This is a genomic window from Enterobacter nematophilus, from assembly GCF_026344075.1.
GTDB classification, from domain to species: Bacteria; Pseudomonadota; Gammaproteobacteria; order Enterobacterales; family Enterobacteriaceae; genus Enterobacter; species Enterobacter nematophilus.
The window spans coordinates 1-115,343 of the sequence record NZ_JAPKNE010000007.1; the positions used below are offsets into that span (position 1 = coordinate 1).

100 protein-coding genes and 6 tRNA genes (1 of these 106 running past the window's edge) are annotated in these 115,343 nt (G+C 57.3%); 45 read left to right on the top strand and 61 right to left on the bottom strand.

Annotated features, from left to right (window positions below; genetic code table 11):
• Nucleotides 1-121 precede the first annotated feature (121 nt).
• From OSH03_RS16885 to tssB, 10 genes are all read right to left on the bottom strand, one after another.
• Nucleotides 122-655, bottom strand: a complete 534-nt coding sequence (locus OSH03_RS16885) for a Tli1a family immunity protein (RefSeq protein WP_266179634.1) — start codon at nt 653-655, stop codon at nt 122-124.
• Between the two features lie 56 nt (nt 656-711).
• Nucleotides 712-1,497, bottom strand: a complete 786-nt coding sequence (locus OSH03_RS16890; RefSeq protein ID WP_151412980.1) for a toxin Tle1 chaperone Tla1 — start codon at nt 1,495-1,497, stop codon at nt 712-714.
• A complete protein-coding gene (locus tag OSH03_RS16895) occupies nt 1,498-3,876 on the bottom strand; it encodes a type VI secretion system Vgr family protein (protein ID WP_266179635.1) in 2,379 nt (792 codons plus the stop codon).
• Nucleotides 3,873-6,527, bottom strand: coding sequence for a type VI secretion system ATPase TssH (gene tssH, locus OSH03_RS16900; protein ID WP_266179721.1), 2,655 nt, complete (start codon nt 6,525-6,527; stop codon nt 3,873-3,875). Before tssH ends, OSH03_RS16895 begins: the two co-directional genes overlap by 4 nt.
• A 170-nt stretch (nt 6,528-6,697) precedes the next feature.
• Complete coding sequence (gene hcp, locus OSH03_RS16905; RefSeq protein ID WP_024558534.1) at nt 6,698-7,189, bottom strand: type VI secretion system effector Hcp; 492 nt, start codon at nt 7,187-7,189, stop codon at nt 6,698-6,700.
• A 4-nt stretch (nt 7,190-7,193) separates the two neighbouring features.
• Nucleotides 7,194-8,906 carry an OmpA family protein gene (locus tag OSH03_RS16910; protein WP_266179636.1) on the bottom strand — a complete coding sequence of 571 codons (1,713 nt, stop codon included), beginning with the start codon at nt 8,904-8,906 and terminating at the stop codon, nt 7,194-7,196.
• Nucleotides 8,903-9,592, bottom strand: a complete 690-nt coding sequence (tssL, locus tag OSH03_RS16915) for a type VI secretion system protein TssL, short form (protein ID WP_266179637.1) — start codon at nt 9,590-9,592, stop codon at nt 8,903-8,905. Before tssL ends, OSH03_RS16910 begins: the two co-directional genes overlap by 4 nt.
• Nucleotides 9,589-10,929 (bottom strand): type VI secretion system baseplate subunit TssK, encoded by a 1,341-nt coding sequence (gene tssK / locus OSH03_RS16920; RefSeq protein WP_266179638.1) that lies wholly within the window; start codon nt 10,927-10,929, stop codon nt 9,589-9,591. Before tssK ends, tssL begins: the two co-directional genes overlap by 4 nt.
• Nucleotides 10,930-10,946: 17 nt before the next feature.
• Nucleotides 10,947-12,491 (bottom strand): type VI secretion system contractile sheath large subunit, encoded by a 1,545-nt coding sequence (gene tssC, locus OSH03_RS16925; RefSeq protein WP_061097477.1) that lies wholly within the window; start codon nt 12,489-12,491, stop codon nt 10,947-10,949.
• A 32-nt stretch (nt 12,492-12,523) separates the two neighbouring features.
• Nucleotides 12,524-13,021 (bottom strand): type VI secretion system contractile sheath small subunit, encoded by a 498-nt coding sequence (gene tssB, locus OSH03_RS16930; protein ID WP_061097476.1) that lies wholly within the window; start codon nt 13,019-13,021, stop codon nt 12,524-12,526.
• Between the two features lie 750 nt (nt 13,022-13,771).
• On the opposite strand from tssB, the gene lpxP reads away from it, so the two are divergent.
• Nucleotides 13,772-14,728, top strand: coding sequence for a kdo(2)-lipid IV(A) palmitoleoyltransferase (lpxP, locus tag OSH03_RS16935; protein ID WP_266179639.1), 957 nt, complete (start codon nt 13,772-13,774; stop codon nt 14,726-14,728).
• A 356-nt stretch (nt 14,729-15,084) separates the two neighbouring features.
• The gene (ypdK, locus tag OSH03_RS22115; protein WP_099458937.1) at nt 15,085-15,156 is read left to right on the top strand and encodes a membrane protein YpdK; all 72 of its coding nucleotides are present in this window, start codon (nt 15,085-15,087) and stop codon (nt 15,154-15,156) included.
• A 54-nt stretch (nt 15,157-15,210) separates the two neighbouring features.
• Here ypdK and alaC read toward each other — a convergent pair whose 3' ends face one another.
• Nucleotides 15,211-16,449: an alanine transaminase gene (alaC, locus tag OSH03_RS16945; protein WP_266179640.1), complete on the bottom strand. Its 1,239-nt coding sequence runs from the start codon at nt 16,447-16,449 to the stop codon at nt 15,211-15,213.
• A gap of 386 nt (nt 16,450-16,835) precedes the next feature.
• On the opposite strand from alaC, the gene OSH03_RS16950 reads away from it, so the two are divergent.
• The gene (locus OSH03_RS16950; RefSeq protein ID WP_266179641.1) at nt 16,836-18,542 is read left to right on the top strand and encodes a LytS/YhcK type 5TM receptor domain-containing protein; all 1,707 of its coding nucleotides are present in this window, start codon (nt 16,836-16,838) and stop codon (nt 18,540-18,542) included.
• Nucleotide 18,543: 1 nt separating this feature from the next.
• Entirely contained in the window at nt 18,544-19,275 is a 732-nt protein-coding gene (locus OSH03_RS16955; protein WP_266179642.1) for a LytR/AlgR family response regulator transcription factor, read from the top strand.
• Between the two features lie 38 nt (nt 19,276-19,313).
• Here OSH03_RS16955 and glk read toward each other — a convergent pair whose 3' ends face one another.
• Entirely contained in the window at nt 19,314-20,279 is a 966-nt protein-coding gene (glk, locus tag OSH03_RS16960) for a glucokinase (protein ID WP_266179643.1), read from the bottom strand.
• Between the two features lie 205 nt (nt 20,280-20,484).
• Between glk and OSH03_RS16965 the strand changes: the two genes are divergently transcribed.
• Nucleotides 20,485-21,720 carry an ion channel protein gene (locus OSH03_RS16965; protein ID WP_266179644.1) on the top strand — a complete coding sequence of 412 codons (1,236 nt, stop codon included), beginning with the start codon at nt 20,485-20,487 and terminating at the stop codon, nt 21,718-21,720.
• Here OSH03_RS16965 and ipdC read toward each other — a convergent pair whose 3' ends face one another.
• Nucleotides 21,721-23,379, bottom strand: coding sequence for an indolepyruvate decarboxylase (gene ipdC / locus OSH03_RS16970; protein WP_266179645.1), 1,659 nt, complete (start codon nt 23,377-23,379; stop codon nt 21,721-21,723).
• A 185-nt stretch (nt 23,380-23,564) separates the two neighbouring features.
• Between ipdC and mgrA the strand changes: the two genes are divergently transcribed.
• Together mgrA and OSH03_RS16980 are read left to right on the top strand one after the other, a co-directional pair.
• The gene (gene mgrA, locus OSH03_RS16975) at nt 23,565-24,563 is read left to right on the top strand and encodes an L-glyceraldehyde 3-phosphate reductase (protein WP_266179646.1); all 999 of its coding nucleotides are present in this window, start codon (nt 23,565-23,567) and stop codon (nt 24,561-24,563) included.
• Between the two features lie 127 nt (nt 24,564-24,690).
• Nucleotides 24,691-25,041 carry a DUF2502 domain-containing protein gene (locus OSH03_RS16980; RefSeq protein ID WP_061097468.1) on the top strand — a complete coding sequence of 117 codons (351 nt, stop codon included), beginning with the start codon at nt 24,691-24,693 and terminating at the stop codon, nt 25,039-25,041.
• A 32-nt stretch (nt 25,042-25,073) separates the two neighbouring features.
• Here OSH03_RS16980 and OSH03_RS16985 read toward each other — a convergent pair whose 3' ends face one another.
• Nucleotides 25,074-26,312 (bottom strand): Nramp family divalent metal transporter, encoded by a 1,239-nt coding sequence (locus OSH03_RS16985; protein ID WP_266179647.1) that lies wholly within the window; start codon nt 26,310-26,312, stop codon nt 25,074-25,076.
• A 346-nt stretch (nt 26,313-26,658) separates the two neighbouring features.
• Here OSH03_RS16985 and OSH03_RS16990 point away from each other — a divergent pair, with 346 nt between their 5' ends.
• Nucleotides 26,659-27,846, top strand: a complete 1,188-nt coding sequence (locus tag OSH03_RS16990; protein ID WP_061097466.1) for a NupC/NupG family nucleoside CNT transporter — start codon at nt 26,659-26,661, stop codon at nt 27,844-27,846.
• A gap of 45 nt (nt 27,847-27,891) precedes the next feature.
• Here OSH03_RS16990 and OSH03_RS16995 read toward each other — a convergent pair whose 3' ends face one another.
• From OSH03_RS16995 to OSH03_RS17005, 3 genes are all read right to left on the bottom strand, one after another.
• Nucleotides 27,892-30,081, bottom strand: a complete 2,190-nt coding sequence (locus OSH03_RS16995) for an EAL domain-containing protein (RefSeq protein WP_253542917.1) — start codon at nt 30,079-30,081, stop codon at nt 27,892-27,894.
• Between the two features lie 214 nt (nt 30,082-30,295).
• Nucleotides 30,296-30,371 (bottom strand) — tRNA-Ala (locus tag OSH03_RS17000).
• 41 nt (nt 30,372-30,412) lie between these two features.
• A tRNA-Ala gene (locus OSH03_RS17005) sits at nt 30,413-30,488 on the bottom strand.
• A gap of 217 nt (nt 30,489-30,705) precedes the next feature.
• Here OSH03_RS17005 and OSH03_RS17010 point away from each other — a divergent pair.
• A complete protein-coding gene (locus tag OSH03_RS17010) occupies nt 30,706-31,068 on the top strand; it encodes a YfeC-like transcriptional regulator (protein ID WP_253542919.1) in 363 nt (120 codons plus the stop codon).
• A 1-nt stretch (nt 31,069) separates the two neighbouring features.
• Nucleotides 31,070-31,453 (top strand): YfeC-like transcriptional regulator, encoded by a 384-nt coding sequence (locus OSH03_RS17015; RefSeq protein ID WP_266179648.1) that lies wholly within the window; start codon nt 31,070-31,072, stop codon nt 31,451-31,453.
• A 52-nt stretch (nt 31,454-31,505) separates the two neighbouring features.
• On the opposite strand, the gene gltX is transcribed toward OSH03_RS17015, so the two are convergent.
• Complete coding sequence (gltX, locus tag OSH03_RS17020) at nt 31,506-32,921, bottom strand: glutamate--tRNA ligase (RefSeq protein WP_061097461.1); 1,416 nt, start codon at nt 32,919-32,921, stop codon at nt 31,506-31,508.
• 258 nt (nt 32,922-33,179) lie between these two features.
• Here gltX and OSH03_RS17025 point away from each other — a divergent pair.
• The 5 genes from OSH03_RS17025 to OSH03_RS17045 all read left to right on the top strand — a co-directional run bounded on the left by OSH03_RS17025 (nt 33,180) and on the right by OSH03_RS17045 (nt 34,054).
• A tRNA-Val gene (locus OSH03_RS17025) sits at nt 33,180-33,255 on the top strand.
• A gap of 41 nt (nt 33,256-33,296) precedes the next feature.
• Nucleotides 33,297-33,372: transfer RNA gene (locus OSH03_RS17030), tRNA-Val, on the top strand.
• Nucleotides 33,373-33,401: 29 nt separating this feature from the next.
• Nucleotides 33,402-33,477, top strand: a tRNA-Val gene (locus OSH03_RS17035).
• A 4-nt stretch (nt 33,478-33,481) separates the two neighbouring features.
• Nucleotides 33,482-33,557, top strand: a tRNA-Lys gene (locus OSH03_RS17040).
• Between the two features lie 155 nt (nt 33,558-33,712).
• A complete protein-coding gene (locus tag OSH03_RS17045) occupies nt 33,713-34,054 on the top strand; it encodes a FlxA-like family protein (protein ID WP_266179649.1) in 342 nt (113 codons plus the stop codon).
• On the opposite strand, the gene OSH03_RS17050 is transcribed toward OSH03_RS17045, so the two are convergent.
• On the bottom strand, nt 34,051-34,986 hold the full coding sequence (locus OSH03_RS17050; RefSeq protein WP_253542922.1) for a LysR family transcriptional regulator: 936 nt from the start codon (nt 34,984-34,986) through the stop codon (nt 34,051-34,053). The two genes, OSH03_RS17045 and OSH03_RS17050, sit on opposite strands and share 4 nt — an antisense overlap.
• Nucleotides 34,987-35,075: 89 nt before the next feature.
• Between OSH03_RS17050 and OSH03_RS17055 the strand changes: the two genes are divergently transcribed.
• On the top strand, nt 35,076-36,071 hold the full coding sequence (locus tag OSH03_RS17055) for a bile acid:sodium symporter family protein (protein ID WP_266179650.1): 996 nt from the start codon (nt 35,076-35,078) through the stop codon (nt 36,069-36,071).
• Here OSH03_RS17055 and OSH03_RS17060 read toward each other — a convergent pair.
• The 3 genes from OSH03_RS17060 to zipA all read right to left on the bottom strand — a co-directional run bounded on the left by OSH03_RS17060 (nt 36,068) and on the right by zipA (nt 39,353).
• A complete protein-coding gene (locus tag OSH03_RS17060; RefSeq protein ID WP_003861328.1) occupies nt 36,068-36,283 on the bottom strand; it encodes a DUF3820 family protein in 216 nt (71 codons plus the stop codon). The genes OSH03_RS17055 and OSH03_RS17060 overlap by 4 nt on opposite strands.
• 1 nt (nt 36,284) lies before the next feature.
• Nucleotides 36,285-38,300 (bottom strand): NAD-dependent DNA ligase LigA, encoded by a 2,016-nt coding sequence (gene ligA, locus OSH03_RS17065; protein WP_028013993.1) that lies wholly within the window; start codon nt 38,298-38,300, stop codon nt 36,285-36,287.
• Between the two features lie 69 nt (nt 38,301-38,369).
• Nucleotides 38,370-39,353 carry a cell division protein ZipA gene (gene zipA, locus OSH03_RS17070; RefSeq protein ID WP_266179651.1) on the bottom strand — a complete coding sequence of 328 codons (984 nt, stop codon included), beginning with the start codon at nt 39,351-39,353 and terminating at the stop codon, nt 38,370-38,372.
• A 230-nt stretch (nt 39,354-39,583) separates the two neighbouring features.
• Here zipA and cysZ point away from each other — a divergent pair, with 230 nt between their 5' ends.
• The 5 genes from cysZ (at nt 39,584) to crr (ending at nt 44,377) form a co-directional block, all read left to right on the top strand.
• Entirely contained in the window at nt 39,584-40,345 is a 762-nt protein-coding gene (gene cysZ / locus OSH03_RS17075) for a sulfate transporter CysZ (protein WP_061097455.1), read from the top strand.
• Between the two features lie 163 nt (nt 40,346-40,508).
• Nucleotides 40,509-41,480: a cysteine synthase A gene (cysK, locus tag OSH03_RS17080; RefSeq protein WP_008501603.1), complete on the top strand. Its 972-nt coding sequence runs from the start codon at nt 40,509-40,511 to the stop codon at nt 41,478-41,480.
• Nucleotides 41,481-41,797: 317 nt separating this feature from the next.
• The gene (gene ptsH / locus OSH03_RS17085) at nt 41,798-42,055 is read left to right on the top strand and encodes a phosphocarrier protein Hpr (RefSeq protein WP_000487600.1); all 258 of its coding nucleotides are present in this window, start codon (nt 41,798-41,800) and stop codon (nt 42,053-42,055) included.
• 44 nt (nt 42,056-42,099) lie between these two features.
• Nucleotides 42,100-43,827, top strand: a complete 1,728-nt coding sequence (ptsI, locus tag OSH03_RS17090) for a phosphoenolpyruvate-protein phosphotransferase PtsI (RefSeq protein ID WP_008501604.1) — start codon at nt 42,100-42,102, stop codon at nt 43,825-43,827.
• Between the two features lie 40 nt (nt 43,828-43,867).
• A complete protein-coding gene (crr, locus tag OSH03_RS17095) occupies nt 43,868-44,377 on the top strand; it encodes a PTS glucose transporter subunit IIA (protein WP_003861316.1) in 510 nt (169 codons plus the stop codon).
• Nucleotides 44,378-44,421: 44 nt separating this feature from the next.
• On the opposite strand, the gene pdxK is transcribed toward crr, so the two are convergent.
• The 10 genes from pdxK to OSH03_RS17145 all read right to left on the bottom strand — a co-directional run bounded on the left by pdxK (nt 44,422) and on the right by OSH03_RS17145 (nt 52,714).
• Nucleotides 44,422-45,258, bottom strand: coding sequence for a pyridoxine/pyridoxal/pyridoxamine kinase (pdxK, locus tag OSH03_RS17100; RefSeq protein ID WP_266179652.1), 837 nt, complete (start codon nt 45,256-45,258; stop codon nt 44,422-44,424).
• Between the two features lie 5 nt (nt 45,259-45,263).
• Complete coding sequence (cysM, locus tag OSH03_RS17105) at nt 45,264-46,175, bottom strand: cysteine synthase CysM (RefSeq protein ID WP_266179653.1); 912 nt, start codon at nt 46,173-46,175, stop codon at nt 45,264-45,266.
• Between the two features lie 67 nt (nt 46,176-46,242).
• A complete protein-coding gene (gene cysA / locus OSH03_RS17110; protein WP_061097451.1) occupies nt 46,243-47,337 on the bottom strand; it encodes a sulfate/thiosulfate ABC transporter ATP-binding protein CysA in 1,095 nt (364 codons plus the stop codon).
• Nucleotides 47,327-48,202, bottom strand: a complete 876-nt coding sequence (gene cysW / locus OSH03_RS17115) for a sulfate/thiosulfate ABC transporter permease CysW (RefSeq protein WP_266179654.1) — start codon at nt 48,200-48,202, stop codon at nt 47,327-47,329. The genes cysA and cysW overlap by 11 nt, the downstream gene beginning before the upstream one ends.
• The gene (gene cysT, locus OSH03_RS17120) at nt 48,202-49,035 is read right to left on the bottom strand and encodes a sulfate/thiosulfate ABC transporter permease CysT (protein WP_266179655.1); all 834 of its coding nucleotides are present in this window, start codon (nt 49,033-49,035) and stop codon (nt 48,202-48,204) included. Before cysT ends, cysW begins: the two co-directional genes overlap by 1 nt.
• The gene (locus tag OSH03_RS17125) at nt 49,035-50,048 is read right to left on the bottom strand and encodes a sulfate ABC transporter substrate-binding protein (RefSeq protein WP_266179656.1); all 1,014 of its coding nucleotides are present in this window, start codon (nt 50,046-50,048) and stop codon (nt 49,035-49,037) included. The genes cysT and OSH03_RS17125 overlap by 1 nt, the downstream gene beginning before the upstream one ends.
• 173 nt (nt 50,049-50,221) lie before the next feature.
• The gene (locus OSH03_RS17130; RefSeq protein ID WP_266179657.1) at nt 50,222-51,121 is read right to left on the bottom strand and encodes a Dyp-type peroxidase; all 900 of its coding nucleotides are present in this window, start codon (nt 51,119-51,121) and stop codon (nt 50,222-50,224) included.
• 92 nt (nt 51,122-51,213) lie between these two features.
• Nucleotides 51,214-51,789: an RpoE-regulated lipoprotein gene (locus OSH03_RS17135; RefSeq protein ID WP_266179658.1), complete on the bottom strand. Its 576-nt coding sequence runs from the start codon at nt 51,787-51,789 to the stop codon at nt 51,214-51,216.
• A gap of 63 nt (nt 51,790-51,852) precedes the next feature.
• The gene (locus OSH03_RS17140; protein ID WP_266179659.1) at nt 51,853-52,302 is read right to left on the bottom strand and encodes a DUF2919 domain-containing protein; all 450 of its coding nucleotides are present in this window, start codon (nt 52,300-52,302) and stop codon (nt 51,853-51,855) included.
• Nucleotides 52,289-52,714: a GNAT family acetyltransferase gene (locus OSH03_RS17145; RefSeq protein ID WP_003861292.1), complete on the bottom strand. Its 426-nt coding sequence runs from the start codon at nt 52,712-52,714 to the stop codon at nt 52,289-52,291. Before OSH03_RS17145 ends, OSH03_RS17140 begins: the two co-directional genes overlap by 14 nt.
• A gap of 212 nt (nt 52,715-52,926) precedes the next feature.
• On the opposite strand from OSH03_RS17145, the gene amiA reads away from it, so the two are divergent.
• Together amiA and hemF are read left to right on the top strand one after the other, a co-directional pair.
• Nucleotides 52,927-53,802 carry an N-acetylmuramoyl-L-alanine amidase AmiA gene (amiA, locus tag OSH03_RS17150; RefSeq protein ID WP_061097443.1) on the top strand — a complete coding sequence of 292 codons (876 nt, stop codon included), beginning with the start codon at nt 52,927-52,929 and terminating at the stop codon, nt 53,800-53,802.
• Entirely contained in the window at nt 53,802-54,701 is a 900-nt protein-coding gene (gene hemF, locus OSH03_RS17155) for an oxygen-dependent coproporphyrinogen oxidase (protein ID WP_266179660.1), read from the top strand. The genes amiA and hemF overlap by 1 nt, the downstream gene beginning before the upstream one ends.
• Before the next feature lie 64 nt (nt 54,702-54,765).
• On the opposite strand, the gene maeB is transcribed toward hemF, so the two are convergent.
• Nucleotides 54,766-57,045, bottom strand: coding sequence for an NADP-dependent oxaloacetate-decarboxylating malate dehydrogenase (gene maeB, locus OSH03_RS17160; protein WP_061097441.1), 2,280 nt, complete (start codon nt 57,043-57,045; stop codon nt 54,766-54,768).
• Nucleotides 57,046-57,334: 289 nt separating this feature from the next.
• Between maeB and tal the strand changes: the two genes are divergently transcribed.
• Nucleotides 57,335-58,285: a transaldolase gene (tal, locus tag OSH03_RS17165; protein WP_028014009.1), complete on the top strand. Its 951-nt coding sequence runs from the start codon at nt 57,335-57,337 to the stop codon at nt 58,283-58,285.
• A gap of 19 nt (nt 58,286-58,304) precedes the next feature.
• The gene (tkt, locus tag OSH03_RS17170) at nt 58,305-60,293 is read left to right on the top strand and encodes a transketolase (RefSeq protein WP_061097440.1); all 1,989 of its coding nucleotides are present in this window, start codon (nt 58,305-58,307) and stop codon (nt 60,291-60,293) included.
• Nucleotides 60,294-60,371: 78 nt separating this feature from the next.
• On the opposite strand, the gene OSH03_RS17175 is transcribed toward tkt, so the two are convergent.
• Nucleotides 60,372-61,415, bottom strand: a complete 1,044-nt coding sequence (locus OSH03_RS17175; protein WP_266179663.1) for a DUF1176 domain-containing protein — start codon at nt 61,413-61,415, stop codon at nt 60,372-60,374.
• 109 nt (nt 61,416-61,524) lie between these two features.
• A complete protein-coding gene (nudK, locus tag OSH03_RS17180; RefSeq protein WP_061097438.1) occupies nt 61,525-62,115 on the bottom strand; it encodes a GDP-mannose pyrophosphatase NudK in 591 nt (196 codons plus the stop codon).
• A 234-nt stretch (nt 62,116-62,349) separates the two neighbouring features.
• Between nudK and narQ the strand changes: the two genes are divergently transcribed.
• Nucleotides 62,350-64,044 carry a nitrate/nitrite two-component system sensor histidine kinase NarQ gene (gene narQ / locus OSH03_RS17185; RefSeq protein WP_266179664.1) on the top strand — a complete coding sequence of 565 codons (1,695 nt, stop codon included), beginning with the start codon at nt 62,350-62,352 and terminating at the stop codon, nt 64,042-64,044.
• Nucleotides 64,045-64,186: 142 nt separating this feature from the next.
• Nucleotides 64,187-67,300, top strand: a complete 3,114-nt coding sequence (gene acrD, locus OSH03_RS17190; RefSeq protein ID WP_266179665.1) for a multidrug efflux RND transporter permease AcrD — start codon at nt 64,187-64,189, stop codon at nt 67,298-67,300.
• Between the two features lie 99 nt (nt 67,301-67,399).
• On the opposite strand, the gene ypfM is transcribed toward acrD, so the two are convergent.
• Nucleotides 67,400-67,459, bottom strand: coding sequence for a protein YpfM (gene ypfM / locus OSH03_RS17195; RefSeq protein ID WP_015572204.1), 60 nt, complete (start codon nt 67,457-67,459; stop codon nt 67,400-67,402).
• A gap of 387 nt (nt 67,460-67,846) precedes the next feature.
• Between ypfM and OSH03_RS17200 the strand changes: the two genes are divergently transcribed.
• Genes OSH03_RS17200 through OSH03_RS17210 form a run of 3 tightly spaced genes read left to right on the top strand, consistent with a single transcriptional unit; the run spans nt 67,847 to nt 69,556 of the window.
• Nucleotides 67,847-68,203: an ArsC family reductase gene (locus OSH03_RS17200; RefSeq protein ID WP_193030364.1), complete on the top strand. Its 357-nt coding sequence runs from the start codon at nt 67,847-67,849 to the stop codon at nt 68,201-68,203.
• Nucleotides 68,204-68,206: 3 nt separating this feature from the next.
• The gene (dapE, locus tag OSH03_RS17205) at nt 68,207-69,334 is read left to right on the top strand and encodes a succinyl-diaminopimelate desuccinylase (RefSeq protein WP_266179666.1); all 1,128 of its coding nucleotides are present in this window, start codon (nt 68,207-68,209) and stop codon (nt 69,332-69,334) included.
• Between the two features lie 24 nt (nt 69,335-69,358).
• Nucleotides 69,359-69,556 carry a YpfN family protein gene (locus tag OSH03_RS17210; protein ID WP_013098222.1) on the top strand — a complete coding sequence of 66 codons (198 nt, stop codon included), beginning with the start codon at nt 69,359-69,361 and terminating at the stop codon, nt 69,554-69,556.
• Between the two features lie 92 nt (nt 69,557-69,648).
• Here the strand turns inward: OSH03_RS17210 and ypfH are convergent, their stop codons facing one another.
• From ypfH to dapA, 6 genes are all read right to left on the bottom strand, one after another.
• A complete protein-coding gene (gene ypfH, locus OSH03_RS17215) occupies nt 69,649-70,344 on the bottom strand; it encodes an esterase (RefSeq protein ID WP_061097434.1) in 696 nt (231 codons plus the stop codon).
• 73 nt (nt 70,345-70,417) lie between these two features.
• Nucleotides 70,418-72,364, bottom strand: a complete 1,947-nt coding sequence (locus OSH03_RS17220; RefSeq protein WP_266179722.1) for a tRNA(Met) cytidine acetyltransferase TmcA — start codon at nt 72,362-72,364, stop codon at nt 70,418-70,420.
• On the bottom strand, nt 72,364-73,233 hold the full coding sequence (gene ypfJ, locus OSH03_RS17225; protein WP_151414089.1) for a KPN_02809 family neutral zinc metallopeptidase: 870 nt from the start codon (nt 73,231-73,233) through the stop codon (nt 72,364-72,366). The genes OSH03_RS17220 and ypfJ overlap by 1 nt, the downstream gene beginning before the upstream one ends.
• 120 nt (nt 73,234-73,353) lie before the next feature.
• On the bottom strand, nt 73,354-74,067 hold the full coding sequence (gene purC, locus OSH03_RS17230) for a phosphoribosylaminoimidazolesuccinocarboxamide synthase (protein ID WP_023332985.1): 714 nt from the start codon (nt 74,065-74,067) through the stop codon (nt 73,354-73,356).
• A 109-nt stretch (nt 74,068-74,176) separates the two neighbouring features.
• Entirely contained in the window at nt 74,177-75,211 is a 1,035-nt protein-coding gene (bamC, locus tag OSH03_RS17235) for an outer membrane protein assembly factor BamC (RefSeq protein ID WP_028014020.1), read from the bottom strand.
• 16 nt (nt 75,212-75,227) lie between these two features.
• On the bottom strand, nt 75,228-76,106 hold the full coding sequence (gene dapA, locus OSH03_RS17240) for a 4-hydroxy-tetrahydrodipicolinate synthase (protein ID WP_061097432.1): 879 nt from the start codon (nt 76,104-76,106) through the stop codon (nt 75,228-75,230).
• A 145-nt stretch (nt 76,107-76,251) separates the two neighbouring features.
• On the opposite strand from dapA, the gene OSH03_RS17245 reads away from it, so the two are divergent.
• Together OSH03_RS17245 and bcp are read left to right on the top strand one after the other, a co-directional pair.
• On the top strand, nt 76,252-76,821 hold the full coding sequence (locus OSH03_RS17245; protein ID WP_028014022.1) for a glycine cleavage system transcriptional repressor: 570 nt from the start codon (nt 76,252-76,254) through the stop codon (nt 76,819-76,821).
• Nucleotides 76,821-77,291 (top strand): thioredoxin-dependent thiol peroxidase, encoded by a 471-nt coding sequence (gene bcp / locus OSH03_RS17250; protein WP_032659360.1) that lies wholly within the window; start codon nt 76,821-76,823, stop codon nt 77,289-77,291. Before OSH03_RS17245 ends, bcp begins: the two co-directional genes overlap by 1 nt.
• Before the next feature lie 82 nt (nt 77,292-77,373).
• On the opposite strand, the gene OSH03_RS17255 is transcribed toward bcp, so the two are convergent.
• Nucleotides 77,374-78,438, bottom strand: a complete 1,065-nt coding sequence (locus OSH03_RS17255; RefSeq protein WP_061097430.1) for an AI-2E family transporter — start codon at nt 78,436-78,438, stop codon at nt 77,374-77,376.
• A gap of 221 nt (nt 78,439-78,659) precedes the next feature.
• On the opposite strand from OSH03_RS17255, the gene bepA reads away from it, so the two are divergent.
• Both bepA and arsC read left to right on the top strand, forming a co-directional pair.
• The gene (gene bepA / locus OSH03_RS17260) at nt 78,660-80,123 is read left to right on the top strand and encodes a beta-barrel assembly-enhancing protease (RefSeq protein ID WP_041908772.1); all 1,464 of its coding nucleotides are present in this window, start codon (nt 78,660-78,662) and stop codon (nt 80,121-80,123) included.
• A 14-nt stretch (nt 80,124-80,137) separates the two neighbouring features.
• On the top strand, nt 80,138-80,494 hold the full coding sequence (gene arsC, locus OSH03_RS17265; protein WP_266179667.1) for an arsenate reductase (glutaredoxin): 357 nt from the start codon (nt 80,138-80,140) through the stop codon (nt 80,492-80,494).
• Here arsC and OSH03_RS17270 read toward each other — a convergent pair.
• Nucleotides 80,491-81,315 (bottom strand): helix-turn-helix domain-containing protein, encoded by an 825-nt coding sequence (locus tag OSH03_RS17270; protein ID WP_266179668.1) that lies wholly within the window; start codon nt 81,313-81,315, stop codon nt 80,491-80,493. The genes arsC and OSH03_RS17270 overlap by 4 nt on opposite strands.
• Before the next feature lie 147 nt (nt 81,316-81,462).
• Between OSH03_RS17270 and celB the strand changes: the two genes are divergently transcribed.
• Genes celB through OSH03_RS17285 form a run of 3 tightly spaced genes read left to right on the top strand, consistent with a single transcriptional unit; the run spans nt 81,463 to nt 85,160 of the window.
• Nucleotides 81,463-82,782, top strand: coding sequence for a PTS cellobiose transporter subunit IIC (gene celB / locus OSH03_RS17275; RefSeq protein ID WP_266179669.1), 1,320 nt, complete (start codon nt 81,463-81,465; stop codon nt 82,780-82,782).
• A gap of 3 nt (nt 82,783-82,785) precedes the next feature.
• Nucleotides 82,786-83,745 carry a glycosylasparaginase gene (locus OSH03_RS17280; RefSeq protein WP_266179670.1) on the top strand — a complete coding sequence of 320 codons (960 nt, stop codon included), beginning with the start codon at nt 82,786-82,788 and terminating at the stop codon, nt 83,743-83,745.
• Nucleotides 83,742-85,160 (top strand): leucyl aminopeptidase family protein, encoded by a 1,419-nt coding sequence (locus OSH03_RS17285; protein ID WP_266179671.1) that lies wholly within the window; start codon nt 83,742-83,744, stop codon nt 85,158-85,160. Before OSH03_RS17280 ends, OSH03_RS17285 begins: the two co-directional genes overlap by 4 nt.
• 18 nt (nt 85,161-85,178) lie before the next feature.
• Here OSH03_RS17285 and OSH03_RS17290 read toward each other — a convergent pair whose 3' ends face one another.
• The 4 genes from OSH03_RS17290 to OSH03_RS17305 all read right to left on the bottom strand — a co-directional run bounded on the left by OSH03_RS17290 (nt 85,179) and on the right by OSH03_RS17305 (nt 89,577).
• A complete protein-coding gene (locus OSH03_RS17290) occupies nt 85,179-85,880 on the bottom strand; it encodes a DnaA inactivator Hda (protein WP_211438414.1) in 702 nt (233 codons plus the stop codon).
• Between the two features lie 96 nt (nt 85,881-85,976).
• Complete coding sequence (gene uraA / locus OSH03_RS17295; RefSeq protein ID WP_061097424.1) at nt 85,977-87,266, bottom strand: uracil permease; 1,290 nt, start codon at nt 87,264-87,266, stop codon at nt 85,977-85,979.
• An 86-nt stretch (nt 87,267-87,352) separates the two neighbouring features.
• On the bottom strand, nt 87,353-87,979 hold the full coding sequence (gene upp, locus OSH03_RS17300; RefSeq protein ID WP_008501641.1) for a uracil phosphoribosyltransferase: 627 nt from the start codon (nt 87,977-87,979) through the stop codon (nt 87,353-87,355).
• Between the two features lie 167 nt (nt 87,980-88,146).
• Entirely contained in the window at nt 88,147-89,577 is a 1,431-nt protein-coding gene (locus OSH03_RS17305) for a 6-phospho-beta-glucosidase (RefSeq protein WP_266179672.1), read from the bottom strand.
• 266 nt (nt 89,578-89,843) lie between these two features.
• Between OSH03_RS17305 and purM the strand changes: the two genes are divergently transcribed.
• From purM to ppx, 4 genes are all read left to right on the top strand, one after another.
• Nucleotides 89,844-90,881, top strand: coding sequence for a phosphoribosylformylglycinamidine cyclo-ligase (gene purM, locus OSH03_RS17310; protein WP_008501643.1), 1,038 nt, complete (start codon nt 89,844-89,846; stop codon nt 90,879-90,881).
• On the top strand, nt 90,878-91,519 hold the full coding sequence (gene purN / locus OSH03_RS17315) for a phosphoribosylglycinamide formyltransferase (protein WP_266179673.1): 642 nt from the start codon (nt 90,878-90,880) through the stop codon (nt 91,517-91,519). The genes purM and purN overlap by 4 nt, the downstream gene beginning before the upstream one ends.
• Before the next feature lie 183 nt (nt 91,520-91,702).
• Complete coding sequence (gene ppk1 / locus OSH03_RS17320; protein WP_266179674.1) at nt 91,703-93,763, top strand: polyphosphate kinase 1; 2,061 nt, start codon at nt 91,703-91,705, stop codon at nt 93,761-93,763.
• 3 nt (nt 93,764-93,766) lie between these two features.
• A complete protein-coding gene (gene ppx, locus OSH03_RS17325) occupies nt 93,767-95,305 on the top strand; it encodes an exopolyphosphatase (RefSeq protein ID WP_061097421.1) in 1,539 nt (512 codons plus the stop codon).
• A gap of 4 nt (nt 95,306-95,309) precedes the next feature.
• Here ppx and OSH03_RS17330 read toward each other — a convergent pair whose 3' ends face one another.
• Entirely contained in the window at nt 95,310-97,550 is a 2,241-nt protein-coding gene (locus OSH03_RS17330; RefSeq protein ID WP_266179675.1) for an EAL domain-containing protein, read from the bottom strand.
• Nucleotides 97,551-97,921: 371 nt separating this feature from the next.
• On the opposite strand from OSH03_RS17330, the gene OSH03_RS17335 reads away from it, so the two are divergent.
• Complete coding sequence (locus OSH03_RS17335; protein WP_071888235.1) at nt 97,922-98,092, top strand: YfgG family protein; 171 nt, start codon at nt 97,922-97,924, stop codon at nt 98,090-98,092.
• Here the strand turns inward: OSH03_RS17335 and OSH03_RS17340 are convergent.
• Nucleotides 98,089-98,979 carry a LysR family transcriptional regulator gene (locus OSH03_RS17340; RefSeq protein WP_266179676.1) on the bottom strand — a complete coding sequence of 297 codons (891 nt, stop codon included), beginning with the start codon at nt 98,977-98,979 and terminating at the stop codon, nt 98,089-98,091. The two genes, OSH03_RS17335 and OSH03_RS17340, sit on opposite strands and share 4 nt — an antisense overlap.
• 97 nt (nt 98,980-99,076) lie before the next feature.
• Between OSH03_RS17340 and OSH03_RS17345 the strand changes: the two genes are divergently transcribed.
• On the top strand, nt 99,077-100,249 hold the full coding sequence (locus OSH03_RS17345; RefSeq protein WP_266179677.1) for an MFS transporter: 1,173 nt from the start codon (nt 99,077-99,079) through the stop codon (nt 100,247-100,249).
• Here the strand turns inward: OSH03_RS17345 and OSH03_RS17350 are convergent.
• Nucleotides 100,246-100,971 (bottom strand): SDR family oxidoreductase, encoded by a 726-nt coding sequence (locus OSH03_RS17350; protein WP_080442047.1) that lies wholly within the window; start codon nt 100,969-100,971, stop codon nt 100,246-100,248. The two genes, OSH03_RS17345 and OSH03_RS17350, sit on opposite strands and share 4 nt — an antisense overlap.
• Before the next feature lie 211 nt (nt 100,972-101,182).
• Here OSH03_RS17350 and OSH03_RS17355 point away from each other — a divergent pair, with 211 nt between their 5' ends.
• Nucleotides 101,183-101,644, top strand: coding sequence for a DUF6130 family protein (locus OSH03_RS17355; protein ID WP_266179678.1), 462 nt, complete (start codon nt 101,183-101,185; stop codon nt 101,642-101,644).
• A gap of 11 nt (nt 101,645-101,655) precedes the next feature.
• Nucleotides 101,656-102,399 carry an alpha/beta fold hydrolase gene (locus OSH03_RS17360; RefSeq protein ID WP_266179679.1) on the top strand — a complete coding sequence of 248 codons (744 nt, stop codon included), beginning with the start codon at nt 101,656-101,658 and terminating at the stop codon, nt 102,397-102,399.
• Nucleotides 102,400-102,453: 54 nt separating this feature from the next.
• Here the strand turns inward: OSH03_RS17360 and iolB are convergent, their stop codons facing one another.
• The 10 genes from iolB to OSH03_RS17410 all read right to left on the bottom strand — a co-directional run.
• A complete protein-coding gene (iolB, locus tag OSH03_RS17365) occupies nt 102,454-103,278 on the bottom strand; it encodes a 5-deoxy-glucuronate isomerase (RefSeq protein WP_266179680.1) in 825 nt (274 codons plus the stop codon).
• Nucleotides 103,279-103,287: 9 nt separating this feature from the next.
• Nucleotides 103,288-104,178 (bottom strand): myo-inosose-2 dehydratase, encoded by an 891-nt coding sequence (gene iolE / locus OSH03_RS17370; protein ID WP_061097415.1) that lies wholly within the window; start codon nt 104,176-104,178, stop codon nt 103,288-103,290.
• Nucleotides 104,179-104,189: 11 nt separating this feature from the next.
• Entirely contained in the window at nt 104,190-106,094 is a 1,905-nt protein-coding gene (locus OSH03_RS17375) for a bifunctional 5-dehydro-2-deoxygluconokinase/5-dehydro-2-deoxyphosphogluconate aldolase (RefSeq protein ID WP_266179682.1), read from the bottom strand.
• A 12-nt stretch (nt 106,095-106,106) separates the two neighbouring features.
• Nucleotides 106,107-107,240 carry a Gfo/Idh/MocA family protein gene (locus tag OSH03_RS17380; protein ID WP_061097413.1) on the bottom strand — a complete coding sequence of 378 codons (1,134 nt, stop codon included), beginning with the start codon at nt 107,238-107,240 and terminating at the stop codon, nt 106,107-106,109.
• An 8-nt stretch (nt 107,241-107,248) separates the two neighbouring features.
• Complete coding sequence (locus OSH03_RS17385) at nt 107,249-108,277, bottom strand: ABC transporter permease (protein WP_028014045.1); 1,029 nt, start codon at nt 108,275-108,277, stop codon at nt 107,249-107,251.
• Nucleotides 108,278-108,288: 11 nt separating this feature from the next.
• Nucleotides 108,289-109,836 (bottom strand): sugar ABC transporter ATP-binding protein, encoded by a 1,548-nt coding sequence (locus OSH03_RS17390; protein WP_061097412.1) that lies wholly within the window; start codon nt 109,834-109,836, stop codon nt 108,289-108,291.
• Nucleotides 109,837-109,884: 48 nt separating this feature from the next.
• Entirely contained in the window at nt 109,885-110,814 is a 930-nt protein-coding gene (locus tag OSH03_RS17395) for a sugar ABC transporter substrate-binding protein (RefSeq protein ID WP_041908742.1), read from the bottom strand.
• Nucleotides 110,815-110,845: 31 nt separating this feature from the next.
• The gene (iolG, locus tag OSH03_RS17400; RefSeq protein WP_266179683.1) at nt 110,846-111,832 is read right to left on the bottom strand and encodes an inositol 2-dehydrogenase; all 987 of its coding nucleotides are present in this window, start codon (nt 111,830-111,832) and stop codon (nt 110,846-110,848) included.
• 302 nt (nt 111,833-112,134) lie between these two features.
• Nucleotides 112,135-114,060: a 3D-(3,5/4)-trihydroxycyclohexane-1,2-dione acylhydrolase (decyclizing) gene (gene iolD / locus OSH03_RS17405; RefSeq protein ID WP_266179684.1), complete on the bottom strand. Its 1,926-nt coding sequence runs from the start codon at nt 114,058-114,060 to the stop codon at nt 112,135-112,137.
• Between the two features lie 11 nt (nt 114,061-114,071).
• A protein-coding gene (locus OSH03_RS17410) for a CoA-acylating methylmalonate-semialdehyde dehydrogenase (RefSeq protein ID WP_266179685.1) crosses the window boundary here: on the bottom strand, nt 114,072-115,343 show its 3' portion. The gene runs 234 nt beyond the window's last position; only the last 1,272 of its 1,506 coding nucleotides appear in the window; its start codon lies beyond the right edge, outside the window; it ends in the stop codon at nt 114,072-114,074.

A 115,343-nucleotide genomic window follows, 5' to 3' on the forward strand; every position in this document is an offset into this window, starting at 1 on the left:
GCCTGCCGGTAGGCCAGCTCGTGGTTGTCCTGCTGCGCACAGTTTGTGCCTACCAGCGCAGCCTGAGTGGATAAACGCCCCTGAGCCGGAAACGCCGGCGGGAACCACGCCAGATCGGTGATTATTTCGAACATACTTTGGGCTCCGGCATCTTAAGAGGCTCTTTGATCGGGTGTTCCGGGTGGCCATAGTTGGCGCAACTGGTGGTCACCTTGACTTCATCACAGAGCAGAAAATGAACCGTGATCCCGCAGGTTTCCTGCCCTGTATAGTCCGGAACCGGTACCAACGCGCTGTGCTGCCGATTATTAGCACTCATTTTTTTTTCCCAGGCCCGATACTTAGCTGTATCCGCAAACCCAGGAAAACCTTTCATTGAGGCTTCTCCGCTTTCCCAGTCAACCTTAACCGTCATTCCGGGCCGCCATTTCGCCGGCACGCCATAGCAGCAGCAGCCGCCGCCGCCCTGCCAGGGACCAATAGCATCAATCCCCGACTGACCGTCGACGCTGAAATGGTTGATTGCCCATTTGGTGTGATTAATGGCAACAATGGTTCCACCACCGCCGCTCCGGGTTTTAGCTTTCGCCGACGGCTGACTGCATCCCGTCAGCAACAGGGCAACCAGAACCACGAGGTAATGTCGTATTTTCATTTTGCATTCCTTGTATAGCTGCTCCCCCGGAAGGCAACAGCCTCATGATCCCACTTTCAGACTTCTGCCGAAGGTCGTCCGGTCAGGGTCCCAATAACCCAATCCTCGCGCTCTTTATCCAATATCATCCCTTTGGCAGTGGCTGAGAGCATACCGTTGAAGCAGGCAGTAAACCGTTCATCCTGCGAGGCAAATCCAGTATCAGGAACATCCCGATGGCGAAGCATCAGCTTGACGTCGCAGATGCACATCAGGGCTTCAAACTGACTATCACGCAAAGCGATATTCTGACACTTCTCGTTGATTGCGGGCTGTGCTCCCTGCCCCATCAGCAACCCCGGCTTTTCGTCGAGATCCAGCCAGCTCCAGAACAGAGCCGGACGCTGCAGCTGGGCCTGCTGATCCGGTTCCAGAATATGAGAAAACAGATAAGGGAAAATACGAGCATCAAAGTATCTGAACAGCCCTGCACGTCCCTCATGTGTCGCATCGGTGCAGGCAGTTAACCATTCAGCCAGAGTAGTAAAAGACCAGGGAGAACAGAGCACCAACAGCGGGGCTGTCTTTTGTACTTTCTGAGCCAGTTCAATAAACCACTGCTTCTGCTGAGGATCGTTTAAAGAGATCCTGATCAACAGCGGCGACTCTTCAGGCAGGGCATCTTCCGGCAAACCCTTATAGAGAGACTGCCATACCAGAGGCGGTGAAAAATCCCGCAGTACAGGGATGACTGAAAAATCAATACCGCACTGGTCGAGAATAAAATCAAGGTGGGTCATGCTTATATCAGCGCAGGTTTGCTGAAGCAGATTCACCCAGTCAGTGATATGGGTCGTGTTCACTTATGCCTCCCTTGGCACAAAGCCCTGTGCCAGCCGCTGCGCCTTTTTCAGACACTCTTTGCACACTGACGAAGGCAATTCTGGCAGCGGATAATCCTCACTCGCCGGGCCCTGTAATTTATGTTGCCCTTTAAGGCTTAACAGGCCAGGACCATGCACGTTGATTTCGCCCTGTGGCGTGAGCTTGATGTAAGCACCGCCGCAGGCAAGCGTGATACCATTCTTTGCCGTCAGCTGCAGGTGCCCCTGAGTGGACTGCACCGTGACATCCTTCATCGACGTGATAGACAGCGTATCCGAGTGGGATTCCACCGCCAGCGGGCCTTTGGCAGAGACCAGACGCATACCTTCCTGGTGGGCCAGAATAGAGATAGCCTGACTGGCATTGACGGAGTAACGCTGCGCCGCGCTGATATTAACCTCCCCAAGGCTTTGCAGATACATACCCTTTCCGCTGTGCAGCAATGCTGTTTGCGGTGTGACGGCGGCAATACCTTTCGGCGCAGACATTAACAAAGTCGGTTCTTTGAGTAGGCTCGCTCCTGAAACAAGCGCCTGAAGGGGTTGTGTATCCGGTGCGAAGTTTTGGTGGGTCCTTGCAACCTCTCCCCATTCTGCTACCAGATTTACCGCACCTTTCAACAGGCTAATCGCCTGCTCCATCGCCAGAACGTCGCCCTGTGCCTTTGCCTGGCCGTCAGCGCTGATAAAAATTCCTTTCTGCGCCCGGATGGCGCCCCAGCTGTCCGTTCTGAGCTCAAACCCCTCGCCGCGCTGCTGTTTCTCGCTGTCGACCAGGTGCCCCAGATTCAGCTGGCTCTTGCCGCCGTACTCCGTGCTGACCTTGATATGCTCTTTTCCGCGCTCGTCATCAAGGCGGATTTTGTTGTTCGCCGGGGTGCGCAGGACGTTGCGTTTATAATTCTGGATGGTGACGTGGTCGCCGTGAGCCGAGTCGTGCAGCACGCCGGCAATGTACGGCCGGTCCGGGTTGCCGTCCTCGAAGCCAATAGCCACTTCGGTGCCCGCCAGCAGCGGCAGGTGCAGACCGTAGGTGTCCCCGGCATACGGGCGTGACTGCCGCACCCACAGGCTTTCGAACCCCGTCTCCCAGCCGTCACGGTCAAACAGCATGTTAACGCGGTAGCGGCCGTCCTTATCGATATGGCCGTAGGTGTCATTTTCGGTGGTACTGGTGACGCGGGCCGGCAGCGTCCCGGCCATCACCGGGCGAGTCCCCGGCTCGGGGCGGAAGCTGAAATCCGGACTGTCCGGAATGCCGTCAAAACGAAGGCTGAAGTCTTCATCCCGCCTCGCGTGGGTCTGCATCGCCGTGATGACCACGCCATGCGCAAACACGTCCGCCACTTCATACCCGCCGGTAACGTTCAGCCGCATCCCCGGAGAGAGCGCCGGGCTGCTGGTGGTGGCCCGGGTCCGCGTCTGGCCGTTCAGGTAGCGCTCGTGCCGGATGCGGGCATAAAACGCCCCGGACTCGGGCGCCGGATTACGCTCATACGTGCTGCCCGGCGTCAGATAATTGTCGGCATAGTGGTACGCCTCACCGTACGTGGTCGCGTCCCCCCGGGTGACGTCAACCAGCGTATTCATATCCTCTGTGGCCTGGCGGTAGTTGTAGTCACGGGTGCTGACCTGCTTCTGCACCACGTTATGATGGCTCTCCATCCCCCACACCGAGTCCACGCCCTGCGAGTGCTGCCCGGACGGCGGCACAGACGGAAGGGTCAGGCCTTTCTCGTACCCCTGCTGGCTGTCGTAAAACTCCACCACGTCGATGTTCAGGCGCGTGTCGGTGGTGAAGCGGAACCAGATGCCGACCTCGCCCAGCAGGCGGGTGATGAAGTGCAGGTCATTCTCGCCGTACTGCATCACCTGCTCACGGCGCGGATACGCTTTTGTGAGCGAGAACAGAAAGTCCTGGCCGCGCATGCCGTGCCGCTCGCGCAGGATTTTTTCCACAATCTGCGGGACCGACATGTCCTGGTAAATCGCGTTCTGGTGCGAACGGTCAAGCAGTGCCAGACGCGGCCGGAGCGTCAGGGCGTAATGCGTTTCATCTTTTGAGGTGCCAAGGCGTTCAAAACCGGTCACCACCCCCTGAATCACCCGCAGCGGCTGCCGGATTTTGATGCCGTAACCCTGGTCAACCGGGGCCTGGAGCGTCAGCGAGCCGGGCTTCATCAGCATCATCTCTTTGCTGATGCCGTGGTCGCGGCTGGTGAACTCAACACGGTAGCTGAACGGTCTGCTCAGGGCTTCATCGCCTGAAAAGGCCAGCACGTCGGGCTCTGCGTCACAGCCCTTCACCATGAGCAGGTGATGGTTGTGGCTGTATCTGATCGTGGGGTTAGTGCTCATGCGTTGCCCCCCTCAGTCCAGTCAAACTCCAGGCCGATCCCTTCTTCATCGTCCCAGCTCAGGCGTAACGAACGCGGCTTCTGTTTTGCGGCCATGCAGGTCAGCAGCTGCTGGCTCAGCACCGGCAGAATCTGTTGATTCAGCAGGCTATCGACGTTGCGCGCGCCGGTGTCCGGAAGCAGACAGGCGGAGGTCAGGACGTCATACAGGCTCTCATCAATCTGCGTGGCCAAGCCGTAGTGACGATGCAAGCGCTTGCTGACCTGTGCCAGTTTCATTTCCACGATGGTCCGCATGGCAATTTCAGCCAGCGGACGGAAAATCACCGTCTGGAAGCGGGCGAGCAACGCGGGCTGAAAATGATCGCGAAGGATCGGACGCAGCAGTTCGTGCAGGTCTGCTTCGGTGGCTTCCGGGTTTTCGTCCAGCAGCTGCATCAGGTGGTCGCTACCGAGGTTGGAGGTCATCAGGATGACGGTATTGCGGAAATCGATTTCGCGCCCTTCGCCGTCGCGCATAAAGCCCCGATCAAATACCTGATAAAACAGGTTCATGACGTCACGGTGCGCTTTTTCCACCTCATCAAGCAGCACCACGCTGTACGGGCGTTTACGCACCGCTTCGGTGAGGATACCGCCCTGGCCGTAGCCCACGTAGCCCGGCGGCGAGCCTTTCAGTTGGGAAACCGTGTGCGGCTCCTGGTATTCAGAGAGGTTAATCGTTATGAGTGACTTCTCGCCGCCGTACATTGCATCGGCTAAAGCCAATGCGGTTTCGGTTTTACCCACACCGCTCGGCCCCACCAGCAGGAATACGCCCTGCGGGCCGTTCTCGGAGGTGAGGCCGGTTTTTGCCGCACGCAGACGCTGAGCAATGGCTTCGAGCGCCACGTCCTGCCCAACCACACGCTTACCGATTTCATTTTCGAGGGTCAGCAGTTCGGTCTGCTCGTCTTTCATCAGCGATGACAACGGTACGCCTGTCCAGTCGGCAATTACGTTAGCAACGGTGCGTACATCCACATCCAGGGAGAGCAGCGGGTTGCTGTGCTGCATCTCGTTAAGCTCCCGATGCAGCTGCTGAGTTTCGCTTTGGCGCGAGATATCCCGACGGCTTTCCAGCAACTGACCGGTCAGCTTCAATTCCTGACCGTACTGGGTTTCCAGTTCGTCAAGTGCCACAATCAGGCGCACCTCTTCCTGCTCAATCTCGCTCAGACGCCCGGCATGGCACTGATTGCCTATGGCGATATCTTCGAGTAGCGCCTGCTTCTCCATGTCGAGCGCAGAGATACTCGCGCGAAGACGGATCAGCTGTTCCGGTACGGTGTCGAGACTCATACGGACGCGGGCGGCGGCGGTGTCCAGCAGATCGACCGCTTTATCAGGAAGCTGGCGTCCGGTCAGATAACGACGCGAAAGGGTAACTGCCGCACGAACCGCATCATCGGTAATGTGTACATTGTGGTGTTCAGCGTAGCGGGATTTCAGACCGCGTAGCATCAGGCAGGCGGTGTCATCGTCAGGCTCATCCACTTTTACCATCTGGAAACGGCGCTCCAGGGCGGCGTCGCGCTCGAAATATTGTTTGTATTCAGACCAGGTAGTGGCCGCGATAGTGCGCAGTTCACCACGGGCCAGCGCTGGTTTCAGCAGGTTGGCGGCATCTGCACCACCCGCCTGGTTGCCCGCGCCGATGATGGTGTGTGCCTCATCAATAAAGAGCAGGACAGGTACAGGCGATTGCTGCACCGCATCAATGACGTTTTTCAGGCGCTGTTCAAACTCACCTTTCACGCCCGCACCGGCCTGCAGCAGGCCCAGGTCAAGGGTGCGCAAACTGACCGTTTTGAGAGATTCCGGCACATTACCCTCGGCTATACGCAACGCCAGGCCTTCAACCAGTGCGGTTTTTCCCACGCCCGGCTCACCGACCAGGATCGGATTGTTTTTACGGCGACGGGAGAGGATGTCGACCATCTGACGGATTTCCGTATCGCGACCGAAGACCGGATCGATCTTCCCTTCCTTTGCCTTTGCGGTGACATCAAGGGTGAATTTGTCCAGCGCGTTCTGTAGCGCAGGGCTCAGTTCCCCCTCTTTCATTTCCACTCCGGCCGGACGCCCAACAAACTCCACCTCGCCACCGAGGCTCTGCGTCAGTTCAGCTTCATGCTGTATTTCCAGACGCTCATCCGATTGCGCATCCAGCAACGGTCGCAGGCGCTCCAGTTGGTTCTGACCAAGCGTTAACAACGGCCAAAGGCCGTCACAGCGTGCCAGTTTCGGTTTTTCCACCAGGGCCATCAGCAGATGGACGCTGCGAATCTGCTCCTCTTCGTTGAGTGAAGCAAGTAGCCAGGCCTGCTGCATCAGAGCCTCAATTTGGTCAGACAGCTGAGGCCGGTGGCGAACAGAGCGAGGCTGTTTATCGAGCCAGCCGAGCAAATCCTGCCAAATGCTATCCATATCCCATTCGTAGCGACGCGCCAGCACCGTCAGGTCACCTTCGCCCTGCTCCAGCAGCTTCAGCAGCCAGTGCTCCGGCAGAATTTCTGCATGGGCGCGCGTCTGGCAGAGCGAAGCAGCGCCTTCCAGCGCTCGAGCGCAGTATGGATTAAGACGTCGAAGGAGGATTGCCGGGTTTTCCATGTTGATTTTACTCACTGTTGAGGACCTTTCAGGCACGCTACCGCCCCTGGCCGTTACCAAGGCCCATAAGGTCTATTTCCGGGATAGGATGTTTTCTTTGCTCAGCGCCCGCCGCTGCGGACGTTCAGCAAAAAAGAAAAGCGGACAGGGGAAACCTGCCCGCTTGCGACTTACGCGGTGGCGCGTTCGTTCCAGGAATCGGAATGAATGATGTTGCCGTCTTTGTAGGTCCAGGTGATTTTTTCGTAACGCAGTTCAATGCGCTCAAGGTGGTTGTGCTTCTCTTTAGAAGGATCCTTGATGTCGTACATTTCAGGATTCACTTTCACCACCTTCACGTTTTCCAGTTTGGTGTTGAAATACTCCACTTCCTGACCCGCGTCGTTAATTTTGTACCACTTGAATTCAGCAGACTTCAGGGTCTGACCGGTGGTCACGGCCTTGTAAAGGTACGGGCTTGAGGAGTCGATTTCCTTCGTGAACAGGAACGGCGTGTGGATACGCGTGCCGGTCAGCTTGCCGGTATTGTTATCGGTCGGGATGTACAGATTGTGTTCCTGAGCGACCACTTCGATGCTGCCTTCGCGATCCTGAACGTCTACAGACCCTTTAATGTCCGCGCCGCCGTCGTCTTTCAGCCAAAGATAAACAGGAATTGCCATGGAATTACTCTCCATTTAATTGTGATGCGCCATCATCCTGCGATGGCACCGGGTGTTTGCCGGGTATCTGACAGGCGTTAGCCTGCGGTACCAGACTGATTTCGACACGACGGTTGAGCGCACGCCCTTCCAGGGTGTCATTGGTTGCGACAGGACGACTTTCGCCATAGCCCTGCACCGCAAAACAGCTTTCCGGCACGTCGCCGGTGTCGCGCATCCAGTTGCGTACCGCTTCAGCACGTTTCAGAGATAGCGTCTGGTTTAGTTGCGGATTGCCGGTGTTATCGGTATGCCCGGACACGACAATCAGCCACCCCGGCTTCGCTTTAATGCCAACCAGTGAATTCACCAGCATTTTGGTGGAGCCTGCTTTCAGTACGAACTTGCCGGAATCGAACAATGACATGCTGTCGAGGCGCACAATTTTCGGTACCGGCTTGGGCTTCGGCTGCGGTTTGGGTGGCGGAGGTGGCGGCACATACGAGCGGATCGCTTCCAGTACCGGCATCCGTAAACGCTCCCCCTGATAAAGCCCCAGCCCCAGCCGGGTCGGTACGCCGTTACGTGCATAATCATCCAGCAGCGCCGCATCCTCGCGAAGAACCGCAACGGCGCTGGCTTTCGGACCGAAATCATCCATAGAGATGCCGTCGTAACGGACGATATCGAAGCTCACGCGATGCAGCAGCTGCCGATTGTTCCAGCCACTGCTGAGCAGCGCAGCGATGGCCGCCAGGGTAAAAATCCACAGGGCACAGCGCCAGGTGCGGGCCCGCGGAGTGAGCCCGCAGCCCTCCGGCAGCAGCGGCAGGACGAAATCCGGCAAGGGCGAGATCACCGTACTGTCCGTACCTACCGGCTGCCAGCCGACCACCTGCTGCATGGCAGTATGACGAGACAACCACGCCGTCCATGCCGATGAGGCGAGGCTCCCGGCAAGAATCGGCCCCATTCCCCACAGCACCGCTGCAGGTGCGATAGTCGGAACATCAGGGTTCTCATCGATAAATACCGCTTGGACATGCTGATGGAACCAGTTCATCAGGTTGTTCATCAGCACCTGCTGCTGTATCACAGGCGCACCACCGTGGTTGACCCACGCGGCGATAGAACAAGGCGCGTTCGATTCACGCCAGACGCGCCTCTCTTCACCCGGAATTGCTGCCTGCCAGAGCATGTCATCCGTCATCGCACTGCCGATCTGACCATTCAAAATCAATGGCACAGAATGTCCCGTTTCTTTACGCAGCTGGCTGATCTGCCAGCGCAGAGCCAGCAGATGGCTTGTCAAAGCTTCGCTGTCGGCGTGTTTTTGCGGGCAGACACTAACCATCACCGACAGCTGACGCCCCCAGTCCGGGCGCTGCCATAGTATTTGACGAGCAACCTGCTCCAGATCCTGATAGTCCTCAACGCGGATCCAGCATCCCTGCGTAACGGTCAGTACCGGTGACTGTTGCGGCCAGGTCAGCGGCAGATCGCCACAAACCAGCACCACGGGTTGACGGTAAGAAGCTTCCGGAAGATCGTCCAGACACAGGGCGGCGTCGTGTTCAGCACGAGGTCTGGCGATATACCAGAACGCGATGACAAGCCCGAGCATTGCCAGTAGAACGAGCACCGAAACCAGCCGGGATACCGGCAGAAAACCCAGACAGACCACGGCACTCAGCAGGGCAGCCCACAGCGCAAGTCCACGCTGTTGTGCAGGACTCATTTTATGACTCCCGGCAACAGGGACAGCAGCATCCGATCGAGCCAGCGATCCAGCCCCCACCAGAGCGCGGCGAGAACAACCACGCTCAGCCCAATACGCACGGGCCATGAGCCCAGCCATCCGCCCATTCCCCGCCCGGCAAGGCTTTCTGCCAGTACAGGATGGGTCTGCGGATAGCTGAATGGCGTAACATGTTCACTGAGTGCACTAACCAGCTTCTGGCGTTCCGGGTCGTTCAGCGCGCGAAAGCTTCCCAGGAACCCGAGCATCATTACCCGCTGGAAGCAGGTCAGAACGGCATTATCCGGTGCAGGTTCGTGCAGAACATCGCGCATCCTGTCACACAGGGTGTCGCCGGCATCCATCGTGCCGAGAAAATGCCCCTGCAGCGGTATGTCATACCACTGAACACAGGCGTCATCCTCCACACCACGGCCTTTAACCGCCTCGTCAAGCAATGCGCATTGTGCAGTGAGGATATGCTCACAGCTGGCCTCATCCAGCTCGCTCGCTTTCAGTTCACGCTGAACGCGCTCCACATCAGCGATACAGCGTTCCCACAGGAGCCGGCCTTCACCTTCCTGAAACTGCGGGCCATGGCGGAGGCTGATGACCTGAAGCCAGGTATCCTGTAGCAAAGCATCAATATCAACAGACACGGCAGTGCCGCGTTTACGCTCACTCATGTTCTCAGTACCGCAAAGAGTTCAAGTTCTGGCTCGCCGAGCATGCCCGGGACGTAGAACATACATGTCCCGCTCTGGAGCATGTCCGCTGCAAGAGGATGGGAGAGATCGAGACTGAAATACTGATTTTCCAGGCGCAGTGGAATAGCGGCTGGCACGTGGCGCAGTGGCGTCAACGGCACGCCCACGCGGGAAGAGTTGACGATCCCACGCACATGGTCAGGACTGCCCACCTTACACTGGCGCGGAAACTGTTCCTGCAGTTGCGCCACCGGGATCGGTGAACGCACAGAAAGATAGTAATCAGCCCCTTCGCGCAGTCGCGGGTCATGCAGCCGAGCCTGCCAGAAGTGCAGTCGCGGATCGTAATCAAGTGGCAATGACACCACGCGGGACGGCAGGCTGGCCTCAAGCAAATCGCCAAGCAAATCAAACAGCGGCGGAAATACCGCGTTGAGTTGCTCATGATTCCAGACTGGAATGGCGCTCACCTGATGTTCCAGAGAGAAGGTCAGCAGGCTCCCCGCCAGGCGAGAAAGTTCCGGATAGAGACGTTCCGGCGGGCTTTGCAGGTTACGCTGGAACTGGCCAAGCACGGGCTCTGCACTGTTCAGAGCGTTGAGCAGCCAGAACAGCGATACATCTGCCACGGCGAAGTCCGCCATACGCTCATTGCTTTCACGACGCATTGCCATCAAACGACAGAGACGAGCCCGCAGCTGGGTCATCAGTTGTTCCAGTTGGGTAACCAGCCAGCGGCTGCCCTGAAGGGCCAACAGCGGAGGGAGAAACGTCTCATCGAGTTGCCATATACCCTGCGAGTCTTGCTGCAGTCGGGCGAGCGGGCAGGTCAGATAATCGCTGTTGTTCTGGTGGGCAAAACGTAGGGTCAGTTCCGGCTGCATTACCGCAATCTGACGGGTGTCTTCCCCGAAGGTATTGCGCACATCCCGCCAGCGCTGGCGATATCGCACCGGGCGCTCGGCCACTTCATCGGGTTTCAGGCAGTTGCCGCCGTTTGCCCGCAGCAGCGGAAGAGCCAGCACGACCGTCACCGCCTGCGATTCACTTTCAAGCGACAGCACCGGCGGCATAGAATCAGCATTGTCCGTATCAATCAGCGTACCGTCCTGAAAACGGACATGCAGATGACGGGCCTGCAGACGTCCGAGCCTGAGAGATTCCGGTTCGAAAGTGGCGTCAATGACTCCCCAGGGCGAGGTGAGCCCCAGCCGGGCAATACATTCGGCAGACCAGGCCGCATACGCGACCTGCTGCTGAAAGTGCTGGGGAGAGACCATTATGCCCCTGCCCCATAACGGTTGTTCCGTTTTCATCGGCTTCCTGCCTGTTTTTACGATTTCGCTTTCGGCATCTGGGAGACCAGCGACAGGTTCACGTCCATGCCTTCTACCTGGAAGTGCGGGATCGCGTACAATTTCACGCGGAAGAAGCCCGGGTTATCCTCAATATCTTCCACCACCACTTTCGCATCACGCAGTGGATGAGACGCCTGCAGTTCATCGCCCGGATCGGTCATTTCGGTTACCAGACTGCGGACCCAGGTATTCAGCTCCAGCTCCAGCAGTCGGCGATCCTTAGTGGTACCAATGTTTTCACGCTGAATCAGCTTCAGGTAGTGGGCGATACGCGACAGCAGGAAGATGTAAGGAAGACGGGCGTTGATGCGGCTGTTCGCCGTTGCATCTGCGGTGTCATACAGCGCCGGTTTCTGAGTGGAGTTAGCCGAGAAGAAACAGGCGTAGTCGCGGTTTTTGTAGTAGGACAAAGGAATGAAGCCCAGATTCGCGAATTCGAATTCACGGGTTTCAGGAATCATCACTTCGCTCGGGATTTTTACCTGATTGCCAGTACCGAGATCGTACAGATGGATTGGCAGGTCCTGAACCGCACCACCGGCCTGTGGCCCACGGATCTGTACACACCAGCCATTATTGATAAAGCTACGCACCATGTTGGAAGCAAAGGCAAACGATGCGTTGGTCCACAGGTATTTGTCGTGATCCGGACCTTTGACTTCTTCGACATAATTGAAGCTGCGAACCGGAACGGTATCCGGGCCATACGGCAAACGACCCAGCACGCGAGGCATCACCAGGCCGATATAGCGCGCGTCGTCTGTATCGCGGAAGGACTTCCACTTGATGTACTCTGCGCGATCAAAGTAGTTACCAATATCTTTAATTGCAGCGACGTCTTCCATGGACTCCTTGAGGAAGAATTTCGGACCTGCCGAGCCGATAAACGGCATATGTGCCGCAGCGGATACTTTAGAGATATTGCGCAGCAGAGCGACATCCTGCGCTGAAGCGTCGAATTCGTAAGCGGAAATCAGCGCCGCAATCGGCTCGCCGCCCGGGGTATCATATTCGTCGATGTAGGTGTGTTTATACAGACCACTCTGGATCACCTCCGGACAGTCTTCAAAGTCCTGGCGCAGGTCTTCTTTAGACATGCTCAGAAGCTCGATTTTCACGTTCTGGCGAAAATCGGTTTTATCCACCAGCGACTTCACACCGCGCCACAGGCTCTCAACCGCCTGAAACTCATCATGGTGCATTACAGCGTCCAGCTGGCGGCTGATCTGGTAATCGAGTTCAGCGATATGGTGATCAATCAGGCTTTTATCCAGTTTTTCGACTTTCGAGCCTGCTTTGGTCAGACACTCCAGAAACACCTGCATCCCTGCCGTCAGACGCTCATCAGCGGTCGCATCTGACATCGCCTGGGCATCTTGCCAGATATCCAGCGCGCTCAGCTCAGAGACAGGGCTCAGATTGATTTTCTCAAACAGGGAAGCGTAAACCCCACCTGCAGCAGGACGTTCCAGCACCACGCTTTCACCGCCAGCAATATTATTTTGTACAGACATGAGCATTCCTTGATTAATCCGTTAAAACAGCCTGATGGTTAAGGTTTTTTTGATGCCAGTGCTGATAATTCATTTCGCAACTCAGCGCTAAGAGACTGGTCAAGAACGATTTTTTCCAGCTCTTTTCGGAAAGTCTGGTTATCCAACAGGTTGGCCTTCAGATCGCGGAGCAAGTTGCGCATCGCCAGCATCGCCTTCAACTGCGGTATCTGGGCAGCAACCTGCTCTGGCGTGAAATCCTTCATGCTCTGGAAAGTCAGCTGAATATTGTCTTCACCACCATCGTCAGACAGCGTATTTTTAACGGTCAGATTAACTTTTGGGGAATATTCGGAAAGAACACTATCAAAATTATTTTTGTTAATGTTAACCTTTTCACGCTCAGATATTGGCGCAGATTCCTGCCCATTGCTGAAATCACCCGTAACAAGCAGTTTTAATGGTAATTCCATTTTCTTGCTTGCTCCGCCAGTATGCAGGTCAAGCTTCAGGTTAATACGTGCCTTCGGCACCTCATTCTGAAAACTGTCAGCCATCTAATCATCCCTCTTTGTTTTGCTATGCAAACTTCACGGTATCGTTCTTGATGCGCAATAATAGAATAATGATCGACACAAAATCAAATACGCAGATCATTTATCCGCAATAGGATATTTCTTAAGAATTTTCCACTAAAACATTATTGCGAAATGCCTGACTAACCCAGAAAAAGACGCTACTTATGGCATATAAAACGAAGATTTGTATCGAATAAACGATCTCAGGCAGATAAACACTCACAAAAACATCCTGTCTTGATTTGCATCATAACAATGATATCCAAAACAATAAATGCGCAGCCAGGCCTTATTGTGCCAAGATAAAATAAAGACGTTAAGAAATAATGAAAACACACGATTTTATTGATTACATGAATAACACATAAGAAATATCGCAGGGAATATTCCTATTCATTTACCTGTCGCATTAAATAATTTTCTCAGCTAAGTGACCTGCCACAAATTTTCCGTGGCGCTTTTGTTCGATCCGCCCCTCTTATGGAAATGTTTCTATCGCCACGCATGCCGAGAGATAATCTGACAGCACGTAATATAAAAACTGTAAAATCAAGCACCTCCCTGATTGCCGCTTTTTTAATCAAAAACGAGTAATAGCACATATCGTATAACGGTGTTACATTATGCCGCCCACCCAATGTCAGCTATGGCCAGGTAACGCCGTAAAGATCGGTAAAGCCTGCAACCATGACCTTGTACTACGGTCTAATAGGCACGTGGTATCGCACTATGCGTTACTTTCACCGGCTCTACATAGGTTTCTCTATTTTGTCTCAATCCAATTTCAAACGCGCATTTTTACACCCGCGTTACTGGTTTACATGGTTTGGTCTTGGCGTTCTTTGGCTGCTGGTTCAACTCCCCTACCCTGTGCTGCGTATGCTGGGGTCGAAACTGGGCAGCGCATCCCGCTATTTCCTGAAGCGTCGTGAATCTATCGCGCGCAAAAACATTGAGCTTTGCTTTCCTCAGTACAATGCTAAAGAACGTGAAAAACTGATCTCTGAAAACTTTAAATCCATCGGAATGGCGCTGCTCGAAACCGGCATGGCCTGGTTCTGGCCGGATGAACGCGTCCGCAAGTGGTTTGATGTAGAAGGGCTGGATAACCTTAAACGTGCACAGCTGCAAAAACGCGGCGTGATGGTTGTTGGCGTGCACTTTATGTCGCTGGAGCTGGGTGGACGGGTGATGGGCCTTTGTCAGCCGATGATGGCGACCTACAGACCTCACAACAGTGCGCTGATGGAGTGGGTACAAACGCGAGGCCGCATGCGTTCCAATAAGGCGATGATCAGCCGTAATAACCTGCGTGGAATGGTCGGGGCTCTGAAGAAAGGTGAAGCCGTCTGGTTCGCTCCCGATCAGGATTACGGACGCAAAGGCAGCAGCTTTGCCCCCTTCTTTGCCGTGAAAAACGTAGCGACGACCAACGGGACTTTTGTCATTTCGCGTTTGTCAGGTGCATCCATGCTGACCGTGACAATGGTGAGAAAAGCGGATAAGTCAGGCTATCGTCTGCACATCTCTCCTGAAATGGCTAACTATCCGGAAAACGAGTGTGAAGCGGCAGCGTTTATTAATAAGGTCATCGAAACAGAAATCATGCGCGCGCCTGAGCAGTATCTGTGGATGCATCGCCGTTTCAAAACGCGCCCCCTTGGTGAAGCCTCACTCTATATCTAAGCCCTTCATGAAGGTTAGTTTCGCTAAGAAACTAATCTTTTCAATTACCTGTCATCCAGTTGGAAAGCAATTTTTATAGCGTCGCTCAAAGCGAATTTATTACGCTGTGAAATCAAACTGTCGCCGTTCCCCGACACTCGTAAGTGACGGAAATTATTTGAAAAATCCCTCTTGCCACCCCTCATTTTTAGGCGTACATTAGCGCCGTCTGGCTACAGGAAAGCACAGAATTCTGAGCTGGAGTCGGCGGCGTAACGGGAAAATTCTCATTTCTGGTTTGGCCGGATTTCAGCTCTCTATAATCAGTTGGACTCTGTTTTTAAGTGCGTACCACAAGATACGCGGAGCGATGAAACGTGAAATATTTCTTTATGGGCATTTCGGTGATCGTTTTAGTCTGGGCCGGAACCTTTGCCCTCATGATCTAGTGAAGAACATGCAGTCAAAAAAACAGGAGCCATCGGGGCTCCTGTTTTTTTATGTCATGACGACGCGGGGTGTTCAGCAACGCTCTTTGTTGAGAGCAGACCATCAGCCCGGAACATACCCTTGATGCCCCTTACCGCCTGACGAATACGGTCGCTGTTTTCGATTAAAGCAAAGCGCACGTGGGTGTCGCCATAATCACCAAAGCCAATGCCAGGGGACACACATACCTTCGCGTCCTGCAGCAGCTTTTTAGCAAACTCCAGCGACCCCATCGCTGCGTACGGTTCCGGAATTTTCGCCCATACGTACATGGACGCTTTCGGCATCTCCACCATCCAGCCAGCCTCATGTAACCCTTTTACCAGCACGTCGCGGCGACGTTTATACTGGGCAGCAATGTCGTGAACGCACTGCTGATCGCCTTCCAGAGCGGCAATAGCGGCAACCTGCAGCGGCGTGAAGGTACCGTAATCGTGGTAACTCTTGATACGCGCCAGTGCACTTACCAGCGTTTTGTTACCCACCATAAAGCCAATACGCCAGCCCGCCATGTTGTAGCTTTTCGACAGGGTGAAGAACTCCACCGCTACGTCACGCGCGCCCGGAACCTGCATTATCGACGGGGCTTTCCAGCCGTCATAGACAATATCGGCGTAGGCTAAATCATGAACCACCAGCACGTCATAACGTTTGGCCAGAGCGACAACCTTCTCGAAGAAATCAAGCTCCACGCACTGCGCCGTTGGGTTCGACGGGAAACCGAGGATCATCATCTTAGGTTTCGGGTAGCTTTCGCGAATGGCACGTTCCAGTTCGTTAAAGAAATCGACACCTTCCACCAGCGGCACAGAGCGCACCTGCGCCCCGGCAATCACCGCGCCGTAGATGTGGATTGGGTAACTTGGATTGGGTACCAGCACCGTATCACCATGATCCAGCGTGGCCAGCATCAGGTGTGCCAGCCCCTCTTTCGAGCCGATGGTGACAATGGCTTCACTTTCCGGATCGATATCAACCTGATAACGATCCTGATACCAGCGCGAGATCGCGCGACGTAACCTGGGAATACCGCGCGAGGTTGAGTAGCCGTGCGTATCCGGACGCTGGGCAACCGTGCAGAGCTTTTCAACGATATGCGGTGGCGTGGGGCCGTCAGGGTTACCCATGCTGAAATCGATAATATCTTCGCCGCGCCGACGCGCAGCCATCTTCAGTTCAGCAGTGATATTGAAAACATAAGGGGGGAGACGATCGATACGCGTAAAACGGCGTTCAGGACTGAATTCAGCCATAGATTCCTCAGATTAACGTTAGCGCCCGGACCGTCCGAGCGACGCTGCCACCGATGTGGCGTGCTTAGAAAATAACCTGAAAAAATTCACGCTGTCGAGAGGGAAATGAAAAAAAAGCCCCCGCGCGAAAACCGGAACACGAGAGCGCCTGAAAGTGGAAGAAGGGTTCTGATATCGGCTTTCCGTTAGCCGTTATTTAACACGCTGATATCAAAACAGTTACCTGCCGATATGGCGCTGAGAAAAAAATGGGTCGCATCAATCCTCGCCTGGCAATCCCCTTTGTAAATTATGGTTTTTCCTCATTTGATAAACCCGACGGATAGCTGGTCAATACGCCCCAGGTTTTTTATCATGGTCCTTTCCCGTTTTCCCAGGTCTGCTCCGTGCACGAGATATTCACTATGCTGCTGGCGGTTTTTGACCGTGCGGCATTAATGCTGATTTGCCTGTTCTTCCTCATTCGCATTCGCCTGTTTCGCGAGCTTTTGCATAAATCTGCTCATTCGCCCAAAGAGCTGCTGGCCGTTACCGCCATCTTTTCCCTGTTCGCCCTGTTCAGCACCTGGTCCGGGGTACCGGTCGAGGGTTCGCTGGTTAACGTGCGCATTATCGCCGTCATGTCCGGCGGAATTTTGTTTGGCCCGTGGGTGGGTGTCATCACCGGCGTGATTGCCGGGACCCATCGCTACCTGATTGATATCGGTGGCGTAACGGCGGTGCCGTGCTTTATCACCAGCATTATCGCCGGGGTGCTTTCCGGCTGGATCAGCCGCAAGATCCCCAAAAAACAGCGCTGGCGCGCCGGGATTGCTGCGGGCATGGTGTGCGAAACGCTGACCATGATCCTGGTCGTCGTCTGGGCCCCCACCACCGCGCTGGGGCTGGATATCGTCTCGAAAATCGGTATTCCCATGATCCTGGGCAGCGTCTGCATCGGTTTTATCGTGCTGCTGGTGCAGAGCGTTGAAGGGGAAAAAGAGGCCAGCGCCGCCCGTCAGGCCAAGCTGGCGCTGGATATTGCCAACAAAACGCTGCCGCTCTTTCGCCACGTTAACGCGGAGTCGCTGCGCCAGGTCTGCGAGATTATCCGCCACGACATTCACGCTGACGCCGTCGCCATCACCAATATCGACCACGTGCTGGCCTACGTTGGCGTTGGGGAACACAACTATCGCGACAGTGATGACACCATTAGTCCGACCACCAGACAGGCGATCAACTACGGCAAAATCATTATTAAAAACAATGATGAAGCTCACCGAACGCCGGAGATTCACTCGATGCTGGTGATCCCGCTATGGGAGAAAGGCGTTGTGACGGGCACGCTGAAAATTTATTACTGCCACGCGCATCAAATCACCTCCACGCTGCAGGAGATGGCCATCGGCCTGTCGCAGATTATCTCTACCCAGCTTGAAGTCTCCCGGGCAGAACAGCTGCGCGAGATGGCAAATAAGGCAGAGCTGCGCGCGCTACAGAGCAAAATTAATCCCCATTTTCTGTTTAACGCGCTGAACGCTATCTCCTCTTCCATTCGTTTGAATCCGGACACCGCGCGCCAGCTGATTTTTAACCTGTCGCGCTATCTGCGCTACAACATCGAACTTAAAGATGACGAGCAGATCGACATCAAAAAAGAGCTGTATCAGATCAAAGACTACATCGCTATTGAGCAGGCGCGCTTTGGCGACAAGCTCACGGTGATTTACGATATTGATGAAGAGGTCAACTGCGTGATCCCGAGCCTGCTGATCCAGCCGCTGGTCGAAAACGCGATTGTTCACGGTATTCAGCCCTGTAAAGGCAAAGGGGTGGTCACCATCAGCATCACCGAAAGCGGCAACCGGGTGCGAATTGCCGTGCGCGATACCGGCCACGGGATTGATCCAAAAGTCATCGAACGCGTGGAGTCTAACGAGATGCCCGGGAATAAAATTGGGCTGCTGAACGTGCATCACCGGGTCAAGCTGCTTTACGGCGACGGGCTGCATATTCACCGTCTTGAACCAGGCACTGAAATCGCTTTTTACGTCCCGAATGAACGCTCCCCTGTTCATGCGGCGACATCTTTATTACCTCAGGGTGAGTAATATGAAAGTTATCATCGTTGAAGATGAAATACTGGCTCAACAGGAGCTCACCTGGCTTATCAAAAATCACAGCCAGATGGAGATTGTGGGTACGTTTGATGATGGTCTGGACGTGCTGAAGTTTTTGCAGCATAACCGGGTCGACGCCATTTTTCTCGATATCAATATTCCCTCGCTTGATGGCGTGCTGCTGGCGCAAAACATCAATCAGTTTGCCCATAAGCCGTTTATCGTTTTCGTTACCGCATGGAAAGAGCACGCCGTAGAGGCCTTCGAGCTGGAGGCGTTTGACTATATTCTTAAGCCTTACCAGGAGTCGCGGATTGTCAGCATGCTGCAAAAGCTTGAGGCCGCATGGCAGCAGCAGAGCGCCCCGGCTGCCGCCAGCCCGACGATACGCGAAAACGACACCATTAATCTGGTCAAAGATGAGCGCATCATCGTGACCCCGGTCAACGATATCTACTACGCCGAAGCGCACGAAAAGATGACGTTTGTCTATACGCGGCGTGAATCGTACGTAATGGCGATGAACATTACCGAATTCTGCAGCAAGCTGCCGGCAGCCCACTTTTTCCGCTGCCACCGTTCGTTTTGCGTCAATTTAAATAAGATCCGCGAGATCGAACCGTGGTTTAACAACACCTACATCTTGCGTCTGAAGGATTTGGATTTTCAGGTGCCGGTGAGCCGCAGCAAGGTGAAAGAGTTCCGCCAGCTGATGCACCTGTAGAGAAAGAGCCCTCTCCCGCGGGAGAGGGTAATGATGCGTCAGAGGATTTGACCGAGAACCTGACGCAGATGGGCACCCGAGCCCACCAGGCCTGGGTTATCATGCACGATGAGATAAACAGGAATGTCCTGTACGTAGCTTCTGAAACGCCCTTTATCTTCAAACCCGCCGCGGAAGCCGGAGGCTTTAAAGAAGTCGAGGAAGCGCGGCACGATCCCGCCCGCAATATAGACCCCGCCAAAGGTGCCCAGGGTCAGCGCCAGGTTGCCGCCGAACCGCCCCATAATGACGCAGAACAGCGACAGAGCGCGACGGCAGTCGATGCAGCTGTCCGCCAGCGCGCGTTCGGTGACGTCTTTCGGCTGCAGGTTTTCCGGCAGACGACCGTCCGATTTCACAATCGCGCGGTACAGGTTCACCAGCCCCGGTCCTGACAGGACGCGCTCGGCGGAAACGTGGCCGATCTCCGCGCGTAACTCTTCGAGGATAATGCCCTCTTCTTCGCTGTTTGGCGCAAAATCAACGTGGCCGCCTTCACCCGGCAGGCTCACCCAGCGCTGAGCAACATGCACCAGGTGCGACACGCCCAGGCCGGTACCGGCGCCGTAAACCGCAATCGGCTTGCCCTCGACCGGCTCAGCGCCGCCAAACTGAATCAGGTGCTCCGGCTTCAGCATCGGGATCGCCATGGACACCGCGGTGAAATCATTGATGATTTCCAGATGCGCAAAACCGAGATTCTTTTTCATCTCTGCGATGGAGAATGCCCAGGTATGGTTGGTCATTGCGACCCAGTCGCCGGTTATCGGGCAGGCAATGGCGATGCAGCCGTCTTCGACGCTCACCTGATGCTCTTCCAGATAGACGCGAACAACGGCCTCAAGGCTTGGGTAATCCAGCCCTGAGTAGGTTTTCGCCCGGGAAATTTCACCGCTACTTACATCGCATAATGCGAGACGCGCGTTCGTGCCGCCCACATCGCCTACCAAAGCATACTTTGTCATTCTTCTACTGCTCCGCTAAAGTCAGAATAAATCTTTGGGACACTGTAAATTCAAGGCGTGATAACAACAACGACCGGAAGGTGAATGCCCGTGGATTATCGATCTTCGTCACAGAATAACTTTACCGTTTCAGCACCTTTTGCACTATTGCCATAAGGCTTAATGTGCAAAGTAACGTCATCGCGTTTTGTACAAGGAAATCATCATGCTCCACCCGCGAGCCAGAACCATGCTGTTGCTGGCCATTCCGGCGCTGATCATCGGCGTGGCCTCAAGCCTGGTCCTTATCGTCGTGATGAAAGTCGCGTCGGTGCTGCAAACTCTCTTATGGACGGCGCTTCCTGCAAAACTGGGGGTCACCGCGGATTCGTCTGCGTGGATCATCCCGATGCTGACGTTAACCGGTATTGCGGTGGGCCTGGCGATCCGTTTTAGTCCCGGTCATGCCGGACCGGACCCGGCGCTGGAACCCCTGATTGGCGCCCCGGTTTCCCCTTCAGCACTGCCGGGGCTGATCGTCGCGCTGATAGTGGGCCTGGCGGGCGGCGTCAGTCTGGGCCCCGAGCACCCGATTATGGCGGTGAATATTGGCCTGGCGGTTTACCTTGGTTCACGCATTTTACCGCGCGTCGGCGCGCTGGACTGGACCATCCTCGCCTCCGCTGGCACCATCGGGGCGCTTTTCGGCACGCCTGTTGCCGCCGCTCTGATTTTTTCACAGACGCTCACCAGCAATGATGATGCCCCGCTCTGGGATAAACTTTTTGCTCCATTGATGGCCGCGGCAGCCGGCGCGCTGACGACCAGCCTGTTTTTCCATCCCCATTTCTCCCTCTCTCTGCCCCACTACGGAGAGATGCAGATAGCGGATATTTTCAGCGGCGCCATCGTCGTCGCGATAGCCATCGCGCTGGGGATGGTGGCGGTATGGTGTCTTCCGCGCCTGCACCGGCTGATGCATAAACTCAAACATCCGGTGCTGATTCTGGGTACAGGGGGATTAATCCTCGGGATTTTAGGCTCGATTGGCGGAACGGTGACGCTGTTCAAAGGTCTGGACGAGATGCAGCAGCTGGCCTTCAGCCAGGTGTTTAGCGTTTCCGATTACCTGCTGTTTGCCGTCATCAAGCTGGCGGCGCTGGTCGTCGCAGCCGCGTGCGGTTTCCGCGGTGGACGCATCTTCCCGGCGGTGTTTGTCGGCGTGGCGCTGGGGCTGATGCTGCACGAGCACGTCGACGCGGTTCCGGCGGCGATTACCGTTTCCTGCTCTATTCTGGGGCTGGTACTGGTGGTGACGCGCGATGCGTGGCTGAGCCTGTTTATGGCGGCGGTAGTAGTGCCGGATTCGACGCTGTTCCCGCTGCTTTGCATCGTGATGTTGCCCGCCTGGCTCCTGCTGGCGGGCAAACCGATGATGATGGCCTGGCGAAACGACAAGTAATCAGGCGCTATTGCGCGCTTCCAGCGCTTTGGTAATCGCCCCCAGCAGCGGCGGGATGTCCGCTTTTGGCAGCATAACCTCAATTAGCGAGAGCCGCTCGTGGTGCGCCACTTTTTCCAGCACGTCCGCCAGCTGCTCCGCTTCACTGACCCGCCAGCACTGAGCCTGAGGATCGAGGCTCAGGGCCTGCGGGATTTGCGTCCAGTTCCATAGCGCAATGTCGTTGTAACGCTGCTCCGGCCCGTGAATTGCCCTTTCAACCGTGTACCCTTCGTTGTTGAGCACCAGAATGATGGGGTGTTGTTTATCACGCAACATTGACCCGAGCTCCTGAATAGTCAGCTGCGCCGCGCCATCCCCCGTCAGCACAATCACGCGCCGGTTCGGGCAAGCCGTTTGTGCGCCGAACGCCGCGGCAAGGGTGTAGCCGATCGAGCCCCACAGCGGCTGGACGATAAAATTCACGTCGGCAGGCAAACGCAGGTCAATCGCGCCAAAGGCCGAGGTTCCTTGATCGGCAAGGATGATATCTCCCGGACGAATAAACGTTTGCAGCGTTTTCCAGAAATTATCCTGGGTAAGCGATCCTTCAGGCTGAGGGAAGGCCAGCGCGCTATGGGACAACGGAGCTGGTTTCTCGTGCACGTGCTGTTTGCACAGCTCCACCAGCGTTTCAATTGCCTGAAGCATGGGGATGCCGGTAAACCAGATATCACCGACGCGTGAAGCATGAGGCTGAACCTCTATCGTTTGCGACGGCGTTAACTGATGGGTGAAGCCAGCCGTCAGGGTATCGGTAAATCGCGTGCCGATGCACAGCAGCGTGTCCGCTCCCTCTATCGCCTCTTTTACCGGGCCGGCGCTTGCCGAACCGCTGTAGGTGCCGTAAAAACCGGCGTGACGTTCGTCGAATATGCCTTTGCCCATCAGCATCGTGGCGTGCGCCATCGGCACGTCCTTCACCCACTTCTGTAGCGCCTGCTTCAGCCCGTGGCGCAGAACAAGGAAATCCGCTAACAGCGCGGTACGCTTGCTGACAGCCAGTTTATTCTCTGCGGCATCCCGGAACGCTTTCAGGCAGGCGCTATCGGCATGGGCATGCCGAAGCGTGAGAGCGTTTACAGGCGGCGTGGCGGCTTTTTTTGCCACATCGGCAGGTAACATCAAATAGCCGGGGCGACGTTCCCGGAGCATCGTCGTCAGTACCCGGTCGATTTCATAACAGGCGTTTTGTTCGGTCAGGATCGCCTGTGCAACGGTGATCGGTTCGCTCATATGGTAAAAATGACGGAACTCACCATCGCCCAGCGTATGGTGCAGAAGTTCCCCTCTTTGCTGAGAAGCCGTACCCGGCGCCCCAACGATATGGAGTACCGGAACGTGCTCGGCATAGCTGCCCGCAATGCCGTTCATGGCACTTAACTCTCCTACGCCAAACGTCGTCAGCAGCGCGGCGAAGCCCTTACAGCGGGCATATCCGTCAGCGGCATAAGAGGCGTTTAATTCGTTGGCACAGCCCACCCAGCAGATATCCGGGCTGTCTATTACGTGGTCGAGAAACTGCAGGTTATAGTCGCCCGGCACGCCAAACAGATGATCGGCTCCACAATCTGTAAGACGGTCCAGCAGGTAATCGGCGACGCAGTACGGGGTACGCATAAACAGGTATCCTTCTAATGTTGACCTCACCTTGAGTATTAAATAAGCGTGATGGCTGTCCAGAATTGCCGACAAGAAGGCTATGGAAAGAATGCTTTACAAAAAAGGCTGCGCTATGCTGCTTTTTTTCACGTTAATGTAAACGTATACACTGTTTGTTCTCTTCAGCGCGAGGGGTCATAAAAATGGGTTATCAGCCGGACAAAAGTCGTTATCAGACAATGGAGTATCGCCGCTGCGGGCGAAGCGGGCTCAGGTTGCCCGCCGTCTCGCTCGGGCTGTGGCATAATTTTGGTGACGCCACGCTTCTCGAAAACAGCCGTCAACTTTTACAGCGCGCGTTCGATCTGGGTATTACGCATTTCGACCTTGCCAATAACTATGGTCCCCCGCCGGGGTCCGCCGAGCGTAATTTCGGCCGTATTTTGCAGGAGGATTTCCTCCCCTGGCGCGACGAGCTGATTGTCTCCACGAAAGCGGGATATACCATGTGGGACGGCCCTTACGGCGACTGGGGATCGCGCAAATATCTGCTGGCAAGCCTCGATCAAAGCCTGAAGCGCATGGGGCTGGAGTATGTCGATATCTTTTATCATCACCGTCCTGACCCGCAAACGCCGCTGCAGGAAACCATGAAAGCGCTTGACCATCTGGTGCGCCAGGGCAAAGCCCTGTATGTCGGGTTATCCAACTATCCTGCCGAGCTGGCGCGAAAAGCGATTGATATCCTTAACGATCTGGGCACACCCTGCCTGATCCACCAGCCGAAATACTCGATGTTCGAACGTGCGCCGGAAGAGGGTTTGCTGGATGTTCTGCAGGAAAAAGGGGTCGGCTGTATTCCCTTCTCGCCCCTTGCAGGCGGACAGTTGACCAACCGGTATCTTAACGGTATTCCCGCCGATTCCCGTGCGGCAAGCGGCAGTCAATTCCTTAATCCGAATCAGATCACCGAAGAGAAGCTGGAGAAGGTACGCAAGCTAAACGCCCTGGCGGAAAGCCGCGGCCAGAAACTCTCGCAGATGGCGCTGGCCTGGGTGTTACGCCATGAGGAGGTGACCTCGGTGCTGATTGGGGCAAGTAAAGCGGCTCAGATTGATGACGCTGTGGGCATGCTGAAAAACCGCCATTTTTCCACTGAGGAGCTGGCGCGTATTAACGAAATCCTGAATAGCTCAAAATAAAACCATTTTTAGCAAAAAGTGCTCTCATTCAGCAATTCGGAGTTGAGGCGATGAAACGAGGCTTTACCAACTCGTAATATTGCGTTAACAGGCCCCACGAAGGCCCCGATCGTGAAGGAGAAAGAGTATGTTCAGGTCACTGATTCTTGCAGCGGTATTACTGGCTTCAGCCCCACTAGTCGCCACTGCGGGCGAAATCACCCTGTTGCCATCAGTAAAATTACAAATTGGCGATCGTGACGACTACGGCAGATACTGGGACGGTGGCTACTGGCGCGACCGTGACTACTGGAACCGTCATTATGAATGGCGTGGTGACCGCTGGCGCAGGCATGATAACGGCCTGCATCGCGGCTGGTATAAAAATAACGCCTATGAACGCGGCTACCGCGAAGGCTGGAACGATCGTGACGACCGCCGCGGCGGCTGGGGTCACGGCGGAAAAGGACGCGGTGGTCACGGCCACGGTCGCCATTAATGCAAAAAGGAGCCTCCCGGCTCCTTTTTCTTTTATAGCCCCAGCGCTGTACCAATCAACAGCCATAGGTTTAGCGCTACGACCACCACCACAATCGCCCAACCGGTTCGTTTTACCAGCGTCGTATTAACCAGTTCGCCCATCAGAGTTTTGTTGCTGGTGAAAATCAGCAGTGGCACCAGCGCCAGCGCAATACCAAAGCTCAGCAGCACCTGGCTCATCACCAGAATTCGCGTGGGATCGAGCCCCATCAGAATCACAACAAATGACGGCAGCATGGTGACAAAACGACGCACCCACAGCGGAATATGGAAACGCACAAAACCCTGCATAACCACCTGCCCTGCCAGCGTCCCCACGACCGTGGAAGAGAGGCCGGCAGCGACCAGGCTCAGACCAAATATCGTGGCAGCAGCATGGCTCAACAACGGCTCCAGCGTGAGATACGCCTGATCGAGATCGGCAATACCCGTATGACCGTTAAAGTGGAAAGCGGCAGCGGCGGTGGCCATCATCGCCAGATTCACAAAACCCGCGATGGTCATGGCGATAGCCACGTCCCATTTGGTTGCAGAATACCGCTCTTTGCGCGTCCCGCCGTGCAGATGCTGGGTCAGCGAGGAGTGCAAATAGATGACATGCGGCATGATGGTCGCCCCAAGTACCCCGGCGGCCAGGAACACCGCTTCCGAGGTTGGCAGGCTTGGGATCACCATGCCTTTCCCGAGCTGTGCCAGGTTCGGCTGTGAGAAAATCAGCTCAACGATGTACGCCGCAGCGACAAACAGCAGCAGACCACCAATGACCTTCTCCAGCGGTTTTTGCCCCCGACGCTGCAGCATCAGGATCAGGAACGTGGCAATCCCGGTCAGTACCGCCCCCTGTAACAGCGATACGCCCAGAATCAGCTTAAAGCCTATCGCCGCGCCGATAAACTCAGCGAGGTCGGTTGCCATGGCGATGATTTCTGCCTGAACCCAGTAGAGCCAGACCGCCGGACGCGGATAGTGGTCGCGGATTTGCTCCGCCAGGTTTTTCCCCGTGGCAATCCCCAGCTTTGCAGAGAGCATCTGAATCAGCATCGCCATCAGGTTAGCCCAGACGACCACCCACAGCAGCTTATAGCCGAAGCTGGCCCCGGCCTGAATATTGGTCGCAAAATTACCCGGATCGATATAGCCGATGGCAGCAATGAACGCAGGTCCCATTAATGCGAACCGCAACTTGCGCGCTGCTCTGCCACTGCTACCCTCTACGCGACTGTTTGTCATTCTCTGCCTCTGGAAATATAGCCTTTGCTATGTTTAATGCTATCAAAATGAGAATGATTATCAAGATCATTTGAGTGGTTTGAAATGATTTCTCTGATAGCTAAGAACGATAGATGGGCAGGTGGTGCGACATCACAGAATGTGAAAATGCACGGTCATTAGTGAAGCGTAGCACACAAACTTAACTTTTCACTCATTTACCTAACATAACAAAAATGTATTGTGGATCACTAATTTTGAGACTCGTCACAGGATGTAACTATAGTGTGCCCTTGATCTCGTTTTCTTTTCGCTTGTTACATAGAATGTGCACGAAAATTAAACCTGCCTCATATTTGGAGCAAATATGGACCGCGTCCTTCATTTTGTCCTGGCACTTGTTGTCGTTACTGCACTCGCATTGCTGGTCAGCACAGACCGCAAAAAAATTCGTATTCGTTATGTTGTCCAGCTGCTGGTCATTGAAGTTTTACTTGCGTGGTTCTTCCTGAACTCCAACGTAGGCCTCGGCTTCGTGAAAGGCTTCTCCGAAATGTTCGAAAAGCTGCTCGGATTCGCCAACGAAGGGACAAACTTTGTCTTCGGTAAAATGAACGACGAAGGTCTGGCGTTCTTCTTCCTGAAGGTACTGTGCCCCATCGTCTTCATCTCCGCGCTCATCGGTATTCTGCAGCATATCCGCGTTCTGCCGTTCGTTATTCGTGGAATTGGTTTCCTATTATCCAAAGTGAACGGCATGGGCAAGCTGGAATCTTTCAACGCCGTAAGCTCCCTGATCCTCGGTCAGTCTGAGAACTTCATCGCGTATAAAGATATCCTCGGCAAAATGTCCCGTAACCGCATGTACACCATGGCGGCAACCGCAATGTCTACCGTTTCCATGTCTATCGTGGGCGCGTATATGACCATGCTGGAGCCAAAATATGTGGTTGCAGCGCTGGTACTGAACATGTTCAGCACCTTTATCGTTCTGTCGATTATCAACCCGTACCGCGTTGACGCCAGCGAAGAGAACATCCAGATGTCTAACCTGCACGAAGGTCAGAGCTTCTTCGAAATGCTGGGTGAGTACATTCTGGCTGGTTTCAAAGTGGCGATTATCGTTGCCGCTATGCTGATCGGCTTCATTGCGCTGATTTCTGCGCTGAACGCCCTGTTCGCTGCGGTGTTGGGTATCTCCTTCCAGGGCATTCTGGGCTACATCTTCTATCCTGTTGCATGGGTGATGGGTGTTCCGGCTCACGAAGCGCTGCAGGTAGGCAGTATCATGGCGACCAAGCTGGTTTCTAACGAATTCGTTGCGATGATGGATCTGCAGAAAATCGCCAGCACGCTTTCTCCGCGCGCGGAAGGCATTCTGTCCGTATTCCTGGTTTCCTTCGCCAACTTCTCGTCCATCGGCATTATCGCCGGCGCGATTAAAGGCCTGAACGAAGAGCAGGGTAACGTGGTTTCTCGCTTTGGCCTGAAGCTGGTTTACGGCTCCACCCTGGTGAGCGTTCTGTCTGCTTCTATCGCAGCACTGGTACTGTAACGTTTACCGTTAAAACAAAAACCGGGAGTCTGGCTCCCGGTTTTTTTATGCCCGCAGTTCTTTAAGCGGTTTGGGTTTGCCTATCAGATAGCCCTGCAGATAGTCCACGCCAAAGCGAAGCAGCATCTCCCGCTGCGCCGGTGTTTCTACATATTCCGCGACAACGCACAGCGATTTTGTTTTCGCCAGATTACACATCGACTGGACGATCATCGCATCCATATCATCAGTGCAAATATCTTTAACAAAGCAGCCGTCAATTTTAATGATATCTGCCTGCAGACGTCTGAGACGCTCGTAGTTGGCATAGCCGGTGCCAAAATCATCAATGGCAATCCGGAAACCGTAATCCCTCAGCTGTTGAATATTATTGATGCTGCTGCCGGAATTAGAGAAGGCCTGCTCTTCAGTGATCTCAATCACCACGGTCTGAGGCGCAACGCCGTAGCGCTCAAACAGCGTACAAATCTCGGTCGCTACCTCCTGTTGCATAAGCGTGAGCGGCATCAGATTAACGGAGAAACGGGCCCCAGCCTGCTTCGCAGGGTGATCGCGCAGCCACTGCAGTAATTTTTCCATGACGCACATATCAAACCGGTGGCTGAGGTTGAACTGGGCAACCAGCGGAATAAAGCGATCCGGAGTGATGATCTCCCCTTCACTCTCCATACGCGTCAGAATTTCATAGTAGCCGCTACCGTCTGCCTTTTGGATCGGCTGCACGTATAAATGGAACCGATCCGTCTCAAGGGCATGCTTAATCCGCGCTAACATCAGAACACGCTCCGTTGTTTGCCCTGATGCTGCCTCCAGACTATTCGTCAGCGCAAGCACGTTGTGCCCCGCGCAAGATTGCTCAGCCAGCCAGCTCAGCTGCCCCAGCGTGTGATGTAAATTTTCACCGTTTTCCACCATCCCCCAGGAGGCACCAAACTCAATATCCAGCCCGGTGTTGTTCCAGAAAATCTTTCGGCTGTTCAGCCGATCGACTATATGCTGTAGACGCTCTGCAATTTCGGGCCCCAGCAATACAACCACCAGCTCGCTTCCGGGCAACTGGAACAGCATCTCATTCTTTTGCAAAAGCGGCTGCAGCGACGTGGCAATCGTTCGTTTGCAATGGACCCGCATGAGGATCCCGTAGTGGCGGCTCAAAAATTCCAGGTTATCCATGCGCAACAAACAAACTTTGGCCTCTGGATGCATCTCAAGATGCTCTTCCAGCGCACGAATATTGGGTAAACCGGTCAGCGGATCGGTGAGCGCCCTGCCCTGCCACCCCCGCTTCAGCCACTCGCTGCGCTGGTAAATCCGCGACATGTAAAGCAAGCAGATGGCAAAAGAGATCAGCACGGACAGAATAAAGGAGAGCGAATGGCCTGTTTCCACCCCGTTCAGGAAGTTGTAGTTGTAGGTCAACAGCAGAAGCGCTGAAGCAGCCCACAGCAGAGAGATAAGCGCGTAGGTCAGGCGGCTTATCGCAAGGGTAAAAAGAATAAAAATCAGCGGCATTAAATAGCCCGCAATAACGGGTGATTCAAAAGGCGCGCATAAAACGGCGAGGCTGAAGCCTAAAAGCATCAGCCAGACAAATATATATAATGAATTCTTGTGGAAAAACACGGGCTTCACGCTTCTCCGCCAGAAGGTGATGGCATAGCGGGGATTAATTATCATTCTTAACGGGTAATAGAACATCATGGTAAAAATCAGCGCCGCGCAAATCAGGCTTTGAATATCCACGACGTTATAAATTACCGTTCCTTCGCCGAAGAAAGTGGAGATAGTTACCGGGAAATCAAATAAATAGCCCGCCAAATACATCGACAGCTTAATGCCGACGGGAACGATAAAACCGAGCCAGAATATACGTAACCCGACGTGCTTGTTTGGGATGCAGTAGCGCCAGCGCTTGCCCAGCATGAGGCGCAGAAGGCCACACGCCGTGAACAATGCAAAAGTCTGACAAAACAGTAATACTGAATATTGTAGCGGCGCTAAATTAACATAAAATAAATTAGTGACAGTAAAACCTAACAAAATGGGAAGAACGGCACGGCGACCAAATAACAGAATTACCGCCAGCATTACGCTCAGGGGTAACCACGCTAAATAAACGTCGTGACCATTTACCATTGCACGGGGAGAGAGATAACGGGAAAAAGGAACCGCAATCAGGCATATCGCCAGGGCAATTATAAATATCTTTACATTATTGTACGTTTTTCTATTCATTAAGCTGATGAGATTATTATCCGTTCATTTTATTGACCGCATGGATAATAGGTTTATTAATTGCACGAATCAAGTTGAAGTCTATTTATAGACTGGTTTATTGATTTCGATTGAGGTCAGGTACAGGAATACCTTCTTTTTGATAACAAAAGCGGGGAAGGATTTTACAAACGGATAAAAAAAACCCTCGTCTTTTGACGAGGGTTTAAAATTTTGGTGGAGCTAAGCGGGATCGAACCGCTGACCTCTTGCATGCCATGCAAGCGCTCTCCCAGCTGAGCTATAGCCCCACATGTCACTTTACTAACCGCACTCTGTTGGGTTCAGAGTTTGGTGGAGCTAAGCGGGATCGAACCGCTGACCTCCTGCATGCCATGCAGGCGCTCTCCCAGCTGAGCTATAGCCCCATCGTAAAGCTGTCATGTTGACGGGCGGCATAATATGAATTCCGCCGCGGAGTGTCAACGGCAAAATCAATGACTGCAGTTCAATCGCCGAAAAATCATGCAAATGAATCACTTTGCGAGCCTGCTCGCAGTCATGAGTTAAGCCTGTCACGTTTTCATGTAAAACGGTGCTATAAAATGAGCCGTTAATTAACCCCACGGATATTCAGGAAATTGCATGATCAAGGAACGAATGACGCCGGAAGAGTTAGCCCTGCTCACTGGCTATAGCCGACAGACCATCAATAAATGGGTACGCAAAGAGGGTTGGATAACGTCACCTAAGCCTGGCGTCCAGGGGGGTAAAGCACGCCTGGTGCATGTGAACGAAAAGGTGCGTGACTTTATTCGCAGCGCACGCCGGGCAACGGAAACATCCGCTATGCCTGACGGCATCAGCACTGACGGTTCGCTTCATACCCTACTCGTGACGCTGGCCAATGAAATGACGCCGGAAGAGCAGAAGCAGATGACATCGCTGCTATTGCGGGAAGGGATTACCGGTTTGTTGCAACGTTTAGGGATTCGCGACCAGAATTAATATGAAAAGACTACGTAGCAAAATGACCACGGAAGAGCTGGCGGAGAATTTGGGTGTTGCCAGACAAACGGTAAATCGCTGGATACGGCAACAGGGGTGGAAAACCGAAGGACTCAATGGCGTAAAAGGCGGTCGGGCGCGGCTCATTCACGTTGATGCGCGCGTGAAGGAGCATATTATGAGCCTCCCGGCTATCCGTAACCGCCAGGCGGTTTATCATCTGGCCGAGGTAACCTCATCCTACAATGAACAGCCTTCACGTCTGCGTCCGGGCATTATCGAAACGCTGGAGAGTATGACCGAGCTTGAACAGCAGCGTCTGGATACCTTACTGAAGCGCGAAGGCATACGCGGTTTTCTTACTCGTCTGGGTATTGCTGAATGAAAGGCAAAAAAAACGGCAGGATACCCTGCCGTTTTTCTTATAGATGGCTTAATTACTGCTGATTTTCACGTTCTGCAATAAAATCCAGCGCCTTGTTGATGCGCGCCACGCTGCGTGACTTGCCGATGGCATGGACAGTCACGTCCAGCGCCGGAGACTGACCCGCACCGGTTACCGCAACGCGCAGCGGCATGCCGACTTTGCCCATGCCGACTTCCAGTTCGTCTGCGGTCGCCTGAATGGCGTGATGCACATTCTCAGCGTTCCACTCGGTGAGCGCAGCCAGCTTGTCACGCACCACTTCCAGCGGCTGACGCGCAACCGGGCGAAGGTGCTTCTTCGCGGCGTCGGCGTCAAACTCATCAAACTCTTCATAGAAGTAGCGGCAGCTTTCGGCAATTTCTTTCAGCGTTTTGCAGCGCTCGCCGAGCAGTTTAACCAGATCCGCCAGCTCAGGGCCGGTGCGGGTATCAATATTTGCCTGCTCAATGTGCCACTGCAGGTACGTCGCCACATATTCCGGCGGCATGGTATTGATGTAGTGATGGTTCAGCCACAGCAGCTTGTCGGTGTTGAATGCGCTGGCAGATTTGCTCACAGAGCTCAGAGAGAACAGCTCGATCATCTCTTCGCGGCTGAAGATCTCCTGGTCGCCGTGAGCCCAGCCCAGACGCACCAGATAGTTCAGCAGCGCTTCCGGCAGATAGCCATCGTCGCGATACTGCATGACGCTGACCGCACCGTGACGTTTAGACAGCTTTTTACCGTCGTCGCCGTTGATCATGGAGACGTGCGCGTAGACCGGAACAGGTGCATTCAGCGCTTTCAGGATGTTGATCTGGCGCGGAGTATTGTTGATATGGTCTTCACCGCGGATAACGTGGGTAATTTCCATATCCCAGTCATCAACCACAACGCAGAAGTTATAGGTTGGGGATCCGTCGGTGCGGCGAATGATCAGATCGTCCAGCTCCTGGTTGCTGAATTCGATCGGGCCACGGATCTGGTCGTCGAAAATCACCGAGCCATCCTGCGGGTTAGCAAAACGCACCACGCAAGGCTCATCAGCGGCATGCTCGCTATGATCGTGGCGGCAGCGGCCGTCATAACGCGGTTTTTCACCGTTCGCCATCTGCTCTTCACGCAGCGCATCCAGACGCTCTTTGGAGCAGTAGCACTTATACGCCGTACCCGCGACCAGCATCTCATCGATGACAGCGTTATAGCGGTCAAAACGTTTGGTCTGGAAATACGGGCCTTCGTCCCACTGCAGGTTCAGCCAGTTCATACCATCCATAATGGCTTCAATTGCTTCCGGCGTGGAGCGCTCAAGATCGGTGTCTTCTATACGCAGCACGAACTCACCTTTGTTGTGGCGTGCAAAAAGCCAGGAATAGAGAGCAGTACGAGCACCACCGACGTGCAGATAGCCTGTCGGGCTCGGCGCGAAGCGAGTTTTGATTTTCATGAAATGGCCTTACGTTATAAAGATGCCGGCAATCGGCAAATCCCGGGGAAAAAACGATGGGCAATATTCTATCACTGTGGGGGGATTCCTCAATGTCGATCCCTTTATCGTGGCGGAGTTTGCTGTTTTTGTTTAGAAATCATGCGCCACCGCCCGTTTTGCGATCGTTTTGTTTAATTTTACGACGAACGAATAAAAACTTTAGAAAATGCGTTGACTCATTTTCAACTCTCCCTATAATGCGACTCCACACAGCGGGGGTGATTAGCTCAGTTGGTAGAGCATCTCCTTTACACGGAGGGGGTCGGCGGTTCGAGCCCGTCATCACCCACCATCTACTTAGGTAGACTCGCAGTGTAGATAAGAATTGAGATTGGGCGATTAGCTCAGTTGGTAGAGCATCTCCTTTACACGGAGGGGGTCGGCGGTTCGAGCCCGTCATCGCCCACCATTCTCACCTTATCGCAGCAGTTCCGAAATGGGCGATTAGCTCAGTTGGTAGAGCATCTCCTTTACACGGAGGGGGTCGGCGGTTCGAGCCCGTCATCGCCCACCATTTCGGGTCGTTAGCTCAGTTGGTAGAGCAGTTGACTTTTAATCAATTGGTCGCAGGTTCGAATCCTGCACGACCCACCAATGTAAAAAAGCGCCCTAAAGGCGCTTTTTTGCTATCTGTAATATAATCGGGTGTTGATCGTATAAGCCCCGAACCAACTCCCCAGATATGGCAGTTTTCCTCAAGCTAATCCCGTCGGTGCCGATACCTCTGTTTTATAGCGCGAGGAAAAAGTATGACGACCATTCAGGCTTCAACCCAACCCATTCAAACCAGCGGCGGCGGGAGCGGCGCTTCCGGCAGTAACGATATCGCGGCGCAAATCAGCCGCATTACCGATAAGATCAAAAAGCTGACCCAGCAGTTAAAAGAGCTGGCAAACAGCTCCGGCAGTGCAGATGAGAAGAAGAAGCAGCAGGAACTGATTCAGACCCAGATCAAAGTGCTGCAGGCGCAGCTCGCGGCGCTGCAGCGCCAGCAGGCCGAAGAGGCCCAGAAAAAGCAGGATCAAAAGATGGGCAAAGTGGAAGGGGTTAACAGCCCGTCAGACAATCATCAGATTGATATCTACATCTAATCGTCTGATGCGTTAAACAGTGGGTCGCGTATGCGGGCCTCGGTTAATCGTTGTGCCTGGATACGCACCACTTCCCAGATAGCCTGCGCCGCACCCGAGAGTGAGCGATTTTTTCGCCGCACCAGCATCAGCTTTCGCTCGACAACGGGCGTCAGCCGCTTCACCGCCAGCCGGTTTCCCTGCGGCAGGGGAAGCGCCAGGGCGGGCAGCACGCTGATGCCAATTCCGGCTTCCACCATGGGAAACAGCGTGGCCGGGTGACCTATCTCCTGCACGATCGTTGCGTTAACGCCCTGATTCACCAGCGCGGAATCAATCAGCGGACGGCTGCCTGAGGCATAATCCTGCAATACCAGGTTCGCCCCCTGCAGGGACTGCCAGCTGACCTCCGGCAACGCTGCCAGCGGATCGTCATCACGGCAGAGCAGCAAAAAGGGCTCAGAAAGAACGCTTTCGCATTCCAGATCGCTCACCTGGCCGGGGTCGATCACAATACCAAAATCCACATCCCCCTGGCGGATGCTCTCCAGCACCCACTGCTGCGGCCTGTCATGCAGAACAAAATCAATATCAGGGTAGCGATGGTTTCCCTCGGCGATACACTGCGGGATAAGGTGCGCGGATATCGTCTGGCTGGCCGCAACCCGCACGGTGCCCGACAGCTGCTGTCCCAGCCTCCCCACGTCTCTGAGCGTGCTGTTGAGCTCATCCAGCAGCCGTTCGAGGCGCAGGGCCAGCTGCTGTCCCGCTTCGGTCAGGACCACTTCGCGCGTGGTGCGGTCAAGCAGCCTAACGCCGGTCTGATTTTCCAGCTCTTTCACGCTGTGGCTGACCGCCGACTGGCTCAGGCCAATCATCTCCCCTGCCCGGCTGAAGCTGCGGGCATGGGCGACGGTGACGAAAATGCGAAGCTGGCGTAGGGAATAATTCATCTGTTTAATTCATGAATGGATGCAATAAATCAATTTTATTTCTCAAATGGAAAAAAGCACAATAGCGACATCTGTTTTCAGGAGTCATTATGAAACTATTTCGTATTCTTGATCCGTTTACGCTTACGCTGGTGGCTACCGTTTTACTGGCCTCGTTCTTACCCGCCCGCGGCGGTTTCGTCCCGTTTTTTGAGGGGCTGACGACGGCCGCCATCGCGCTGCTGTTCTTTATGCACGGCGCAAAACTCTCCCGCGAAGCGATTATCGCTGGCGGTAGCCACTGGCGACTGCACCTCTGGGTAATGTGCAGCACGTTCATTCTGTTCCCGATCCTCGGGGTGCTGTTTGCCTGGTGGGCGCCGGTTAACGTCGACCCGGCGCTCTACACCGGTTTCCTGTATCTCTGTATTCTCCCGGCCACCGTGCAGTCCGCTATTGCCTTTACCTCTCTTGCCGGAGGGAACGTTGCGGCCGCGGTCTGCTCGGCATCGGCATCCAGCCTGTTAGGGATTTTCGTCTCCCCGCTGCTGGTGGGCCTGCTGATGAACATGCACGGCGCGGAAGGTAACCTTGAGCAGGTCGGCAAAATCTGCCTGCAGCTGCTGCTGCCGTTTGTTCTCGGGCATCTCTCGCGTCCGTGGACCGGGGCGTTTGTGGCGAAGCACAAGAAATGGATCTCCAAAACCGACCAGTCGTCGATTCTGCTGGTAGTCTATTCCGCCTTCAGCGAAGCGGTCGTGAACGGGATCTGGCATAAGGTGGGCGCAGGCTCGCTGCTGTTTATCGTGGTGGTCAGCCTCGTTCTGCTGGCAATTGTCATTGCGGTAAACGTTTTTGTGGCGCGCAAATGCGGCTTCAGCAAAGCCGATGAGATCACCATTGTCTTCTGCGGCTCCAAAAAGAGCCTGGCGAACGGCATCCCGATGGCGAACATTCTGTTCCCCACCTCGATGATCGGGATGATGGTGCTGCCGCTGATGATTTTCCACCAGATCCAGCTGATGGTCTGCGCGGTGCTGGCGCGTCGCTACAAGCGCCAGACGGAAAAACTGGCGCAGGAAGAGACCCGCGCCGCGAAGGCTTAAGGACGCTTCAGGGGCTGCACCAGCTGGGTCAGCCCCTCGGTTTTAATCAGTAGCGTAATAGCCATCAGCTCGCCCAGTCGCCCTGCAGGAAATTCATCCTTGCGGGCAAACCACAGCAGATACTCCTCCGGCAAATCGATCAGCCTGCGGCCCTTATATTTACCGAACGGCATCTCCGTATTGGCTATCTCAACGAGCTGCTCTTTCTCCACGTTACTCTCCTAACAGACGCATCATTTCCGCTTCGTCGATAACTTCAATGCCGAGCTCCTGGGCTTTCGCCAGCTTCGACCCCGCCGCTTCCCCGGCAATCACCAGGTCGGTTTTCTTCGACACGCTGCCCGCCACTTTGGCCCCCAGCGCCACCAGACGCGCTTTTGCATCATCGCGTGAAAGCTGGCTGAGGCTACCGGTTAGCACCACGGTTTTACCGGCAAATGGACTGTCGATCTCTTCGGCGTTGACCACCACCGGCGCGGGCCATTTAATGCCCTCTTCCAGCAGCTTGCCGATGACCTCGCGGTTGCTCTCTTCGGCAAAAAAGTTAAAGACGTGCGTGGCGACGACGATGCCGACGTCCGGCACTTTCTGCAGCTCGTCGATGCTTGCCTTTTCCAGTGCCTCCAGCGTACCAAAGTACGCGGCTAAACCTGCCGCCGTCGCTTCGCCGACTTCACGAATGCCCAGCGCGTACAGGAAGCGGGCGAAGGTCGTCTCTTTCGCCGCTTCCAGCGCGTTAACCACGTTCTGGGCTGACTTCGGCCCCATGCGATCCAGGCCGGTCAGTTTGCCCGCCGTCAGCCTGAACAGATCCGCTGGCGTATGGACATACTCTTTCTCAACCAGCTGATCGATAATCTTGTCGCCCATGCCGTCAACGTCCATTGCGCGGCGGGAGACGAAGTGCTTAAGCGACTCTTTACGCTGCGCACCACAGATCAGGCCGCCCGTACAGCGGGCCACCGCTTCGCCTTCCACGCGCTCTACGTCAGAGCCGCATACCGGGCAGTGGGTCGGGAAGACGACCTCGCGCGTATCGTCAGGACGCTCTGACTCAACAACGTTCACCACCTGCGGGATAACATCGCCCGCGCGGCGAATCACCACTTTGTCACCAATGCGCAGGCCCAGGCGTTCGATTTCATCGGCGTTATGCAGCGTAGCGTTACTCACCAGCACGCCCGCGACCTGCACCGGCTCCAGCCGTGCGACCGGGGTAATCGCGCCCGTACGCCCCACCTGGAACTCCACGTCGCGAACGAAGGTCATCTGCTCCTGGGCAGGGAACTTAAACGCCACCGCCCAGCGCGGCGCGCGCGCCACAAAGCCCAGCTGCTCCTGCAGCGCCAGCGAATTGACCTTGATGACAACGCCATCAATATCAAAGCCGAGCGTCGGGCGGTCCTCTTCCACTTTGTGGTAGAACGCCAGCACCGCTTCCGGCGAGTCGCAGAGCTGAACGCGGTTGCTCACCGGCAGGCCCCAGGCTTTAAACTGCAGCAGACGCCCGAGGTGCGTATCCGGTAGTTCGCCGCCCTCCAGAATACCGACGCCGTAGCAGAAGAAAGTAAGCGGACGCTTCGCCGTAATGCGCGGGTCAAGCTGGCGCAGAGAGCCTGCCGCCGCGTTACGCGGGTTAGCAAACACTTTCCCACCGGTGCGACGCGCTTCTTCATTGATCTTTTCGAAGCCCGCCTGGGGCAGGAATACTTCCCCGCGCACTTCCAGACGCGCAGGAATGTTGTCCCCCTGCAGTTTCAGCGGGATCGCGCGAATGGTGCGCACGTTGGTGGTGATGTCTTCCCCCGTTGTGCCGTCGCCACGCGTGGCGGCGCGCACCAGCACGCCGTTTTCATAGAGAAGGCTGACCGCCAGGCCGTCGAGCTTCAGCTCGCAGCACCAGGTGAGGGAATCGCTGCTTTTCAGACGGTCCTGCACGCGCTTGTTAAACGCGAGGAAGCTCTCTTCATCAAAGACGTTATCCAGCGACAGCATCGGTACTTCGTGACGCACCTGGCTGAATGCCCCCAGCGGCTCGGCGCCGACGCGCTGGGTCGGGGAATCCGGCGTAATCAGTTCCGGGTGCTGCGCCTCCAGCTCGCGCAGCTCGCGCATCAGCCGGTCATACTCCGCATCCGGCACTTCCGGTGCGTCCATAACATGATAGAGATATTCATGATGGCGAAGCGTGGTTCGCAGTTCAGTGAGTTGTTGTTCGATTGAGTCCATATCGCACCATCAATGAGAAAAAACCCCCGACAGGCGGGGGTTGAGGAGGAGTTGAAGTAAACGCGACGATTACGCGTTGGCTTCCTTAACTTCGCGGATGCGGTCCTGATACTCGCGCAGCTTCTGCGGGGTCATCATTCGACGCTGATCGTCGAGCACCACACCACCTACTTCATCAGCGATGTGCTGCGCGGACTGCAGCATCAGCTTGAAGTTTTGCAGCTCATCGCCGTAGGACGGCACCTGCATAAAGATAGTGACACCCGGCGTCACAAAATCACCGGTCATTTCCGGATCGAAGGTGCCTGGGTTGACCATATTGGCCAGGCTAAACAGCGCCGGGCCGCTACCGTCAGGGCTCAGGTGGCGATGGAAAATATTCATATCGCCAAACTTGAAGCCTGCCTGTTGAATACTGTTGAGCAGCACGTCACCGTTGAGATGGCTGCCGTGATGCGCGGCCACGTTCATGATGATCACCGCTTCTTTACGCTGCGGCTTTTCAACAACCGGTTCAGGCTCGACGACCGGCTCTGGCTCAACGTGCGGAGCCGGAGCGGGCTGCGGCGCAGGCTGTACATGAACAGGCTGCTGCGGCTGTTGTACCGGCTGCGCAGGCTGCTGTTGCGTGGGCTGCTGCACAGGTTGGTGTTGAACCGGCTGTGGCGCAGCGGGCTGCTGTTGCACAGGCGGTTGCGGCGGCTGACGCACAGGTTCTTCCACTGGCTGCGGCGCTGGCTGGCGCGGCTGGGCAGAGGCATACGGCGGTTGATACTGGTGCTGCGGAGCGCGGGGGGCTTCATGCTCCCCATGAGCCGCGCCGGGCGCAGTATTGACCCGATGAACACGAACTTCACCCACGCCGTCGTCGTCGCTACCGGTGATGTCATCTTCAGTGTCATCATCATCACGACTGGACTTCATGCGCTTCAGTGGGCGATCGCGAAACATCGAGGAACGCTCTTTACGGCTGGTCCAGAAACCATGTACCAGTAAAGCGATTATGGCGATCGCGCCAACAATGATTAATATCAGACGCAAATCCTGCATCATTATATTCTCTGTTGTTCTAACACCTTGCCACCACGGCAAACATTTACTCACTAAGAGTATTTGCCGTTTACGTCAAGTGCAAGTGTGTGCAGAGCATTCGCAGCATAAAGATGAAGTAAATTGTGCTTTTTGCTGGTTTTTCGAACATTTCCGAACTGGTCATTGGTCCGCAAGTGGATAATATAGGCGGGCAATTCCACTGGTTGTGAAAAAAGGAGTACAGCCTGGTTATGGTTTCAACATCGTCTTCTCCCCCGCGCAGCGGCGTCTGGTATTTCTCTCAGGGCTGGAAACTGGTTTCACTGCCGGGTATCCGTCGCTTCGTCATTCTGCCGCTGTTGATCAACATCATTCTGATGGGCGGCGCGTTCTGGTGGCTGTTCACAAAGCTTGAAAGCTGGATCCCGTCGCTGATGAGCCACGTGCCGGACTGGCTGCAGTGGCTTAACTACCTGCTCTGGCCGGTGGCGGTTATCTCCGTGCTGCTGGTATTCGGCTATTTATTCTCAACGATTGCGAACTGGATAGCCGCGCCGTTTAACGGCCTGCTGGCGGAACAGCTGGAGGCGCGGCTTACCGGCGCGACGCCACCGGACACGGGCGTACTGGGGATCGTGAAAGATATCCCGCGCATTATGAAGCGCGAGTGGCAGAAGTTTGCCTGGTACCTCCCCCGCGCGGTTGTACTGCTTGCCCTCTACTTTGTCCCCGGCATTGGCCAGACGGTTGCGCCGGTGCTGTGGTTCCTGTTCAGCGCCTGGATGCTGGCCATCCAGTACTGTGACTATCCGTTCGATAACCACAAGGTGCCGTTTAAAGCGATGCGCACGGCCCTGCGCACCCGGAAGGTCGCCAATATGCAGTTTGGCGCGCTGACCAGCCTGTTCACCATGATTCCCTTCCTTAACCTGTTCATCATGCCGGTTGCGGTTTGCGGCGCGACGGCGATGTGGGTGGACTGCTACCGTGCTAAGCACGCGTTATGGAAATAATGCAAAAATGTGTAAAGCAGGGGTGGCTTATGCCGCCCCTTATTCCATACTGATCCCCATTATTTCCTTGCAGTATATAGATATGCGAATTCCTTACTTCCCCCTACCTGCTTAGCAGGTATGCTGGGTCGGTATCCCAATTTCATACAGTTAAGGACAGGCCATGAGTAAGATTTATGAAGACAACTCGCTGACTATCGGTCATACGCCCCTGGTTCGACTGAACCGTATCGGTAATGGACGCATTCTGGCGAAGGTCGAATCACGCAACCCGAGCTTCAGCGTAAAATGCCGCATCGGTGCAAACATGATTTGGGATGCTGAAAAACGCGGCGTGCTGAAGCCTGGCGTTGAGCTGGTGGAACCGACCAGCGGTAACACCGGTATCGCTCTGGCCTATGTTGCTGCCGCACGCGGCTACAAGCTGACCCTGACCATGCCGGAAACCATGAGCATCGAACGTCGCAAATTGCTCAAAGCGCTGGGGGCGAACCTGGTCCTGACCGAAGGCGCGAAGGGTATGAAAGGTGCCATTCAGAAAGCGGAAGAGATCGTGGCCAGCGATCCGGCAAAATACCTGCTGCTACAGCAGTTCAGCAACCCGGCTAACCCTGAAATTCACGAGAAGACCACCGGCCCGGAAATCTGGGAAGATACTGACGGCCAGGTTGACGTATTTATCTCCGGCGTCGGCACCGGCGGCACGCTGACCGGCGTGTCTCGCTATATTAAAGGCACAAAAGGTAAAAAAGAGCTGATTACCGTTGCCGTTGAACCAACCGACTCACCGGTTATCACCCAGGCGCTGGCGGGTGAAGAGCTCAAGCCAGGCCCGCATAAAATTCAGGGTATTGGCGCAGGCTTTATTCCGGGTAACCTGGATCTGAAGCTGATCGATAAAGTGGTCACCATCACGAACGAAGAAGCCATCTCTACCGCGCGTCGTCTGATGGATGAAGAAGGCATTCTGGCGGGTATCTCTTCCGGTGCGGCCGTTGCGGCAGCGCTCAAACTTCAGGAAGATGAAGCCTTTACCAATAAGAATATTGTGGTTATCCTTCCGTCCTCGGGTGAGCGTTACTTGAGCACCGCACTGTTTGCCGATCTGTTCACGGAAAAAGAGCTGCAACAGTAGTGCCAGTATGTTAATAACGCGTAAAAAAGCACCTTTTCGGGTGCTTTTTTGTGGCCTGCTTCAAACTTTTGCCCCTCCTGGCATTGCTTCACCCCGTTGTGTCTGGTATTTAAACCAGCAATTATTTTGAAGCGTGAAATTAATCAGTGAACGAAATAGCCTTGCTGAATCGATTTTATGATTTGGTTCAAGTCTTCCTTTCGCTGCATAATGTTTAATGACGATTGAAACGTCAGCGCTAACAATACAGGCTAAAGTTGAGCCGCCAGGCTAGACTTTAGTTCCACAACACTAAACCTATAAGTTGGGGAAATACAATGTTCCAGCAAGAAGTTACCATTACCGCTCCGAACGGTCTGCACACCCGCCCTGCTGCTCAGTTTGTTAAAGAAGCGAAAGGCTTCACTTCTGAAATCACTGTAACTTCCAACGGCAAAAGCGCTAGCGCAAAAAGCCTGTTCAAACTGCAGACTCTGGGCCTGACTCAGGGCACCGTTGTCACCATCTCTGCTGAAGGTGAAGACGAGCAGAAAGCAGTTGAGCATCTGGTTAAACTGATGGCTGAGCTCGAGTAAGTTTACGGGTTCTTTTAAATATCAGTCACAAGTAAGGTAGGGTTATGATTTCAGGCATTTTAGCATCCCCGGGTATCGCTTTCGGCAAAGCACTGCTGCTGAAAGAAGACGAGATCGTCATCGACCGGAAAAAAATTTCTGCCGACAAGGTTGATCAGGAAGTTGAACGTTTTCTGAGCGGTCGTGCCAAGGCATCTGCGCAACTGGAAGCGATCAAAACTAAAGCTGGCGAAACTTTCGGTGAAGAAAAAGAAGCCATCTTCGAAGGGCACATCATGCTGCTCGAAGATGAGGAGCTGGAGCAGGAAATCATAGCCCTGATTAAAGATAAAGGCATGACGGCCGACGCGGCTGCGCATGAAGTTATCGAAGGTCAGGCAACTGCCCTGGAAGAGCTGGATGATGAATACCTGAAAGAGCGTGCGGCTGACGTACGTGACATCGGTAAGCGCCTGCTGCGCAACATCCTGGGCCTGGCCATCATCGACCTGAGCGCGATTCAGGATGAAGTGATCCTGGTTGCCGCTGACCTCACCCCGTCTGAAACCGCACAGCTGAACCTGAAAAAGGTTCTCGGTTTCATCACCGACGCGGGTGGCCGTACCTCCCACACCTCTATCATGGCGCGTTCTCTGGAACTGCCTGCCATCGTGGGTACCGGTAGCGTCACCTCTCAGGTGAAAAACGGCGACTATCTGATTCTGGATGCCGTAAACAATCTGGTTTACGTCAACCCAACTAACGAAGAGATCGAAAAACTGCGCGCGGTTCAGGAGCAGGTTGCGACTGAAAAAGCGGAACTCGCTAAGCTGAAAGACCTGCCAGCCATCACGCTGGACGGCCATCAGGTAGAAGTGTGCGCAAACATCGGTACCGTACGCGACGTTGATGGCGCTGAGCGCAACGGTGCGGAAGGTGTAGGTCTCTACCGTACAGAATTCCTGTTCATGGACCGTGACGCGCTGCCAACTGAAGAAGAGCAGTTTGCTGCGTATAAAGCCGTCGCAGAAGCGTGTGGCTCACAGGCGGTTATCGTCCGCACCATGGACATCGGTGGCGACAAAGAGCTGCCGTACATGAACTTCCCGAAAGAAGAGAACCCGTTCCTGGGCTGGCGTGCCGTGCGTATCGCGATGGATCGTAAAGAGATCCTGCGTGACCAGGTTCGCGCTATCCTGCGTGCCTCCGCTTTCGGTAAGCTGCGCATCATGTTCCCGATGATCATCTCTGTTGAAGAAGTGCGTGCACTGAAAAAAGAGATCGAAATCTACAAACAGGAACTGCGCGACGAAGGTAAAGCCTTTGACGAGTCAATTGAGATCGGCGTGATGGTGGAAACACCAGCGGCGGCGACCATTGCGCGTCATTTAGCCAAAGAAGTTGATTTCTTTAGTATCGGCACCAATGATTTAACGCAGTACACCCTGGCAGTTGACCGTGGTAATGATATGATTTCACATCTCTACCAGCCAATGTCACCGTCCGTACTGAACTTGATCAAGCAAGTTATTGATGCTTCTCATGCAGAAGGTAAATGGACTGGCATGTGTGGTGAGCTTGCAGGCGACGAACGTGCTACACTTCTGTTGCTGGGTATGGGTCTGGACGAATTCTCTATGAGCGCCATTTCCATCCCGCGCATTAAGAAGATTATCCGTAACACGAACTTCGAAGATGCGAAGGTGTTAGCAGAGCAGGCTCTTGCTCAACCGACAACGGACGAGTTAATGACGCTGGTTAACAAGTTCATTGAAGAAAAAACAATCTGCTAATCCACGAGATGCGGCCCAAATTACTGCTTAGGAGAAGATCATGGGTTTGTTCGATAAACTGAAATCTCTGGTTTCTGATGATAAGAAAGACTCCGGAACTATTGAGATTGTTGCTCCGCTCTCCGGCGAGATCGTCAACATCGAAGACGTGCCGGATGTAGTGTTTGCTGAGAAAATCGTTGGTGATGGCATTGCTATCAAACCAACTGGCAACAAAATGGTTGCTCCAGTTGACGGCACCATCGGTAAAATTTTTGAAACCAACCATGCGTTCTCTATCGAATCTGATAGCGGTATCGAACTGTTCGTTCACTTCGGTATCGACACCGTTGAACTGAAAGGCGAAGGCTTCAAACGTATCGCGGAAGAAGGCCAGCGTGTTAAAGTTGGCGACCCGGTGATTGAATTCGATCTGCCACTGCTGGAAGAAAAAGCCAAGTCTACCCTGACGCCGGTTGTTATCTCCAACATGGACGAAATCAAAGAACTGATCAAACTGTCTGGCAGCGTCACCGTGGGTGAAACCCCGGTTATCCGCATCAAGAAGTAATTCTTGCCGCACGGTAAAATGGCGCCTTCGGGCGCCATTTTTGTTTATGCAGGAAGGATAAGCTCGTCGTAGCCTTTCGACTGGGTATAGAGCATTACGTCAGTCACCCGATCGCCGGCCATGCGAATGGCATCGGCAACGGTTTTCCCCTCAACAATCCCGCTCACCAGCTCTGAACAGAACAGATCCCCCGTCCCTTTCAGATCGGTTTCTACGCGCGGATGCGCGCTGACGGTAACGCCCTCATGCGTCACCAACACTACGTGGATGTTTTGCGGATCGTCAGCGACCGGCGCGCTGGTGATCGCCACCCATTTCAGAGTGTCAGAGAGCAATCCCTGCGCGGCGGCAATAGCGCTTTCCGGCGTCCGGCACGCCTTACCGCTTAACACTTCCAGCTCATAAACGTTTGGTGTAATCCCCTGCGCCAGCGGAAGCAGGTGCTCCCGGTAGGCTTCCGGAATATCGGGCTTGACGTACATTCCGCTGTCGATATCGCCGATAACCGGGTCGACCAGCACCAGCAGGTCAGGATGCTGCGCTTTGACCGCCTTCAGCCACTGCGCCAGCAGCGCGATCTGGCTGGCGCTGCCCATGTAACCGGTAGTGACCGCTTTAAGCTCGCGCAGGATCTCTCGCTCTTCCAGCGCCTTCAGGTAGCCGCTGAACCACTCGTCGGGGATCACCCCGCCGTAGAAGGTGTCGTAGTGCGGCGTGTTGCTAAACAGCACCGTCGGCACGGCGGTGACGTTCAGCCGGTGGGTACGAATGTTGGGCACCGCAATGCTGTTCCCCACGCTGCCGTAAACCACCTGCGACTGCACCGCGACAATGTCGGTTTGCTGCGCCCGGGTGTTATCCCGGAATAGAATCATCTCCATGACGCTTAAATCCCCGCCCCCTGCGAATAACTCTCTTCACCAAAGACGCCGGTAGACAGATAGCGATCGCCGCGGTCGCAGATAATCGCCACCACGACCGCACCGGGGTTTACCTGCGCCACGCGCAACGCACCCGCTACCGCGCCCCCCGAGCTGACCCCGCAGAAGATGCCTTCACGCACGGCCAGTTCACGCATGGTATTCTCCGCCTCGCGCTGATGAATATCCAGCACCTGATCCACCAGCTGCGCATTAAAAATGCCCGGCATATACTCCGCCGGCCAGCGGCGAATGCCCGGAATGCTGCTCCCCTCTTCCGGCTGCAGGCCAACGATGGTGACGGCTTTCTCCTGCTCGCGCAGAAAACGCGACACGCCGGTAATGGTGCCGGTGGTGCCCATGCTGGAGACGAAATGGGTAATGCGCCCGTCGGTTTGCTGCCAGATTTCCGGCCCGGTGGTGGTGTAGTGCGCGTACGGGTTGTCCGGGTTATTGAATTGATCGAGCAGCTTACCTTCGCCGCGCTCGGCCATCTCTAACGCTAAGTCGCGCGCGCCTTCCATCCCCTGCTCTTTGGTCACCAGAATCAGCTCGGCCCCGTAGGCGCGCATGGCGGCGCGGCGCTCCTGGCTCATGTTGTCCGGCATCAGCAGCTTCATGCGGTAGCCTTTCAGCGCCGCAATCATCGCCAGCGCGATGCCGGTGTTGCCGCTGGTGGCTTCAATCAGCACGTCGCCGGGCTTAATTTCACCGCGTTTCTCGGCCTGGACAATCATCGACAGCGCCGCGCGGTCTTTCACCGATCCCGCCGGGTTGTTGCCTTCGAGTTTGACCCAGATTTCGCTGCCGTTGTCGCACCCCATGCGCTGAAGCTTGACCAGAGGAGTGTTGCCGATGGTGTGTTCGAGTGTATTCACGTTTTTTACTCAATAAAAAGCCCGGTAAGCATCACGCCACCGGGCGAAAAACATACTCAATAACCTATCAGGCTGACTCCGCCAGAGCAATATCCTCGCGCGCCTCAATCCGCTCGTTACCGTGATAGATGCGCGCATGCTGCAGCCCGACAAACAGGCGCTCGCCCCGGTGAGGCGGCACGTCGTCGCGCATGACCACGGTCAGCGGCTCGGTATACCAGCCCAGCGGCTGTACCACCAATTGGGTGTAGTGCCCTTTAGGGCTAGCTTCCAGCACCTGTACCGGCAGCGGGGAGTCCAGGCTGGTTCGACGGCTGACGTCCACCTCCCACGGGCGCAGGAACAGATCGACCGGCCCCTGATGCGCGGAGGTGTAGCCCAGCGGCCAGCGGTGCGCGCCGACGTGGAACTGCCCGCCGCGAATGGTGCCCTGCAGACGGTTCACCTCGCCCATAAACTCCAGCACGAAGCGGGTCGCCGGCTCGCGCCAGAGCTGTTCCGGCTCGTCAACCTGCTCGATGTTGCCCTGACTCATGACCACCACGCGGTCCGCGACTTCCATCGCCTCTTCCTGGTCGTGGGTCACGAAGACGCTGGTGAACTTCAGCTCTTCATGCAGCTGACGCAGCCAGCGGCGCAGCTCTTTACGCACCTGCGCGTCCAGCGCGCCAAACGGTTCATCAAGCAGCAAAATTTGCGGCTCAACGGCCAGGGCGCGCGCCAGCGCCACGCGCTGCTTCTGCCCGCCGGAAAGCTGGGCCGGGAAACGGTCCGCCAGGTGAGCCAGCTGCACCATCTCCAGCAGTTTGGTCACTTTCGCTTTAATGGTTGCCGCGTCCGGGCGCTCGCGACGCGGCAGCACGGTCAGGCCAAACGCGATGTTGTCAAACACGGTCATGTGGCGGAACAGCGCGTAGTGCTGAAACACAAAGCCCACTTTACGATCGCGAGCGTGCAGGCGGCTCACGTCGGTACCGTGGAAGCGGATGTGCCCGCTGGTCTGGTGTTCAAGCCCGGCGATAATACGCAGCAGCGTGGTTTTGCCCGAGCCAGACGGCCCCAGCAGCGCCACCATTTGTCCGGAAGGGATATCCAGCGAGATATCATTCAGCACCTGGGTGCGACCAAAAGACTTCTTAATATTGGCAATCTCAATGCTCATGATTTCCCTCCTGATGCTGACGTTTTTCCTGATTCTCTAAACGCCACTGCACCACACTCTTCAAAAACAGGGTCAAAATGGCCATCAGCGTCAGCAACGCTGCGGCAGTAAACGAGCCGATGGTGTTGTAGTCCTGCTGCAGCAGTTCAATCTGTAGCGGCAGCGACAGGGTCTCACCACGGATGGATCCGGAGACGACGGAAACGGCACCGAACTCTCCGATCGCGCGGGCGTTGGTCAGCACCACGCCGTAAAGCAGCGCCCAGCGAATGTTCGGCAGCGTGACGCGACGGAACATCTGCCAGCCTGACGCCCCCAGCAGCACCGCCGCTTCGTCTTCGTTGCTGCCCTGGCTTAACATCACCGGCACCAGCTCGCGCACCACGAACGGACAGGTCACGAAGATGGTCACCAGCACCATGCCCGGCCAGGCGAACATGATCTGCAGGTTATGCTCATCCAGCCAGCCGCCCAGCGGGCCGTTGGAGCCGTAAAAGAGCAGGTAAACCAGACCGGCAACAACAGGCGACACGGCAAACGGAATATCCAGCAGGGTCAGCAGCATCTGACGTCCCGGGAAGTTAAAGCGCGTCACCAGCCAGGCCAGCAGGGTACCGAACACCAGGTTCACCGGTACCGTGATCAACGCAATCAACACGGTCAGCCAGATGGCATGCAGCATATCCGGGTCTGCCAGGTTTTCCAGCGCGGGCATCAGCCCCTTGCTGAACGCCTGAACGAAGATATAGATCGTCGGCACGACGAGAATGAGGGCGGACACCAGCACGCCCACGCCAATCAGAAACCATTTACCCCAGTTGATGCGGGGCGCATCGTATCGCTTCAATTGCGTAACTTCCGCCATCAGTGACCTACCACACGTCGACCAAAGCGACTTTGCAGAGTGTTAATTGAGTACAGCAGCAGCAGCGAGGCCGCCAGAATCACCGAGGCAATGGCGCTCGCCGCCGGATAATCAAACTCCTGCAGACGGATGAAAATCATCAGCGAGGTGACTTCCGTTTTCCAGGCGATGTTCCCGGCGATAAAAATTACCGCGCCGAACTCACCCAGGCTGCGTGTAAACGACAGCGCGACGCCCGCCATCAGAGCCGGAGAGAGCTCCGGCAGAACCACTTTACGGAAGCTCTGCCAGCGCGTGGCGCCCAGCGTTTCCGCCGCTTCTTCGTATTCCGGACCCAGCTCTTCCAGCACCGGCTGCACGGTACGGACCACAAACGGGATGCTGGTAAAGGCCATCGCCACCGCGATCCCGAGCCAGGTGTAGGTCACTTTGATATCAATCTTCGCCAGCCACTCGCCGTACAGCCCGTTCACGGAGAAGAGCGACGCGAGGGTTAAGCCCGCGACCGCCGTCGGCAGCGCAAACGGCAGATCCATCAGGGCGTCAAGCAGCGTGCGGCCCGGGAAACGATAGCGGGTTAAGATCCACGCCATCAGCAGGCCAAACACGCCGTTAAAAATGGAGGCGACAAACGCCGACAGCAGCGTCACCTTATAGGCCGCCACCACCTGCGGGTTGGTGATGACCTCCCAGTACTGCGCCCAGCTCATCTGAGCAAGCTGCATCACCAGCGCGCTGAGCGGCAGCAGCAGGATCAGGCAGACGAACAGCAGGCTGGTCCCGAGGCTTAAGGTAAAGCCCGGCAGCACGCGTTTTGTCGAAACTGCAAACATTACTTACGCCCCGCCGCCAGCAATTTGTCTAACTCACCGCCGCTGGCAAAGTGCGTTTTCATCACCTCAGGCCAGGAGCCGAAATGATCTTCCACGCGGAACAGCGCGGTCTGCGGGAATTTGTCCTTCAGTTTGTTCATTACGTCCGGGTTGTTCACGCGGTAGTAATAATCGGTGATGATGGTCTGCGCCTGCGGGCTGTACAGGTAGTTGAGATAGGCTTTTGCCGCTTTCTCGGTGCCGTTCGCCTGCACGTTTTTATCCACCCACGCCACCGGGAACTCGGCCAGGATGTTGGTTTTCGGGATAACCACCTCGAAGCCCTGCGCTTCATACTGCTTGCGAATGTTGTTTACTTCGGATTCAAAGCTGATCAGTACGTCACCCAGACCGCGTTCGGCGAAGGTGGTGGTCGCGCCGCGGCCGCCGGTATCAAACACTTCGACGTTTTTCAGGAACTGGGTCATGAACTGCTCGGTTTTGGCTTTGTCGTTGCCGTCAGCCTTGTCCGCCGCGCCCCACGCGGCTAAATAGGTGTAGCGCGCGTTACCGGAGGTTTTTGGGTTCGGGAAAATCAGCTTCACGTCGGAACGCACCAGGTCGCTCCAGTCGTGTATGTTCTTCGGGTTACCCTTACGCACCAGGAAGCCCATGGTGGAGTAGAACGGCGAGCTGTTGTTAGGCAGGCGGCTCTGCCAGTCAGCCGGGATCAGCTTGCCCTTGTCGTGCAGGATCTGCACGTCAGTCACCTGGTTGTAGGTCACGACATCTGCTTTCAGCCCCTGCAAAATCGCCAGTGCCTGCTTGGATGAACCGGCGTGGGACTGCTTGATGGTCAGCTTATCGCCATTGTTTTCTTTCGCCCACTGCTGCTCGAACGGTGGGTTAAGGGCGGCAAACAGCTCGCGGGAGACATCATACGAGCTGTTCAGCAGCTCGGTCGCCTGCGCCTGGGCCACCATCAGTAAACCTGCCAGTGCCAGAGTTCCTTTTTTCAGTACAGTAACGGCCATTGCGCACCCTTATAAATGTGATGACTATCTTATAGTCATAATATTTATAACGGGGATGAAAGGAGTAACGGTTTTATATACCGTTTGGTGATTTACAAGCAGAAAAGAGAATAAGGGGTGCGGCCTGATGCCCTCACCCCGGCCCTCTCCCACAGGGAGAGGGAGAAAGGCTATTACAGCGCCAGCAGACGCTCAACGGACGGCGCAAAGTAGTAGCCGCCGGTCACCGGTTTGGTGAAGCGCAGCATGGCGTCGCGCTTGCCGTCGGTGTCACCGAACATGCTCAGCAGCTGCTGCTCAATGTTGTACAGCCGCGCGCAGTAGGCGCAGAAGTAGAGGCCGTGCGTGCCGCTTGCCGTGCCGTACGGCAGGCTCTGACGAACAATCTTCAGCCCTTTACCGTCCTCTTTGAGGTCAACGCGGGACAGGTGAGAGGTCACCGGACGCTCATCGCCGTCAATCTCTTCGTTGGCTTCTTTAGTGCGGCCAATCATCATCTCCTGGTCATGCACGCTCATGCGGTTAAGCTGCTTGAGGTTGTGCTCCCAGCGCTGGACAAACACGTAGCTGCCGCCCGCGTCCACGCCGTCTTTGATGACCGCCACGTCGCGACGAACCTCTTCACCCGCCGGGTTTTCGGTGCCGTCAACGAAGCCGCTAAGATCGCGCTCTTCCACCCAGCGGAAGCCGTGAACCTCTTCCTGCACGTCGATGCTGTCGCCAAACGCTTCAACCGCCGCCTGTGCAACGGAGAAGTTCACGTCGTGACGCAGAGAGAGGATGTGGATCAGCACGTCGTACTGGGTGGCTGGCGCAAGCCCTTTGCCGTAAGGGATAAAGTCCTTCAGCTCTTCCGCACCTTCGCCGCCGCTCAGCTGACGCCAGACGTTATTGCCGAAGGCAACAACGGCGCCCAGATGGGCGTCCGGGAATTTGGCCTGGAAGGTGGCCAGTTTATCAACGAAAACTTTGCTGGCCGCGCGCAGGGCATCCACGTCCCCTTTAACATTGGCTTCAATCCAAATCGCCGCGCGGCAATGTTCTGGCAAAATGCCACTCTGAACCTGAGACATCGCTCCTCCTGAAATAAAGATGCCACGTCAGCGTGGCATTGATGGCGGCTATTATACCCGGATTTCAGCGAGGCGGTTTGTTCAGGCGCAAATTACTGCTTCCAGACTATTTTGCTCACTTTCCAGCTCTTCAGCGTGTCGTCAGAGGGCATCAATCCTTCCGGGCCGCTCCAGGTTCCGGTGAAGACATAGCTGATGTGCTGGCTGCCTTCCGCCTTACATTCCACCGCCACGCCATCGTCCGAAGGGGCGCTGCTGCAGTTGCCAAAGGCCTGTTTATAAAGGTCGCTAAACAGCGTACCCACTTTCACACCGCTCGCCGTCGGAATATCTTCATCCATCACGGCAATTCGGTTTACCGTGCCTTTGTCACCGTTGATCACCAGCGCCAGCTTGTCGCCCTTCAGCGCTTCAAAGTAACGCACAATGTTGCCATTCTCGGTTTTCATCCCGCTACGCAGGCGATAGTCACTGCTCAGGGCATCCTGAATAGCGTCCTGATCGAGCGCGGTCGACGCGGTAATTTTTCCTACGCCCTGCTCGGTCACTTCGGTGGAAGAGCCAAACCAGTTCCACGGATACGCGGCGGACCAGTTAATGGAAGAGAGCGTCGAACAGCCGGTTAACGCCAGCGGGAGAGCGCATAAAAGTAAACGCAGCGATTTCATTGAAACGTCCTTTCTAATTAAATCAACGCTTGTTGGAGTGCGGCATCGGCAAAAAGTGCCGCGCTAATCTGACTCTTGCGTAAAACAGGCGCGTAAGCGGGGATTCGTCAGCAGCCACAGCAGCGCCACGATATCCGCCACCACCAGCGCGATGCCGATACCCGAAAGCGGTTCACCCAACCACCAGAGCACGGGTTGCCAGAGCAGCAGCGCAATCTGGGCGAGGATCAGCAGCCAGCGAAGAGCACGCCACAGACGCGGGATTACATGCCGTCGACCGCTGCACAAAAAAGCCACCACCGCCGGTACGCCCGGCAATAAGCCGAGCCAGAAGGCATCGTGATCGGGATAAAAGAGATTCAGCAGCGTATCGCCCTGCCCGCGCGACGCGCCGGCCATCACAAACAGCACCCAGGTACGGGCCTGGAGCAGCAAAACGCACCAGAATAAAAACGGCAGCCTGACGCGGCCCTGCGCGTCATAGTCAGCCGGGTGGATCTCAGTACTCTTCATCTTCGATCAAACGCTTACCTAGCGTCAGCACGTCGGCGTGCTCGTAGCCCAGACGCTCATACATGCCCAGCACCACGTCGTTATCTTCCCGCACCATGATCTGGATTTTCGGGCAGCCGCGAGCGATGAGTTTCTTTTCAAGACGATTGAGCAGCGCGTTGGCGATGCCGCGCGCCCGGTATTCCGGGTGGACGCCCAGATAATAGGCCGAGCCGCGATGTCCGTCATAGCCGCCCATCACCGTACCGACAACCTCGCCGTTCACTTCCGCGACCAGAAACAGGCTAACGTCGTGATTCACCTTACGTTCGATATCCATTTCCGGATCGTTCCACGGACGCAGCAAATCGCAGCGCTCCCAAAGGGTGATCACCTCTTCGAAATCTTCCTGGCGAAAAACGCGTATCTCCATGGTATTAACCGCCTTTTCGGGTTTAAAAACAGTGATTATGGCGTGAACGGGGCGTTTAGCCAATAACCGGGGAAAATCTCGCCAAAATTTGGCATAATGTCACTTTGTCACGTATTGAAATGAAAAGTAAAACAATTCTCAATAAGGACTGTCGTAACGGGAAACACGATACGATATAACACCAGGACCCCATTTTTCAGTATTCAGGCCGCATGAGCACATTCAAACCATTAAAAGCACTCACATCGCGTCGTCAGGTTCTCAAAGCGGGGCTGGCGGCCTTAACGTTAACGGGCATCGCTAAGCAGGCTCAGGCAAAAGAAGAGAGCACGCTCAAAACCAGTAACGGACACAGTAAGCCGAAAACCAAAAAGCCGGGCGCAAAGCGTCTGGTGATGCTCGATCCGGGCCACGGCGGTATTGATACCGGCGCCATCGGCAGAAACGGGTCGAAAGAGAAACACGTCGTGCTGGCGATTGCAAAAAATGTGCGATCGATTTTACGCAGCAACGGCATTGACGCCCGCCTGACGCGCACGGGCGACACGTTCATTCCGCTGTACGACCGCGTCGAGATCGCCCATAAGCACGGCGCAGATCTGTTTATGTCGATCCACGCGGACGGTTTTACCAACCCGTCAGCCGCGGGCGCGTCGGTGTTTGCCCTCTCTAACCGCGGCGCCAGTAGCGCGATGGCGAAATACCTTTCCGATCGCGAAAACCGGGCGGATGAAGTGGCCGGGAAGAAGGCCACGGATAAAGATCATCTGTTGCAGCAGGTGCTGTTCGATCTCGTGCAAACGGACACTATCAAAAACAGCCTGACGCTCGGCTCGCATATCCTCAAGCGGATTAAGCCGGTGCACCGTCTGCACAGTAAAAGCACCGAACAGGCGGCGTTTGTGGTGCTGAAGTCACCGTCCATCCCGTCCGTGCTGGTGGAAACGTCCTTTATTACCAACCCGGAAGAAGAGCGGCTGCTCGGCACCACGGCGTTTCGCCAGAAGATCGCCAACGCCATCGCCTCCGGCATTATCAGCTACTTCAACTGGTTCGATAACCAAAAAGCGCACTCCAGGAAACGTTGATGAAACCCAATGCACAGCTGGTCAAAACGTTCCTGCTGCAGCTGCAGGATGAGATTTGCCGGAAACTGGCCGCCGCAGACGGCGGTGAATTTCAGGAAGATAGCTGGCAGCGCGAAGCCGGCGGCGGCGGGCGCAGCCGCGTGCTGCGAAACGGCGGCATTTTTGAACAGGCGGGCGTGAATTTTTCCCACGTTCACGGCGACGCCATGCCCGCGTCTGCGACCGCGCACCGCCCGGAGCTGGCGGGCCGCAGCTTTGAAGCGATGGGCGTCTCGCTGGTGATCCATCCGCACAACCCGTTCGTGCCGACCAGCCACGCCAACGTGCGCTTTTTCATTGCAGAAAAACCGGGGGCCGATCCGGTCTGGTGGTTTGGCGGCGGTTTCGACCTCACGCCCTACTACGGCTTTGAAGAAGACGCCGTGCACTGGCACACCACCGCGCGCGACCTTTGTCTGCCGTTTGGCGAGGACGTCTACCCGAAATTTAAAAAGTGGTGCGACGACTACTTTTACCTGAAGCACCGCGACGAGCAGCGCGGCATCGGCGGGCTGTTCTTTGACGATCTCAACGCGCCGGATTTTGATACGGCGTTCAGCTTTATGCGCGCGGTGGGCGAAGGCTTTACCGATGCCTATATGCCCATCGTCGAACGCCGTAAAAACACCGACTACGGCGTGCGCGAGCGTGAGTTCCAGCTTTATCGTCGCGGGCGGTACGTGGAGTTCAACCTGGTATGGGATCGCGGGACGCTGTTCGGGCTGCAGACCGGCGGACGCACGGAGTCGATTCTGATGTCGATGCCGCCGCTGGTGCGCTGGGAGTACTGCTACGAGCCAAAAGAAGGCAGCCCGGAGGCTGCCTTAAAAGCGTTTATTCAGGTTCGGGACTGGGTGTAATCATCCCCCCCTCACCCCGGTCCTCTCCCCAAAGGGGTGAGGGTTAGGGTGAGGGGTAAGGAAGTTAAAGCGGCTGCGTCTGCGCCTCAACCACCGCCAGCGCCACCATGTTCACGATGCGGCGCACGGAGGCAATCGGCGTCAACACATGCACAGGCTTCGCCACGCCCATCAGCACCGGCCCTACGGTCACACCTTCAGAGCTGGAGACGCGCAGCAGGTTGTAGCTGATACGCGCCGCCTCCACGTTCGGCATAATCAGTATGTTCGCCGATCCCTTCAGCGGGCTGTCCGGCATACGTTCGTTGCGGATGCTCTCCACCAGCGCGGCATCACCGTGCATTTCCCCGTCAATCATCAGCTCCGGCGCACGCTCGCGCACCAGCTCCAGCGTCTGGCGCATTTTGCAGGCCGCCGCGGATTTAGACGAACCAAAGTTAGAATGCGACAGCAGCGCTACCTTCGGCTCGATGCCAAAGCGACGCACGGTTTCGGCCGCCATCACGGTGATCTCCGCCAGCTCCTCCGGGGTTGGGTCGTCGTTCACGTAGGTATCCGCAATAAAGGTGTTGCCGCTCGGCAGCAGCAGCGCGTTCATCGCCCCGGCGGTATGGACGCCGTCGCGATAGCCGAAGATCTCCTGCACCACGCTAAAGTGCTCGTGATAATCGCCGATGGTGCCGCAGATCAGCGCATCCGCCTCGCCGCGATGAACCATGATCGCGCCGATGACCGTGGTATTGCTGATCACCGCCCGCTGCGCCTGCTCCTGGGTGATCCCGCGACGCTTCATGATCGCGTAGTATTCGTTCCAGTACTCCTTAAAGCGCGGATCGGATTCGTTGTTAACGATCTCAAAGTCGACGCCCGGCTTGATCTGCAGGCCCAGCTTCTGAATGCGCATCTCGATCACGCTCGGACGACCGATCAGGATCGGCTTCGCCAGTCCTAGGGTGATCAGCTCCTGCGTGGCGTGCAGCACGCGCGCCTCTTCCCCTTCCGCCAGCACCACGCGCTTCGCGTCTGCGCGGGCCTGAGAGAAGATCGGCTTCATAAACAGGTTGGTTTTGTAGACGAACTCGGTGAGCTTATCGACGTACGCGTCGAAATCCTGAATCGGACGCGTCGCCACGCCGGAGTCCATCGCCGCTTTGGCGACGGCTGGCGCAATTTTGACAATCAGACGCGGGTCGAACGGTTTTGGAATGATGTAGTCCGGGCCAAAACTCAGGTCCTGATCCCCGTACGCGGAGGCGACAACCTCGCTCTGCTCGGCGTGCGCCAGCTCGGCGATGGCGTGAACGGCGGCCAGCTTCATCTCTTCGTTGATCGCCGTCGCGCCAACGTCCAGCGCGCCGCGGAAGATGAACGGGAAGCAGAGCACGTTGTTCACCTGGTTCGGGTAGTCGGAGCGGCCGGTACAGATAATGGCGTCTTCACGCACCGCTTTCGCCAGCGGCGGCAGGATTTCCGGCTCAGGGTTCGCCAGCGCCAGAATCATCGGCGCGCGCGCCATTTTCTGCACCATCTCCTGGGTCAGCACTTTCGGACCTGAACAGCCGAGGAAGATATCCGCGCCGTCAATCACGTCCTCAAGCGTGCGCTTGCCGTCATCTTCCACCGCATACGCCGCTTTGGTTTCCGCCATGTTCGGCTCGCGGTCTTTGTAGATAACGCCCTTGGAGTCGCAGACCACGATATTGTGTTTCTGCATCCCCAGCGCCACCAGCAGGTTCATACAGGCGATGGCCGCCGCGCCCGCGCCGGAGACCACCATGCGCACGTCGGAGAGGTTTTTCTCCACCACGCGCAGGCCGTTCAGAATGGCGGCGGTGCTGATAATCGCCGTCCCGTGCTGGTCGTCATGGAACACGGGAATGTTCATACGCTCGCGCAGCTTCTGCTCGATATAGAAACATTCCGGCGCTTTGATGTCTTCCAGGTTGATCCCGCCGAAGGTCGGCTCCAGCGCGGCAACCACGTTGATGAACTTATCGGGATCGAGTTCGTCCACTTCGATATCGAACACGTCGATACCGGCGAATTTCTTAAACAGTACGCCCTTCCCTTCCATCACCGGTTTACCGGCCAGGGCGCCAATGTTGCCCAGGCCCAGCACCGCCGTACCGTTAGAGATAACGGCGACAAGGTTGCCGCGCGCGGTGTATTTGTAGGCCGCCAGCGGGTCTTTTTCGATTTCCAGACACGGCGCCGCCACGCCCGGCGAGTAGGCCAGCGCCAGATCGCGCTGCGTCGCCAGCGGCTTGGTTGGGGAGACCTGAATTTTACCGGGGACAGGGAACTCGTGAAAATCGAGGGCACTCTGTTTCAACTGCTCATCCATCTTATTTTTCCTTTCACGTATCGATCAAAAGGGTGACGTAAGCGATCCTGATGCACACCCTGGTGTGCCGCCTAGTATCGCCTCAGGACAGCGCATAAACTTTGAAGGCTGCCAAACTCTCACCATCACACATTAAAAATTGTTATCAATTTATAACAGCCATGTTACCCGTCTCAAAAGCAATGCCTGCCCCGTCTGCTATGCTTTTTTGTTAAGTCCATCATGATTTTCTCAGAAGTGTGAACTAACGCACTCATCTAACTCTTTTATTTCCAAGGAGTAATTATTTATGAACCAGCTAGACGGCATCAAACAATTCACCACCGTGGTTGCAGACAGCGGCGATATCGAGTCGATTCGCCACTATCAGCCGGAGGACGCGACCACCAACCCTTCGCTGCTTCTGAAAGCGGCGGGTCTTGCCCACTTTAGCCATCTGATTGATGACGCGATTGCCTACGGTAAACAGCGCGGGAAAACGCAGGAGCAGCAGGTTGCTGAAGCCAGCGACAAGCTGGCGGTTAATTTTGGTGCGGAAATTCTGAAAAGCATTCCGGGGCGCGTGTCGACTGAAGTGGACGCCCGCCTCTCATTCGACCAGGAAAAGAGTATTAACAAAGCGCGCCGCCTGGTGGAGCTCTACCAGGAGCAGGGTATCGATAAGTCGCGCATTCTGATCAAGCTCGCGTCCACATGGGAAGGCATCCGCGCGGCAGAGGTGCTGGAAAAAGAGGGGATCCACTGCAACCTGACGCTGCTGTTCTCGTTTGCCCAGGCGCGCGCCTGTGCCGAAGCGGGCGTGTTCCTGATCTCGCCGTTTGTCGGGCGCATTTACGACTGGTATCAGGCGAAACAGCCGATGGACCCGTACGTGGTGGAGGAAGACCCCGGCGTGAAGTCGGTGCGTAATATCTACGATTATTACAAGCAGCACCGCTACGAGACCATCGTGATGGGCGCCAGCTTCCGCCGCACCGAGCAGATCCTGGCGCTCGCGGGGTGTGACCGTCTGACCATCTCCCCTGACCTGCTGAAAAAGCTGCAGGAGAGCGACGAAACGGTGATCCGCAAGCTGGTGCCGACCTCTACCGTACTGCCAAAACCGAAAGCCATGACCGAAGCGGAGTTCCGCTGGGAGCACAATCAGGACCCTATGGCCGTGGAAAAACTCGCTGACGGCATCCGCCAGTTCGCCGTCGACCAGCGCAAACTTGAAGATCTTCTCGCCGCCAAACTTTAACCTTGCCACGGAGTGAACTATGTCCCGTAAAGAGCTCGCCAACGCCATTCGCGCCCTCAGCATGGATGCCGTACAAAAAGCCAATTCCGGCCACCCCGGCGCCCCAATGGGGATGGCCGATATTGCCGAAGTGCTGTGGAACGACTTCCTGAAGCACAACCCCACTGACCCGACCTGGTACGACCGCGACCGTTTTATTCTCTCTAACGGCCACGCCTCGATGCTGCTCTACAGCCTGCTGCACCTTTCCGGCTACGATCTGCCGCTTGAGGAGCTAAAAAACTTCCGCCAGCTGCACTCCAAAACGCCGGGCCACCCGGAAATCGGCTATACCCCGGGCGTGGAAACCACTACCGGGCCGCTGGGCCAGGGGCTGGCGAATGCGGTCGGGCTGGCGATTGCCGAGCGCACGCTGGCCGCACAGTTTAACCAGCCGGACCACGAGATTGTCGACCACTACACGTACGTCTTTATGGGTGACGGCTGTCTGATGGAGGGGATCTCCCACGAGGTCTGCTCGCTGGCGGGCACGCTGGGGCTCGGCAAGCTGATTGGCTTCTACGACCACAACGGCATCTCCATCGACGGGGAAACCGAGGGCTGGTTTACCGACGACACGGCAAAACGCTTTGAGGCCTATCACTGGCACGTGGTGCACGAGATCGACGGCCACGATCCTGAGGCGGTGAAAAAAGCGATTCAGGAAGCGCAGAGCGTTAAGGACAAACCGTCCCTGATTATCTGCCGTACGACCATCGGCTTCGGCTCGCCGAACAAAGCGGGCAAAGAAGAGGCGCACGGCGCGGCGCTGGGCGAAGAGGAAGTGGCGTTAACCCGCCAGAAGCTTGGCTGGAAATACCCGCCGTTTGAGATCCCGAAAGAGATCTACAGAGCCTGGGATGCGCGCGAAGCGGGTGAAAAAGCGCAGCAGGCCTGGAACGAAAAATTTGCCGCCTACAAAAAAGCGCACCCGGAGCTGGCCGCCGAGTTTTCCCGCCGCATGAGCGGCGGCCTGCCGGAGGACTGGGACGATAAAACCCAGGCGCTGATTGAAAACCTGCAGTCTAACCCGGCGAAAATCGCTACCCGTAAGGCGTCGCAAAATACCCTCAACGCCATCGGCCCGATCCTGCCTGAGCTGCTCGGCGGCTCGGCGGATCTGGCGCCAAGCAACCTGACCATCTGGTCCGGCTCTAAATCGCTGAAAGAGGATATTGCCGGGAACTACATCCACTACGGCGTGCGCGAGTTCGGGATGACCGCGATTGCCAACGGCATCGCCCATCACGGCGGCTTCGTGCCCTATACCGCCACATTCCTGATGTTCGTCGAGTACGCCCGAAACGCGGCGCGCATGGCGGCGTTGATGAAGGCCCGGCAGATCATGGTTTACACCCACGACTCCATCGGGCTGGGTGAGGACGGGCCAACGCACCAGGCGGTGGAGCAGCTGGCGAGCCTGCGCTTAACGCCAAACTTCAGCACCTGGCGTCCGTGCGACCAGGTGGAAGCGGCGGTGGGCTGGAAGCTGGCGGTTGAGCGCCACAGCGGACCCACGGCGCTGATCCTGTCACGCCAGAACCTTACGCAGATTGAGCGCACGCCGGAGCAGGTAAAAAACATCGCCCGCGGCGGGTACATCCTGAAAGACAGCGGCGGCAAGCCGGACGTGATCCTGATTGCCACCGGCTCTGAGGTGGAGATTACGGTGAAAGCGGCGGAGAAACTGACCGCCGAAGGCCACGCGGTGCGCGTGGTATCTCTGCCTTCAACGGATATTTTTGACGCCCAGGACGAGGCGTATCGGGAATCGGTGCTGCCTTCCAGCGTTGCGGCGCGCGTGGCGGTGGAAGCGGGTATTGCCGACTACTGGTATAAGTACGTAGGGCTGAAAGGGGCAATTGTGGGCATGCGGGGTTACGGTGAATCGGCCCCTGCCGACAAGCTGTTCCCGTACTTCGGCTTTACCGTTGAGAACGTGGTGGAGAAGGCGCTGAGCGTGCTGTAATGCGGTCTTCGTGCCCGGTGGCGGCTTCGCCTTACCGGGCCTACGGTTCGAGGTGTTGTAAGCCGCCACCCGGTAAAACTACCGCGTGATCCACAGCGTGGGCCAGGCGTCTGGCCCATTCCAGCTATCGCAGCTTGGCTCTTCCGCATAGCGCACCAGGCGGAAGCGCTGGCCGTCAAAACGCCAGCGCGTCTGGATCCCACAGTCTCCGATACCGCGTCCCAGCGCCAGCGTCGTCAGCTCGCGCGTTTTCTCATCGAAGCGGGCGTTCATCAGCTCCATGTCGCTGCTCTGGCTGGAGGGAGTAAACGGCAAACGTAACCTGACGCTGCGGGCGGCGAACGGTTTTTTACGTGATACCTGCCACGCCAGATCGACCGTGTTATAGGCTCCCGCTTCACAGCTGACGATCAACAGCGCTTTGTCATCCGTTAATGCAGTGACGCGTACTTCACGGCGGTTAGGATCCAGCGAGCACTGGCTGTTGTTCATCCGCCAGGTCCCATAGTCCAGCAGATCGTTCAGCTCGCTATGCGTCAGCGGCGTCGGCGTCGGGTTTACCACGGCCACCTTTTTTAATGCTGGTGCAGGAGGCACGCTCAGCGGCGGGCTATCCCCTTTTTTAATCCACGCCGTTTCGCTGCCAACGCGCTTCTGCTGGGCGTCGATGAACAGCAGCGCCGCCTTCAGACCGACCAGCGAGATCGCCTGCTTCCCCCCGCGCAGGGTCAGCGCCTGCCCTTCCTGAATGGTTTTCAGAAACGTGGTGATGGTACCCGTATCGTCAGTTTTGAGATGCCAGGGGGTTAACTGCCAGTGCTGAGAATTGAGCTTTAACGGAACGTTATCGAGCAGCAGGCGCGGGGCAATATCAGGCTCTTTAACCGGCGGGGCCGAAAGCCCGCCGAGATCGATGCGCAGGCTGGCGTCCGTTTTCGCCCCTGCGCTACGGCTCAGCGTCATGACCAGACCGCGATGCTCGCCGGTATTCCGGGCAACACAAAAATTTTGGTTATTGCAGGTAACCTGCCAGTCTGAAAAAGACTGCTGCGCAGGTGCAGCCCACACCAGAGGCGCGGGTAGCACGCAGAAAAAGAAGAGAAGCAAAACGCAGTAGCGCATGAATGGCACAGCCCCGGAAACGAAAAGGTCAATCTGGGGCGTATCTTCGTGCCCAGGGCGGGCGGGCTCAATCGGATTTATCGGATAGATTTATCTGAAATGCAGGTTATCACGGCATCGGTTTGAGATTCATCAAGCCGCTGGTTTGCAGATATTGCAACAGGATCACCGCTTTACCGTCGCGGATCTCGCCGCTTTTCACCATCTCAACGGCCTGGGTGAAAGGCATTTCCAGCACTTCAATGTCTTCATCCTCCACGCCGCCGCCGCGATGCGTGCGCTGGGCATCGGTGTATTCCGCAATGAAGAAATGAACCAGCTCGGTCACCCCGCCTGGGGACATGAAAAGCTCAAAGACTTTTTGCACCTCGCCCACTTCAAAACCGGTCTCCTCAACGGCCTCCTTGCGGATGCAGACTTCCGGCTCATCGTCATCAAGCAGGCCGGCGCAGGTTTCAATCAGACGCCCGTCCGCGTTGCCGTTGACCCAGGTCGCGACCCGAAACTGGCGAATCAGCACCACACTCTGCTTTTCACGGTTATACAGCAGAATGGTTGCGCCATTGCCCCGGTCGTAGACTTCGCGTTTGTGGCGAATTACGTCACCGTTCTTACGGGTTAAATCGTAAGTGATGTTACGCAGGACAAAGTAATTTTCAGAAAGGATTTTGTCTTTGATAACGGTAATGTTCAGGGACATACGGGCTCCACGGCTAAATGAGTCCGTTTATACTACCCCGTGAAGCCCGCTTTGTCGTCCGTCGGCTCAGGCAGCGCGTCTCTTCCCGCCAGATTTCAGGTTAATGCCCACAGGCCCTTAACCCGATAACCTTATCTTTAGTATGAATAAGCTATTTGCTCGCTACCGCGTTATCAGGCAATGTACAACTGCCCGTGACCTGTGGCTGAGCCATTTTATGCAGAGATCCGTTCCGTGACCGTTAAACGCCCCGTTTCCGGAAGCCTTGCCTGGGCTTTCTTTTCGATTATTGCCCTGTCCGTGCTGACCAGCACCGTCGCCCTGCTGACGCTTGCGAGCAGCCAGCGTGACGCCGAAGCTATCAACATTGCGGGTTCGCTGCGCATGCAGAGCTACCGCCTCGGCTACGAGATGCAGCGCAACAGCCCCTCCCTTATGGCGCATCGCGAGAACTGGCAGCGAACGTTAAGCGCGCCTTCCCTGGAGAAGCTGAACCGCTGGTACGTCCCGGACAACGTCAAGGCGCGCTATCAGCAGCTGCATGTTGCCTGGCTGGACATGGACAAGCACATCGCCCGCGGCGACAGCGCATGGTATGACGCTCACATTGAGGATTTTGTCGGCCGCATTGATGCCTTTGTGCTCGCCCTCCAGCACTACACCGAAAATAAAATCCAGACGGTGACCCTCCTCTCTCTGGCTGGCGCGATCGGTATCCTGCTCCTGACGCTGTTTACCCTGCGGCGCATCCGCCGCCAGGTGGTGTTGCCGCTGAACAACCTGGTGGCCGCCAGCGAACGGATTGAGCGAGGGGAATTTACCACTCCGGCGCCGGACACCGCGCTCCCCAACGAGCTGGGCCAGCTCTCCCGCGCCTTCAACCATATGTCGGGCGAGCTACATACGCTCTATCGGTCGCTCGAAGCCTCCGTCGCGGAAAAGACGCGGCATTTGCATGAAGCCCACCAGCAGCTCGACATGCTGTTCAAATGCTCCCAGGCGCTCAATACCGGGCAGATAGACAGCCTGTGCTTCCGGCATATCTTGCAGATTGTGCATGAATACACGCAGATGAATTACCTGGAGCTACGCACCAGCGACGACTGGCGGCTGTGTGAAGGAACAGAGGTGAACGGCATTTCCCTGCAAACCCTGCCGGTGCTGATGCAGGACACCCTCTACGGCGAGCTGCGCTGGCAAAGCGAGACGGGCAGCGTTCCGCTTCCGCTGATGAGAAGCGTGGCGACCATGCTCGGACGCGGGCTGTACTTTAACCAGGCGCAGAAGCATTACCAGCAGCTGCTGCTGATGGAGGAGCGCGCCACCATCGCCCGCGAGCTGCACGATTCGCTGGCGCAGGTGCTTTCCTATCTGCGGATCCAGCTCACGCTGCTTAAGCACGCCGTGCCGGCGGAAAATGCCCCCGCGCAGACGATCATCACCGACTTCTCCCGCGAGCTGAACAACGCCTGGCAGCAGCTGCGCGAGCTGCTGACCACCTTCCGCCTGACGCTAAACCATGCGAATTTACCCGCGGCGCTGCAGGAGTCTCTCGATGCCCTGCAGAGCCAGACGCAGGCGAAGCTGCACCTCGACTGCCGCCTCTCCTCCCTGGCGCTTGACGCGCAGAAGCAGGTGCATTTGCTGCAGATCGTGCGGGAGGCCGTCCTGAATGCGATTAAGCACGCGCAGGCCAGCGAGATCGCCGTCAGCTGCGTGACCGCCGTGGACGGCACGCACAGCGTCAGCATTCGCGACAACGGCATCGGGATTGGCGAGGCCAGCGAGCCGCCGGGACACTACGGGCTGAACATTATGCGAGAACGCGCGCAGCGGCTCGGCGGAGTGCTGCACTTCGCGCAGCCGCAAAACGGCGGCACGCAGGTCAGCGTGACGTTCCCCGCCCCCGCGCCGTTAACAGGTAAATAACGGTAAAGGGGGAAGCGCAGGGAAAAGCGCATGATAATTTACATTATCTCCTTTATTTCTCCACGTTTGGCCTGGGCCTTACCGCTAAAGTTATGCGGGCAATAAACAATAATGACGTGCAGCAAAACGAGGTCACACTTTCATGGCGAATTTTTTCATCGATCGCCCCATTTTTGCCTGGGTGCTTGCCATCCTGTTGTGTCTGACAGGTGTCCTGGCGATTACTTCTCTTCCCGTTGAGCAATACCCCGATCTGGCACCGCCTAACGTGCGTATCACAGCAAACTACCCCGGCGCCTCCGCACAAACGCTGGAAAATACCGTGACGCAGGTTATCGAGCAGAACATGACGGGTCTGGATAATCTGATGTACATGTCCTCCCAAAGCAGCGCCACGGGACAGGCCACGGTTACCCTGAGCTTTGAGGCGGGCACCGACCCGGACGAAGCGGTGCAGCAGGTACAAAACCAGCTGCAGTCGGCCATGCGTAAGCTGCCCCAGGCCGTGCAGAACCAGGGCGTCACCGTGCGTAAAACCGGTGATACCAATATTCTGACCATCGCGTTTGTCTCCACCGATGGCTCAATGGATAAACAGGACATTGCGGACTACGTCGCCAGTAATATTCAGGACCCGCTTAGCCGTATTAACGGCGTGGGGGATATCGACGCCTACGGCTCACAGTACTCGATGCGTATCTGGCTGGATCCCAACAAGCTGAACAGCTATCAGATGACGGCAACCGACGTAACGGACGCCATCAAAGCCCAGAACGCCCAAATTGCCGTGGGGCAACTGGGAGGCACGCCTTCCGTCGATAAACAGGCCCTGAACGCCACCATTAATTCGCAATCTCTGCTTCAGACCCCGGACCAGTTCCGCAACATCACCCTGCGCGTGAATCAGGACGGCTCGGAAGTGCGTCTGGGCGACGTTGCTACGGTGGAAATGGGTGCGGAGAAATACGATTACCTGAGCCGCTTTAACGGCAACCCGGCCTCCGGCCTGGGGATCAAGCTGGCCTCCGGCGCAAACGAAATGGCGACGGCGAAGCTGGTATTAGACCGTCTGGACGAGCTATCGCAGTATTTCCCGCACGGGCTGGAGTACAAAGTCGCCTATGAAACCACCTCCTTCGTTAAAGCCTCGATTGAGGACGTGGTCAAAACCCTGCTGGAAGCGATCGCCCTGGTGTTCCTGGTCATGTACCTGTTCCTGCAAAACTTCCGCGCCACGCTGATCCCCACCATTGCCGTCCCGGTGGTGCTGCTGGGCACCTTTGCGGTGCTTTACGCGTTCGGCTACAGCATCAACACCCTGACGATGTTTGCCATGGTGCTGGCGATTGGCCTGCTGGTGGACGATGCCATCGTGGTGGTCGAAAACGTTGAGCGCATCATGAGCGAAGAGGGGCTTTCCCCGCGTCAGGCGACGCGCAAATCAATGGGACAAATTCAGGGGGCGTTAGTCGGTATCGCGATGGTGCTGTCGGCGGTCTTTATCCCGATGGCCTTCTTTGGCGGTACAACCGGGGCGATTTACCGTCAGTTCTCAATCACCATCGTCTCGGCAATGGTGCTCTCCGTGCTGGTGGCGCTGATCCTCACCCCCGCGCTCTGTGCCAACCTCCTCAAGCCGCTGCACAAAGGGGAACATCACGGCCAGAAAGGGTTCTTCGGCTGGTTTAACCGTATGTTCAACCGCAATGCCGAGCGGTATGAATCTGCCGTCGGTAAAGTGCTGCACCGCAGCCTGCGCTGGATGATGATTTACGTTGTGCTGCTGGGCGGCATCGTGTGGCTGTTCCTGCATCTTCCCACCTCGTTCCTGCCGCAGGAGGACCGGGGGATGTTCATCACCTCGGTGCAGCTCCCGAGCGGCTCCACGCAGCAGCAGACGCTGAAGGTGGTTCAGAACGTTGAGCAGTACTTCTTCACCAAAGAGAAAGATAACGTTGTCTCGGTCTTCTCTACCGTCGGCTCCGGCCCGGGCGGGAACGGGCAGAACGTCGCCCGCATGTTTGTCCGCCTGAAAGACTGGGACGAACGCGACGCCAGAACGGGAACCTCGTTCGCCATCATCGAACGGGCAACCAAAGCGTTTGCACGCATTAAAGAGGCGCGCGTCTTTGCCAGCAGCCCGCCCGCGATCAGCGGCCTGGGCAGTTCCGCCGGGTTTGATATGGAGCTGCAGGATCACGCCGGCGCGGGCCACTCGGCGCTGATGGCCGCGCGCGACAAGCTGCTGGAACTTGCAGGGAAAGATCCCGGCCTGACCCGCGTTCGTCACAACGGTCTTGACGACAGCCCGCAGCTTCAGGTGGATATCGACCAGCGTAAGGCGCAGGCGCTGGGCGTCTCGATCGACGATATCAACGACACCCTGCAAACCGCATGGGGCTCTAGCTACGTCAATGACTTTATGGATCGCGGCCGCGTGAAAAAAGTGTATGTCCAGGCAGCCGCGCCGTTCCGCATGTTGCCGGATGATATTAACCGCTGGTTTGTACGCAATAACTCCGGCGGGATGGTCCCCTTCTCCGCCTTTGCCACGTCGCGCTGGGAGAGCGGTTCGCCGCGCCTGGAGCGCTACAACGGCTATTCGGCAGTTGAAATCGTCGGGGAAGCCGCGCCGGGCGTCAGCACCGGTACCGCCATGGACACCATGGAAAAACTGGTGCAGCAGCTGCCCGCCGGGTTTGGTCTGGAATGGACGGCCATGTCTTACCAGGAGCGCCTCTCCGGCGCGCAGGCCCCTGCCCTCTATGCGCTTTCTTTGCTGGTGGTCTTCCTCTGCCTTGCCGCGCTGTATGAGAGCTGGTCGGTTCCGTTCTCGGTCATGCTGGTGGTGCCGCTTGGGGTTATCGGTGCGCTGCTGGCGACCTGGATGCGCGGCCTGGAGAACGACGTTTACTTCCAGGTGGGGCTACTTACGGTGATCGGCCTGTCGGCGAAAAACGCCATTCTGATCGTTGAGTTTGCCAACGAGATGAATGCCAAGGGCCACGAGCTGATGGCCGCCACGCTGCACGCCTGCCGCCAGCGCTTACGTCCGATCCTGATGACCTCACTGGCGTTTATTTTTGGCGTACTGCCGATGGCAACCAGCACGGGTGCAGGCTCAAGCAGCCAGCATGCGGTGGGTACCGGCGTCATGGGTGGGATGATTTCGGCCACCATCCTGGCGATTTATTTTGTGCCGCTGTTCTTTGTGCTGGTGCGTCGTCGCTTCCCGCTCCGGGAGCGGCAGGAATAACCCGCAGCCATAAAAAAGGCGGCTTACTCGGCCGCCTTTTTATTGTGTGATTAATTCACACTATGGTTATTTTAGTGCTCTTGCAATTCTTACTGAATGTCATTTACGAAGCATGCCTTCGATAAAATCTTTCCAGTTCCCCAGTTCACGTTCAATCATAACAACCTCTCTTATTATTATGCGCATTCTACGAAAACGTATCATCATTGTGAAGACTGTTTAACCAATCGCTGTGATTGTACCCCGCCAACGTTGGGGATTTATGATAAATATGAACGGAGGGGCTTAAATTTTGTGTGACGGCCAGCAATATTTTGAAATAACCCTGCGAACGGCTGAGTTTTATTTTACGCGCTGAGTTTATTCGGAATTTAAACCCGGTGGACATCTATGCTTAAATGGTGAAAGTATATTCAGCGTACAAGTGTGAGTTGAATTAATAAGAAGCGTGAATCCAGACGATTCCTGAATGTGTTATATTCCGCTTAAAGATATATCTTCGAATTTACTGAACATTTAATCGCCATAAGAGCAAAAGGATTCAACATGGTTGTGATGTACGGCATTAAAAATTGCGACACCATCAAAAAAGCGCGCCGCTGGCTGGAAACCAATAACGTCGAGTACCGCTTCCACGATTACCGTGCCGACGGGCTTGATGAAGAATTTCTGCATACCGCCATTAACGAACTGGGCTGGGAGGCGCTGCTGAACACCCGCGGCACCACCTGGCGCAAGCTGGACGAATCCGTGCGCGCCAGCATCGTTGACGCCGACAGCGCGGCAAAGCTGATGCTCGATATGCCGGCAATTATCAAACGCCCATTGCTCTGCAAGCCAGGTCAGCCTATGCTGCTGGGTTTCAGTGAAACCCTTTATTCTGACTTTTTCGTTGAGGTGTAGTGTATGTCATGCCCGGTCATTGAGCTGACTCAACAGCTTATTCGCCGTCCCTCCCTTAGCCCGGACGACGCAGGTTGTCAGGCATTAATGATTGAGCGCCTGCGCGCTATCGGTTTTACCGTTGAGCGCATGGATTTTGGCGACACCCAGAACTTCTGGGCGTGGCGGGGCCAGGGCGAAACGCTGGCCTTTGCCGGGCACACTGACGTTGTTCCCGTCGGTGACGCCGATCGCTGGATTAACCCGCCTTTTGAGCCAACCATCCGCGACGGCATGCTCTTCGGCCGCGGCGCGGCAGACATGAAAGGCTCGCTGGCGGCGATGGTGGTGGCGGCAGAGCGCTTTGTGGCTCAGCATCCGAACCACAAAAACCGTCTCGCGTTCTTGATCACCTCCGACGAAGAAGCCAGCGCCCATAACGGTACCGTGAAGGTCGTTGAGGCGCTGATGGCGCGCAACGAGCGTCTTGACTACTGTCTGGTCGGCGAGCCGTCCAGTACCGAAGTGGTGGGTGATGTCGTCAAAAACGGTCGCCGCGGCTCGCTGACCTGTAACCTGACCATACATGGGGTTCAGGGGCACGTGGCCTACCCGCATCTGGCCGATAATCCGGTCCACCGCGCTGCGCCAATGCTGAACGAACTGGTGGGCATCGAGTGGGATAAAGGCAACGAGTTCTTCCCGCCGACCAGCATGCAGATTGCGAACGTCAAGGCCGGAACCGGCAGCAACAACGTCATCCCGGGAGATCTTTTCGTCCAGTTCAACTTCCGCTTCAGCACCGAACTGACCGACGAGACGATCAAAGCGCGCGTTGTCGCTCTGCTGGAAAAATACAGCCTGCGCTACACCGTTGACTGGTGGCTTTCCGGCCAGCCGTTCCTGACGCAGCGCGGCAAGCTGGTGGATGCGGTGGTGAACGCCATTGAGCACTATAATGAAATTAAGCCGCAGCTGCTGACGACGGGTGGCACCTCAGACGGACGCTTTATCGCCCGCATGGGTGCACAGGTTGTCGAACTGGGTCCGGTTAACGCGACGATTCACAAAATCAACGAGTGTGTGAACGCAGCCGATTTACAACTGCTGGCCCGAATGTATCAACGTATTATGGAGCAACTCGTCGCCTGACGAACGCTCAGAGAGGAATAGCGAATGGATTGGCTTGCAAAGTACTGGTGGATTCTGGTGCTGGTGTTTCTGGTCGGCGTACTGCTGAACGTGATTAAAGACCTTAAGCGCGTGGACCACAAAAAGTTTCTCGCGAATAAGCCGGATCTCCCGCCGCACCGTGATTTTAACGACAAGTGGGACGATGACGACGACTGGCCGAAGAAAGACCAGAAGAAGTAATCCCCTCCCCCCCGCCCCTCTCCCCAGAGGGGCGAGGGGGACCATGTTCCCTCTCCCCTCTGGGGAGAGGGTTAGGGTGAGGGGGAAATTGTTTATATAAACTCTACAATATCATCATCATTCGGCTTACCGCCGCTGAGCGCTTCATCAAAGTAGTGCTTCGGCACGGTATAGCGCAGATGGTCGAGCGCAAACTGCATGCTGCGGTCGTCAATCGCATGGCCCAGATCGTCCACAATATCCAACGTCACATCCCCGCCTTCGCGCACCAGCGCTTCCTGGGCAGCTACCGCATGCGAAAGCTCAATCACCCGGTCTTCACCGCCGTGAATGAGATGGATGGTGGTCTGCGTAGTCGCGCTTGTCGGCAGCGTCGCATAACGCCCGTTAAACGCGATGACGCGTGAAGCCAGACCCGGCTGCGCTTTTACGCTTTCCAGCGACATGATTGACCCCTGAGAGAAGCCGATCAGCGCCGTTGCGTCAGCGCCTACGCCGCTCTGCTGCTGCCAGTAGCGCACGATGTCGATAAAGGTGGGCATGATCGCATCAATGCGCGCCTGACGGTTTTCTTCCGTCACGCCCTGAACCGGGAACCACTGCCGTCCGTCTGGGCCGCACGGCTCCACGCCGCCGATGCTGACAATCAATGCTTCCGGAAAAACGGGCGCAAACCAGCGGCCAATCTGTCCCATGTTGACGGCATTATCGCCCACGCCATGAAACAGGAGCAGTAACTGTTTAGCCGGTTTGTCCGGGCTTTGAACAACAAAATGGTCGTGTTTCATGGCGGTCTCCTTAATTGATGAGCAGGATTTTACGCCTCTGCGGGGTAATGACCATGCCACTTTACTGAAGAAGTCATTGAAAAAATTGCCATTGCAAAATGTCTGCTTTCAACTGCTGGCAGCGGGAATAATCAAGGCTCTCGAGCGCCTGTGCGGCTTCACTCCGCAGCTTAGCCAGCAGCGCTTTTCGCCCCATCTCGTCCGTCTTTCCCTCGATTTTCCCGCGCAGCGCCGGGAGCGGCATGTCCGTGGTTAGCACCAGCCGCGTCAGCGCGGCAGCCGAGGTTGAAAACGCCCGGTGCGCAAAGGCAAACCCCGCCAGCTCCAGCCAGTCGTCACTATTAAGGGTAGCTTCCCAGGCATCGGTCACCGGGATCTTTTCGCCGTTCCAGGCCGAAAGAACGCGCATATCGCGACACAGGCGCTGGTGCTCCTGCGCGCACAGGCGGTGCCCGGCTTCGCTCAGCGGCAGTAAGGCCATCGCCGTGTAGCACCCGCTGCTGGCCTCCCGATGGCTGCCCATTCGCACCAGCACAAAACCGCACTGCCGCCAGAAACGCCACAGCTCGTCGGTATAGCCAAAACTGACCGAGAGATAATCTTCACCGCTGGCGCTGCGAATAAGCCGCTGACCGATGCCCTCCCGTTGCCGATGGGGATGCACCGCAATGCGGCTGATTCGTCGGCCTTTCAGCGTCGCCGCGAGTGGCGACCCGCCGTGCGCCGCCAGCGACTGCGCCACAAGGTTCCCGCGTGGACGACGAAAGCCCGCCCACACCGCGCGGCTCAGTTCGGGGGGCAATCCCCCCTCTTCCACCAGCCAGAGCGCACCCGCGATATCCGCACCCGCGTGTGCAACCGCAAAGTGCTGGCCGGGGGCGTCCATCATCCGGCGTAAATCGACGGGAGACGTCCGGTAGTGCGCGGCACACAGCAGTTCATACACGCTTGCCACGCGTGCCGGGTCGCTCTCCCACATCCGCGGCTCCAGCGACCGTATACGCACGTCACCTTCCGGTTTGCGGTCGATAAGCGCATCGTCAAACAGCAGCGTATTCGCCACTATCCGCTCAAGCGGACACCCGGACGCCCAGCGAATGGGGGTGGATAAGGTATAGCGCCGCAGCCCGCTGAACCGGGCGCAGAACTTGAGCAGAAACCCCCTGCCCGTGCCTTCATAACCCTGAACGGTGGTGGTGAGCAGTACGCGGGGAAAGCGCGTCACCAGCTTGTCCAGCAGCGGGCCGGGGATAGCGGCGGCTTCATCAACAATCAGCCAGTCGGCTTCCGTCGTGGAGGCCAGCAGCGCATCCGGGGCCATAAAATGAAAACGCTCGCCGGCGAAGCGCGCAATGACATCCGTTGCCCCTTTTGCCGGTGCCGTCACCACTGCATTTCCGTGGATGCCGTTGAGCAGCATGCCTGCCAGGGCTGACTTTCCGCGTCCCCGCGGTGCCGTCACGGCAGCGACGCCCGCAGGCATGGCCAGAAGCGCGTCGAGGATCTCCGCCTGCTCGCGCTGCGGCTCGCCGCTGGCGGGCTGCCAGGCGGGTGAATCCGGCGCAGCGGGAAGAGAGAGAGGACAATGCTGTTGCCAGACGATCGCATCCGCATCGGCGGCAAGCGTTCGGCAAAAATGGTGGACGAAGCGCGGGGTGGCGATCGGCTCCGCGCTGTCGCTCCAGCGCACGGAATCGCCGTCGGGCCTGTCGGCCCAGTCAGCGAGAGGCGGCACCAGCAGCACCAGCAGGCTTCCGGCGCGCAGCGTCCCGCTGAGCGCGGCAAAGGCTGAGACATCAAACCCGGCACGCGCGTCAAAAACGGCGTGCAGGTATTCACGTCCCAGCAGCCCGCTAACGGTTTTTGAGGGGTTTTCCTCCAGCCACAGCCAGTCTCCCGGCAAGGCATCACGCAGGCCAGCCGCCTGGCTCAACGTCCACTGTTCATCGCCAGTAAGCACCACCAGACGGCGGTGCCCGGTACGCTCAAGCCCGCGCGTCAGATGTTCAAACGACACCATCACATGGCTTTGCCGAAGGTATTACACTGGGCCGGATCGCCGCTGTCAAAGCCGCGCTTGAACCAGCTGTAGCGCTGCTGTGACGTACCGTGAGTGAAACTGTCCGGCACGACATGCCCCTGGCTCTGCTGCTGTAAACGGTCGTCGCCGATGGCCTCAGCCGCGTTTAATGCCTCTTCAAGATCGCCGGATTCCAGCACGCCCTGCTGCTGCATGCTGTGGCCCCAGACGCCCGCGAAGCAGTCCGCCTGCAGCTCCATTTTGACGGAAAGGCGGTTCACTTCGGCCTGAGACGCATTCTGCTGAAGCTGGCGCACTTTGGGCTCAATCCCCAGCAGCTTTTGCACGTGATGGCCGACTTCATGCGCGATAACGTAGCCCTGGGCAAAATCACCGTCAGCGCCAAGCTTGCGTTTCATGTCATCGTAAAAGGAGAGATCGATATAGACGGTGCCGTCTGCCGGGCAGTAGAACGGCCCCATCACCGATTGCCCGGTGCCGCATCCGGTGCGGGTTGCGCCCCGGTACATCACCAGCTTCGGCTGCTGGTAGGTGCGCCCCATCTTCTCGAACTGCTGACTCCAGGTGTCTTCAGTTGTGGCGAGAATAACGGAGGTAAATTTGGCCGCTTCATCTTCATTCGGGCTGATGGAGCGCTGAGAATGTTGCTGCTGTTGCAGCGGTTGACCGGTCATCAGGCCGGTGAGATCGACGCCATAATAGCCCGCGACCAGCACCACAATCAGCAGGATGATACCGCCCTTGCCGCTGGGTAAGCGGAAGCCGGGCCCGCCCATTGAAGGACCGCCGCCACCATCACCGCGTCTGTCTTCTACATTGTCACTTTCACGACGCCCTTGCCAGCGCATAACCACCTCGAACTATTCCATTAATAATAGCTATGATCGTAGGCGGTTAACGGCAAGATTACCATAGGAAACAAAGGTAAGACGCCAAAGGATGCGAACATCCTTTGGCAACAGAGGAACTTAGTCGAGCTTAACGCCTAAACGGTGAGCTACCGCTTCGTACGCTTCAATCAGGCCGCCCAGGCTCTGACGGAAACGGTCTTTGTCCATTTTATCCAGGGTTTCTTTATCCCACAGGCGGCTGCCGTCCGGGGAAAACTCGTCGCCCAGCACCACTTCGCCTTTGAACAGACCAAACTCCAGCTTGAAGTCGACGAGGATCAGGCCCGCGTCATCAAACAGCTTTTTCAGCACGTCGTTGGCTTTGTAGGTCAGTTCCTGCATGCGCGCCAGGTTCTCTTTGCTCACCCAGCCGAAGGTTTCGCAGTAGGATTCGTTGACCATCGGGTCGTGCATGGCATCGTTTTTCAGGAACAGGTCGAACAGCGGTGGATTCAGTTCGATACCTTCTTCAATGCCCAGACGCTTCACCAGGGAGCCTGCCGCACGGTTACGAATCACGCACTCAACCGGAACCATATCCAGTTTTTTCACCAGACATTCCGTATCGGACAGCAACGCTTCCATCTGGGTCGGAATACCCGCCTCAGCCAGTTTGGTCATAATGAAGTGGTTGAACTTGTTGTTCACCATGCCTTTACGATCGAACTGCTCAATGCGTGCGCCATCCCCTGCTGACGTATCATTGCGGAACTCGAGCACCAACAGATCCGGGTTCTCCGTGCTGTATACGGTCTTCGCTTTGCCACGATACAACTCAGCTTGCTTCTGCATCTTCATTACTCCTGGTGTGATAATTTGTGTTCAAAACTGGGTATATTATGCCACGCACACGTTTGCGTGGCACGAAAATAAAAAGGGCGGGATTAACCCGCCCTCGTATTTATTTGCTGAATGCTGCCTGGAAGACAGCGACCAGCGCATCGTTCTGCGCCTGGGTCAGCGTGTGACCTTTTGGATCGATAAACTGCAGGCTGCTGCGGTTATCAAGGTCGCCTACCTGAATTTTGTAATCACCGGAGGCAAGCTGAGGATCTTTGGCGCCCAGCTCCTGCCACGCGCTGTCGGACAGCGGCTTATAGGTCGCCGTCATGCTGCCGGTTGAACGGGTGCTGTCGGTCACTTTCATGCCCACTTTTTCCAGCGTCGCTGGCAGACGCTGCCAGGTCTGGTTAAACGGTGCACGCACCACCAGCATTGGCAGGCCGGTATCATCCGCGCCGCTCTGAACGTCGTAAGTGACGCCGTTACGGTTCTGCGCGGCGTTGGCGGCATCGGTAGCGGTCTTATCCAGACCTGCCGCAATCACGTTCAGCATTTCAGTGCTGTAACGCTGCATAGAGGCGGCATCCGCAACCGGTTTACCCGCCTGCTCCAGGTTCAACAGCTTAACGTTAACCGCCTGCTGGTAACCCTGTGGTTTTACGGAGACCTGATAGCGTCCACGGTACTGCTGATCTTCATCAAGACGGTTCCACTCGATCCAGTCGGTGGTTAACGTCTGGCTGGCGTCATCGCGTTTATCAATGGTGTAATTCTTCGCCTGAATAACGCTGACGACCTGTGGCCACAGATTGCTTCCGCGCGCGCTTTCAACCAGCAGAGACGCCGTATCACCGGTGAACTGGGTACGCGCCCCGCTTACCAGCGCCAGAGGCTGTGCTGGCGGACGAATATCAAGCGCTTTACCGACCAGGCCGCTACCGTTGGTCACGGGAATATTATAATCGCCGTTTTGAATCGGCAGGATCATACCAGCCGGTGCATGAAGTTCAGCAAGCGGGGTCGCATCCAGATAGGATTCATCACCGCTCACCTGGCGCTTGTAGCGCGAGTCTGAACTACAGGCAGCGAGCAGCATAACAAGCGAAACACTCGCAACCTTCGCCAGGCGCGACTTCTGTACTGAATAAGCCATCAAATCTCCCTAAACTTTACAGCAAACCGGCATGCTTCAGCGCTGCCCTGACGATGTCGCGACCGTGGTCGGTAATCGGTGTCATTGGCAAACGCAGCGTATCGGATGCTACAAGCCCCAACTCCTTACACGCCCATTTCACTGGGATCGGATTGGGTTCGACAAATAATTTATTGTGCAACGGCATCAGACGCTGATTAATGACACGCGCTTCATCATAGTGACCGGCGGCGGCCAGTTTGCACATTTCAGCCATATCGCGCGCCGCAACGTTTGCCGTTACGGAGATCACGCCATGACCACCAAGCTGCATAAAGTCCAGCGAGGTCGCATCATCACCACTCAACAGGATAAAGTCGTCTGAAACCAGCTCTTTGATCTGATGAACGCGGCTTAAGTTCCCTGTCGCCTCTTTAATACCGATAATATTTTTTACTTCCGAGAGACGACCAACGGTTTCCGGCAGCATATCGCAGCCGGTACGGGACGGCACATTATACAGAATTTGTGGCAAGTCAGTATGTTCAGCGATGGCTTTGAAGTGCTGGAACAAACCTTCCTGAGTAGGACGGTTGTAGTAAGGGGTTACCGTCAGACAGCCCACGATGCCGCTGTCGTTAAAACGTTTGGTCAGGCTGATCGCTTCTGCGGTCGCATTAGCGCCTGTCCCCGCAATGACCGGAATACGTCCGTCAGCCAGTTCCAGGGTCAGCATAACCACATCGCCGTGCTCTTCGTGGCTCAGCGTTGCGGATTCACCGGTAGTCCCTACCGAAACGATCGCCGAGGTTCCGTTGGCGACATGGTAATCAATGAGCTTCTTCATGCTTGACCGGCAGACATTACCTTTTTCATCCATCGGTGTAACAAGCGCGACAATACTTCCCGTGAACATGAGCCATCCTCTGTGCGAACAAGAGCCTCAATGTTACGTTTGGAACTGTAATAAAAGCAAGCGACCTGAGGCGCTCAGGCGGTTGTATGCATGTTTTTTTTATGCTTTCCTTAGGAAGACTTAACCATGCAAAGGAAGAACAGGTTTGACAACCTCATCACAACATTACCTGGTTATCACCGCGCTGGGTGCCGACAGGCCGGGTATCGTGAACACCATCACCCGTCACGTGAGCAGCTGCGGCTGTAATATCGAAGACAGCCGCCTGGCGATGCTCGGCGAAGAGTTCACGTTTATCATGCTGCTGTCCGGAACATGGAATGCCATTACCCTTATCGAATCCACCCTGCCGCTGAAAGGCGCGGAGCTGGATTTGCTGATCGTCATGAAGCGCACCACCGCGCGCCCGCGTCCGGCCATGCCCGCGACCGTCTGGGTGCAGGTTGAAGTCCCTGATTCTCCGCATCTGATTGAGCGCTTTACCGCGCTGTTCGACAGCCATCAGATGAACATTGCCGAACTCGTCTCCCGCACGCAGCCGGGCGACGAAAGCACCGTTCCCACGCTCTTTATTCAAATTACCGCACACAGCCCTGCCTCGCAGGATGCGTCAAATATCGAGCAAGCGTTCAAAGCCCTCTGTACAGAATTAAACGCGCAGGGCAGTATAAGCGTCGTCAATTATTCGCAGCACGAACAGGATGGAGTTGAGTAATGAATCCACTGAAAGCCGGTGACATCGCACCGAAATTTAGCTTACCGGATCAAGACGGCGAGCAAGTAAATTTGACCGACTTCCAGGGACAGCGTGTTCTGGTCTATTTCTACCCGAAAGCCATGACCCCCGGCTGCACCGTTCAGGCCTGCGGCTTACGCGACAACATGGACGAGTTGAAGAAAGTCGGCGTGGAAGTTCTGGGAATCAGCACGGATAAACCAGAAAAGCTGTCACGATTTGCGGAAAAGGAGCTGCTGAACTTTACGCTGCTTTCCGACGAAGACCACCAGGTATGCGAGCAGTTCGGCGTCTGGGGTGAAAAGACCTTTATGGGTAAAACCTACGACGGCATTCACCGCATCAGCTTCCTGATTGACGCTGACGGCAAAGTTGAGCATGTATTTGACGACTTCAAAACCAGCAACCACCACGACGTGGTGTTGAACTGGCTGAAAGCAAGCGCCTGATAAACAGCAAAACGGCAACCCAGTTGCCGTTTTAGTGTTTTCTCCCTCTCCCCGTGGGTGAGGGCATCAGGCCGCACAAAATCTACTTCTCTTCCACCGCTGGCACATCCGGCCACGCGTGCACCACCGCTTTAATCAGCGTCGCCAGCGGAATAGCAAAGAACACGCCCCAGAACCCCCACAGCCCGCCGAAAATCACCACGGATAAGATAATCACCAGCGGATGCAGGTTCACCGCTTCGGAGAACAGCACCGGCACCAGCAGGTTACCGTCCAGCGCCTGAATGATGAGGTATACCGCAAAGCAGCTCCAGAACTCCGTGCCCAGACCAAACTGGAACAGCGCAACGCCCACCACCGGAATAGTCACCACAAACGCGCCGATGTATGGGATCAAAACCGAAAATCCGACCAGCACCGCCAGCAGCAGCGAGTAGTTCAGGCCGAAGATCAGGAAGCCAATCCAGGTCGCGACCCCGACCACAATCATCTCCAGCACCTTGCCGCGAATGTAGTTGGTGATCTGCTGGTTCATCTCTTCCCAGACCTGCCCGGCCAGGCCGCGATTGCGCGGCAGCACGCGGCGTACCGCGTTAAGCATCTGCTCTTTGTCCTTGACCAGGAAGAACACCATCAGCGGCACGAGCACAAGATAGACGGCCAGGGTGAGCAGCCCCACAAGCGAGGCCAGAGAGTATTTCACCACCGAGTCGCCCATCGTCATGATGCGGGCGCGCATGTTTTCGGCCATCGCATCTATGATCCCCGCATCCATCAGCGCGGGGTAACGACGCGGCAGCGTGGCGGCGAAATCAGACAGCTTGTTCAACATGCCGGGCATATCGCGGATCAGGTAGATCCCCTGCTGCCAGGCAACCGGCATCACCACGAATGCCATCAGCAGCAGAATGCCGACAAACAGCACCAGGACGATGCTGGTCGCCCAGCGGCGTGAACAGCCGATATGTTCCAGGCGCGCCGTTGGCCACTCCAGCAGGTACGCCAGCACAATCGCCACCAGCAGAGGGGCGAGAAGGCCGCTGAAGAAGAACAGAATACCGAATCCGGCAACCAGAATAACCAGCAAAGCAATGGCTTCCGGGTCACTGAACCGACGCCGGTACCACTGCATTAACATTTCGAGCATACAACCCTTCCCTGAATCGATTGGCGGGAGTGAGACGATGAATTGTATCTAATTGTCACAAAAAAGACTTTCGCTTTTTGTATCCCTGTCACAATCCGCAAAAGCCTGATGAATGGGATTTTCTTCATGCGGTAACACGGCTACACTCGCAGGGCAGCAGAGATGAACGATATGCCGGTTCATCGGTCAAATTAGCACCTCCAACATACAGGACAGTGGTTATGTTCAGGCAGTTGAGAAAAACACTGGTTGCAACACTGATTGCCGCAGTGACGGTCGGTCAGGTGTTGCCCGCTTTCGCTGACTCGTCCGATTCATTGCCGGACATGGGCACCACGGCAGGAAGCACGCTCTCTATCGGGCAAGAGATGCAGATGGGTGATTACTATGTGCGCCAGCTGCGCGGCAGCGCCCCGCTGATCAACGACCCTTTGCTGGTGCAGTACATTAACGGGCTGGGGATGCGCCTGGTGGCGCACGCCGACTCGGTAAAAACGCCCTTCCACTTCTATTTAATTAATAACGACGAAATCAACGCCTTCGCCTTCTTCGGCGGGAACGTGGTGCTGCATTCGGCGTTATTCCGTTATTCAGACAACGAAAGCCAGCTGGCCTCGGTAATGGCGCACGAAATTTCGCACGTCACCCAGCGCCACCTCGCGCGTGCGATGGAAGACCAGAAGCGTAACGCCCCGCTGACCTGGGTGGGTGCACTGGGCTCTATTCTGCTGGCGATGGCCAGCCCGCAGGCCGGGATGGCGGCCCTGACCGGTACCCTGGCGGGAACGCGTCAGGGGATGATCAGCTTCACCCAGCAAAACGAGCAGGAGGCGGACCGCATCGGCATTCAGGTTTTACAGCGCTCCGGCTTTGACCCGCAGGCCATGCCGAGCTTCCTGGAAAAACTGCTCGATCAGGCGCGTTATTCATCCCGTCCACCGGAAATTTTGCTCACCCACCCGCTGCCGGAAAGCCGTTTATCGGATGCGCGCAACCGTGCCAACCAGATGCGCCCGGTGGTCGTGCAGTCTTCGCAGGATTTCTACATGGCGAAAGTGAGAACGCTCGGCATGTACAACTCCGGGCGTAACCAGCTCACCAGCGATCTGCTGGATACCCTGGCGAAAGGCAACGTGCGGGAAAAAAACGCCGCGCAGTATGGTCAGGCGCTACAGGCGATGGAAGCCAGCAAATACGACGAAGCGCGTAAAGCGCTGCAGCCGCTGCTGGCAGCCGACCCGAACAATCCGTGGTATCTCGATCTCTCAACGGATATCGATCTGGGGCAGAAGAAAGCCACCGATGCGATTAACCGCCTGAAAGGGGCGAAAGACATACGGACCAACCCGGTGCTGCAGCTTAACCTGGCGAACGCTTACCTGCAGGGCGGTCAGCCCGCGCAGGCCGTGACCATTCTGAACCGCTACACGTTTAACAATAAAGACGACCAGAACGGCTGGGAGCTGCTCGCTCAGGCCCAGGGTCAGCTGGGTAACCGCGATCAGGAGCTGGCCGCGCGTGCTGAAGGCCTGGCGCTGGCGGGCCGTCTCGATCAGGCTATTTCCCTGCTCAGCAGCGCCAGCTCGCAGGTGAAGCTCGGCAGCCTGCAGCAGGCCCGCTACGACGCGCGCATCGACCAACTGCGCGGCCTGCAACAACGCTTTAAGCCGTACGAGAAGATGTAATAAAAGGAGAAGTCATGACAGACGCGGTAAAAATTTACCATAACCCTCGCTGCTCCAAGAGCCGCGACACGCTCAGCCTGCTGAAGTCTAACGGCGTCGACCCGGAAGTGGTGCTGTATCTGGAGACGCCGCCGGACGTGCAGACGATCCGCGAGCTGCTGCACATGCTGGGGATGGGCAGCGCGCGCGAACTGATGCGTCAGAAAGAGGATCTGTATAAATCGCTTAATCTGGATGACGGCCGCCTCACCGAGGCTGAGCTGGTACAGGCGATGGTCGACAATCCAAAGCTGATTGAGCGCCCGATCGTGGTGGCGAACGGCAAGGCGCGAATTGGCCGTCCGCCGGAAGATGTGCTCGAAATCCTCTAGTCCCTGCGCCGCAGCGCTTCCAGAAACGCCTGCGGCGTACTCTCTCCCAGCTTTTTCTGCGTTTTGCCCCGGTTATAGAATTCGCACAGCGCGATCAACACCTCTCCCGCCGGTTCATCATTCACGCGAGGAATAATATCGCGTAATGGCACCGCCACCTGAAGCGCATTGTGTTTTTGGGGATGCGTTTTTACAGCCACATCTTTTGCAGGATCCGTCAGTTCAAAACCAAAAGTCTCAATAGATTGTATATCAGCCGGACAGTCATCAAGCAGCGCCCGCGTCCAGGTATTGAGCAACTGGGGCGAAAGTCCCGCATAGAGCCGGGCATGACACCAGCCGCTTACCGGTTCGCGCGCCCAGAGCAGGTGCTGTTCACCCCCATCGTCCATGTGCAACGACAAAGGCAGATGATGCAGCATCAGCGTGTGCGGCATGATGCCTGCCTTCAGCGCCTTTTTACCCTGCAATGAAGTCCCCTTGTGTTTCGCGGGGGCCGGCTTGAGATAGCGGCTCAGCGTTGCCCGCGAAACGCGGATCCCCAGCACGTCGTTAACCATCTGCAGCAGTTCATCCAGCGGCGCCCCTGAGATGTCGCGCAGCGCATTCACCAGCGCAATCTGCTCCTGTCTCAACGCTTTGTGTATCACTTTTGGCGTGGTGTGGTTATCCGAAACCTGGTCGCGGTTGCGCCAGCGTCTGACGGTAGTGACCGAGATCCCCAGCTCAGCGGCAAGCTCTCTGTCGCTTTTATCCGACTGTTGAAGATAGCGGCGGATACGCGGCGTGGTAGTCGCATTGGCATGCAGTTTAATTTCCATCGCAACAATTCCGTTAACTAATCATATGAGATTTATATAACGGGAGCGATTGCTTTGTGACCGATTTCACCTTTCGCTCGCCGCGCTTCACTGATAATCCTCAGACATAACATAAACCACGCCACTCAATCTTGTACGGAGTTCACAATGAACAATGTTCTGGGATTTCTTGAAGCAAAACTGATGCCCCTGGCGGCGAAAACGGCCCAGCAGCGTCATCTCGGGGCCATACGCGGCGCCTACGTTTCATTCATGCCGTTTATCATCGTCGGCTCCATCCTGCTGGTGATCTCCTCATTCCCGAACCAAACCTATCAGCAGTTTATGTCTCAGGCCTTTGGTGAGAGCTGGAGCGCGATTATTGAAATCCCGTTCAACGCGGTGTTCTCCACCATGTCGTTGTTCATCAGCTTTCTGGTCGCCTTCCGCCTGGCGGAACACTACGGCGAGGACCGCATCTCCTGCGGCATCCTGGCGCTGGTGGCGTTTCTGATCCTGACCCCGTTTATTAAGGTGGCGGAAAACGGCGGTATTACCGTGATGCCGGTGGAGTGGATTGGCAGCAAAGGATTGTTCGTGGCGATGATCGGCTCGCTGCTCTGGACGGAGCTGTTCTGCTGGCTGAAGCGCAAAAATCTGGTCATTAAAATGCCGGACGGCGTGCCGCCTGCGGTGCAGGAGTCGTTCGCGGCGCTGATCCCGGCCCTGCTGGTGATGATTCTGGTGCTGGGTATCCGCATCGTCTTTGAAAACACCCACTACAGCACCATCCATCAGTTTATTTATGAAGTGGTTGCCACGCCGGTGCGCCACTACGGCACCTCCTACTTTGGCGCGCTGATGACCGTCTTCAGCATCACCATTCTCTGGTCCGTGGGCATTAACTCCGGCTCGATGATTAACGGCATCATTCGTCCGCTGTGGATGGAAAACCAGACGGACAACATCGCCGCGATTCAGGCCGGCACAACGCCGCCGCACATCATCACCGAGCAGTTTTTTGACATGATCTGGATGGGCGGCGCGGGTGCCACGCTGTCGCTGGTGATTGCGATGCTGATTTTCGCGCGCAGTAAAAACATGCGCGAAGTGGCGCGCCTCGGCGCCGGGGCGTCGGTGTTTAACATCAACGAGCCGATTCTGTTTGGCCTGCCGGTGATCATGAACCCGATCATGCTCATCCCGTTCAACCTGGTGCCGCTGGTGCTGGTCACCGTGCAGTATGCGGCGATGAAAGTTGGTGCGGTCGCCGTTACCACCGGGGTGTTTATCCCCTGGACGCTGCCGCCGGTGATCAGCGGTTTTATCGTCACCGGGCACCTGAGCGGCAGCGTGATGCAGCTGATCAACCTGCTGATTGGCGCCATGCTGTACCTGCCCTTTATGCGTATCGTGGACAAACAGTACCGCGCGGCGGAAATTGCCACCGTTACGCAAACCGACACCACCCTTGCAAAACAGGAGTAAAGCATGTGGGGAATTATCGCAACCTGGCGAATGGCGCTTGAAGGGGTAACGGAATCTGCGTCTGCCCTGGCGGCGGGAAAGCCGGTCGCTACGGCGGTGGTTGATGCCGTCGCCGCCGTCGAAGACTTTCCGCTGTATAAATCTGTCGGCTACGGCGGACTGCCTACCGAAAACGGTGAAGTCGAGCTGGACGCGGCATACATGGACGGCGACACGCTGGCGTTCGGTGCCGTGGGGAACCTGGTGGATATCGCCAACCCGGTGCGCGTGGCGCACGCGCTCAGCCGCCAGCGCTACAACAGCCTGCTGGTCGGCCAAGGCGCGCGGGAATGGGCGCTAAGCCAGGGCTTTGCCGACAAAACCATGCTCACCGAACGGGCCATGCAGCACTACCGCAAGCGCTGCCGCGAGACGCTGGATAAAGGCTTAAGCCCGTACGACGGACACGACACCGTCGGCATTATCGGCCTCAATAAGCAGGGTTCGATGAGCGTTGCCACCTCCACCAGCGGCCTGTTTATGAAAAAACGCGGCCGCATTGGGGATTCGCCGATTATCGGCTCCGGCTTTTACTGCGACAGCGAAACCGGCGCGGCCACCGCTACGGGCGTCGGTGAAGATCTGATGAAAGGCTGCACCAGCTACGAAATCGTCCGCCGGATGGCGCAGGGTATGACCCCGCAGCAGGCGGCAGACTCCGTGGTGTTCGAGCTGGAAGACAAGCTGATGTCGCGCTTTGGTCGCGTGGGCGATCTCTCCGTAGTGTGCATGAATAACAGGGGCGAATTTGGCGCCGCCACCAACATCAAAACCTTCTCGTTTGTGGTGGCGACGGCCCGTCAGCCGCTCACCGTTTTTCGTACCGAGCGCCTGCGGGAGAAAACGCACTATCACGCCGTGGACGAAGAGTGGATGCAGGCCTATGCCGCGCGGATCCGCGCGCCGATTGAGGAGTCAAAATGATCGCGTATCAGTTAATCACCGCGCTTTCAGACGCGAAGCCGCAAAGCCATTTAATCGCCCGCGTCTCCTGCGCGCAGTTGCCGCAAACCGCGCTTGTGGCCGAAATGCGCGAGTCTGACGGCATCGCGGACACCCGCTTTGGCTGCGCGCCCTTTGCGCGCATCACCCTGCTGCCGGACGCGCTCTGGCATGACGCGCTCACTGAAGGCCTGCTTGCCGCCCTGCGACCGCTGATTGCCTCTCCCGCCAGCGCAGATATCGTGCTGGACGCAACAGATATTGACGACGTCGTGCTGGCCCAGGTGCTGCGTTTTCTCTTTAATCAGGCGCACAGGCTGAGCGATTTACAGCTGAAGAAAACCAGTGAGGGCGTCCGTATTAAGCGCATCACCGCCCTCTGCCTGCCGGAGCAGCAGGAAAAGCTGGAAACGATCTTCCGCCATCAGCAGGCCATCGCCCACGGCATGGTCGCGGCGCGACGCCTGGCGGATATCCCTTCCGACCGCTGCACGCCGCAGTTTGTCGTCGAAGAGGCGCAAAAACTGTGTTCTGCCTTCCCCACCCTGCGCTGTGACGTGTTGAATGAAGAGCAAATCGTTGAGCAGGGGCTGGGTCTGCTGCACGCCGTCGGCAAAGGGGCGACCTGCCCGCCGCGTCTGCTGACTATTCATTACGACGGTGCATCTGACGGCCCAGTGCGCTGCTACGTAGGTAAAGGCATTACGTTTGATACCGGCGGCCTGTGGCTGAAGGAAGGCGCGGGCATGTACACCATGAAATACGACATGTGCGGCGCGGCCAACGTGCTGGGGCTGATGCTGACCGCCGCAGAGCTGGCGCTGCCCGTGCGCATCATGGGCGTGCTGGCGCTGGCGGAAAACGCCATCGGCCCGGACGCCATGCAGCCCGGCACGGTGGCAACGGCCTGTAACGGCATGACGGTTGAAATCAACAACACCGATGCCGAAGGCCGACTGGTGCTCGCGGACGCCATCGCCTGGGCCAGCCAGCGCCATCCGCAGGCGCGCTATATCATTGATATGGCGACCTTAACCGGTGCGGTAGTGAAGGCGCTGGGGTATGAGCTGAGCGGGCTGATGACCCAGGACGAGCCGCTGCGCGCCGCGCTGACGCAGGCGGGTAAGCGGAGCGGCGACGAAGTGTGGTCCCTCCCGCTGGATGCGCGGCTGAAAAAGCAGACCGACAGCGCGATTGCCGATCTGTGCAACACGCCGACCAACAACGCGGCAATCAGCGCCTCGGCGGCGTGGCTGCTGCACCATTTCTGCCCGCAGACGATCCCGTGGGCGCATCTGGACATCAGCGGCACGGCGCTGTGGCGCGAGAATGGCAGGAGCGTGGCGTCGGGCAGACCGATTCCGCTTTTGGTTGAGCACCTGATGGGGGATCTTTAGCCGCCACCGGGCAAAAACTCAAAGCTTAAGAATGTCTTTCACAAACGGAATGGTCAGCTTGCGCTGGGCAGTAATGGAGGCGCGATCGAGCTGATCGAGCGTATCAAACAGGGTGCGCATTTCGCGGTCCAGACGCTTGAGCAGGAAACGGCCCACGTCTTCCGGCAGCTCAAAGCCGCGCTGCTTTGCGCGCAGCTGTAGCGCCTGCAGTTTGTCTTCATCCGACAGCGGCTGGAGCTTGTAGATTTGCCCCCAGTCCAGACGGGACGCCAGATCCGGCAGCCCCAGATTGAGCTGGCGCGGTGGACGATCGCCGGTGATCAGCAGCCGGGTTTTGCCCGACTCCAGGATGCGGTTGTAGAGGTTAAAGATCGCCATTTCCCACGGCTCGTCCCCCGCCACGCATTCGATATTATCGATGCAGACCAGCGAGAGATGTTCCATTCCCTCCAGCACTTCAGGCACGAACCAGGTACGTTTATCCAGCGGCACATAGCCTACCGCGTCACCGCGCGCCGAAAGCTCCGCGCAGGCAGCATGCAGCAGGTGGCTGCGCCCCGCGCCTTCGCGTGACCAGATATAGATGTATCCGCTGTGATCCTGGCGCAGCACGTTTTGCAGTGCAGCCAGTAAAGAGGGGTTATCACCCGGCCAGAAACTCGCGAAAGTTTCGTCGTCAGGGAGATAAAGTGGCAGAGAGAGCTGTGCCGGTCCGTTCAGAAATACCTCAACCAGAGATCTTACATAAAATCGGCGATGAGTTTATCACGGAACCAGCCGGGAGAGAACCGGGCGATCCTTCGCCCGGCATGAAGATCAATGTGGCGCTTTTTCGCTTTCGTCAGCGTCCAGCACCACCTCTTCCGGGCGGATCACCGAGATCAGCTTGAAAATCAGGCTCAGGCCCACGCCGACGATGGTCGCCAGCGCCATGCCCTTCAGCTCGGCCGCGCCGATGTGCACCTTCGCGCCGCTCACGCCGATGATCAGGATAACGGAGGTCAGGATCAGGTTCTGCGCCTTGCTGTAATCCACTTTGGATTCAATCAGCACGCGAATACCGGACGCCCCGATCACCCCGTACAGCAGCAGGGAAACGCCGCCCATTACCGGGACAGGGATAATCTGGATCGCTGCCGCCAGCTTGCCCACGCAGGAGAGCAGAATGGCGATGATCGCCGCGCCGCCGATAACCCAGGTGCTGTAGACGCGGGTAATCGCCATCACGCCGATGTTTTCACCGTAGGTGGTGTTTGGCGTGGAGCCGAAGAATCCGGAGATGATGGTCGAGAAGCCGTTCGCAAACATGGAGCGGTGCAGCCCCGGGTCGCGGATCAGGTCGCGCTTAATGATGTTCGCCGTCACCACCAGGTGGCCAACGTGCTCGGCAATCACCACCAGCGCGGCAGGCAGAATGGTGAAAATAGCAAACCATTCAAAGCGCGGGGTGTAGATGGTTGGCAGCGCGAACCAGGGTGCCTGAGCAATCGGAGTGGTATCCACCACGCCCATGACGAAGGAGAGCGCATAGCCCGCAAGCACGCCAATCAGGATCGGGATAATCGCCATAAAGCCGCGGAACAGCACGGAGCCAAACACCGTCACGCCCAGGGTTACCAGCGAGATAATGATGGTTTTGGAATCCGGTGACTGACCGTCCGCAGGCAGCAGGCCGGCCATGTTCGCCGCCACGCCCGCCAGTTCGAGACCGATAACGGCAACGATGGCCCCCATCGCCGCAGGCGGGAACATCACGTCCAGCCAGCCGGTGCCCGCTTTCTTCACGATGAAGGAAACGATGCAGAACAGCACGCCGCACATGATAAAGCCGCCCAGCGCGACCTCATAACCCAGCGGCAGCAACAGAAGTACCGGGGAGATAAAGGCAAAGCTCGACCCGAGATACGCCGGGATTTTGCCTTTACAGATAAAGAGGTACAGCAGCGTACCGATGCCGTTGAACAGCAGCACGGTAGCCGGGTTAATGTGAAACAGGATTGGCACCAGCACGGTTGCGCCAAACATGGCGAACAGGTGCTGCAAACTAAGCGGGATAGTCTGTAAAAGCGGCGGTCTTTCACTCACCCCGATAGCACGGCGCGTCATAGTGTTTTCCTCTGTGTAGTATTGTTGTTGGTGTTTTATTCAAAAAAAAGCCGACTATCAAAGTCGGCTTATTTATCGTTATTCGATTATTTCGTACCAAAGATTTTATCGCCGGCATCGCCGAGCCCCGGGATGATGTACCCGTGCTCGTTCAGCCCCTGGTCGATAGACGCGGTGTACAGCTCAACGTCCGGGTGCGCTTTTTCCAGCGCAGCGATCCCTTCCGGTGCCGCCACCAGAACCAGAACCTTAATGCTGCTGCAGCCCGCTTTTTTCAGCAGGTCGATGGTGGCGATCATTGAACCGCCGGTCGCCAGCATTGGGTCAACCACCAGCGCCATACGCTCGTCGATGTTAGAGACCAGCTTCTGGAAGTAAGGTACCGGCTCCAGCGTCTCTTCGTTACGGTAGATACCGACCACGCTGATGCGCGCGCTCGGTACGTGCTCCAGCACGCCTTCCATCATGCCAAGGCCGGCACGCAGGATAGGCACCACGGTAATTTTCTTACCTTTGATCTGCTCAACCTGCACCGGGCCGTTCCAGCCTTCGATGGTCACTTTTTCTGTTTCCAGATCAGAGGTTGCTTCGTAGGTCAGCAGGCTACCCACTTCAGAAGCCAGTTCGCGAAAACGCTTCGTGCTGATGTCATGCTCACGCATCAGGCCCAACTTGTGTTTAACGAGTGGGTGTTTCACTTCCACAATCTTCATTCTCTTTCTCCTCTGAGGTGGCATCCGCAAAAAAATCGCGGGATTATACCGCTTTTTTCGGATTGCGCCATACCCAACTTGCTTGACGTATATCAAGCAAAGTGATTTAGAGACAAAAAAAAACCGGAGGCGAGCCTCCGGCTTGGATGCGGGGTGCCACCGAGCAATTATAGCTGCTCGCCGTTGCTCGCAATCACCTGCTTATACCAGTCGAACGACTTCTTCTTGCTGCGGTTCAGGGTGCCGTTACCTTCGTTGTCTTTATCCACAAAGATAAAGCCGTAGCGTTTTTTCATTTCGCCGGTTCCGGCAGACACCAGGTCGATACAGCCCCACGGGGTGTAGCCCATCAGATCCACGCCGTCTTCCACCACCGCTTTTTTCATCTCGCGGATGTGCGCGGAAAGGTAATCAATGCGGTACTGGTCGTTCACCATGCCGTCGCTCTCCTGTACGTCGATCGCCCCAAAGCCGTTCTCAACGATAAACAGCGGCAGCTGATAGTGATCCCAGAACCAGTTCAGGGAGTAGCGCAGCCCGACCGGATCAATCTGCCAGCCCCAGTCGGATTTCTGCACGTACGGGTTGGAGACCAGGCTCTTGCTCTCGTCGTAGTCCAGCTGCGGGTTGTCCGCCGTCGCTTTGGTGGTAAAGGACATGTAATAGCTGAAGCCGATGTAATCGACGCAGCCCTGCTTCAGCGCGGCTTTATCTTCTTCGGTAATATCCAGCGCGAAGCCGCGACGTTCGAAGTAGTTGAGCAGATGCTGCGGATACTTGCCGCGCACGTGAACGTCGGTAAACCAGTAGCGACGGTGCATGGCGTTCATCGCCATCATCATGTCGTCCGGCGCGCAGGTCAGCGGATAGATAGGACACATGGCAATCATGCAGCCGATCTGCAGTGACGGGTTAATCTCGCGCCCCGCCTTCACCGCCAGGGCGCTGGCCACCAGCTCGTAGTGCGCGGCCTGGAACATCACCGGCTCGCGGTCTTCACCCGGCGCGTACTTCAGCCCGGAGTTGGTAAACGGCGCAAAGTCTTCGTGGAAGTTGGCCTGGTTGTTGATCTCGTTAAAGGTCATCCAGTACTTCACTTTGTGCTGGTAGCGCTCAAAAACGACCTTCGCAAAGCGGACAAAGAAGTCGATCAGCTTACGGTTGCGCCAGCCGCCGTATTCCGTCACCAGGTGGAACGGCATCTCAAAGTGGGAAAGCGTAATAACCGGTTCGATGCCGTACTTCAGGCATTCGTCGAACAGATCGTCATAGAATTTCAGGCCCGCCTCGTTCGGCTCAAGCTCGTCGCCTTTCGGGAAGATACGCGTCCAGGCGATGGAGGTACGGAAGCACTTGAAGCCCATCTCGGCAAACAGTTTGATGTCTTCTTTATAGCGGTGGTAGAAGTCGATGGCCTCATGGTTAGGGTAGTTTTTCCCCTCCAGCACGCCGTTGGTGATTTCACGCGGCACGCCGTGCGCCCCCGCCGTCATAACGTCGGCAACGCTTACGCCCTTGCCGCCCTCTTTCCAGCCGCCCTCAAGCTGGTGCGCCGCAACGGCCCCACCCCACAGAAAATCTGCTTTGAATCCTGACATTCGCTTTCCCTCATTCTGCGTTATTTTCTGCAAAAACAATTACAGAAACCGGTTTCAGTTCGATGATGTGCAAAGGGGATATTCGTTGCAAGCAGATCGCCGAAACCGGTTTCATTTTCGTGAACGGAATCAAGTTTGGCTGCATTTACGGGCTATACAGAAAAAAAGATCCCCACGTCCAGAATAGGCTCGCAAACGTTTGCCTGGACTGTTAGAATTGCGCCGATTTTTCTTACTAGCTATGCAATCGCGTGGGGATTTAAGCCGTGACCAACAAAACTTCTCTCAGCTACAAAGATGCCGGTGTTGATATTGACGCAGGTAATGCGCTGGTTGACCGAATCAAAGGTGTGGTGAAGAAAACCCGCCGCCCGGAAGTGATGGGTGGTCTGGGTGGATTCGGCGCACTGTGCGCGCTGCCGCAAAAATATCGTGAACCTGTTCTGGTCTCGGGTACTGACGGCGTAGGCACCAAGCTGCGCCTGGCGATGGATTTAAAACGTCACGACACGATCGGTATCGATCTGGTCGCGATGTGTGTGAATGACCTGGTGGTTCAGGGCGCAGAGCCGCTGTTCTTCCTCGATTACTACGCGACCGGCAAACTGGATGTGGATACCGCAGCCAGCGTCATTAACGGTATCGCCGAAGGCTGTCTGCAGTCCGGCTGTGCGCTGGTGGGCGGTGAAACCGCTGAAATGCCGGGCATGTACCACGGCGAAGATTATGACGTCGCGGGCTTCTGCGTCGGCGTAGTAGAAAAATCAGAAATTATCGACGGCAGCAAAGTGGCCGATGGCGATGTGCTGATCGCGCTGGCCTCCAGCGGCCCGCACTCTAACGGCTACTCTCTGGTGCGTAAAATCCTCGAAGTGAGCGGCTGCGACCCGCTGACCACCGAGCTGGACGGCAAACCGCTGGCCGACCACCTGCTGGCCCCAACCCGCATCTACGTTAAGAACGTGCTGGAGCTGATCGAAAACGTTGACGTTCACGCCATTGCCCACCTGACCGGCGGCGGCTTCTGGGAAAACATTCCGCGCGTGCTGCCGGACAACACTCAGGCGGTGATCGACGAATCCTCATGGCAGTGGCCAGCCGTTTTCAACTGGCTGCAGACCGCAGGCAACGTGAGCTCTCACGAAATGTACCGCACCTTCAACTGCGGCGTGGGCATGGTTATCGCCCTGCCCGCAAGTGAAGCGGATAAAGCGGTTAAGCTGCTGACCGAAAAAGGTGAAAACGCGTGGAAAATCGGTACGATTAAAGCCTCCGATTCCGAACAGCGTGTGGTCATTGAATGAAAAACATCGTGGTGCTCATTTCCGGCAACGGAAGCAATTTGCAGGCAATCATAGACGCCTGCAAACAGAAGAAAATCAATGGCACCATTCGGGCAGTTTTCAGCAACAAGGCCGACGCGTTCGGCCTTGAGCGCGCGCGGGAAGCGAACATTCCTGCGCACGCGCTGGAAGCCAGTCAGTTCGCCGGACGTGAAGCCTTTGACCGCGAGCTGGTGCAGGAGATTGACGCCTACGCGCCGGACGTGGTGGTGCTGGCGGGCTATATGCGTATTCTGAGCCCGGCCTTCGTCGAACATTACGCCGGTCGTCTGCTGAATATTCACCCTTCCCTGCTGCCAAAATATCCCGGCCTGCACACCCATCGACAGGTGCTGGAAAACGGCGACGAGGAACACGGCACCTCCGTCCATTTCGTGACCGACGAGCTGGACGGCGGCCCGGTGATCCTCCAGGCGAAAGTCCCGGTCTTTGACGGCGACAACGAAGACGACGTGACCGAACGCGTGCAGGCTCAGGAACACGCCATTTACCCGCTGGTGGTAAGCTGGTTTGTTGACGGGCGTCTGGCGATGCGCGACGGCACGGCCTGGCTGGACGGCGTGAAGTTACCCCCGCAGGGTTATGCGGCCGAAGAGTAGTTTGCTATGTCGGGTGGCGCTCCGCTTACCCGATATTCCCTCCCCCAACCCGCTAAATTCCCCAACAAAAAAAATAACTGTCATACTTTTCTGGCACTGTTGGACATATCGTGGAAATGCTCGCCATAATAAGGACGAGACGGATTTACCACGTCCTGTGATTGAACTGGAGTGTGAGCTGTAATGGGTCAGGAAAAGTTATATATCGAGAAAGAGCTAAGCTGGTTAGCATTTAACGAACGTGTACTCCAGGAAGCGGCAGACAAAAGCAACCCGCTGATCGAACGCATGCGTTTTTTAGGCATTTATTCCAACAACCTGGATGAGTTCTACAAGGTTCGCTTTGCCGAGCTGAAAAGACGGATCATCATCAGCGAAGAACAGGGCTTAAACTCGCACTCGCGGCATCTGCTGGGCAAAATCCAGTCCCGCGTGCTGAAAGCCGATCAGGAATTTGACGGCCTGTATAACGAACTGCTGCTGGAGATGGCGCGCAATCAAATCTTCCTGATTAACGAACGTCAGCTTTCCGTTAACCAACAAAACTGGCTGCGCCACTATTTTAAACAGTACCTGCGCCAGCACATTACCCCGATTCTCATCAACCGCGAAACCGATCTGGTGCAGTTCCTGAAGGATGACTATACCTATCTGGCGGTGGAAATTATTCGCGGTGAATCCATCCGTTACGCCCTGCTGGAGATCCCGTCCGACAAGGTGCCGCGCTTTGTGAACCTGCCGCCGGAAACCCCGCGCAGACGCAAGCCGATGATCCTGCTGGATAACATCCTGCGCTACTGTCTGGACGATATTTTCAAAGGCTTCTTCGATTACGATGCGTTAAACGCCTACTCGATGAAGATGACCCGTGACGCCGAATATGACCTGGTGCACGAGATGGAAGCCAGCCTGATGGAGCTGATGTCCTCCAGCCTGAAACAGCGCCTGACGGCCGAACCGGTGCGTTTTGTCTATCAGCGCGATATGCCGGACGCTATGGTAGAGATGCTGCGCGAAAAACTGACCATTTCGCGCTATGACTCCATCGTGCCGGGTGGCCGTTACCACAACTTTAAAGACTTTATTGGCTTCCCGAACGTCGGCAAAGCCAATCTGGTGAACAAGCCGCTGCCGCGCCTGCGTCATATCTGGTTCGATAAGTTCCGCAACGGGTTCGACGCCATTCGCGAGCGCGACGTGCTCCTCTACTACCCGTACCACACGTTTGAACACGTGCTGGAGCTGCTGCGTCAGGCGTCGTTCGACCCGAACGTGCTGGCTATCAAAATCAACATCTACCGCGTGGCAAAAGATTCCCGCATCATCGACGCGATGATCCACGCGGCGCACAACGGCAAAAAAGTGACCGTGGTGGTTGAGCTGCAGGCGCGCTTCGACGAAGAGGCGAACATCCACTGGGCGCGCCGCCTGACGGAATCGGGCGTGCACGTGATCTTCTCCGCGCCGGGGCTGAAAATTCACGCCAAGCTGTTCCTGATCTCGCGTAAAGAGGGCGACGACGTGGTGCGCTACGCCCACATCGGCACCGGGAACTTTAACGAAAAAACCGCGCGGATTTACACCGACTACTCGCTCTTAACCGCCGACGCCCGCATCACCAACGAGGTGCGCCGGGTCTTTAACTTTATCGAAAATCCGTACCGCCCGGTGAGCTTCGACTATCTGCTGGTCTCGCCGCAGAACTCGCGCCGCCTGCTGTACGATATGATCGATAAAGAGATCGCCAATGCCCAGAAGGGCTTGTCGTCCGGCATCACGCTGAAGCTTAACAACCTGGTCGATAAAGGACTGGTGGACAGGCTGTATGCCGCGTCCAGTTCCGGCGTGCCGGTTAACCTGCTGATCCGCGGCATGTGCTCGCTTATCCCGGAACTGGAAGGCATTAGCGACAATATTCGCGTTATCAGCATCGTTGACCGCTACCTGGAGCACGATCGGGTCTATATTTTCGATAATGCGGGTGATAAACAGGTCTATCTCTCTTCAGCAGACTGGATGACGCGCAATATTGACTATCGAATTGAAGTCGCGACGCCGCTGCTGGATCCGCGTCTGAAACAGCGTATCCTCGACATTATCGAGATCCTGTTCAGCGATACGGTGAAGGCGCGCTATATCGACAAAGAACTCAGTAACCGCTACGTACCGCGCGGCAACCGCCGTAAAGTGCGGTCACAGCTGGCGATTTACGACTATATCAAATCACTCGAGCAACCCGATTAACCTATGCCGATAAATGATAAGACCCCACGCCCGCAGGAATACGCCGCGGTCGATCTTGGCTCTAACAGTTTTCACATGGTCATCGCCCGTGAGGTGGATGGCGCGCTGCAGATCATCGGTCGTCTGAAGCAGCGCGTACACCTGGCGGATGGGCTTGATGAGCGCAGCATGCTCAGCGAAGAGGCGATGGAGCGCGGCCTGAACTGCCTGTCGCTGTTTGCTGAACGCCTGCAGGGCTTCTCGCCCTCCAGCGTTTGCATCGTGGGCACCCACACGCTGCGCCAGGCGCTGAACGCGCCGGAGTTCCTCAAGCGAGCCGAAAAAGTGATCCCTTACCCGATTGAGATCATCTCCGGTAACGAGGAGGCGCGTCTGATATTCATGGGCGTGGAGCACACCCAGCCGGAAAAAGGGCGCAAGCTGGTGATCGACATCGGCGGCGGCTCAACGGAGCTGGTGATCGGCGAAGACTTTGAGCCGCGCCTGGTGGAGAGCCGTCGCATGGGCTGCGTCAGCTTCGCGCAGATGTACTTCCCCGGCGGCACCATCACCCGTGAGAACTTCCAGCGGGCAAAAATGGCTGCGATCCAGAAGCTGGAGAATCTGGCCTGGCAGTACCGCATTCAGGGCTGGAACGTGGCGCTGGGCGCGTCGGGCACCATCAAGGCGGCGCATGAAGTGCTGCTGGCGATGGGTGAAAAAGACGGCTTTATCACGCCTGAACGCCTGACGTTGCTGACCGAAGAGGTGCTGAAGCATAAAAGTTTTGACGCCCTAAGCCTGCCGGGGCTTTCCGACGAGCGTAAGGCAGTCTTCGTGCCGGGCCTGGCTATTCTCTGCGGCGTGTTTGACGCCCTGGCGATTAAAGAGCTGCGCCTCTCCGACGGCGCGCTGCGTGAGGGCGTGCTGTATGAGATGGAGGGCCGCTTCCGTCATCAGGACATTCGCAGCCGCACCGCGCAGAGCCTGGCCAACCAGTACAACATCGACCGCGAGCAGGCGAAGCGCGTGCTTGAAACCACGGTGCAGATGTACGAGCAGTGGCAGGAGCAGAATCCCAAGCTGGCGCACCCGCAGCTTGCCGCCCTGCTGAAGTGGGCCGCGATGCTGCACGAGGTGGGGCTGAACATCAACCACAGCGGGATGCACCGCCATTCGGCCTATATTCTGCAAAACAGCGATCTCCCTGGCTTCAACCAGGAACAGCAAACCATGATGGCGACGCTGGTGCGCTATCACCGCAAAGCCATTAAGCTCGACGATCTGCCGCGCTTCACGCTGTTCAAGAAAAAGCAGTTCCTGCCGCTTATTCAGCTGCTGCGCCTGGGCGTGCTGCTGAATAATCAGCGTCAGGCCACCACCACACCGCCGACGCTGAAGCTGAAAACCGACGATCACCACTGGACGCTGAGCTTTCCGCACGACTGGTTCAGCCAGAACGCGCTGGTCCTGCTGGACCTGGAAAAAGAGCAGCAGTACTGGGAAGCGGTCACCGGCTGGCTGCTCAAAATTGAGGAAGAGAGCGCCGACGTCGCCGCGTAACGGCTCAGGCGTCCGCCGTGGACGCCTCTGCTTCCAGCAGTGACTCAAGCGCTGCCGGTCTGCCAATCAGATAGCCCTGCACATAATCGATGCCTAGCGCGTGCACCGCGCTACGTATCTCTTCGGTCTCGACATATTCCGCCACCACCAGCATCTTCTTCATGCGCGCCAGATGGCAAATAGAGGCCACAATCTGGTAATCCAGGCTGTTGCTGACGATATTGCGAATAAAGCTGCCGTCAATCTTGAGGATGTCTGCGTCCACGCTTTTCAGCCGCGCATAGCTCGCATAGCCGGTACCGAAGTCATCAATCGCAATGCGTACCCCCATTTTCTGCAGCTGGCTGAGGATGTGGAGCCCCTGCTCCGCGTTGCTGAAGGTGCTGCACTCCGTCACTTCAAAGATCAGCTGCCACGGCTCAATCGCATATTTCGCCAGCAGGCGACTCACCTCAAGCGGGAACTGCACCCGACACACCGTTGAAGGAGCCAGATTAATGGCAAAGCGCTGGCCGGGCAGCCGTTCACGATGCGCGGCGAGGAAGCGCAGCGTATGCTCCAGCACCCACAAATCCACCCGCGAAGAGAGGCCAAACTCCTGGGCTATCGGCAGGAATTGTTCAGGGGAGATCAACAGTCCGTTTGCGTCCGTCATCCGCAGCAAGACCTCGTGATAGCTATCGCCGCGCAGGCCGCGTACGGGCTGAACGAGCAGCGTGAATGCGTTGTTATCCAGCGCACGCTGCAGGCGACTCATCACCGCGACTTTATCCTTCAGGCTGCGCTGCAGATGCACGGCACCGCGCTGCTGGAGATTTTCCGGATGATTAGAGGAGAGCGACAGATCGGCCACCACCCCCAGCTCACCCAGCACCAGATAGAGGTGGTTAACCGGCGAACGCACATAGCAGTAGCTCACGCCCACCTGCGGCTGCAGCGGCATGCCGTCCCAGACAAAGCGGAACTGCTTGATGTGCTCGTCGAGGGTTTCAATCCGCTGCTGGTGCGATTCGGCGTTAAGGCGAATAGCCATGTCACAGCCCGTCAGGTGATAAACCTGCTCATTGGGCTGGAGCGTACCGTTTACCCACTGCGCCAGCTGCTGTTTGTACTGAATGCGCAGTAACACGCCATAGTTACGGCCCAGGATTTCCAGCTCCGGAACGCGGAGTAAACAGAGCGCCGACCACGGGTTTTTCGCCAGATCGCGCGAGAGCGCCCGCAGGTTAGGCATATGCAGGACAGGGTCGAGCAGCGCCAGCCTGCGGGAGCGCTTGTTCACCGCCCGCTGCCGGGTCGCCAGCATCGACATGTAAATCACCACAAACGAGAAAACCAGATAGCTGGAAGAGGTGATCGCCAGCTGAATGTCGTACCCCTGGTTCACGGGGATATAGCGGTAAAAATAGTGAATAGACACCAGCAGTATCGGGATCCAGATAAGCGAAATCAGCTTATAGCCAAAGCGCATCGCGCCCCAGAGCATCACCGGCATCAGCAGCGACAGGGTGTAGTTAGTGGTGAAAATCGAACTGTTTTCATTCATCGGCAGCAGCAGGAGCGAAAGCAGCCCGGCAAGCGCAATGGCCCAAATCAGAAACTCCGCGAGCGTCACCTTTTTGTCTATCTGGGTACGGATCTGCGAGATGAGGCTTTTAAGATAGCGCGGATGACGAATCAGGCGGATCAGCAGATAACTTAACGGCACGCCCGTCAGGCCGCTGACCAGCAGGGCCTGATAGTTGATCAGCGTGCGAATGTTGAGGGGGTTAAGCCCTGCCAGGCTCTGGCGACTCTCATACACGCCCAGATACACCGCAAACTGGAACAGCAGCAGAAACAGCGTCGCGGGGCAGAAGGCCTGCCAGAAGATGCGCTGCGCCATCAGCCGTACGTCGCCGTACGCCGTCATATTCCGTCTGGGCGCAAACACCCGGTAGCCGCCCCAGCTCAGCACAATAGGGACAATAAAATGGAGCACGCCGGCGACGGTTTCAAACATCCCGACCGACGGGTAATAGCGGATAAACAGCGACAATACGATCCCGGGAAGGGCTTCCAGGCCAAAAAACATCATCAGCGAAAGCAAAAACGAGAGCGGTAAATAATAAAGTGCCGCTATCCCGTCGCCCAGCTGGGTGAACGTATTCGCCACGCTCAGTATGGGAAGTAAAACCACCGGTAAAATAAGCGGCAAAGACCACCAGCGGTGTTTATTCTTTTTCAGAAAAGCGAAAATATTCATAGATGCCCGGTTAAACCCCTTTTTCTCCAGAGGGAAAATAAAGACAGGCATCCAACCTGACCTGGCGCCGCCCGGCGACGTGCGGGGCGAACGGTATGGAGGAGGGATTTTAAATAGCAGGGCCGGGAATCCGTTGACATAAATCAAACTATTTTACGCAAATAAGCCTTGCACAGCGTTTTTTTGAAATAATTTTCTTCATATTATCAATATGGTAAATGCAATTATTAATTTCAATAACAATAATTAATGTAAGCATTGACGGTTATTTACACATGACGGAATTGACCCTCTCTTTCCTCTGTGCCTTAATATCCCCGTCGCCCAGATGGGCATGCCCAGGAAAAAAGAGAGTGAGTCAGGCCACGCGTATGCGCAAACGACACCGTTTTAACACCCGAATGACACGCATCATACTGCTCATCAGCTTTCTGTTTTTCTTTGGCCGCTTCGTTTACTCTTCCATCGGCGCCTGGTATCACCACCAGGACAAAGTCCAGTCACAGCAGTCCAGCCTGAACGTCGACGCCGCTGATCGCTAGCCCTGCGGAGGGTTTTGCACCAGCCGAATAATCCCCGCGATCCCTTTGCTGAGGATCTTGTCCTGCCGCATCACGATGGCCAGCTGCCGCTGAAGCATGGGCGTGAGCGACATGACGCAGAGCCCTTCACGGTCAGCGTCATGCTCAACCGCCATTCGCGGAACGATACTGTAGCCGAGCCCCACGCGAACCATACGCTTGATCGCCTCAATGCTGCCAAGCTGCATCACCGGCGCGATCGCTAACCCATTGGCCGCAAACCAGCCATCAATCAGCGCCCGGGTACCGCTGCCAGACTCAAAGGCGATCAGCGGCTGAACATGAAGCGCCTCCGGGGTTAACTCCCTGAAAGCGTCCTGCTGCTCCCGCGAGGCGATAAAAACAAACTCCTCGTCCATCACCGGCATAACGTCCAGCGCTCTGCCGCTGACCGGCAGCGTCACCAGCCCCATATCGAGACGGTTCTCTTCGATAGCTCTGACGATATCGAGGGTGTTGCCCGTCGTTACGCCCACCCGCAGGAGCGGATAGTCGCGGCGCAGCTGCGCCAGCAGGGGCGGCAGAAGATGGATGCAGGCCGTCGCCCCCGTGCCAAGGGTAATGGTCCCGCTGACATCGTGGCTGAACGCGCTCACGGACCGGAGGGTTTCGTCCACGACCTGCTGAATGCGCTCTCCGTGCACCAGCAGTGACTCTCCGGCCGCCGTGGCCTTAATGCCCCGCCCGGTACGCTCCACCAGCCGCGTTTGCAGAAACTGCTCCAGCTGGCGTATTTGCAGGCTAACCGCGGGCTGGGAAATGCCCAGCAGATCCGCCGCCGCGGAAAAGCTGCCGCGCTGGATCACCAGACGGAACGTCGCGAGATAGCCAAGGTTAAGCGTCGTCATTCAAAGTTTCTCTTATACAGCGCATAAGGTTGCAGGCCTGCCAGCACAATACCGCGCTCGCTATGCTCAGGACAACTGCATAACGGAATGAAAAACAATGGAAACACCTGCCCTGCCTCGTCGCCTTGCCCTCACTGCCGGATGTAATCAGCTTATCAACTGGGGGATCTCGTTTTACCTGCCCGGCACCTTTGCGCGGGCGATTTCAGCCGACCGGGGGTGGTCAGCGCCGCAGATTTACCTCGGCCTGACGCTGGCGATGCTGGTGATGGCCGCGGTCTCCCCTTTCGTCGCCCGCCTGCTGGCACGCTTTGGCGGACAGAAAGTGGTGATGGGCGGAACGCTGCTGATTGCCGCAAGCTGCGCCGGTATGGCGTATACCCGGACGCTGTATGGCTGGTACGGTGCCTGGCTACTGTGCGGCATCGGGATGCGTCTGTCGCTGTATGACGCGCTGTTCGCCGCGCTGGTCAATCTTTATGGCCAGCAGGCACGCGGGACGATCTCACGTATTACGCTGATGGGCGGGCTGGCGTCTGCCGTCTTCTGGCCGCTGGGTGACGCTTTACTCAAGGTGATGGCATGGCAGGACGCGCTGAAAATCTACGCCCTTTTCGGATTACTGAGCGCCCTGCTGCTTCGCCACTTTCCGCGTCAGCGCTTTATGGTGAAGCCAAAAGCAAGCGCGCCGGTCTCGCCACGAGACAGGCGTAACGGCTGGCTGTATGCGACCTTTATTGCGCTCATTACCTTCGTCTCAAACGGGACCTCTACCCACCTCCCCGAGTTTATCGCCAGTTTCGGCCTGCCGGTCGCGGTCGGCATGCTGTGGGGGATCGGCCAGACGGGCGCGCGCTTTATGGAGGTGCTGGCGGGTGCACGTTTAACCCCGTTAAAACTCACGCTTTTTACTGCCCTTGCCATGCCGCTTTGTTTTCTCATCGGTCTGAGCAGCACCCTGTTTGCCTGGTGTGCCGCCGGATTTGTGCTGGGCTATGGCGCAATTAACGGGCTGGTAACCATTGTCAAAGCGACCCTGCCGCTGGAGCTGTTCAGCGCGGAGCGTTACGCCAGCCGGACAGGCATGCTTCTCATTCCGGGCCAGATGATGGCCGCGGCTTCCCCGTTTGCCTTTGCGTGGCTGAATAAAACACTGGGTATTACGGGCACGCTGTGGTTTTCGCTGAGCCTGACGCTGATTATCGCGGGGCTGGCGGTAAGTATGTTGAGATCGCAACCGCAGCAGGGCGTCCCTGCCCTGAGCGACTAGAGCACAAAGCCACCGTCAATAGTCAGGCTCGCGCCCGTCATATATCCGGACTCCTCGCCAGCAAGCCATGCGGCAAGCGATGCGATCTCGTCCGGCTGCCCGATGCGCTGCAAAGGGATATGCGCCACGATCTGCTCCGCCATTCCGGCCGTCATATCCGTGGCGATGGGGCCGGGCTGGATGTTGTTAATGGTGATCCGCTTAGGCGCCAGATCCAGCGCCAGGTTCTGCACCATCGCAGCCACCGCGGCTTTACTCATTGCGTAAACGCTGCTTCCCGCATGTCCTGTCCGCACTGCGGTGTTGCTGCCAATGGTGATCACTCTTCCCCCTTCCGCCATCCCTTTTACTGCCGCCTGAATGGAGAGGAAAACGCCGCGCACGTTCACCGACAGCGTGGCATCCAGATCTTCCAGCGAGTATTCCTCAAGCCTTCCCAGCCGCAGTACGCCTGCGTTCACGACGGCGACATCCAGCCTGCCGTAATGTTTAATCGTGGCATCAACCGCAGCCTGAATAGCGGCAGCGTCCGCGCTATCCGCATTAATCGCCAGCGCCTGTCCGCCCGCATCAGCAATGGATGAGACAAGCGCATTAGCCCGGTCCGGGCGTGATACCCACGTCACGGCAACGCGATACCCTTCCTTCGCCAGCCGCACCGCTATAGCCGCGCCAATTCCACGTGCGCCGCCGAAAATCAAAGCGACTTTTTGACTATTCATCATATTTTCTCCGGTCAGTTTGCGCACCCGATGGGTGCGCCTGGAGATACCATGCCAGCAAACAGCCTGCTGTGCCCGGGCAGAATGTATCACACTGTATCTGCCCCATCAGGCTTACGCGTCGATACAAAAACCCCGCATAAGCAAACAGGCGCGATACATAAAAATGGTCTGCTGTCTCTCGTGACATTACCCACGAGGAGATACCGAAATGATTCGCCATCATCTGTTGCTTTCCATACTCGCCCTGACGACTTCCGTCTGCGCTGCCCCCCTGAGCGGCCTCAGCGCCGCCGACGTTAACGGCCCTGCCGCCGTTGCGCCGCTGGAACACCCGCAGCCGCCCGCCAGGCTGATCGTCGATCCCCCGCTCCCGGGCCCGCTGAGCAAAGGCGCGGTGTTTATTCAGTACCGGGCCGAAAACCTGCGCATCGAGCCGGTCTTCGGCCCCGAGGCGCTCAAGGTGACCCCGCGTATCGGACACATTCACGTGGTGGTGGACGGCGCGCCGTGGCACTGGGCTGACGCCAGCGGCGAGCCGGTGATCCTGGTGGGGCTGCCCGCCGGCAAGCACAAGGTAACGATCATCCTGGCCGACCCGACGCACAAGCCGCTCGACCACAAAACCATTGAATTCACCGTCCCGCCCCACGCGGCGGTCCACCATTTTTAAGGAGTCTGAACATGAAAGCATTGTCTGTACTGACGGCGGGCCTGCTGGCACTTTCCGCCAGCGCCTTCGCGGAAAATAAAACCAGCGTCGTGCTGGTGCACGGCGCGTTTGCCGACGGCAGCAGCTGGAATAAGGTGATCGCCCTGCTGCAAAAGCAGCACGACGAGGTGATTGCCGTCCAGCTCCCGCTCACCTCGCTTAAGGATGATGTTGCCGCCACGAAACGGGCCATCTCCCGGGCGCACGGCGACGTGGTGCTGGTGGGACACTCCTGGGGCGGAACCGTCATTAGCGAGGCGGGCAACGATGCGCGGGTAAAATCGCTGGTGTATGTGGCGGCATTCGCGCCGGATTCCGGCCAGTCGACGGCGGATCTGGCGGGAAGCTACCCGCCGCCGCCGGGCAGCGCGGGCATTGCCAAAACGGCGGAGGGCTATTTATACCTGCCGACGGAAGCCGTCAGGAAGGACTTCGCGCCGGACGTGAAGCCGGGGGAACAAAACGCTATTGCGGCGACGCAGGGGCCGATTAAGGCCGATGCGTTTGGTGAAAAGGTGACCCACGCGGCGTGGCATGATAAACCGAGCTGGTTTGTGGTCAGCAAGAATGACCGGATGATCAACCCCGATCTGGAACGTGCGATGGCGAAGACGATCCACGCGAAAACCACCGAGGTGGCGGCGAGTCACGTGTCGATGGTAAGCCAGCCGGAGGCCATCGCCCGGACGATTGAGCAGGCGGTTGAAGCAAAGTAAAATTTTGCGAATTAGAGGCCGGGTAAGCGCAGCGCCACCCGGCAAAAAACAGCCTCAGCCACCGCCATCTGCGGGATAATCGCGATTAATCCACGCGTGGTCCTCTTCCCAGGTGAACATCCATTTGCGCACCGGCCCCGCCATCACGTTGAGGTAGTAGCTGTCATACCCGGCCATCGTCGCCACCGGGTGATACCCCTTCGGCACCATCACCACGTCACGGTTGTAGACAGCCATACACTCGTCCAGCGTTCTGTCGTCGGTGTAGACGCGCTGCATGCAGAACCCCTGCTCCGGGTTGAGGCGATGGTAGTAGGTCTCCTCCAGGTAGGTCTCCTGCGGCGGGTTATCCGTATCGTGCTTGTGGCTCGGGTACGAGCTGGTGCGGCCCTCGTTAGTCCACACCTCCACCACCAGCAGGCTGTCGGCGGGCCTGTCTTCCGGCAGAATGTTGTGCACGTAGCGCTGGTTGTGGCCCTTGCCCCGCGCTTCAGCGTCGATGTCCTCCGGGGCAATCAGCCGCGTCGGGTACGTGCCCTTGCCCGGCGCGGCGCAGACCGCCAGCTCCAGCGCCGTCAGCGCCTTCACCTGCACCGTCTCCTGCGGGGTGACGTACACCGCCCACGGCTTGATGCGTTCAAAGGGGCTCATCCGCTCGCCGATGTCGTTAAACTGCGCGGAAGGCGTGGTGACAGAGGCGCGCCCGGCGACCAGCACCAGGCAGCGCTCTTCCCTGACGGCGGGCAGCGTCAGCGTCTGCCCCTCCTGCAGCTCATACGCCTCAAACCCGACGTACCCCCACCCTGCGCGTTCCGGCGTGACGGACTGGGTGCGCCCCTCCGCGTTCGGCTGTTTCCAGCGTGATAACAGACGTGACATGTCACCTCCTCAAATAAGTCCGGCGTCGCGCGCCAGGCGGCTCAGGTTGTTATACCCCAGACGAGCGTAGGTCAGCGGGTGAGCAATGGCCGGATCCTGCTCGGCCTCCACCACCAGCCAGCCGCGGTAGTCCTGCGCCTTCAGCAGCCGCATAATCGGCGGGTAATCCACGCAGCCGTCGCCCGGCACGGTAAACACGCCGCTCAGCACCGCATCGAGGAAGCTGGTTTTGCGGTTTTTGACGTCCGCCAGCACGTCGGCGCGCACGTCTTTGCAGTGAACGTGGTTGATGCGCGACGCCCAGCGCTGCGCCACCGCCAGCGGATCGGCCCCGGCAAAGGTCAGATGGCCGGTGTCCAGCAGCAGTCCGACCGCTTCGCCGGTATGGGTCATCAGGTTGTCCACGTCGTCAGCGGATTCAATCACCGTGCCCATATGGTGATGGTAGGCAATCTGCACGCCCTGTTGCTGCGTATAGCGGGCAAATTCGGTGAGCTTCTCTCCGTACTCCTTCCAGCGTTCCTGCGGGAAGCGCGGACGCAGATGCACCGGGGTCTGCTGCTCGCCGTGAATGCAGCCGCTCACTTCCGCAAAGACCAGCACCTTCGCCCCCAGCTCGCGCAGCAGCGTCAGGTGCGGCTGCACGGCGGCGATCTCCTCCTCCACGCTGCGCTCCAGCAGGCGGCCGGAGTACCAGCCGGAGACCAGCTGCAGGTCGTGGCGCTGCAAAATCGGGCCAAGCAGGCGCGCTTCGCGCGGGAACTTATTGCCCAGCTCGAAGCCGGCAAAACCGGCCTCTTTCCCTTCGCTCAGGCAGGTCTCGAGCGAGGTTTCCGCGCCGAGGGAAGGCAGATCGTCGTTCGTCCACGTCAGCGGGTTAATGCCCAGTTGTACACTCATTGTCATCTCCATTATGCGTGTCCGCGCTCGCGCCACCAGGCGATAAGCTGCAGGTAGTTGTCCCGGATGCGCGCCACCAGCTGCGCATCGTCAATATCGTGCTTCAGCCACGCGCGGGAGGCGTCGCCAAACAGCGTGCGCCCCACGGCGAAGCCTTTAACCAGCGGCTGCCCCGCTGCGGCCTTGAAGCCAGCGCGCAGCTGTTCCGCCGGAGCGTCCAGACCGAGGATCACCACCCCGCGGCAGTGCGGGTCCCGGCGTTCGATAATTTTGCCAAGCGCCGTCCAGCCGTCGGCGGAAAGCGGCGGCAGCTTCCACCAGTCCGGGTAAATGCCGAGGTTGTAGAAGCGGGAGATGGCGCGCAGGTAGAGCTCGTCGCTGCGCGGCATGCTGGCGGGCAGGATCACCTCCAGCAGCAGCTCGTGCCCGGACCGGCAGCAGGCGTGGTACACCTCGGCGATTTTCTGCTCCTGCTCCAGGCGCAGGCCGTGGGCGTCTTCCGGGTGGAAAAAGACCAGACACTTCACCACGTGCTCCTGCGGCCAGCTGATAAGCTGGGTGCCGATGTTGCCGTGCTCCATCTCCAGCGGCCGGGAGCCCGGCAGCTCAATGGGGCGCCCAATCCACCACCCTTCCCCGGTGATCGCGTTCAGCGCGTCCTGACCAAAGGTGCCGTCGCACAGCAGGCCGGCTTTGCCCTCCAGCCCGGCGCGGCTCGCCGCCTCGCGGCTGGCCTGCAGGATCAGCTGCTTCAGCGCCGGAATGCGCTTAAGCGACGCGCCGCACTGCATCGCCATATCCTCCAGCTGGCTGCGGTGGTCGAAGGCCATCACGCACAGCTCCGGCCACTCGCGGCGGCGGGTGGTGACCCGGTGCAGATGGTTAAGACGCGGGTCAAGATCCGGGCGCGGCACAACCGCAGCGCGGGAGAGATAGTCATCCAGCTCGATTTTGCTCGGCATCGCCGGGGCGCAGCCGTGGCGCGAAACCACCAGCGCGCCGCAGGCGTTGGCGTAGCGGCACGCCTGCTCCCAGCCCTCGTCGTTCAGGTAGCCGCGCAGCAGGCCGGACATAAACGCGTCCCCCGCGCCGAGGACGTTCAGCACCTCCACGCGCACGCCGGTGACCGTCAGGCCGTCGTCCAGCCGGGGCGGAATGGCGTCGGTATAGACCGAGCAGCCGAGCGCGCCGCGCTTGCAGACCAGCGCTGCTTCACTGACGGCGCGCACCTGCCCCAGCGCCTGCAGGGTATCCGTGCTGCCGCCCGCAATGTGGAACTCCTCTTCGGTGCCGACAATGACGTCGAAGAGGTGCAGCACTTCCTGCAGCTCGCGGGTGACCTGGTCGGCGGCGATAAATCGCGTTTCGCCGTCGCCTAAGGAAGTGAGCCCCCACAGCACCGGACGGTAGTCGATGTCCAGCACCGTGCGCACGCCGTGACGGCGGGCATAGCCCAGCGCCGTCAGCACCGCCTCGCGGGTCTGCGGATGAGAAAGGTGGGTCCCGGTGATGGCAAGACAACGTGCGGAGGCAATGTAGCTTTCGTCCACATCGCTGGCGGTAATCGCCATATCCGCGCAGTTATCGCGATAAAAAATCAGAGGAAAGGTGTCCCGGTCTTTAATGCCGAGTAGCACCAGCGCCGTGAGGCGCTCTTTATCGGTAATAAGGTGGCTGGTATCGCAGCCTACCTGGCTGAGCTCTTCGCGCAGGAAGCGGCCCATATGTTCATCGCCGACGCGCGCCAGCATCGACGAGCGCAGGCCCTGGCGCGCGGTGCCGTACGCCACGTTGCCGGAGGATCCGCCAAGGTATTTGGCGAAGCTCGACGCATCTTCCAGGCGGGCACCAATCTGCTGACTGTAGAGGTCTACCGCCACGCGGCCCATGCATATCACATCAAACTGCTTTTCCACGTTGATACCTCATCAGACAATATCGTTCACGTTCAGCCAGCGGCCTTCCCGGTGCGAGAGCGCAATCGCGTCCAGCACGCGCGACACCTTCCAGCCCTCTTCGAAGTCCGGCCACATCGGCGCGTCGGCGGCAATCCCGTCCACCAGGTCGCGCACCTCCACCGTTTTTTGATCGTTAAAGCCAATCCCGTGTCCCGCGCCCATGCAGAACGCGGCGTAGTCCGGGTGCGCCGGGCCGACCAACAGCGTGCGGAACCCCTGACGGTTCACCGGATCGTCATGCAGATAGAGCTTCAGCTCCGCCATGCGCTCCTGGGTGAAGCTGATGGCGCCCTTCGTCCCGGTGATCACGTACGACAGCCCCATCTTGCGGCCGCAGGCGACGCGGGAGGTTTCAATCACCCCCTGCGCCCCGCCCGCGAAGCGCACCATCGCGTGGGCCTGATCCTCGTTTTCCACCGCAATCATCTCTGACGAACCGGCCTTCACCGGGCGTTCCGGGACCACGATCTTCAGGTCGCCGCAGACCTGCTCGATATCGCCCACCAGGTACTGGGCCATGTTGACGATATGCGCCGCCAGGTCGCCCAGCGCCCCCAGCCCGGCAGTCTCTTTAAAGCAGTGCCAGTGAATGGGCGACAGCGGGTCGGCCATATAGTCTTCGTTGTGGGTGCCGTAGAAGTGGATCACCTCGCCAATCTCGCCGCGGGCGATAATCTCTTTCGCCAGCTGCGCCGTCGGGTTCTTCATGTAGTTGAACCCCACCAGCGTTTTCACCCCGGCCCGCTTCGCGGCGTCGACCATCTCGCGCGCGTCGTGGGCGTTGAGCGCCAGCGGCTTCTCCGAGTAGACGTGCTTGCCGTGGCGGATCGCCTCCAGCGCCATCTCCTTATGCAGGTGGTTGGGCGAGCAAATATCCACCACGTCAATGGCCGGGTCGGCCACCAGCGCCCGCCAGTCTCCCGTTGAACGGTTAAAACCAAACGCCCGCGCGCGCTCTGCCGCCAGCTCCGGCGTAACTTCCGCCACCATCTCCCGCACCAGCCTGCCGCGCAGGTTGAACACCGTCGGGGCCTGGGCATAGGCGATAGCGTGCGCCTTGCCGATATACCCGGTGCCAATCAATCCAATACGAACCTCTTTCATCGCTATCCTCACAGTGCGCCGCGACGGCTCTTGGCATAGGTATCGAATGCCACCGCCAGAACGATAATTAACCCGGTGATAATCTGCTGGTAGTAGGCCGAGACGTTCATCAGCACCAGGCCGTTAATCAAAATGCCCATGATGATGGAGCCGATAATGGTGCCGCCGATGCGCCCGTAGCCGCCCATCAGCGAGGTACCGCCGATCACCACCGAGGCGATAACGCGCAGCTCAAAGGAGATCCCGGCGACCGCCTCGGCGCTCCCCAGACGCGCGCTCAGAATGAAGCCCGCCAGCCCCGCCAGACAGCCGATCAGCACGTAGACGCTGACCAGCACGCGCTTCACGTTAACCCCCGCCAGGCGCGCCGCCTCCGGGTTGCCGCCGATGGCGTAGACGAAGCGACCCCAGCGGGTTTTATGCAGCGCCAGATAGCCGCCGACGGCGACGATGGCGAAGATCCAGATAGGAATAGATATGCCGAGCAGCTCGCCGCGCCCCCACCAGCGGTAGCCGGGATCAAAACCGGCGATCGGCGCGCCGTCGTTAATCACCAGCGTCAGGCCGCGCCAGATGGTCATCCCGCCGAGGGTGACGATGAACGGCGGCAGGCGCAGGCGGGTGACGCCCAGGCCGTGCAGGAAGCCAATCGCCGTGCCCATGGCGAGACAAATCCCCAGCCCGATCAGCCAGCTCATGCCGCCCCAGGCGTTCGGGTCGACGGTGGTAAAGTTGTCGCCTTTGATCACATACGCCGCGGTCATCGCGCACACCGCCAGAATGGAGCCCACGGAGAGGTCGATCCCGGCAGTCAGAATGACGAAGGTCATCCCCACGGCCATGATCCCGTAGATGGAGACCTCGGTCAGGATGTTGAAAATATTGCGTTCAGAGAAAAAGTTGCTGTTCTGCGACTGGAAGAAGATCAGCAGCAGGATCATGAAAATCAGCACCCCGAAGCGCTCGAAGAAGGCGATGGGATCGATGCGTCCGGCGCGTTTGACCGGGGCCTGCGTTTTAGAAATCATCTGCGTCATGAGAAACTCCGTTATGCCGCGTTCAGGGCGTTGTGGTTGATGGCCATCATCGTCATCAGCCGTTCTTCGTTAGCGTCGTCACCGTGGATCTCGCCGGTCACCCGACCTTCGCTGAGGGTGATGATCCGGTCAGACACCGCCATCACTTCAGGCAGATCGGAGGAGATCACGATCACCGCCACGCCCTTTTTCGCCATGTCAAACAGCACCTGGTGCACTTCCGATTTGGTCCCCACGTCGATACCGCGCGTCGGCTCATCGACGATCAGCACCCGCGGGTTGAGCGCCATGCAGCGTGCGAGGATCACCTTCTGCTGGTTACCGCCGGAGAGCTTGCGCACCTCCTGCGCGCTGTTGACCATTTTGATCTGCAGCGCCTGCCGGTAGGACTCAATCAGGTCGTCCTCTTTGCGGGTATTCACAAACCAGCGCCACTGCAGCAGCGAGGAGAGGCAGGAGAGCGACAGGTTGTCGCGAATCGACAGCCCGAGCACCGCACCCTCTTTTTTGCGATCTTCCGGCACCAGCGCCACGCCCTGGTCGAGGGCATACAGCGGGTCGCGCGGCTGGTACGGCACGCCGTCCAGCTCAAAGCTGCCGGAGGTAAACGCGTCTGCGCCAAACAGGCAGCGGGCCACCTCGGTGCGTCCCGCGCCCACCAGCCCGGCAATGCCCAGAACTTCCCCGGCGTGGACGTGGAAGCTGATGTCGTGCAGGGCGATGCCGTGCGGATCCAGCGGCGGCTTTTCGCGGCTCAGCCCCTTCACCGACAGGCGGACGGGTTTGTCTTCATGATGGGTTTCGCTGGCGGGGCGGCGATTAAAGGCCACGTCGCGTCCGACCATCAGGCGGATCAGCTGCTCTACGTTGGTTTCGGCTACCGCGCCGGTGCCGGTAAAGCGGCCGTCCTGGAAAACGGTGAAGCGATCGCAAAGCTGGAAAACCTCGTGCAGGCGGTGGGTAACGTAAATAATGCTCACGCCGCGGTTTTTAAGCTCGCGCACCACGCGGTGCAGGCTTTCCACCTCGCTGTCGCTCAGCGCGGCGGAAGGTTCGTCCATGATGATCAGGCGGGCGTTGAGGGTCAGCGCCCGGGCGATCTCCACCATCTGCTGCTGGGCGACGCTCAGACGGGCGACCGGCGTAGTCGGCGCAACGTTCAGCTGCAGGTAATCGAGAATGACCTGCGCCTCCTGGTTTACCGCTTTTTCGTCGACGATCAGGTTACGTTTACGCGGCTCGCGCCCGAGAAACATGTTTTCCGCGACGGTCATGTTGGGCAGCAGGTTGAACTCCTGATAGATGGTAATAATGCCCTTGTTCTGCCGTTCCACCGGAGAGTCGTCCACCGGCAGCGTTTCGCCGTTGAACCAGATATCCCCGCGCGTTTGCGGCTGCGCGCCCGCGAGCGCCTTCAGCAGCGTGGATTTTCCCGCTCCGTTTTCCCCCAGCAGGGCGTGGATCTCCCCCGCGCCGACGGTCAGCTGGGCGCTGCTCAGCGCCCAGACGCCGGAAAAGCTTTTTGCCAGGTCGGTCACTTTCAGTAAGGGTTGCGACATCGGTCTGCTCCTCCTCATGTTGAGCCGCCGAAGGCGGCTCGGGACATATCAGTTACCGGCCTCACCGATACGCTCAGCCTGCTGCAGGTTCTCTTTGGTGATAAGCGTTGGCGGGTAGTCCGCGCCGGTGATGGCTTTCTTCTCGCGCACGTTGGCCACCAGCTGGCTCATCGCCGTCTGCACCGCAAAGCCCGGACGCTGATCCGCCGTTACCGCCAGCCAGCCGTCGCGCACGCGGGCCAGCGCTTCCGGCACCGCATCAAAGCCGGTCACGAGAATTTCGCCCGGCTTCACGCCTTGGCTCTGCAGGGCTTCAATCGCCCCCAGCGCCATATCGTCGTTGGCGGAGAGGATCACCTGCGGACGTTTCGGCAGCGAAGGCAGCACGCTTTCAACGATGCGCATCCCTTCAGAACGCATCCAGTTGCCGGTCTGATCGGCGACGATCTTGTACTTATCCCCGCCCGCCTTCAGGCTGTCGCGGATCCCTTTGGTGCGTTCAATATTGGAGGAGGAGCCCGGCTGACCGGTGAGCAGAATGATCTCCGCACCGTCGGGGAATTTGGTTTTGACGAAGTCGCCAATCGCCTGGCCGCCTTTATAGTTGTTGGCGCCAAAGTGCGGCACTTTCTTCTGGCTGTCGACGGAGCGGTCAAGGGTGACCACCGGCAGCTTCGCATCCTGAATTTCATCCACCGCGCTGGAGACCGCGTTGACGTCGTTCGGGGAGACAATAAAGCCCTGCGCCCCGCGGGTGATGGCGTTTTCCAGGTCAGCCACCTGCTTCGGCGAGCTGCCCTGCCCGTCCAGCACCTGAAGCTTCACGCCCATCTCTTTCGCGGCTTTCACCGCCGTGCGCTGCATGTGAACCTCAAACGGCATCGCCAGGTTTGGCGTACTGAAAACAATCTGCTCGTTTTCGGCGAGGGCGGCCCCGGACGTCATGGCGATGAGGGCGGCTAAGATCAGCTTTTTCATTATTATGTCTCTCTGTGTAGGGTTGGTGTGTTTAGAGGACGATCTCGCGCTGGCTACGCAGTGACTCCAGCGCTTTATCCGCAAGGTACAGCGCACGTTCACCATCATCGCCGCTGCAGTCAGGCACCGCTTCGCCGCGCAGGACCGCAACAAAGTGTTCCCATTCCGCGGCGTAAGCGGATTTGTAGCGCTGCAGGAAGAAGTGTTCCGGCAGCGCGCTGGTGCAGCCCTGTTTGCCGTAGTGCTGCACCTGGTTTTCCAGAATGTTGCCCGCGCACAGCAGCCCTTCGGAGCCGTGCAGCTCCAGACGCTGGTCGTAGCCGTAAGATGAGCGGCGGCTGTTGACGATGGTCGCCATCGCGCCGGAGGCATATTTCAGAACGATAAACGCGGTGTCGATATCCCCCGCCTCGCCAATCGCCGGATCCACCAGGTTGCTGCCCTGGGCATACACCGACACCGGCTCTTCACCCATGATGAAGCGCGCCATGTCGAAGTCGTGAATGGTCATATCGCGGAACATGCCGCCGGAGACGCGCACGTACTCCGCGGGCGGCGGAGACGGGTCGCGGGAGATAATCAGCAGCGATTCCGGCTTGCCGATGCGCCCGGCCAGTGCGTCGGTTTTCACGCGGCGGAACTGCGGGTCAAAGCGGCGGTTGAAGCCGATGAACAGCGGCACGTCGTACTCTTTGACCACCTTCAGGCAGTCGCGCACGCGGGCGAGGTCAAGGTGGACCGGCTTTTCGCAGAAGATGGCCTTGCCGTGGCGGGCGGCCATTTCAATCAGGTCCGCGTGGGTATCGGTGGCGGAGGCGATCAGCACGGCGTGAACGTTAGGGTCGGTCATCGCCTCTTCCAGGCTCTGCTGGCGGGCCTGATATTGGGTGGCGAGGCGGGTGGCAAATTCCTGATTCGGGTCAACCACGGACCAGAGCGTGGTCGCGCCGTGGCTGGCGATGTTAGCTGCATGTACCTGGCCAATTCGGCCAGCGCCCAGTAAAGCAATGTTAAACATAACGGCTCCCGGTGTTGGTGAATGCTGTGAACTAACGACCCTATAAATAAAACATTTATTTCATTTTTATAAATAGTGAAAATTATGTTTTTGAGTGCGGGTTAACACTTTTGAGATGAATGAGATAATTTTTGTTATCAATCTCACAACATGGGAGGGCGTGCGGCAACGCCCCTCACCCCGGCCCTCTCCCCAAAGGGGCGAGGGAAGAAAAGTCCGCACCGAACCATCCCCTCTCCCCTTTGGGGAGAGGGTTAGGGTGAGGGGGAAATGAAATGAAAATTTCGTTAAAGCGGAAAAACTCAATACTGACGGGCTTTTTTCACCTGCGCCTGCGTTTGCTCCGCGGCCTCTCGCACGGCAGAAGACTCTGCCACCTGCGCGTCACCGGTTCGCCACCACGAGGCATAGTCGTGGGTCATGGTCTTCGGCAGCACCTTGATGTCCAGCAGCGTCGGGCCCGGATGGGCGCGTGACGCCTCAAGCGCCGCCAGCAGGCTTTGCTCATCGTTCACCCGCCACGCGCGGCAGCCGTAGCTTTCCGCGTTTTGCGCAAAGTCGACCTTCACCAGCGGCCCGTCGAGCCGCCCGGTCTCCGGATTACGCTGGCGGTTTTCCGTGCCGAAGCTGCCCATCCCGTGCCCCATCTGCAGGTTGTTAATGCAGCCGAAGCTGGCGTTATCAAACAGCAAAACGGTGACCTTAATGCCCTCCTGCACGGCGGTTTGCAGCTCGGAGTGCAGCATCATGTAGGAGCCATCCCCCACCATGGCGTATACCGGCAGCGCGGGTCTGGCGAGCTTCGCGCCGATAGCCGCCGCAATCTCGTACCCCATGCAGGAGTAGCCGTACTCCAGGTGATAGCCGTCCGGCGTTTTGACCTGCCAGAGGCGCTGTAAATCCCCCGGCAGCGAACCGGCCGCGCCCACCACGATGGCGTTATCTTCTACATGCTGGTTGATCAGCCCCAGCACCCGCGTCTGGGTCAGGCGAGTGTTGAGCGTCTCGCCGTATTCCGCCAGCTGCGCGTCCAGGTGCCCCGCCACCTCAGGCGCGTCGTCCGGATGCCACAGGCGATCCCACAGGCGGCGGCACTCGTCGCGCCACGCGGATTTCGCCTGGGCGATCGCCTGCCCCCAGCCGCTGCGGTAATCGCCGAGCGACTGAGTTAAGGCCTGGAGCCCGGCTTGGGCATCGGCAATCAGCGCGGTCGCGTCCAGCTTCAGGGCGTCAAACTCGGCCACGTTCAGCAGCAGGAATTCGACGTCCGGGTGGGAAAAGAGCGCCTTGGAGCCGGTGGTAAAGTCGGTCAGGCGCGTGCCGACGCCAATCACTAAGTCAGCCTGTGGCGCGAGCTGGTTGGCGGCCATTCCGCCCGTCACTCCTACGCCACCCAGGTTAAGTGGGTGGTCACTTACCAGTGCCCCCTTTCCGGCCTGGGTTTCGGCAAACGGCAACTGCAGCGTCTCGACGAATTCGCGAAACGCCTCATGCGCGCCGGAGTAGCGCACGCCGCCGCCGCACACCACCAGCGGGCGACGCTTGCGGGCGATCAGCGCCCGCGCCTGCGCCAGACGCTGCGGATCGGGCGGACGACGTTCGATGTGGTGCACGCGTCGCGCGAAGAAGCTCAGCGGGTAGTCCCAGGCTTCCCCCTGCACGTCCTGCGGCAGGCAGATGGTCACCGCCCCGGTATCTGCCGGGTCAGTGAGCGTTCGCATCGCGCTTAGCATGGCGCTCATGAGCTGCTCGGGGCGGTTGATGCGGTCCCAGTAGCGGGAGACCGGACGGAAGCAGTCGTTGGTGCTGATGCTGAGATCGTGATACTGCTCGATCTGCTGCAGCACCGGGTCCGGCTGGCGGCTGGCGTAGATATCGCCCGGCAGCAGTAAAAGCGGAATGCGGTTCGCCGTGGCGGTTGCCGCCGCCGTTACCATATTGGCGGCGCCCGGCCCGACGGAGGAGGTGACGGCAAAAATGCGCTGGCGGCGGTGCTGTTTGGCGAATCCCGTCGCCATGTGGGCGATGCCCTGCTCGTTGCACCCCTGCATGATTTTCAGATGACCGGGATCCTGCTCCAGCGCCTGGCCGATACCCAGCACGTTGCCGTGCCCAAAGATGGTCGCCACGCCCTCCACGAAGGGCGTTTCGTTGCCGTCCACGCTGACGTACTGTTGATTCAGGAACCGGACCAGCGCCTGGGCCATGGTCATACGTTCGGTTTGCATAACGCCTCCTGTCAGCCCAGCGTCGGCATGGAGAACGCAGCGCCTGTCTCCTGCTGCATTTCCGGCCAGCGCGCGGTGATGGTTTTCATTCGGGTGTAGAAACGCACGCCGTCGTTGCCGTGCACGTTGAGCGCGCCAAAGATGGATCGCTTCCAGCCGCCGAAGCTGTGGAACGCCATCGGCACCGGGATCGGCACGTTGACCCCCACCATGCCCGCCTGCACCTCTTCGCAGAAGCGGCGCGCACAGCCGCCGTCGCGGGTGAAGATCGCCGAGCCATTACCATATTCATGGCGGTTAATCAGATCCACCGCGCTGGCGTAATCTGCTACGCGCACCACAGAAAGCACCGGGCCGAAAATCTCTTCTTTATAGATGGTCATCTCCGGGGTGACGTTATCGAACAGCGTCGGCCCGACGAAGTAGCCCTGCTCGTGGCCCTTCACGCTGAAGCCGCGACCGTCCACGCGAAGTTTCGCTCCCTGCGCTTCCCCGCTGTCGATGTAGCCCAGCACCTTGCTGCGGTGCGCGGAGGAGATAAGCGGCCCCATTTCGTTTTCCGGCGTCTGGTCCAGGCCCGGCCCGACGCGCAGCGCGGCAATCTGTTTTTCCAGCCGGGCGCAGAGGTCGTCGGCGGTTTTATCCCCCACCGCCAGCACCACCGAGAGCGCCATGCAGCGCTCGCCCGCCGCGCCGTAGGCCGCGCCCATGATGGCGTTGGCCGCCATCTCCATATCGGCGTCCGGCATCAGAATGCAGTGGTTTTTCGCGCCGCCCAGCGCCTGACAGCGCTTACCGTGGGCGGACGCGGTCTGGTAAATGTATTCCGCAATCGGCGTGGAGCCAACAAAGCTCACCGCCTGCACGCGCGGGTCGGTCAGGAGCACGTCAACGGACTCTTTATCCCCCTGCACCACGTTGAACACGCCGTCCGGCAGGCCGGCCTCTTTCAGCAGCTGCGCCAGCGCGAGCGCCAGAGAAGGATCTTTTTCAGAGGGTTTCAGCACGAAGGTATTGCCGGTCGCCAGCGCAATCGGGAACATCCACATCGGCACCATCGCCGGGAAGTTAAACGGCGTGATCCCGGCGCAGACGCCGAGCGGCTGCATCAGCGAGTGGCTGTCCACGCCTGTGCCGACGTTCGCAGAGTGTTCGCCCTTTTGCAGATGCGGGATGCCGCAGGCAAACTCCACCACTTCCAGGCCGCGGGTCAGTTCGCCCACCGCGTCGGAGAAGACCTTGCCGTGCTCTTCGCTGATGATGCGGGCCAGGCGCGTCATGTT

Bases quoted from the DNA above. Each gene is read 5' to 3' on its own strand.
- OSH03_RS16885 (WP_266179634.1), bottom strand. From the start codon at position 655: ATGAAAATACGACATTACCTCGTGGTTCTGGTTGCCCTGTTGCTGACG.
- OSH03_RS16895 (WP_266179635.1), bottom strand. From the start codon at position 3,876: ATGAGCACTAACCCCACGATCAGATACAGCCACAACCATCACCTGCTC.
- tssH (WP_266179721.1), bottom strand. From the start codon at position 6,527: ATGGAAAACCCGGCAATCCTCCTTCGACGTCTTAATCCATACTGCGCT.
- hcp (WP_024558534.1), bottom strand. From the start codon at position 7,189: ATGGCAATTCCTGTTTATCTTTGGCTGAAAGACGACGGCGGCGCGGAC.
- OSH03_RS16910 (WP_266179636.1), bottom strand. From the start codon at position 8,906: ATGAGTCCTGCACAACAGCGTGGACTTGCGCTGTGGGCTGCCCTGCTG.
- tssL (WP_266179637.1), bottom strand. From the start codon at position 9,592: ATGAGTGAGCGTAAACGCGGCACTGCCGTGTCTGTTGATATTGATGCT.
- tssK (WP_266179638.1), bottom strand. From the start codon at position 10,929: ATGAAAACGGAACAACCGTTATGGGGCAGGGGCATAATGGTCTCTCCC.
- tssC (WP_061097477.1), bottom strand. From the start codon at position 12,491: ATGCTCATGTCTGTACAAAATAATATTGCTGGCGGTGAAAGCGTGGTG.
- tssB (WP_061097476.1), bottom strand. From the start codon at position 13,021: ATGGCTGACAGTTTTCAGAATGAGGTGCCGAAGGCACGTATTAACCTG.
- lpxP (WP_266179639.1), top strand. From the start codon at position 13,772: ATGCGTTACTTTCACCGGCTCTACATAGGTTTCTCTATTTTGTCTCAA.
- alaC (WP_266179640.1), bottom strand. From the start codon at position 16,449: ATGGCTGAATTCAGTCCTGAACGCCGTTTTACGCGTATCGATCGTCTC.
- OSH03_RS16955 (WP_266179642.1), top strand. From the start codon at position 18,544: ATGAAAGTTATCATCGTTGAAGATGAAATACTGGCTCAACAGGAGCTC.
- glk (WP_266179643.1), bottom strand. From the start codon at position 20,279: ATGACAAAGTATGCTTTGGTAGGCGATGTGGGCGGCACGAACGCGCGT.
- OSH03_RS16965 (WP_266179644.1), top strand. From the start codon at position 20,485: ATGCTCCACCCGCGAGCCAGAACCATGCTGTTGCTGGCCATTCCGGCG.
- ipdC (WP_266179645.1), bottom strand. From the start codon at position 23,379: ATGCGTACCCCGTACTGCGTCGCCGATTACCTGCTGGACCGTCTTACA.
- mgrA (WP_266179646.1), top strand. From the start codon at position 23,565: ATGGGTTATCAGCCGGACAAAAGTCGTTATCAGACAATGGAGTATCGC.
- OSH03_RS16980 (WP_061097468.1), top strand. From the start codon at position 24,691: ATGTTCAGGTCACTGATTCTTGCAGCGGTATTACTGGCTTCAGCCCCA.
- OSH03_RS16985 (WP_266179647.1), bottom strand. From the start codon at position 26,312: ATGACAAACAGTCGCGTAGAGGGTAGCAGTGGCAGAGCAGCGCGCAAG.
- OSH03_RS16990 (WP_061097466.1), top strand. From the start codon at position 26,659: ATGGACCGCGTCCTTCATTTTGTCCTGGCACTTGTTGTCGTTACTGCA.
- OSH03_RS16995 (WP_253542917.1), bottom strand. From the start codon at position 30,081: ATGAATAGAAAAACGTACAATAATGTAAAGATATTTATAATTGCCCTG.
- OSH03_RS17010 (WP_253542919.1), top strand. From the start codon at position 30,706: ATGATCAAGGAACGAATGACGCCGGAAGAGTTAGCCCTGCTCACTGGC.
- OSH03_RS17015 (WP_266179648.1), top strand. From the start codon at position 31,070: ATGAAAAGACTACGTAGCAAAATGACCACGGAAGAGCTGGCGGAGAAT.
- gltX (WP_061097461.1), bottom strand. From the start codon at position 32,921: ATGAAAATCAAAACTCGCTTCGCGCCGAGCCCGACAGGCTATCTGCAC.
- OSH03_RS17045 (WP_266179649.1), top strand. From the start codon at position 33,713: ATGACGACCATTCAGGCTTCAACCCAACCCATTCAAACCAGCGGCGGC.
- OSH03_RS17050 (WP_253542922.1), bottom strand. From the start codon at position 34,986: ATGAATTATTCCCTACGCCAGCTTCGCATTTTCGTCACCGTCGCCCAT.
- OSH03_RS17055 (WP_266179650.1), top strand. From the start codon at position 35,076: ATGAAACTATTTCGTATTCTTGATCCGTTTACGCTTACGCTGGTGGCT.
- ligA (WP_028013993.1), bottom strand. From the start codon at position 38,300: ATGGACTCAATCGAACAACAACTCACTGAACTGCGAACCACGCTTCGC.
- zipA (WP_266179651.1), bottom strand. From the start codon at position 39,353: ATGATGCAGGATTTGCGTCTGATATTAATCATTGTTGGCGCGATCGCC.
- cysZ (WP_061097455.1), top strand. From the start codon at position 39,584: ATGGTTTCAACATCGTCTTCTCCCCCGCGCAGCGGCGTCTGGTATTTC.
- cysK (WP_008501603.1), top strand. From the start codon at position 40,509: ATGAGTAAGATTTATGAAGACAACTCGCTGACTATCGGTCATACGCCC.
- ptsH (WP_000487600.1), top strand. From the start codon at position 41,798: ATGTTCCAGCAAGAAGTTACCATTACCGCTCCGAACGGTCTGCACACC.
- ptsI (WP_008501604.1), top strand. From the start codon at position 42,100: ATGATTTCAGGCATTTTAGCATCCCCGGGTATCGCTTTCGGCAAAGCA.
- crr (WP_003861316.1), top strand. From the start codon at position 43,868: ATGGGTTTGTTCGATAAACTGAAATCTCTGGTTTCTGATGATAAGAAA.
- pdxK (WP_266179652.1), bottom strand. From the start codon at position 45,258: ATGGAGATGATTCTATTCCGGGATAACACCCGGGCGCAGCAAACCGAC.
- cysA (WP_061097451.1), bottom strand. From the start codon at position 47,337: ATGAGCATTGAGATTGCCAATATTAAGAAGTCTTTTGGTCGCACCCAG.
- cysW (WP_266179654.1), bottom strand. From the start codon at position 48,202: ATGGCGGAAGTTACGCAATTGAAGCGATACGATGCGCCCCGCATCAAC.
- cysT (WP_266179655.1), bottom strand. From the start codon at position 49,035: ATGTTTGCAGTTTCGACAAAACGCGTGCTGCCGGGCTTTACCTTAAGC.
- OSH03_RS17125 (WP_266179656.1), bottom strand. From the start codon at position 50,048: ATGGCCGTTACTGTACTGAAAAAAGGAACTCTGGCACTGGCAGGTTTA.
- OSH03_RS17130 (WP_266179657.1), bottom strand. From the start codon at position 51,121: ATGTCTCAGGTTCAGAGTGGCATTTTGCCAGAACATTGCCGCGCGGCG.
- OSH03_RS17135 (WP_266179658.1), bottom strand. From the start codon at position 51,789: ATGAAATCGCTGCGTTTACTTTTATGCGCTCTCCCGCTGGCGTTAACC.
- OSH03_RS17140 (WP_266179659.1), bottom strand. From the start codon at position 52,302: ATGAAGAGTACTGAGATCCACCCGGCTGACTATGACGCGCAGGGCCGC.
- OSH03_RS17145 (WP_003861292.1), bottom strand. From the start codon at position 52,714: ATGGAGATACGCGTTTTTCGCCAGGAAGATTTCGAAGAGGTGATCACC.
- amiA (WP_061097443.1), top strand. From the start codon at position 52,927: ATGAGCACATTCAAACCATTAAAAGCACTCACATCGCGTCGTCAGGTT.
- hemF (WP_266179660.1), top strand. From the start codon at position 53,802: ATGAAACCCAATGCACAGCTGGTCAAAACGTTCCTGCTGCAGCTGCAG.
- maeB (WP_061097441.1), bottom strand. From the start codon at position 57,045: ATGGATGAGCAGTTGAAACAGAGTGCCCTCGATTTTCACGAGTTCCCT.
- tal (WP_028014009.1), top strand. From the start codon at position 57,335: ATGAACCAGCTAGACGGCATCAAACAATTCACCACCGTGGTTGCAGAC.
- tkt (WP_061097440.1), top strand. From the start codon at position 58,305: ATGTCCCGTAAAGAGCTCGCCAACGCCATTCGCGCCCTCAGCATGGAT.
- OSH03_RS17175 (WP_266179663.1), bottom strand. From the start codon at position 61,415: ATGCGCTACTGCGTTTTGCTTCTCTTCTTTTTCTGCGTGCTACCCGCG.
- nudK (WP_061097438.1), bottom strand. From the start codon at position 62,115: ATGTCCCTGAACATTACCGTTATCAAAGACAAAATCCTTTCTGAAAAT.
- acrD (WP_266179665.1), top strand. From the start codon at position 64,187: ATGGCGAATTTTTTCATCGATCGCCCCATTTTTGCCTGGGTGCTTGCC.
- OSH03_RS17200 (WP_193030364.1), top strand. From the start codon at position 67,847: ATGGTTGTGATGTACGGCATTAAAAATTGCGACACCATCAAAAAAGCG.
- dapE (WP_266179666.1), top strand. From the start codon at position 68,207: ATGTCATGCCCGGTCATTGAGCTGACTCAACAGCTTATTCGCCGTCCC.
- OSH03_RS17210 (WP_013098222.1), top strand. From the start codon at position 69,359: ATGGATTGGCTTGCAAAGTACTGGTGGATTCTGGTGCTGGTGTTTCTG.
- ypfH (WP_061097434.1), bottom strand. From the start codon at position 70,344: ATGAAACACGACCATTTTGTTGTTCAAAGCCCGGACAAACCGGCTAAA.
- OSH03_RS17220 (WP_266179722.1), bottom strand. From the start codon at position 72,364: ATGGTGTCGTTTGAACATCTGACGCGCGGGCTTGAGCGTACCGGGCAC.
- ypfJ (WP_151414089.1), bottom strand. From the start codon at position 73,233: ATGCGCTGGCAAGGGCGTCGTGAAAGTGACAATGTAGAAGACAGACGC.
- purC (WP_023332985.1), bottom strand. From the start codon at position 74,067: ATGCAGAAGCAAGCTGAGTTGTATCGTGGCAAAGCGAAGACCGTATAC.
- bamC (WP_028014020.1), bottom strand. From the start codon at position 75,211: ATGGCTTATTCAGTACAGAAGTCGCGCCTGGCGAAGGTTGCGAGTGTT.
- dapA (WP_061097432.1), bottom strand. From the start codon at position 76,106: ATGTTCACGGGAAGTATTGTCGCGCTTGTTACACCGATGGATGAAAAA.
- bcp (WP_032659360.1), top strand. From the start codon at position 76,821: ATGAATCCACTGAAAGCCGGTGACATCGCACCGAAATTTAGCTTACCG.
- OSH03_RS17255 (WP_061097430.1), bottom strand. From the start codon at position 78,438: ATGCTCGAAATGTTAATGCAGTGGTACCGGCGTCGGTTCAGTGACCCG.
- bepA (WP_041908772.1), top strand. From the start codon at position 78,660: ATGTTCAGGCAGTTGAGAAAAACACTGGTTGCAACACTGATTGCCGCA.
- arsC (WP_266179667.1), top strand. From the start codon at position 80,138: ATGACAGACGCGGTAAAAATTTACCATAACCCTCGCTGCTCCAAGAGC.
- OSH03_RS17270 (WP_266179668.1), bottom strand. From the start codon at position 81,315: ATGGAAATTAAACTGCATGCCAATGCGACTACCACGCCGCGTATCCGC.
- celB (WP_266179669.1), top strand. From the start codon at position 81,463: ATGAACAATGTTCTGGGATTTCTTGAAGCAAAACTGATGCCCCTGGCG.
- OSH03_RS17280 (WP_266179670.1), top strand. From the start codon at position 82,786: ATGTGGGGAATTATCGCAACCTGGCGAATGGCGCTTGAAGGGGTAACG.
- OSH03_RS17285 (WP_266179671.1), top strand. From the start codon at position 83,742: ATGATCGCGTATCAGTTAATCACCGCGCTTTCAGACGCGAAGCCGCAA.
- uraA (WP_061097424.1), bottom strand. From the start codon at position 87,266: ATGACGCGCCGTGCTATCGGGGTGAGTGAAAGACCGCCGCTTTTACAG.
- upp (WP_008501641.1), bottom strand. From the start codon at position 87,979: ATGAAGATTGTGGAAGTGAAACACCCACTCGTTAAACACAAGTTGGGC.
- OSH03_RS17305 (WP_266179672.1), bottom strand. From the start codon at position 89,577: ATGTCAGGATTCAAAGCAGATTTTCTGTGGGGTGGGGCCGTTGCGGCG.
- purN (WP_266179673.1), top strand. From the start codon at position 90,878: ATGAAAAACATCGTGGTGCTCATTTCCGGCAACGGAAGCAATTTGCAG.
- ppk1 (WP_266179674.1), top strand. From the start codon at position 91,703: ATGGGTCAGGAAAAGTTATATATCGAGAAAGAGCTAAGCTGGTTAGCA.
- ppx (WP_061097421.1), top strand. From the start codon at position 93,767: ATGCCGATAAATGATAAGACCCCACGCCCGCAGGAATACGCCGCGGTC.
- OSH03_RS17330 (WP_266179675.1), bottom strand. From the start codon at position 97,550: ATGAATATTTTCGCTTTTCTGAAAAAGAATAAACACCGCTGGTGGTCT.
- OSH03_RS17335 (WP_071888235.1), top strand. From the start codon at position 97,922: ATGCGCAAACGACACCGTTTTAACACCCGAATGACACGCATCATACTG.
- OSH03_RS17340 (WP_266179676.1), bottom strand. From the start codon at position 98,979: ATGACGACGCTTAACCTTGGCTATCTCGCGACGTTCCGTCTGGTGATC.
- OSH03_RS17345 (WP_266179677.1), top strand. From the start codon at position 99,077: ATGGAAACACCTGCCCTGCCTCGTCGCCTTGCCCTCACTGCCGGATGT.
- OSH03_RS17350 (WP_080442047.1), bottom strand. From the start codon at position 100,971: ATGAATAGTCAAAAAGTCGCTTTGATTTTCGGCGGCGCACGTGGAATT.
- OSH03_RS17355 (WP_266179678.1), top strand. From the start codon at position 101,183: ATGATTCGCCATCATCTGTTGCTTTCCATACTCGCCCTGACGACTTCC.
- OSH03_RS17360 (WP_266179679.1), top strand. From the start codon at position 101,656: ATGAAAGCATTGTCTGTACTGACGGCGGGCCTGCTGGCACTTTCCGCC.
- iolB (WP_266179680.1), bottom strand. From the start codon at position 103,278: ATGTCACGTCTGTTATCACGCTGGAAACAGCCGAACGCGGAGGGGCGC.
- iolE (WP_061097415.1), bottom strand. From the start codon at position 104,178: ATGAGTGTACAACTGGGCATTAACCCGCTGACGTGGACGAACGACGAT.
- OSH03_RS17380 (WP_061097413.1), bottom strand. From the start codon at position 107,240: ATGAAAGAGGTTCGTATTGGATTGATTGGCACCGGGTATATCGGCAAG.
- OSH03_RS17385 (WP_028014045.1), bottom strand. From the start codon at position 108,277: ATGACGCAGATGATTTCTAAAACGCAGGCCCCGGTCAAACGCGCCGGA.
- OSH03_RS17390 (WP_061097412.1), bottom strand. From the start codon at position 109,836: ATGTCGCAACCCTTACTGAAAGTGACCGACCTGGCAAAAAGCTTTTCC.
- OSH03_RS17395 (WP_041908742.1), bottom strand. From the start codon at position 110,814: ATGAAAAAGCTGATCTTAGCCGCCCTCATCGCCATGACGTCCGGGGCC.
- iolG (WP_266179683.1), bottom strand. From the start codon at position 111,832: ATGTTTAACATTGCTTTACTGGGCGCTGGCCGAATTGGCCAGGTACAT.
- iolD (WP_266179684.1), bottom strand. From the start codon at position 114,060: ATGCAAACCGAACGTATGACCATGGCCCAGGCGCTGGTCCGGTTCCTG.